This is a genomic window from Emticicia aquatica (genome assembly GCF_923079645.1).
Classification (GTDB): domain Bacteria; phylum Bacteroidota; class Bacteroidia; order Cytophagales; family Spirosomataceae; genus Emticicia; species Emticicia aquatica.
The window spans coordinates 1,490,685-1,606,027 of sequence record NZ_CAKLPY010000001.1; the positions used below are offsets into that span (position 1 = coordinate 1,490,685).

At 32.8% G+C, this 115,343-nt stretch carries 93 protein-coding genes and 1 other RNA gene (2 of these 94 cut by a window edge); 68 read left to right on the forward strand and 26 right to left on the reverse strand.

Annotated elements, in window-relative coordinates; all coding sequences use genetic code 11:
- Positions 1–884: the 5' portion of a glycoside hydrolase family 130 protein gene (locus MJQ71_RS06465; RefSeq protein WP_238805622.1), read on the reverse strand. 307 nt of this gene lie to the left of the window's left edge; the window shows 884 of its 1,191 coding nt (coding positions 1–884); the start codon lies at positions 882–884; the stop codon falls past the left edge of the window.
- A gap of 48 nt (positions 885–932) precedes the next feature.
- A complete protein-coding gene (locus MJQ71_RS06470) occupies positions 933–2,759 on the reverse strand; it encodes a sodium:solute symporter family protein (RefSeq protein ID WP_238805623.1) in 1,827 nt (608 codons plus the stop codon).
- A 305-nt stretch (positions 2,760–3,064) separates the two neighbouring features.
- Here MJQ71_RS06470 and MJQ71_RS06475 point away from each other — a divergent pair, with 305 nt between their 5' ends.
- Genes MJQ71_RS06475 through tesB form a run of 3 tightly spaced genes read left to right on the forward strand, consistent with a single transcriptional unit; the run spans position 3,065 to position 5,825 of the window.
- Complete coding sequence (locus MJQ71_RS06475) at positions 3,065–3,937, forward strand: AraC family transcriptional regulator (protein WP_238805624.1); 873 nt, start codon at positions 3,065–3,067, stop codon at positions 3,935–3,937.
- Between the two features lie 47 nt (positions 3,938–3,984).
- A complete protein-coding gene (locus MJQ71_RS06480) occupies positions 3,985–4,959 on the forward strand; it encodes an NAD(P)H-dependent flavin oxidoreductase (RefSeq protein ID WP_238805625.1) in 975 nt (324 codons plus the stop codon).
- Positions 4,960–4,970: 11 nt separating this feature from the next.
- Entirely contained in the window at positions 4,971–5,825 is an 855-nt protein-coding gene (tesB, locus tag MJQ71_RS06485; protein ID WP_238805626.1) for an acyl-CoA thioesterase II, read from the forward strand.
- An 18-nt stretch (positions 5,826–5,843) separates the two neighbouring features.
- On the opposite strand, the gene MJQ71_RS06490 is transcribed toward tesB, so the two are convergent.
- Positions 5,844–6,914: an asparaginase gene (locus MJQ71_RS06490; RefSeq protein ID WP_238805627.1), complete on the reverse strand. Its 1,071-nt coding sequence runs from the start codon at positions 6,912–6,914 to the stop codon at positions 5,844–5,846.
- 282 nt (positions 6,915–7,196) lie between these two features.
- On the opposite strand from MJQ71_RS06490, the gene MJQ71_RS06495 reads away from it, so the two are divergent.
- The gene (locus tag MJQ71_RS06495) at positions 7,197–7,583 is read left to right on the forward strand and encodes a hypothetical protein (protein ID WP_238805628.1); all 387 of its coding nucleotides are present in this window, start codon (positions 7,197–7,199) and stop codon (positions 7,581–7,583) included.
- Positions 7,584–7,596: 13 nt separating this feature from the next.
- On the opposite strand, the gene MJQ71_RS06500 is transcribed toward MJQ71_RS06495, so the two are convergent.
- Positions 7,597–7,920, reverse strand: coding sequence for a tetratricopeptide repeat protein (locus MJQ71_RS06500; RefSeq protein WP_238805630.1), 324 nt, complete (start codon positions 7,918–7,920; stop codon positions 7,597–7,599).
- Between the two features lie 98 nt (positions 7,921–8,018).
- On the opposite strand from MJQ71_RS06500, the gene MJQ71_RS06505 reads away from it, so the two are divergent.
- The 10 genes from MJQ71_RS06505 to MJQ71_RS06550 all read left to right on the forward strand — a co-directional run bounded on the left by MJQ71_RS06505 (position 8,019) and on the right by MJQ71_RS06550 (position 15,643).
- Entirely contained in the window at positions 8,019–8,753 is a 735-nt protein-coding gene (locus tag MJQ71_RS06505; protein WP_238805632.1) for an electron transfer flavoprotein subunit beta/FixA family protein, read from the forward strand.
- A gap of 46 nt (positions 8,754–8,799) precedes the next feature.
- On the forward strand, positions 8,800–9,762 hold the full coding sequence (locus MJQ71_RS06510) for an electron transfer flavoprotein subunit alpha/FixB family protein (RefSeq protein ID WP_238805634.1): 963 nt from the start codon (positions 8,800–8,802) through the stop codon (positions 9,760–9,762).
- Positions 9,763–9,933: 171 nt separating this feature from the next.
- Positions 9,934–10,530: a bifunctional nuclease family protein gene (locus MJQ71_RS06515; RefSeq protein ID WP_238805635.1), complete on the forward strand. Its 597-nt coding sequence runs from the start codon at positions 9,934–9,936 to the stop codon at positions 10,528–10,530.
- A gap of 184 nt (positions 10,531–10,714) precedes the next feature.
- Positions 10,715–11,557, forward strand: coding sequence for a lysophospholipid acyltransferase family protein (locus tag MJQ71_RS06520; RefSeq protein WP_238805636.1), 843 nt, complete (start codon positions 10,715–10,717; stop codon positions 11,555–11,557).
- Between the two features lie 125 nt (positions 11,558–11,682).
- Positions 11,683–12,564: a cell division protein FtsX gene (locus MJQ71_RS06525; RefSeq protein ID WP_238805640.1), complete on the forward strand. Its 882-nt coding sequence runs from the start codon at positions 11,683–11,685 to the stop codon at positions 12,562–12,564.
- Positions 12,565–12,651: 87 nt separating this feature from the next.
- Entirely contained in the window at positions 12,652–12,894 is a 243-nt protein-coding gene (locus tag MJQ71_RS06530) for a DUF3098 domain-containing protein (RefSeq protein WP_238805642.1), read from the forward strand.
- Between the two features lie 71 nt (positions 12,895–12,965).
- Complete coding sequence (locus MJQ71_RS06535) at positions 12,966–13,757, forward strand: undecaprenyl-diphosphate phosphatase (RefSeq protein ID WP_238805645.1); 792 nt, start codon at positions 12,966–12,968, stop codon at positions 13,755–13,757.
- The gene (gene truB, locus MJQ71_RS06540) at positions 13,757–14,464 is read left to right on the forward strand and encodes a tRNA pseudouridine(55) synthase TruB (RefSeq protein WP_238805647.1); all 708 of its coding nucleotides are present in this window, start codon (positions 13,757–13,759) and stop codon (positions 14,462–14,464) included. The genes MJQ71_RS06535 and truB overlap by 1 nt, the downstream gene beginning before the upstream one ends.
- Complete coding sequence (locus tag MJQ71_RS06545) at positions 14,448–15,374, forward strand: bifunctional riboflavin kinase/FAD synthetase (RefSeq protein ID WP_238805649.1); 927 nt, start codon at positions 14,448–14,450, stop codon at positions 15,372–15,374. The genes truB and MJQ71_RS06545 overlap by 17 nt, the downstream gene beginning before the upstream one ends.
- A 41-nt stretch (positions 15,375–15,415) precedes the next feature.
- Positions 15,416–15,643: a CBU_0592 family membrane protein gene (locus tag MJQ71_RS06550; RefSeq protein WP_238805651.1), complete on the forward strand. Its 228-nt coding sequence runs from the start codon at positions 15,416–15,418 to the stop codon at positions 15,641–15,643.
- A 259-nt stretch (positions 15,644–15,902) separates the two neighbouring features.
- Here MJQ71_RS06550 and pheA read toward each other — a convergent pair whose 3' ends face one another.
- Together pheA and MJQ71_RS06560 are read right to left on the reverse strand one after the other, a co-directional pair.
- Positions 15,903–16,976 (reverse strand): prephenate dehydratase, encoded by a 1,074-nt coding sequence (gene pheA, locus MJQ71_RS06555; protein ID WP_238805654.1) that lies wholly within the window; start codon positions 16,974–16,976, stop codon positions 15,903–15,905.
- A 172-nt stretch (positions 16,977–17,148) separates the two neighbouring features.
- A complete protein-coding gene (locus tag MJQ71_RS06560) occupies positions 17,149–19,038 on the reverse strand; it encodes a DNA topoisomerase IV subunit B (RefSeq protein ID WP_238805656.1) in 1,890 nt (629 codons plus the stop codon).
- 181 nt (positions 19,039–19,219) lie between these two features.
- Here MJQ71_RS06560 and MJQ71_RS06565 point away from each other — a divergent pair, with 181 nt between their 5' ends.
- The 19 genes from MJQ71_RS06565 (at position 19,220) to MJQ71_RS06655 (ending at position 41,132) form a co-directional block, all read left to right on the forward strand.
- Positions 19,220–21,697, forward strand: coding sequence for a polysaccharide biosynthesis/export family protein (locus tag MJQ71_RS06565; protein ID WP_238805658.1), 2,478 nt, complete (start codon positions 19,220–19,222; stop codon positions 21,695–21,697).
- A 39-nt stretch (positions 21,698–21,736) separates the two neighbouring features.
- On the forward strand, positions 21,737–22,834 hold the full coding sequence (locus MJQ71_RS06570) for a hypothetical protein (RefSeq protein WP_238805660.1): 1,098 nt from the start codon (positions 21,737–21,739) through the stop codon (positions 22,832–22,834).
- A 51-nt stretch (positions 22,835–22,885) separates the two neighbouring features.
- Positions 22,886–23,719, forward strand: a complete 834-nt coding sequence (locus MJQ71_RS06575; protein ID WP_238805667.1) for an ABC transporter permease — start codon at positions 22,886–22,888, stop codon at positions 23,717–23,719.
- 120 nt (positions 23,720–23,839) lie between these two features.
- Entirely contained in the window at positions 23,840–25,084 is a 1,245-nt protein-coding gene (locus MJQ71_RS06580) for an ABC transporter ATP-binding protein (protein ID WP_238805668.1), read from the forward strand.
- 69 nt (positions 25,085–25,153) lie between these two features.
- Complete coding sequence (locus tag MJQ71_RS06585; RefSeq protein WP_238805670.1) at positions 25,154–26,233, forward strand: DegT/DnrJ/EryC1/StrS family aminotransferase; 1,080 nt, start codon at positions 25,154–25,156, stop codon at positions 26,231–26,233.
- Positions 26,234–26,257: 24 nt separating this feature from the next.
- Complete coding sequence (locus tag MJQ71_RS06590; protein ID WP_238805672.1) at positions 26,258–27,238, forward strand: glycosyltransferase family 2 protein; 981 nt, start codon at positions 26,258–26,260, stop codon at positions 27,236–27,238.
- A 20-nt stretch (positions 27,239–27,258) separates the two neighbouring features.
- Positions 27,259–28,365: a glycosyltransferase family 4 protein gene (locus tag MJQ71_RS06595; protein ID WP_238805681.1), complete on the forward strand. Its 1,107-nt coding sequence runs from the start codon at positions 27,259–27,261 to the stop codon at positions 28,363–28,365.
- Between the two features lie 42 nt (positions 28,366–28,407).
- Positions 28,408–28,986: a D-sedoheptulose 7-phosphate isomerase gene (gene lpcA, locus MJQ71_RS06600; protein WP_238805683.1), complete on the forward strand. Its 579-nt coding sequence runs from the start codon at positions 28,408–28,410 to the stop codon at positions 28,984–28,986.
- Between the two features lie 27 nt (positions 28,987–29,013).
- A complete protein-coding gene (locus MJQ71_RS06605) occupies positions 29,014–30,186 on the forward strand; it encodes a glycosyltransferase family 4 protein (RefSeq protein ID WP_238805684.1) in 1,173 nt (390 codons plus the stop codon).
- A gap of 12 nt (positions 30,187–30,198) precedes the next feature.
- Complete coding sequence (locus MJQ71_RS06610) at positions 30,199–31,182, forward strand: glycosyltransferase (protein ID WP_238805685.1); 984 nt, start codon at positions 30,199–30,201, stop codon at positions 31,180–31,182.
- Positions 31,179–32,399 (forward strand): glycosyltransferase family 4 protein, encoded by a 1,221-nt coding sequence (locus MJQ71_RS06615; protein WP_238805687.1) that lies wholly within the window; start codon positions 31,179–31,181, stop codon positions 32,397–32,399. The genes MJQ71_RS06610 and MJQ71_RS06615 overlap by 4 nt, the downstream gene beginning before the upstream one ends.
- A gap of 51 nt (positions 32,400–32,450) precedes the next feature.
- A complete protein-coding gene (locus MJQ71_RS06620) occupies positions 32,451–33,356 on the forward strand; it encodes a hypothetical protein (protein ID WP_238805688.1) in 906 nt (301 codons plus the stop codon).
- A 124-nt stretch (positions 33,357–33,480) separates the two neighbouring features.
- Positions 33,481–33,903, forward strand: coding sequence for an STAS domain-containing protein (locus MJQ71_RS06625; protein WP_238805689.1), 423 nt, complete (start codon positions 33,481–33,483; stop codon positions 33,901–33,903).
- Between the two features lie 65 nt (positions 33,904–33,968).
- Complete coding sequence (locus tag MJQ71_RS06630; RefSeq protein WP_238805690.1) at positions 33,969–34,880, forward strand: ribonuclease Z; 912 nt, start codon at positions 33,969–33,971, stop codon at positions 34,878–34,880.
- 162 nt (positions 34,881–35,042) lie between these two features.
- Entirely contained in the window at positions 35,043–37,127 is a 2,085-nt protein-coding gene (locus MJQ71_RS06635) for a ferredoxin-like domain-containing protein (protein WP_238805691.1), read from the forward strand.
- An 11-nt stretch (positions 37,128–37,138) separates the two neighbouring features.
- On the forward strand, positions 37,139–38,020 hold the full coding sequence (locus MJQ71_RS06640) for a sulfite exporter TauE/SafE family protein (RefSeq protein ID WP_238805692.1): 882 nt from the start codon (positions 37,139–37,141) through the stop codon (positions 38,018–38,020).
- A gap of 18 nt (positions 38,021–38,038) precedes the next feature.
- On the forward strand, positions 38,039–38,719 hold the full coding sequence (locus tag MJQ71_RS06645) for a phosphoadenylyl-sulfate reductase (RefSeq protein WP_238805694.1): 681 nt from the start codon (positions 38,039–38,041) through the stop codon (positions 38,717–38,719).
- A gap of 148 nt (positions 38,720–38,867) precedes the next feature.
- Entirely contained in the window at positions 38,868–39,803 is a 936-nt protein-coding gene (gene cysD / locus MJQ71_RS06650; protein WP_238805695.1) for a sulfate adenylyltransferase subunit CysD, read from the forward strand.
- Between the two features lie 69 nt (positions 39,804–39,872).
- A complete protein-coding gene (locus tag MJQ71_RS06655; RefSeq protein ID WP_238805696.1) occupies positions 39,873–41,132 on the forward strand; it encodes a sulfate adenylyltransferase subunit 1 in 1,260 nt (419 codons plus the stop codon).
- Between the two features lie 195 nt (positions 41,133–41,327).
- On the opposite strand, the gene MJQ71_RS06660 is transcribed toward MJQ71_RS06655, so the two are convergent.
- Together MJQ71_RS06660 and MJQ71_RS06665 are read right to left on the reverse strand one after the other, a co-directional pair.
- Positions 41,328–41,939, reverse strand: a complete 612-nt coding sequence (locus MJQ71_RS06660; protein WP_238805697.1) for a lysozyme family protein — start codon at positions 41,937–41,939, stop codon at positions 41,328–41,330.
- Between the two features lie 248 nt (positions 41,940–42,187).
- A complete protein-coding gene (locus MJQ71_RS06665; RefSeq protein WP_238805698.1) occupies positions 42,188–42,793 on the reverse strand; it encodes a glycosyl hydrolase 108 family protein in 606 nt (201 codons plus the stop codon).
- Positions 42,794–43,324: 531 nt separating this feature from the next.
- Between MJQ71_RS06665 and gltB the strand changes: the two genes are divergently transcribed.
- From gltB to MJQ71_RS06680, 3 genes are all read left to right on the forward strand, one after another.
- Positions 43,325–47,896 carry a glutamate synthase large subunit gene (gltB, locus tag MJQ71_RS06670; RefSeq protein WP_238805699.1) on the forward strand — a complete coding sequence of 1,524 codons (4,572 nt, stop codon included), beginning with the start codon at positions 43,325–43,327 and terminating at the stop codon, positions 47,894–47,896.
- 51 nt (positions 47,897–47,947) lie between these two features.
- Positions 47,948–49,453, forward strand: coding sequence for a glutamate synthase subunit beta (locus tag MJQ71_RS06675; protein ID WP_238805701.1), 1,506 nt, complete (start codon positions 47,948–47,950; stop codon positions 49,451–49,453).
- Positions 49,454–49,563: 110 nt separating this feature from the next.
- Positions 49,564–51,897 carry a ChbG/HpnK family deacetylase gene (locus MJQ71_RS06680; RefSeq protein ID WP_238805703.1) on the forward strand — a complete coding sequence of 778 codons (2,334 nt, stop codon included), beginning with the start codon at positions 49,564–49,566 and terminating at the stop codon, positions 51,895–51,897.
- 109 nt (positions 51,898–52,006) lie between these two features.
- On the opposite strand, the gene MJQ71_RS06685 is transcribed toward MJQ71_RS06680, so the two are convergent.
- The 3 genes from MJQ71_RS06685 to MJQ71_RS06695 are packed head-to-tail and all read right to left on the reverse strand — an operon-like array spanning position 52,007 to position 54,690.
- On the reverse strand, positions 52,007–52,984 hold the full coding sequence (locus MJQ71_RS06685; RefSeq protein WP_238805706.1) for a phosphoribosylaminoimidazolesuccinocarboxamide synthase: 978 nt from the start codon (positions 52,982–52,984) through the stop codon (positions 52,007–52,009).
- 30 nt (positions 52,985–53,014) lie between these two features.
- Positions 53,015–53,683, reverse strand: a complete 669-nt coding sequence (locus tag MJQ71_RS06690; RefSeq protein WP_238805707.1) for a tetratricopeptide repeat protein — start codon at positions 53,681–53,683, stop codon at positions 53,015–53,017.
- Positions 53,684–53,724: 41 nt separating this feature from the next.
- Entirely contained in the window at positions 53,725–54,690 is a 966-nt protein-coding gene (locus MJQ71_RS06695; RefSeq protein WP_238805708.1) for a vWA domain-containing protein, read from the reverse strand.
- Between the two features lie 333 nt (positions 54,691–55,023).
- Here MJQ71_RS06695 and MJQ71_RS06700 point away from each other — a divergent pair, with 333 nt between their 5' ends.
- From MJQ71_RS06700 to MJQ71_RS06720, 5 genes are all read left to right on the forward strand, one after another.
- On the forward strand, positions 55,024–56,460 hold the full coding sequence (locus tag MJQ71_RS06700; RefSeq protein ID WP_238805709.1) for a glycosyltransferase family 39 protein: 1,437 nt from the start codon (positions 55,024–55,026) through the stop codon (positions 56,458–56,460).
- Positions 56,461–56,509: 49 nt separating this feature from the next.
- Positions 56,510–57,190, forward strand: a complete 681-nt coding sequence (locus tag MJQ71_RS06705; protein WP_238805710.1) for a glycosyltransferase family 2 protein — start codon at positions 56,510–56,512, stop codon at positions 57,188–57,190.
- A gap of 13 nt (positions 57,191–57,203) precedes the next feature.
- Positions 57,204–58,703 (forward strand): hypothetical protein, encoded by a 1,500-nt coding sequence (locus tag MJQ71_RS06710; protein ID WP_238805713.1) that lies wholly within the window; start codon positions 57,204–57,206, stop codon positions 58,701–58,703.
- A gap of 182 nt (positions 58,704–58,885) precedes the next feature.
- On the forward strand, positions 58,886–59,506 hold the full coding sequence (locus MJQ71_RS06715) for a hypothetical protein (protein WP_238805714.1): 621 nt from the start codon (positions 58,886–58,888) through the stop codon (positions 59,504–59,506).
- Positions 59,503–59,727 carry a hypothetical protein gene (locus MJQ71_RS06720; protein WP_238805716.1) on the forward strand — a complete coding sequence of 75 codons (225 nt, stop codon included), beginning with the start codon at positions 59,503–59,505 and terminating at the stop codon, positions 59,725–59,727. Before MJQ71_RS06715 ends, MJQ71_RS06720 begins: the two co-directional genes overlap by 4 nt.
- 6 nt (positions 59,728–59,733) lie before the next feature.
- Here the strand turns inward: MJQ71_RS06720 and MJQ71_RS06725 are convergent, their stop codons facing one another.
- The gene (locus tag MJQ71_RS06725) at positions 59,734–60,786 is read right to left on the reverse strand and encodes an acyltransferase family protein (protein WP_238805717.1); all 1,053 of its coding nucleotides are present in this window, start codon (positions 60,784–60,786) and stop codon (positions 59,734–59,736) included.
- Positions 60,773–61,921, reverse strand: coding sequence for a glycosyltransferase family 4 protein (locus MJQ71_RS06730; RefSeq protein ID WP_238805719.1), 1,149 nt, complete (start codon positions 61,919–61,921; stop codon positions 60,773–60,775). Before MJQ71_RS06730 ends, MJQ71_RS06725 begins: the two co-directional genes overlap by 14 nt.
- A 180-nt stretch (positions 61,922–62,101) precedes the next feature.
- Here MJQ71_RS06730 and MJQ71_RS06735 point away from each other — a divergent pair, with 180 nt between their 5' ends.
- Both MJQ71_RS06735 and MJQ71_RS06740 read left to right on the forward strand, forming a co-directional pair.
- A complete protein-coding gene (locus MJQ71_RS06735; RefSeq protein ID WP_238805720.1) occupies positions 62,102–63,463 on the forward strand; it encodes a hypothetical protein in 1,362 nt (453 codons plus the stop codon).
- Between the two features lie 92 nt (positions 63,464–63,555).
- Complete coding sequence (locus tag MJQ71_RS06740; RefSeq protein ID WP_238805721.1) at positions 63,556–65,469, forward strand: hypothetical protein; 1,914 nt, start codon at positions 63,556–63,558, stop codon at positions 65,467–65,469.
- A 64-nt stretch (positions 65,470–65,533) separates the two neighbouring features.
- Here MJQ71_RS06740 and MJQ71_RS06745 read toward each other — a convergent pair whose 3' ends face one another.
- The 4 genes from MJQ71_RS06745 to MJQ71_RS06760 all read right to left on the reverse strand — a co-directional run bounded on the left by MJQ71_RS06745 (position 65,534) and on the right by MJQ71_RS06760 (position 71,275).
- Positions 65,534–67,426 carry a LysM peptidoglycan-binding domain-containing protein gene (locus MJQ71_RS06745; protein WP_238805722.1) on the reverse strand — a complete coding sequence of 631 codons (1,893 nt, stop codon included), beginning with the start codon at positions 67,424–67,426 and terminating at the stop codon, positions 65,534–65,536.
- Positions 67,427–67,920: 494 nt separating this feature from the next.
- Positions 67,921–69,567: a glucose-6-phosphate isomerase gene (gene pgi, locus MJQ71_RS06750; RefSeq protein ID WP_238805724.1), complete on the reverse strand. Its 1,647-nt coding sequence runs from the start codon at positions 69,565–69,567 to the stop codon at positions 67,921–67,923.
- A gap of 61 nt (positions 69,568–69,628) precedes the next feature.
- Positions 69,629–70,429: a glycoside hydrolase family 25 protein gene (locus tag MJQ71_RS06755; RefSeq protein ID WP_238805726.1), complete on the reverse strand. Its 801-nt coding sequence runs from the start codon at positions 70,427–70,429 to the stop codon at positions 69,629–69,631.
- 210 nt (positions 70,430–70,639) lie between these two features.
- The gene (locus MJQ71_RS06760) at positions 70,640–71,275 is read right to left on the reverse strand and encodes a peroxiredoxin (protein WP_238805728.1); all 636 of its coding nucleotides are present in this window, start codon (positions 71,273–71,275) and stop codon (positions 70,640–70,642) included.
- A gap of 212 nt (positions 71,276–71,487) precedes the next feature.
- On the opposite strand from MJQ71_RS06760, the gene MJQ71_RS06765 reads away from it, so the two are divergent.
- From MJQ71_RS06765 to MJQ71_RS06830, 14 genes are all read left to right on the forward strand, one after another.
- Positions 71,488–72,114, forward strand: coding sequence for an ABC transporter ATP-binding protein (locus MJQ71_RS06765; protein ID WP_238805730.1), 627 nt, complete (start codon positions 71,488–71,490; stop codon positions 72,112–72,114).
- A gap of 2 nt (positions 72,115–72,116) precedes the next feature.
- Positions 72,117–73,316 (forward strand): ABC transporter permease, encoded by a 1,200-nt coding sequence (locus MJQ71_RS06770; protein ID WP_238805732.1) that lies wholly within the window; start codon positions 72,117–72,119, stop codon positions 73,314–73,316.
- Positions 73,317–73,359: 43 nt separating this feature from the next.
- A complete protein-coding gene (locus MJQ71_RS06775; RefSeq protein ID WP_238805734.1) occupies positions 73,360–73,812 on the forward strand; it encodes a DUF3299 domain-containing protein in 453 nt (150 codons plus the stop codon).
- A 139-nt stretch (positions 73,813–73,951) separates the two neighbouring features.
- Positions 73,952–74,497, forward strand: coding sequence for a hypothetical protein (locus MJQ71_RS06780; protein ID WP_238805736.1), 546 nt, complete (start codon positions 73,952–73,954; stop codon positions 74,495–74,497).
- 2 nt (positions 74,498–74,499) lie between these two features.
- Complete coding sequence (ruvA, locus tag MJQ71_RS06785; protein WP_238805738.1) at positions 74,500–75,093, forward strand: Holliday junction branch migration protein RuvA; 594 nt, start codon at positions 74,500–74,502, stop codon at positions 75,091–75,093.
- 170 nt (positions 75,094–75,263) lie between these two features.
- Positions 75,264–82,490, forward strand: a complete 7,227-nt coding sequence (sov, locus tag MJQ71_RS06790; RefSeq protein ID WP_238805741.1) for a T9SS outer membrane translocon Sov/SprA — start codon at positions 75,264–75,266, stop codon at positions 82,488–82,490.
- A gap of 152 nt (positions 82,491–82,642) precedes the next feature.
- Positions 82,643–83,020 carry a glycine cleavage system protein GcvH gene (gcvH, locus tag MJQ71_RS06795; RefSeq protein WP_238805742.1) on the forward strand — a complete coding sequence of 126 codons (378 nt, stop codon included), beginning with the start codon at positions 82,643–82,645 and terminating at the stop codon, positions 83,018–83,020.
- Between the two features lie 102 nt (positions 83,021–83,122).
- Positions 83,123–84,412, forward strand: a complete 1,290-nt coding sequence (locus tag MJQ71_RS06800; RefSeq protein WP_238805743.1) for a dihydroorotase — start codon at positions 83,123–83,125, stop codon at positions 84,410–84,412.
- Positions 84,413–84,440: 28 nt separating this feature from the next.
- Complete coding sequence (locus MJQ71_RS06805; protein ID WP_238805744.1) at positions 84,441–84,986, forward strand: DUF4199 domain-containing protein; 546 nt, start codon at positions 84,441–84,443, stop codon at positions 84,984–84,986.
- A gap of 54 nt (positions 84,987–85,040) precedes the next feature.
- Positions 85,041–85,556 (forward strand): DUF4199 domain-containing protein, encoded by a 516-nt coding sequence (locus MJQ71_RS06810; RefSeq protein WP_238805745.1) that lies wholly within the window; start codon positions 85,041–85,043, stop codon positions 85,554–85,556.
- A 25-nt stretch (positions 85,557–85,581) separates the two neighbouring features.
- A complete protein-coding gene (gene gldF / locus MJQ71_RS06815; RefSeq protein ID WP_238805746.1) occupies positions 85,582–86,304 on the forward strand; it encodes a gliding motility-associated ABC transporter permease subunit GldF in 723 nt (240 codons plus the stop codon).
- Between the two features lie 20 nt (positions 86,305–86,324).
- Complete coding sequence (locus MJQ71_RS06820; protein WP_238805748.1) at positions 86,325–87,125, forward strand: PhzF family protein; 801 nt, start codon at positions 86,325–86,327, stop codon at positions 87,123–87,125.
- A gap of 213 nt (positions 87,126–87,338) precedes the next feature.
- Positions 87,339–88,391: a tRNA preQ1(34) S-adenosylmethionine ribosyltransferase-isomerase QueA gene (gene queA, locus MJQ71_RS06825; protein WP_238805750.1), complete on the forward strand. Its 1,053-nt coding sequence runs from the start codon at positions 87,339–87,341 to the stop codon at positions 88,389–88,391.
- 69 nt (positions 88,392–88,460) lie between these two features.
- Positions 88,461–89,180 carry a 2-C-methyl-D-erythritol 4-phosphate cytidylyltransferase gene (locus MJQ71_RS06830; RefSeq protein ID WP_238805751.1) on the forward strand — a complete coding sequence of 240 codons (720 nt, stop codon included), beginning with the start codon at positions 88,461–88,463 and terminating at the stop codon, positions 89,178–89,180.
- 2 nt (positions 89,181–89,182) lie between these two features.
- Here the strand turns inward: MJQ71_RS06830 and MJQ71_RS06835 are convergent, their stop codons facing one another.
- Complete coding sequence (locus MJQ71_RS06835; RefSeq protein ID WP_238805752.1) at positions 89,183–89,983, reverse strand: hypothetical protein; 801 nt, start codon at positions 89,981–89,983, stop codon at positions 89,183–89,185.
- Between the two features lie 52 nt (positions 89,984–90,035).
- Positions 90,036–90,752: an SDR family NAD(P)-dependent oxidoreductase gene (locus MJQ71_RS06840; RefSeq protein ID WP_238805753.1), complete on the reverse strand. Its 717-nt coding sequence runs from the start codon at positions 90,750–90,752 to the stop codon at positions 90,036–90,038.
- A 156-nt stretch (positions 90,753–90,908) separates the two neighbouring features.
- Here MJQ71_RS06840 and meaB point away from each other — a divergent pair, with 156 nt between their 5' ends.
- From meaB to MJQ71_RS06860, 4 genes are all read left to right on the forward strand, one after another.
- Positions 90,909–91,919: a methylmalonyl Co-A mutase-associated GTPase MeaB gene (gene meaB / locus MJQ71_RS06845; protein WP_238805754.1), complete on the forward strand. Its 1,011-nt coding sequence runs from the start codon at positions 90,909–90,911 to the stop codon at positions 91,917–91,919.
- 237 nt (positions 91,920–92,156) lie between these two features.
- Entirely contained in the window at positions 92,157–94,403 is a 2,247-nt protein-coding gene (locus MJQ71_RS06850) for an efflux RND transporter permease subunit (RefSeq protein WP_238805756.1), read from the forward strand.
- Between the two features lie 80 nt (positions 94,404–94,483).
- Positions 94,484–94,900, forward strand: a complete 417-nt coding sequence (ybeY, locus tag MJQ71_RS06855) for an rRNA maturation RNase YbeY (RefSeq protein WP_238805757.1) — start codon at positions 94,484–94,486, stop codon at positions 94,898–94,900.
- A 414-nt stretch (positions 94,901–95,314) separates the two neighbouring features.
- Positions 95,315–96,490, forward strand: coding sequence for a C1 family peptidase (locus tag MJQ71_RS06860; RefSeq protein WP_238805759.1), 1,176 nt, complete (start codon positions 95,315–95,317; stop codon positions 96,488–96,490).
- Between the two features lie 64 nt (positions 96,491–96,554).
- On the opposite strand, the gene MJQ71_RS06865 is transcribed toward MJQ71_RS06860, so the two are convergent.
- Complete coding sequence (locus MJQ71_RS06865; RefSeq protein ID WP_310587518.1) at positions 96,555–97,508, reverse strand: NAD(P)-dependent oxidoreductase; 954 nt, start codon at positions 97,506–97,508, stop codon at positions 96,555–96,557.
- A gap of 198 nt (positions 97,509–97,706) precedes the next feature.
- Between MJQ71_RS06865 and pdxA the strand changes: the two genes are divergently transcribed.
- Positions 97,707–98,783 (forward strand): 4-hydroxythreonine-4-phosphate dehydrogenase PdxA, encoded by a 1,077-nt coding sequence (gene pdxA / locus MJQ71_RS06870; protein WP_238805761.1) that lies wholly within the window; start codon positions 97,707–97,709, stop codon positions 98,781–98,783.
- A gap of 51 nt (positions 98,784–98,834) precedes the next feature.
- Here pdxA and MJQ71_RS06875 read toward each other — a convergent pair whose 3' ends face one another.
- On the reverse strand, positions 98,835–99,668 hold the full coding sequence (locus MJQ71_RS06875; protein WP_238806413.1) for a tyrosine-type recombinase/integrase: 834 nt from the start codon (positions 99,666–99,668) through the stop codon (positions 98,835–98,837).
- 145 nt (positions 99,669–99,813) lie between these two features.
- Here MJQ71_RS06875 and MJQ71_RS06880 point away from each other — a divergent pair, with 145 nt between their 5' ends.
- Positions 99,814–101,193, forward strand: a complete 1,380-nt coding sequence (locus tag MJQ71_RS06880; protein WP_238805763.1) for a high affinity choline transporter 1 — start codon at positions 99,814–99,816, stop codon at positions 101,191–101,193.
- 11 nt (positions 101,194–101,204) lie between these two features.
- On the forward strand, positions 101,205–101,624 hold the full coding sequence (locus MJQ71_RS06885; RefSeq protein WP_238805765.1) for a DUF1801 domain-containing protein: 420 nt from the start codon (positions 101,205–101,207) through the stop codon (positions 101,622–101,624).
- Here the strand turns inward: MJQ71_RS06885 and MJQ71_RS06890 are convergent.
- Both MJQ71_RS06890 and MJQ71_RS06895 read right to left on the reverse strand, forming a co-directional pair.
- Positions 101,619–102,833, reverse strand: a complete 1,215-nt coding sequence (locus tag MJQ71_RS06890) for a BaiN/RdsA family NAD(P)/FAD-dependent oxidoreductase (protein WP_238805767.1) — start codon at positions 102,831–102,833, stop codon at positions 101,619–101,621. The two genes, MJQ71_RS06885 and MJQ71_RS06890, sit on opposite strands and share 6 nt — an antisense overlap.
- Positions 102,834–103,328, reverse strand: a complete 495-nt coding sequence (locus MJQ71_RS06895) for a hypothetical protein (protein ID WP_238805769.1) — start codon at positions 103,326–103,328, stop codon at positions 102,834–102,836.
- A gap of 115 nt (positions 103,329–103,443) precedes the next feature.
- On the opposite strand from MJQ71_RS06895, the gene MJQ71_RS06900 reads away from it, so the two are divergent.
- The 3 genes from MJQ71_RS06900 (at position 103,444) to MJQ71_RS06910 (ending at position 110,510) form a co-directional block, all read left to right on the forward strand.
- Positions 103,444–105,567, forward strand: coding sequence for a Tex family protein (locus MJQ71_RS06900; protein ID WP_238805770.1), 2,124 nt, complete (start codon positions 103,444–103,446; stop codon positions 105,565–105,567).
- Between the two features lie 103 nt (positions 105,568–105,670).
- Positions 105,671–106,044: a transfer-messenger RNA gene (gene ssrA, locus MJQ71_RS06905) on the forward strand.
- Positions 106,045–106,370: 326 nt separating this feature from the next.
- Positions 106,371–110,510 carry a hybrid sensor histidine kinase/response regulator gene (locus MJQ71_RS06910; protein ID WP_238805771.1) on the forward strand — a complete coding sequence of 1,380 codons (4,140 nt, stop codon included), beginning with the start codon at positions 106,371–106,373 and terminating at the stop codon, positions 110,508–110,510.
- Between the two features lie 77 nt (positions 110,511–110,587).
- On the opposite strand, the gene MJQ71_RS06915 is transcribed toward MJQ71_RS06910, so the two are convergent.
- The 3 genes from MJQ71_RS06915 to hisG form a co-directional block, all read right to left on the reverse strand.
- Positions 110,588–111,874, reverse strand: coding sequence for a Xaa-Pro dipeptidase (locus MJQ71_RS06915; protein WP_238805772.1), 1,287 nt, complete (start codon positions 111,872–111,874; stop codon positions 110,588–110,590).
- Between the two features lie 17 nt (positions 111,875–111,891).
- Entirely contained in the window at positions 111,892–113,166 is a 1,275-nt protein-coding gene (hisD, locus tag MJQ71_RS06920; RefSeq protein ID WP_238805773.1) for a histidinol dehydrogenase, read from the reverse strand.
- A 75-nt stretch (positions 113,167–113,241) separates the two neighbouring features.
- The gene (gene hisG, locus MJQ71_RS06925) at positions 113,242–114,111 is read right to left on the reverse strand and encodes an ATP phosphoribosyltransferase (RefSeq protein WP_238805774.1); all 870 of its coding nucleotides are present in this window, start codon (positions 114,109–114,111) and stop codon (positions 113,242–113,244) included.
- Positions 114,112–114,889: 778 nt separating this feature from the next.
- Here hisG and MJQ71_RS06930 point away from each other — a divergent pair.
- Positions 114,890–115,343, forward strand: partial view of an OmpA family protein gene (locus MJQ71_RS06930; RefSeq protein WP_238805776.1) — the 5' end (the start) only. 1,424 nt of this gene lie beyond the right edge of the window; 454 of the gene's 1,878 nt are visible here — the first part of the coding sequence; its start codon is at positions 114,890–114,892; its stop codon lies off the right edge, out of view.

A 115,343-nucleotide genomic window follows, 5' to 3' on the forward strand; every position in this document is an offset into this window, starting at 1 on the left:
GTCAAATCTGTCATAAACATATACAGCACATATCTTAAACCTGCCGCCGTATTCCTTACTCCATGAGCTAAGTGTAACCAACCTTTGGTAGTTTTTATTGGAGCAGGTCCTTGACCATTTTTAACTTCATAAACAGTGTGATAGTGTTTTTCATCGACAATAAATTCTTTTTCAACCACTGCATTAAGCATCGAATCTGTAAAACCCAAACCAATTCCTCCACCCGTTCCCGCTTCAATAAAACCATCTTGTGGACGTGTATAAAGAGCATATTTACCTCCAATGAATTCGGGATGAAGCACAACATTTCTTTGTTGAGGTGACGGTGTTTTTAAATCTGGTAATCGTTCCCAAGAAAGCAAATCTTTTGTTCGAGCGATACCACACTGAGCAACTGCCGAAGATTCATCTCCTTTTTTGGCATTAGGGTCTTTGCGTTCTGTACAAAAAAGTCCATATATCCAACCATCTTCATGGGCTACCAAACGCATATCATACACATTACCATCAGGTATTTCAGTTTCTGGCATGGTGATTGGCAAATCCCAAAAACGAAAATTATCAATTCCATTTGGACTTTCAGCAATGGCAAAAAATGATTTTCTATCCATTCCTTCCACTCGAACTGCCAACAAATATTTACCATTAAATTTTATTGCTCCAGCATTAAATGTTGCGTTGATTCCGAAACGTTCCATTAAAAAAGGATTGGTATTTGGATTCAAATCGTACCGCCAAAAAAGAGGTGTATGTGCAGCCGTTAAAATTGGATTTTCATATCGGTCATAAATACCATTCCCCAAATCTTGCTTTATGTTTTTCTGAACAATTAACTCATGATAAGACTTTTCGAGAGCATTTAAACGATTTTGAAATACAGTCATTTTTTTTAAATATTTTTTATGAATAATAGGCTAGCTACTAATTGAATTTTAATCTTCTAATTTATCCCACCAAGTACGTTTCAAAATAACTATTACAACTATCATTAACAGTATGTCAATTAAAAGTGGAAGGTTCATGCCTAATACAAAGTACATTGGTAATAATGTTAAACATAACTGAGCGATAATTCCAATTACAACATTAAACATATCTAAGCCAAAATTCTTATTAGGCTGAAAATCAGGATTTTCCGTTTGAACTGCTACTAAAATCGGCTGCCAAAAACCCCAAGGTCGAACAGTTGAATAGAATTTTTTTAAAACTTCCAAATCTGTTGGAGGAGCTGAGTAAGTCCCAATTATAGAAGCCAACATTGAAATGACAAATAATAATGGCCACCAATATAATGGTAAACCAGTGGTAAGATAAGGCATTATGAGTGCCGCTACGATACCAGCTGTCATTCCCCAAAAGAAACCGTTTGCATTGAATCTCCACCAGTACCATTTTAGACAATTGGCAGCAACATAACCTCCATAAAGTCCTCCAACAATCCATTGCAAAATATCATTTACACTTGTAGCCATGAATCCAAGAATGATACCGATTAAAACCACCACAACTCCAACAATATAATTCATACCAATAGTGCTTTTTGAACTTGCATTTGGATTAATAAATTTCAAATAAATATCGTTGACAATATAGGCTTGAGCAGCATTTAATGTCCCACTGAATGTTCCCATAAAAGCACCCATCAAACCTGTAAGAACAATACCAAGAATACCAACAGGCATAAAGGCGTTGATTGTCCCAGGCAAAAGCAGTTCAAAATCATAATTTCCAGTTGGGTCTTTCACGTTTAATTGGTCATAATAAAGCAATGCCAAAACCGTCAGTCCAACTATCATTGAGTATCGAATTGGCAAAAGTATTATACTTACAAAGCCCGTCATTTTACTCGCTTCTTTAGGGCTTTTTGTACTCAAAACTTTTTGCATATCATAATTGGGTGCTGGGCCAGCCAATGAAGCGAAAATTCCTTTTAGTAACATCATACTAAAGAATAATCCAAAAACACTAAATCCATCAGATTCAATTTTTTTGTTTACTTCAGGAATAATTGTTGTCCAGTCCAAATCCAAATTCCAACCGAAAAACGGATTATCCCAGCCTGAAGGCAAATTAAGTGTTTTACCATCTAAATAATACATTGCAATAATTGCAATAGCAATACAGCCAACAGTCATTATAGCATATTTAATAACATCACCCAAAACGATGCTGTGCATTCCGCCCAAAACCGAATAAAATGTAGCTATCAATGTAAAAATCACCCCATAAAAATGAGGAATATATTTTGCAGGAATATTAAATGGAATAAAATCTTTGACGGTATTCCAAGGAATAAAAATTTCAACAAATTTGCCTAAACCAACAAAGCCATAAGCCAAAAATCCAAAGCAACTCAATAAAGCAAATGCAATAACAATAATTTGAGATGCCTTTACACCACTTCCTTCAACTCCAAAACGAGTATTAAGCCATTCTGCTCCAGTATTAGCATTACTTCTTCGCAGCCAACGGCTCAAAAACATCATCATAAAAACTTGATTAAAAGAAGGCCACAACCATGGAATCCAAATACTTTTTAGCCCATAAACAAAACATAGGCTAACCATCCACATCGTACCGCTAATATCAAACATATCAGAAGCATCGCTGAGGCCAAGCATATACCAAGGTAATTTTTTGCCTCCCATCAGGTAGTTTTCTTTGTTTACTTTCGCTTTTTTACGCATATAAAAGCCAATAAAAATCATGCTGGCTAAATATGTTAAAAGAATTAATATATCAATCAATTGTAATTTCATAGGTTGATTATAGCTGTTAAGGTTCTTTTTTTGCACCAAAAACAATAGTACAAAAGTAAGATTTAGTTGAACAAATAAAATAACACAATTTTAACAAATTATAATACAATTTACTCTTTTAATAAGAAAAGTAGTTAACTATTAGAATAATACTAGCTATTTTATATCTTAAAAATCTTTAATTATTAAGAAAAACGAGCAATTATTTTTATAATTACAACATTTTTCTTAGTTTTTCCAAGATTAATATTAATTTTACATATTGTCATTTTTATAAAATTAATTTAACCTAAAGCTATACAATAATGAGTAATTTTCATCACGAAATTACGCCACTCACGCCAAACGATTGTTTTATGGTTTTTGATAGACACAAAAACAATTTCAATTTTCCGATACATTTTCACGACGAATTTGAGTTGAATTTTATCGAAAATGCTAAAGGTGCTAGGAGAATCGTTGGCGATAATACTGAACTGATTGACGATTTAGAATTGGTGTTGGTTGGGTCTAATTTACCGCACAGTTGGTTGAGCTATCAGTCGCCATACAATGATATTCATGAAATAACCATTCAATTTCATAAAGATTTATTTGACGAAAAATTTTTGCAAAGAAATCAACTATCTTTTATTCGCACTTTATTGGAGCGTTCGTCGAGAGGCATCGTTTTTTCAAAAGAAACAATCGTTAACATAAAACCTCGATTAATTGCCCTTTCAAAGAAAAACGGTTTTGATTCGGTAATTGAACTTATCTCAATTTTGCATGACTTGTCAGTTTCAAGAAATATGCGAACCCTCACCAGTGGTTCATTTACTAACGATATTGTTAATTTCAAAAGCCGAAGAATTGAAAAAGCTTTTGAGTATATGCGTGCCAATTATAATAAGGAAATTTCGCTGGAAGACATTTCTAAAATTATTAATATGACGGAAGTTAGTTTTAGTAGATTTATCAAAAAACGCACTGGAAAAACATTTATTGATAGTTTAAACGATATTCGTTTAGGACATGCCACTCGTCTTTTAATTGATACAACTTTCACGATTTCGGAAGTTTCGTTTAAATGTGGTTACAATAATCTTTCGTATTTCAATCGTGTTTTCAAGAAAAAGCACAAAGTTACACCAAAGGAGTTTCGAGAAAATTACTCTGGAACAAAAACATTTGTTTAAAACCTATTACCTTTACCCGTCTATTCAACAACAAAAACCATTTATAAATGATACCTCAAAATTTATCCGATTCGTTGTCTCTTCCTGCGGTAGCAGCTCCAATGTTCTTAATCTCAGGACCAGAATTAGTAATTGAATGTTGTAAAAATGGTGTTGTTGGCACTTTCCCTGCCTTAAACCAAAGAAGTACAGCAGGTTTTGAAGAATGGCTCATTGAAATTAAAAATAATTTATCGGATTATAAACAATCTAACGGAAAACCAGCAGCTCCTTATGGGGTCAATTTAATTGTTCATCGCTCCAATCCACGCTTAATGGCTGATGTGGAAATCATTGTCAAACACAAAGTCCCGATTGTAATTACTTCTTTAGGAGCAGTTTCTGACATTGTTGATGCGGTTCATAGTTATGGTGGATTGGTCTTTCACGATGTAATCAATCATCGTCATGCTGAAAAAGCGGCCGAAGCTGGTGTTGATGGATTAATTTTGGTTTGTGCGGGAGCAGGAGGTCATGCAGGAACATTACATCCAATGGCATTTGTTTCAGAAATCCGCAGTTTTTTCAAGAAAACAATTTTGTTATCAGGTTGCATCAGTTCTGGTCGAGATATTGCTTCGGCACTTCAAATCGGAGCTGATTTGGCTTATATGGGTACTCGTTTTATCAACACAACCGAAAGCAAAGCAGATAAAGCTTATCAAGAAATGATTATCGAAAGCGAAGTAGAAGATATTGTTTATACAGCAGCGGTTTCTGGAGTTAATGCAAATTTCTTAAAACCGAGTTTAGAAGCTGCGGGTTTAACGCCTGAGTTATGGAATAAAGCTGGAAAAATTGATTTTGGAAAAGAACTTGATGCCGCCCAAGCTGAAGCTCGTGCTTGGAAAACCATTTGGTCGGCTGGTCAGGGTGTAACTTCAATACATGATGTGCAACCTACCCAAAAACTTATCGAAAATTTAAAACAAGAATTTAGAGCTGCAATTGAAGAGCAGTATCAGTTATTGAATAAATATTAATTTAAAAAAGCATGAACACCGCCGAAGAATTAGTTTCGTTACTGAGCCTAGAAAAAATAGAACAAAATATTTTTAGAGGTGAAAACTATCAAGCACCTTGGAAACGTGTTTTTGGTGGACAAGTTTTGGCTCAATCTTTATACGCTGCTTACCAAACTGTGCCAGAAGATAGAATTTTGCACTCAATGCACGGTTATTTTATTTTGGCTGGCGATATTTCAATGCCAATTTTATACGAAGTTGACAGAATTCGTGATGGAGGAAGTTTTACCACCCGAAGAGTGAATGCAATTCAAAACGGTAAAGCAATTTTCAGTATGGGAGCTTCTTTTCAGGCGATGCAAGATGGAATTGACCATCAAATTTCGATGCCCAACGTTCCTCCTCCAGAAGCACTCGTTTCGGATTTGACCCTTTTGGAAGCATTCAAAGATAAAGCTCCAGAATTTTATAAGAATTTTTCACATCCTAGACCTTTAGAATTCCGACCAGTCGAAAAAATTAATCCTTTAAAACCTCAGCCGCAACAACCATTTCGACACGTTTGGATAAAAGCAAATGGCATCTTACCCGACGATTTGAAACTACACCAAATTATTCTGGCTTATGCTTCGGACTATAATTTATTAGGAACTGCCACATTACCTCATTTAGATGTAATTCAGTTAAACAATGTTTTTATGGCAAGCCTCGATCACGCCATGTGGTTTCACCGTGATTTTAGAATTGACCAATGGTTGCTTTATGCCCTCGATAGTCCAAGTGCATCCAATTCAAGAGGTTTTACTCGTGGAAACTTTTTTACTGAAGAAGGAAAGTTAGTGGCTTCAGTAGTGCAAGAAGGCTTGATTCGAGAACGAAAATAGGCAAAATTAGATCTTTTTTCAGCTCATTTCGCCACATATATTATTTTCCATTCTATATTTTACTCTTTCTGGCTCAGATTCCTGCCCAAGCAACAACATCATTTTTGTAATTGCTGCTTCGGTTGTAATATCTGAGCCACTCGTAATTCCGATTGATTTAAGTTTACTACTTGTTTGATAATGCCCTTGCAAAACTCGCCCTCCATCGCACTGCGACACATTAAAAATAACAATACCATCTTTAGTAGCTTCATGTAATTCTGCCAAAAACCATTCATCCGAAGGAGCATTTCCAGCTCCATACGTTTCAAGAACAACGCCACGCAAACCGTTCGTATTTAATATATTATGAACAAGTGTTTGATTAATTCCTGGAAATAATTTTAAGATCATCACATTTTCGTCTAATTTTTCGTGCGTTATCAAAGGCAAATCTGGCCGAAAAGGCATAATAAAAGGGAAATTAAAATCAATTGTAACTCCAACTTCGGCTAATGCAGGATAATTTTCTGAACGAAAAGCATTAAACTGACTGCTTTCTTTTTTCTTTGCTCTATTTCCTCGCAGCAAATAAGAGTTGAAATAAATCGCAACTTCTGGCACAACTGGTCGTCCGTTTATTTCGGCCGAAGCAATTTCCAATGCGGTAATTAAATTTTCACGGGCATCAGTTCGAGCTACGCCAATTGGCAACTGTGCTCCCGTCAAAATTACTGGTTTTGATAAATTTTCAAGCAAAAAACTTAAAGCAGAAGCTGTATAAGCCATTGTATCAGTACCGTGAAGAATCACAAAAGCATCATATTGCTCAAAGTTATTTTTGATAATTGCAGCTAATTCAATCCAAGTTGCTGGTTTGATATTAGAAGAATCAATCGGTTTTGGCAAAGTTAGGGTTGTCAATTCAAACGATAAACGTTGCAATTCGGGAACATTAACTAAAATTTGGTCAAAATCGAACGGTACTAAACTTTTACTTTTAGTATCATAAACCATTCCCAAAGTGCCACCAGTGTAAATCATCAAAACAGAATTTGTACGATTTTTTTTGTCTGAAGAAGTGATTATTTTAGAAGTTTTGTAATTCATTTTATTTTTTTTTCAATAAAAATTCAAGTGTCGATTTCGGCTAGTTTAGCAAAAAGTACTATTTTTTTCTTGAATGCTCGTAAAATTGTAATGTGTTTTTTAAAATTCAAGCATTCTTTTGAGTAAAAATACTTAATTATAAACCAAATTTTCTACTTTTTGAATTTCAATAATTATACTATTCTAAGATTTTATTATATTTTTTTGAATTTTTTCAAGAAAAAAGCGTTATGTTTGAAATAAGAACAAAATATTATTCGGAAAATAAAAATTATAAAAATTATGAATATCCAACCAACCTTACGTATCGTTAGTGATGATGTTGCAATTATTGACTGCTTAGTTGACCATGGTGAAATGTTCAAATCATTTGATACCAACAAAACTACTTCATTTTTAGTAGATGAAGATTTCCACATTGTATTTTACTTTGCAGACTCAAAACTCGAAAATCGTTTTATGATGTATATCGTGGATAATTTCACCGAAAACTCAGATTGTATGGAACTTGTTTTGAATCATTTAGAGCATCAAATTAAAGAAGGTAACCATTTATACATTATGAAACAAGCCAAAAGTAAAGTATTAGATATGCTTTACATGACTGATACATTTAGGGCATTATTTGGCAAAAATAATGCTCAAGAAACTAACGAGTTGTATCACTAAAAATTGGTTTATTTTATTCCATTTCATCAAGAAACATTCTGTAAGCTCGTTTAAGCTCATCAAAGGCCTTCATTGACTTCTTTTGATGAGCTTTTTCTATACCTGCTTTAAAGGTATTTTCTGCTTTTTCAAATTCTCCATTCTCAAAATACAAAGCTGCTGCATGATAGTATGTCGGAATATAGTCAGGATGCTCAACTAACAGTTTTTCGAGGTAAAATTTAGCTCTTACAATATCCTTATTGAGATACTCCATCGCAATTGCATAGATATTAAAAGGGTCGTTCGGCTCTTCTTCTAAATAATCAAATAAAATTTTTAAACGTTCTTCTTGCATTGAATTTAACTTTAATATAGATTTGCATAATGTTATGCACGCATACTATTTTATACACATTTCAATAAAATATATTACTTTCAAAAGTACCAAATATTATGAAAATATTAGTCTGTATTTCAAGTGTACCAGATACAACATCGAAAATCTCCTTCACCGATGGAGATACAAAACTAAACAAAGCTGGTGTAACTTACATCATAGGCCCTTATGATGATTATGCACTTGCACGTGCCGTTGAGTTAAAAGAGCAATTGGGTGCAACCATTACGGTTTTAAATGTCGGTGGTGCAGATGCTGAACCGCAAATTAGAAAAGCATTAGCCATTGGTGCTGACGACGCTATTAGGGTGGATATTGAGCCGACTGATTCATTTTTCGTAGCTGAACAAATTGCCGCAGTTGCCAAAGAAGGTAATTATGATTTAATATTGATGGGTCGTGAAACCAGTGATTATAATTCGGGTGTTGTTCATGGAATTGTAGGAGAATTACTTGGAATACCTTCATTTTCTCCAGTTATGCAACTTGATGTAACAGGCAATGAAGCTAGTATGACTCGTGAAATTGAAGGTGGAAAAGAAAAATTAACTGCTCCCCTACCTTTAGTTTTGGGTTGCCAAGAACCAATTGCAGAATGGAAAATACCTAATATGCGTGGAATCATGACTGCACGAACTAAACCATTAAAAGTGATACCTGCGGCGGGTTTAGCACTAACGAATACTGAAAAATATAGCCTTCCAGCTCCAAAAGGTGCTTGCAAAATGATTCCTGCTGAAGAAGCCGAAAAGCTAATTGAATTACTAAAAACTGAGGCAAAAGTATTGTAATTAGTAGCTAGTTGATTTAATATTTACTCTTTCAAAACGAAATTCCATGATACTCATATTCACAGAGGTTGCCGATGGAGCAATCAAAAAATCATCGCTAGAAGCCATTTATTATGGTTCAAAAGTTGCCGAAATGATGCAAACTTCGGCTGTTGCTTTAGCAATCGGAAATGCAGATGCCACAGAGCTGGCTAAAGCTGGTAACTTTGGAGCAACAAAAGTTCTTCATGCAAATGATACCAAACTAGCTAATGCAAATAGCATGGCGTACGCCAATGTTTTAGCAGAAGCAGTAAAAAATGTGGGTGCAAAAGTAGTTATCACCGCAAAGTCTTCTTTTGCTGATGCAGTAACTGCTAGAGCAGCAGGTGCTTTAAAAGCAGCTATAGTAGGAAATGTTACCGAATTACCCAATTTATCTAATGGTTTTCAGGTTCAAGTGAGCATTTTTACTGGAAAAGCATTTGCTGATGTAAATGTTGATGGCGATATTAAAATTTTAGCTATCAAAAAAAATGCAGTAGCTCCGATAGAATCAAGCAACTCGGCAAATGTAGAAATTTTCTCACCTGCACTTTCTGATAATCTATTCACTGCGAAAGTTACCGAAACAATTAAAGCAACTGGTACTATTTCTTTACCAGAAGCCGACTTAGTTGTATCTGGTGGTCGTGGCATGAAAGGTCCAGAAAGCTGGCAACCATTACTAGACTTAGCAGATGCATTAGGTGCAGCTACTGCATGTTCAAAACCAGTTTCAGATTTAGACTGGCGACCTCACCATGAACACGTTGGACAAACGGGTGTAAAAGTTTCTCCAAATTTATACATTGCTTGCGGAATTTCTGGAGCGATACAACATTTAGCAGGTGTAAATTCCTCAAAAGTAATCGTAGTTATCAATAAAGACCCAGAAGCTCCATTTTTTAAGGCAGCTGATTATGGTATCGTTGGTGATGTTTTTGATGTTTTACCAAAATTGACCAAAGCAGTTTTGGCTTCTAAATAATAATAATATGTTTCACTAAAATATATTATTACAATTTTAGATTGAAACTTATTAGCTTAGATTTGGTTTAATTAACTAGGTCTAAGCTTTTTGTTTTTTAGAAAAAAAGTTAAAAATGAAAAACTACAATCTTTACGAGGAATAAAATTTAAGTTTATTTATATTTGCAACGTGGAAAAAGTAAAACTCGAAATATTAGGTCTTTCGCCAAGTCAATCTCAGACTGGCTCTTTTGCATTGGTGCTGTCAGAAGAAGCAGGGAATCGCCGTTTGCCAATCATTATCGGAATGTTTGAAGCACAAGCCATTGCCATCGAAATGGAACGCATCACTCCAAACCGTCCTATGACACACGATTTGTTCAAATCATTTGCACGTGCATTTGATTTTACTGTTGAAGAAATTATTATCTCTGATTTAAGAGAAGGTATTTTCTTCGCTAAGATTGTTTGTACTGATGGAATTCGTCAAAAAACGGTTGATGCTCGCCCTTCGGATGCTATTGCCATTGGATTACGTTTTCAAGTACCTATTTATACAACTGACCAAATTTTGTCAGATGCAGGAATCACAACACAAGAAGCATCGGATGCTGATGAATCGGAAGAATTAGTTGAATCTAAAACTACTCGTCCGCAAAAATCAAATAAAGAAAGTCTCAAAGATTATAGTTTAGAAGAACTAAATAAAATGCTTTCACAGGCACTTGCTGATGAAGAATATGAAAAAGCCGCTAAAATTAGGGACGAAATAAGTAAAAGAAATTAATTTAATTCATGATATTTTGAAAGTGTTATTTCCAAAAGAAGTAACACTTTTTTATTTTTAGATAAATGCTTTTAGTAAAATGGTTAAAAATGATTTTTTGCCTACTTCAATAGGTTAAATCAGATTTTCTCTATAAATTCACAGGCATAAAACCTAAACTTGACTATAAAATATTTTTTTACGGATGCTTCGAGTAATTAAAAACTTCCTACCTATTCCTAACAATGACCCAAATCTTTTTTTTAGATATGTGTCATACATTGATGTTTTTGGCATTTTTGACCGTGACCCATTCGGAAATTGGCTTATTTTAAAACGTTTTATTATTTTGATTGCAGGCATTCCAACTTATTGGCGAATTGCAGTTGCCAATCAATTAAAAGTTGAAGGAACAGAATATCTCGAAAAACTTCCTAATCAAAATGTTTATTTCATCTCCAATCATCAAACATATTTTGCCGATGTAATCACTTTTTATCATATTTTTTGTTCTGTAAAATGGGGTTTTGGAAATAGAGTTTTACCAATTGCATTATTCGCACCCAGAGGCCGCCTTTTTTATGTTGCCGCCAGTGAAACCATGAAAGATGGTCTTATTCCAAAATTGTTTAGCTTGGCTGGGGCAATATTAGTTGAACGGTCTTGGAGAGCAAAAGGAGAAAACGTTAAACGAGAATTAGATACATCAGCAGGCGATAATGTATCAAAAGGATTAAAATTTGGTTGGGTTGTTAGTTTTCCACAAGGTACAACCAGCCCATACGCACCTATTCGTAAAGGAACTGCTCATATTATTAAAGATAATAATCCAATTGTTGTGCCTGTTGTTATTGACGGATTTAGACGTGCATTTAACAAGTCAGGGCTTAGTTATAAGAAAAGAAATACAGAATTAAAAGTAAAATTCAAAGAGCCTATCTACTTTTCACCCGATGCTACGGTTGAAGAAATCACAGAGGTTGTTAAAAATATCATCGAACAAAATATGCCAGAAAGAATTGCACGTTGGAAAAACGAAGCCGTATAAATGAATTTTCTTTGAGCTATTTTTCAAATAATTAGCACTTACTGGTGTTAAAAAACATTAAATACTGCGTATTTTCTACGACTTCCTTTATATTTGTGCGTGATTTATATTAGTGTTAAAAATATATGCAGAAAAAAAATCGAAAATTAGGAAGTTATCCCAGTATGCTTATTGTTTTAAGCCTCACTGCGGCCTTATTTCTGATAGCTTTTAGTGGATGGATTGCACTTACTTCCAAACAATTAGTATCATACGTCAAGCAAAATATTGAATTACAAGTATATTTGGACAAATCACTTACTCAAATTCAAAAAGATTCGGTACGCAATTTAATTGCTCAAAAAAAGTATGTTTCTTATGCCGAAAATGTTCCTCAAATAAAATTTATTTCTAAAGAAAGTACTGCTGAAAAAGTATTGAAGGATACAAATGAAGATTTTCGTTCAATTTTGGGAGAAAACCCCTACCGTGATGCTTTTAGTTTAAAAATAAAAGAAGACTATCTCACAGAAGAGCAGCTATTAAAAATTAAAGTAGATTTAGAACAACTTCCAGGTATTTTTGAAGCTGATTATGCCAAAGATTTCGTGGAAAGTATCAATAAAAATGCAAATAAGGCATATTTAATCATCTCTTCAATTGTAGTTTTGCTTCTTATTGCCATTGTTTTATTGATAAATAATACCATTAGATTAGCTCTCTACTCCCAAAGATTTATCATTAGAAGTATGCAATTAGTAGGAGCAACTGACTGGTTTATACAAAAACCATTTATTGGCAGAGGGCTTTTTCAAGGTTTTATTTCGGGAGTAATTGCAACAGGGTTATTACTCATTGTTGAACAAATTGCCATTCGCGAAATTGAAGATTTAGTTATCTTACAAGACTTCAAAAAACTTGGTATTTTATGCGGTTTTATTATCCTTTTGGGTATTATAATTGGTTCACTAAGTACATTTCAATCGATGTATCGGTATTTACGTACAGATTTAGAAGACCTTTATTAAAATCTTAATATTCGTGTTTTATAATCCTCAAACATGAATAAAACTTATATCATTCGTCTCTCCTTAGAGGATTAGGAGGGCAAGATTATGAAAAATACAGCAAACAGCCCTGTTGAAATCAAAGAAAATGATAATCAAAAAGCTCTTCCATTCGGAAAAAGTAATTATACCCTGATGATTATTGGACTTGCGTTACTATTTCTTGGTTATTTTGTAATGACGCTCGACAAAGAAGAATTTGGATTCGGATTTTTAGGAATAACACTCGGACCAATTTTGGCGTTTATTGGATTTTTATTCCAATTTTATCCAATTTTCAAAAAAAAGTAATCTAAATCTAGTCGATTTTAATTGATTGAGATCCTTTTCTTTGTTTTTTACTAATTCAAAATTTATTATAAATGAATTTTCTTGAAGCTATTATCCTTGCAATAATTGAAGGAATTACAGAATATTTACCAATAAGTTCAACTGGCCACATGATTATTGGCTCATCTTTGATGGGAATTAATGAACTTGATTTTACAAAAGTATTTGAAGTAAATATTCAGTTTGGTGCAATTTTATCAGTTGTGGTTCTTTATTGGAAACGTTTTTTTCAATCTTTTGAATTTTACAAAAAATTGCTCGCAGCTTTTGTTCCAGCGGCAATTATTGGATTTATTCTAAATGATGTAATAGACAAACTTCTTGAAAGTGTTGCAGTGGTAGCTATTATGCTAGTTTTGGGTGGTATCATATTAATTTTTATTGATAAATATTTTGAAAATAAAGCTACAAAATCAAGTATTACCTACATCGAAGCAGTAAAAATTGGACTTTTTCAATGTATTGCTATGATTCCAGGTGTATCACGTTCAGCAGCAACTATTATAGGTGGAATGTTTCAAGGACTTTCTCGAAAAGATTCGGCTGAATTTTCATTTTTCTTGGCCGTTCCAACCATGTTTGCAGCTTCAGCATACAAACTCTTGAAAGCTTATAAAGGCGGAACATTGTCATTCTCAACCAACGAGTTACAACTTTTAGCCGTTGGAAATATTGTGGCTTTTATTGTGGCAATGGCGGCAATAAAATTCTTCATTACATTTTTACAAAAATATGGTTTTAAAGTTTTTGGCTATTATAGAATTGTAGTCGGACTAATCATTTTAGGCCTCTTGGCAGCTGGCTACGACTTAAAAGTATTATAATGGACGAAAGAAACGAGGTTATTTTAATTGATAAGCCATTACGATGGACATCATTTGATGTTGTCAATAAAATCAGATGGGCAGGAAAATATAAAAAAGTTGGTCATGCTGGCACGCTAGACCCGCTGGCAACTGGTCTTCTAATTTTATGTACAGGGAAGAAAACCAAAGAAATTGATACTTATCAAGCTCAAGAAAAAGAATATACTGGCACTTTGGTTCTTGGAAAAACTACGCCTTCAGTTGATTTAGAAACCGAATTCGATGCTGAATTCCCAACTGAACACATTACAGAAGAAGCTATTAATCAAACAGTTAAAGAGCTTTCTGGCGTAATTGAGCAAATTCCTCCAGCACATTCTGCAATTAAGGTTGATGGAAAAAGAGCTTACGAATCAGCAAGAAAAGGGCAAGAAGTTATTATAAAACCTCGACAAGTTGAAGTAAAAGTTTTTGAAATTAATACGACAAATTTTCCTGAAATCTCATTTAGAATTGTATGTTCTAAAGGCACATATATAAGAAGTTTAGTTAGAGATTTTGGAAAAATACTTAATTCAGGAGCCTATATGAGTTCACTTAGGAGAACAAGAATCGGTGAATTCAAGATTGAAGATTCCAGAACAATTGAGCAATTTTTAGCTGAATTGCCAGAAAAGCTTAATATTTCAGAAAATACGACCCAAAAAAGTGAAGGTATATTATAATATAAAAGATTTTAAGCCACTTGCTAATGCAATTGTTACGAGTGGAACATTTGATGGGGTACATCTTGGGCATCAAAAAATACTCCAAATCTTAGGAGAAACAGCAAGAAAAACTGGAGGTGAGTCGGTTGTATTAACCTTTTGGCCACATCCACGAATGGTGGTTTCAAAAGATAGTCAAGATTTAAAATTACTTTCAACAGTCGAAGAAAAGATAGAACTACTTGAACAACAAGGAGTTGACCATCTACTGGTTGTACCTTTTACACGTGAATTTTCAGAATTAAGTTCAGAAGAATATGTAAAAGATATTTTACTAAAACAAATAGGCACAAAAAAACTCGTCATTGGCTATGACCATCGTTTTGGTAGAAATAGAGAAGGTGGATTCGACTATTTAAAATCTAACTCTTCATTATTTGGTATTGAAATTGAAGAAATACCTCGTCAAGAAATTGAAAATCTGACAATTAGTTCTACGAAAATCCGACAAGCTTTACTCAATGGTGAAGTAAGTTCTGCAAGCGAATTATTAGGCAGAAATTATAGTTTTTCGGGAATAGTTGTCAAAGGTCGCCAATTAGGTAGAACAATTGGATTTCCAACGGCAAATGTTCAAATTTCAGAGAGTTACAAGCTAATTCCTTCAAATGGTGTTTATGCAGTAAAAACCTTTGTGCGAAATCAATGGCACAAAGGGATGATGAATATTGGAAATAGGCCAACTGTTGATGGAATTGGTCGAACGCAAGAAGTAAATATTTTTAATTTTGACGATGATATTTACGGCGAAACTATCACCGTTGAAATAGTTGATTATATAAGAAATGAGCAGAAATTTAATGGAATTGAAGAATTAAAAACTCAGATATTAATCGACAAAACAAAAAGTAAGCAAATTCTTGGATAACAATAGCGTTATTCATTCAAAATCGCCTAAATTACTATAAAATGTTCGTAGAAATCATTGGTTGGATTGGTTCAATCCTAATTGTCGGCTCATATTTTCTCAATATACAGGGTCAATTAGATTCAAAAGATAAAAGGTATATTTGGGCCAACTTAATCGGTGGAATATGTTTTATTATCAATACTTATTCGCATCAAGCGTATCCTTCGGTAGCAGTAAATATAATTTGGGTCTTGATTGCCATCTTTGCTATTTTCAGAAAAAATTAACAAAAGAACCACCTAAAAGGTGGTTCTTTGCATTTTTGCTTTATACTTATTTCCCATAAAATAATCTTAAAATATTCTCGCTATATATTCTTTTAGTCAAAGCCCCTCTTTTTAATTAATGATGCAATGACTATACCAAGAAAAAATAAAATTATCGGGAGGTGTCAAAATATTAGATTTTTTTGAAATGGCTCTAAAAACAAAAGAGATGAGCAAATGCCCATCTCTCCACAATAAATATGCCATGTTCAAGGAATAATTACGCATTACGAACATAACTACCTAACCATTTTATTGAGTTTTTATATTTTTTGAAAACCTTCTCAACATTTTCATCTTGAAAGAAACCTTCTAATTCAATAAAAAACCAAAAGTTAAAATCTTCATCTCCTTTATAGGGGCGGCTTTCTATTTTTGTTAAATTGATGCCAGCTTTTTTGAAATCTTGCAAGAAATTAGCAAGTATGCCTGGCTTATCAGTATCTGGAAGTCGTGCAATAATGGTCGTTTTATCATTTTCACTTTTTGCGTTGACAAAGTTTTTTGCCAAAATATAAAAACGAGTACGATTTTGACTGTTATCTTCAATATTATTAAAAAGAACAGGAATTGAGAATAGTTTTGCCGCAATTTCAGAACAAATAGCGGCACTTTCAGGGTCTTCAGCAGCTAATTTCGCGGCTTTTGATGTTGATTCAACCTGAATTTCTTCTGGGTGTGTTTGTTCAAAATATTTATTCAAGAAACCTCTACATTGCCTAAAAGCAATGTCTTTCGAATAAATGCGTTTTATTTTTGAAGGATTTTCTGCCTCCGTGGCTAAGGCAAAATGTACTGGAATTTTCAATTCAGCAGCTACATTTACATTCATTTCATTCAATAAATCAACGGTTTCATAAACGATTCCTTCTTGATTATTTTCTATTGGAATAACTCCAAATTTTGCTCTGCCAGTATCAACTGCTTCAAAAACTGATTTTATAGTTGGCAGAGTCATGTATTCACTCATTGCACCAAAACGGCTTTCAGCTGCTTGATGCGTAAAACTACCTTCTGGTCCAAGAAAAGCAACTCTTTCTGGCAACTCTATGTTTCTTGCAGCAGCAAAAATTTCTAAATAAATCGCTTCAATCGCTTCTTTATTTAGTGGCCCTTCATTTTGGGCATTCATTCTATCCAAAATTTGCTTTTCACGTTCTGGACGATAAATGATAGCCTTCGTTGAACGCTTTATTTCACCTACTTTATGCACCAACTTCATCCGTTGGTTTAGGAGTATAAGTAATTGATTATCTATTGAATCAATATCTTTTCTTACTTCGTCAAGAGTCACTTTAATAAAAGGTTGGTTTTACGTTATTTACTTTAATCACAAAGTTAGGTAAAAACGCTCAAAATTTCTTACTTTCTATTTCTACAATTATGTCAATTAAAAAAAACAAAAAGTTGGATAATCATTTTCTCCAAAAATGATTATCCAACTTTTCAAAATATTAGGTAAAAATTTATTTAATATCTAAAATTTCAGCCAAAACTTCATCAATTTCATCTTTTTCAACTCGCAAGTTATCAATAATAAATTTCTGACGCTCGGGAGTATTTTTACCCATATAATAACTTAAAATTTTAGAAATTGAAGACTCTTTTTCAAGAATAACTGGTTCAAGGCGAATATCTTCACCGATAAAGTTTTCAAATTCATCTGGTGAAATTTCACCTAATCCTTTAAAACGAGTAATTTCTGGTTTCGGTGATAGCTTATTAATTGCATTTATTCTCTCTTCGTCAGAATAACAATAAATGGTTTCTTTCTTATTTCTAACCCTAAAAAGCGGTGTTTCTAAAATATATAAATGACCTTCACGTACTAAATCTGGGAAAAATTGCAAGAAAAAAGTCAATAATAACAAACGGATGTGCATTCCATCAACGTCTGCATCTGTTGCTACAATAATTTTATTATAACGCAAATCGTCCAAGCCATTTTCTATGTTGAGGGCGTGTTGTAGCAAGTTAAACTCTTCATTTTCATAAACGATTTTTTTTGTTAATCCAAAACTATTCAATGGTTTACCACGAAGACTAAAAACTGCCTGCAATTCTGGATTTCTTGCTTTGGTAATCGAACCACTTGCTGAGTCTCCTTCAGTGATAAACATTACTGTATCGAACCGTTTTTCATTTTTTTCATCATCTAAATGAAAACGACAATCTCTCAATTTTTTGTTATGTAAATTTGCTTTTTTAGCTCTTTCATTAGCTAATTTTCTAACACCAGCTAGTTCTTTTCTCTCTCTTTCTGACTGTTCAATTCTTTTCTTTATGGCTTCTTTTACTGCCACATTCATGTGAAGGTAATTATCTAGTTTTTCCTTCAAAAAATCACTGATAAATGTACGGACAGTCGGCGAGTTTGGTTCGGGTGAAATGGTAGCTGAACCTAATTTTGTCTTAGTTTGAGACTCAAAAACTGGTTCTTGTACACGAATTGAAATGGCGGCAATAACAGATTGACGAATATCTTCAGGCGAATAATCTTTGTTAAAATGTTCGCGAATCGTACGAACTAAAGCTTCCTTAAAACCTGAAAGATGAGTTCCACCTTGCGTGGTGTTTTGGCCGTTGACGAAAGAATAATATTCTTCGCCGTATTGATTGCCGTGTGAAAGTGCAACTTCAATATCTTCACCTTTTAAATGAATAATTGGATAACGAAGCGAGTCTTCATCGGTCTTTCTTCTTAACAAATCTAAAAGACCATTTTGGGAAATATACTTTTGTTTGTTAAAAACAATTGTCATTCCTGCATTAAGGTAGCAATAATTCCAAATCATTGCTTCAACGAACTGCGGAATATAATGGTAATTTTTAAAAACTGTTGGGTCAGGTTCAAACAAAACTAGCGTTCCATTTTTTTGCTCAGAATCTATTATTTCAGATTCATTTGTCAATTCTCCTTTATTAAACTCCGCCCATTTTGATTTACCCTCTCTAAAAGCATGCACTTTAAAATAAGAAGATAGTGCATTGACAGCTTTTGTACCAACTCCATTCAATCCGACAGCTTTTTGAAATGCTTTGCTGTCGTATTTTGCACCTGTATTAATTTTTGAAACTACATCAACAACCTTTCCCAGTGGAATTCCTCGACCATAATCTCTTACTTCTACCCTACCTTCATCCAATTTAATTTCAATTGACTTTCCATAACCCATTGCATATTCATCAATACAATTATCCATAACTTCTTTTAGAAGAACATAGATTCCATCATCGGCAGCCGAACCATCGCCAAGCTTCCCAATGTACATTCCAGGGCGTAAACGAATGTGTTCTTTCCAATCGAGAGACCGAATACTGTCTTCATTGTAGGTTGCTTCTTTAATCTCAGCCATTTTTAATAATAATATTTTGTATTTTAGATTTTTATTAATTTACTTTGTATTTCAAAGTTCTTTTTAATACATACTTAGCATGAAACAGCAACAAAATAAAAAAACTTGCTTTACTTTGCATAACTTTTCGCAACGCTGCAAGAGTAAATCCAAAAGCTTTTTGACAAATAACGTTATTGATATGAAATTAAGCAAGAATAGTTTTTCACAATTTTTTTTCAAATTTACGCTTTTTATACTGATTCTAAGCAAATCTTTTGGACAAAATCCAGTTGCTACTCCTACTGGTCCAACCACAACACCAGCTACAATTCCAGGTAACCTCCCGATTGGCATTCCTACAAATGCAAATGCTAATCAACCTAAAGCCAATATGCCTTTACCAGCAAAAAATCGGGCTTTAAACAATAATGACCCAAATGCTGCAAGAAATGTAGTTGGCAACGTAACCGACCAAAGAGCCATTACAAAAGAAGACTCGCTCAGAATGATTCGTGAAGAAGAAGCGAATCAAGACGCTGCCAAAGTTACTTTACGCAGAAGAATTTTTGGCTATAATCTTTTTAACACTGTAAAGTTTGACCCAACTCCTGCTATTAACATAGCCACTCCGAGCAATTATGTTTTAGGACCAAATGATCAATTAATAATCGACATTTATGGGTATGCACAAGCTATGTATAAACCAATTGTATCGCCTGATGGATATATTACCATCGAACGCGTTGGTTTAATATATGTTGCCGGCTCTACAATTGAACAAGCAAAAGAAAAAATCAAAAATCGTCTCTCAAAAATATATGTTGGATTAAATCCATTTTCAGGATTTCCTGCGAATACTTTTTGTAATATTTCTTTGGGAAATATCAGAAGTATAAAAGTAACAATTACTGGTGAAGTAATTGCCCCAGGAACATACACACTTTCATCATTATCAACTACACTCAATGCACTTTATGCTTGCGGTGGACCAAACGAAATTGGCACTTATCGTAAAATACATGTGATTAGAAACAATCAAATTATTTCAACATTTGATTTATATGAGTTACTAATTAATGGTTTTGCTAAAAACAATATAATTTTACAAGACCAAGATGTAATTCAAGTTCTTCCATATTCTGCAAGAATTGCTGTACAAGGAAATACAAAAAGAAATGGTTTATTTGAATTATTAGAAGATGAAAAGCTTAATAAAGTAATAGAATTTGCAGGCGGATTTAATGCTTATGCTTATCGTCACCGAATTAAAATTCACCGAAATACTTCAAGAGAAAGAAAAATCTTGGATGTGATGGAAACCCAATTTAATAATTTTGGTGTTCAATCAGGTGATTCAGTTGTGATTGAAAGAGTGATTGAAAGATATGAAAACATGGTTACGATTAATGGCTCTATTTTTCGTCCAGGAGAATATTCTTTAGAATCAAATCAGACACTTACGCAATTAATTACATCGGCAGAAGGTTTAAAAGGAGAAGCTTTGGTTGGTCGTGTCTCGGTTATCAGAACCAGAGAAGATATGATTGTAGAAAATATTTCAGTCAATTTAGAGGATATTTTAAAAGGAAAAGCTCCAGATTTAGTATTAAAGAGAGAAGATATTATTACAATCCCATCTATTTTTGATTTAACCGAACCAGCTTACGTTAGAATTCAAGGAGCAATCAACAATCCCGAAGGTGTGGATGGTATTGAAATACCATTTCTAAGAAATATGACAATTGAAGATGTTTTAGTAAACGTTGGAGGTTTATCAGAATCAGCATCACTCGCTCGAGTTGAAGTAGTTAGAAGAAAAAGAAATGTTGACCCAACCTCTGCCAATGCACAAATTTCGGATACATATAATTTTGATATTAACTCTAATTTGAGTGTTGAACAAACTGGAAAGAAATTCGTTTTATTCCCTTTTGATGAAATTTTTATTAGAAAATCTCCTAATTATGTCAAACAAACATTCGTTGAGATTCAAGGAGAAGTAATTTTTCCTTCAATTTATGGTATAAAAAGTAAAACCGAGAAAATTTCTGACTTAATCCAACGTGCAGGAGGACTTTCACCACAAGCGTATTTGGAAGGTGCTACATTAGTTCGACAAATTCAGCTTAGTGAAATCGAACTAACACAAAGACAAAAAGCGATTTCAGAAATAACTAATAGCGTAAAAGGAAACCAAACGGTACAGGTTGAAGAAGTAAATGCGAAAACTATTTCTTCAATTGGCATTGATTTAACAAAAATTATGCAAAACCCAGGCTCTGTTGAAGATATGATTTTGCAAGATGGTGATATTATCCGAATCCCAAAAAGATTAGAAACTGTGCGAGTACAAGGAGAAGTTTTGTATCCTACCACTGTTAAATATTTGGATGATAAAGGTTTTATTAACTACATTTCAAGTGCTGGTGGATTTACTAAAAAATCTTTAAAAAGTAAGTCTTACATTTTATATGCAAACGGTTCTGTTGACCGAACACGTAAATTTTTATTTGTGAATTTATATCCCAAAGTTGCTCCTGGTTCTGAGATTATTATTCCTCAAAAAACAGCAACAGCTCAACAACAATTGGCTCAAGCTCAAGCATTATTTGCTACTGTGGCTGGCACCATTACAACTTTGTTAAGTATATTTACCATATTTAGACTTTCAAAATAAACAAGTCGATACACTAGCTTTCAATTGATTTAAGATAAAATGGCAGAATTTCAAACCATACAAGAAGAGCAAATTAGTACCAAAGATTTGTTTAAAAAGATAATTGGTATTTTTAAGCTTATAGGTAATGAATGGAGATTATTATTAATAAGTATCGCTTTAGGCACTTTATTGAGTATTATTCTTGATGTAAAAGAACTAAAAGATACTGAATACACAGGTGAAATTCAGTTTAACTTAGAGTCTGGTGGTGGCGGGCAAGCTGGATTTGGCGGATTAGGTGGGCTAGCAAATGCCTTCGGAATGGGTGGCATGGGCGGTGCTACTTCAAATGACTTGTTTAGCGGTGGAAACTTTGGCTTACTTGTCGCTTCAAAAGCTCTTTACGAAAAAGCATTGATGAAAGAGGTAATTGTTGGTGGCAAGAAAACTTTGTTTATAAATTTATACAAAGACAGCAGTGATATTGCTAAAAAAGAATGGGGAGGAGATTTGCTTCACGAACCAAATTTTAAAGCAATTGCCTATAAATTTAAACAAAAAAAACCAATCGATTTCACAAAAGAAGAAAATGTTATTTTGGCAACAATTTTTGAGAAATTACTTGCCCAAACACAGTTACAACCATTAGATAAAATGGGGTCTATTATGATTTTGTCGGCAACTACCAATAGTGAATTGCTCACAAAAGTATGGTTAGAAACTTTATTAAAGTCATTAGAGGAGTTTTATGTCGAGGTTAGAACTAGAAAAACTAGAGAAATTTACGACATACAAATGATTCGATTAAAAGAACTTGAAGGTAAGTTAAGTTCGACAGATAGACAATTAGCTAACGCTACTTTTCAGAGTATTAATGCCGTTGACCCAACAGCACCAATGAGAACTCAGCAACTAAATAGAAGCAATAATTATATTTCCACTCAATACTATAATCAATTGGCAGCCGTTGAACAATTAAAAATGGCTCTTATCAATCAAACACCATTGTTTACTGTTTTACAACCAGTAAGATTGCCACTTTTACAGAAAAATTATACAGTTGGTGGAAATACAAAAACAGGGGCTTTTTTAGGCTTCTTCCTATGTTTAGTATTTATTATTGTTAGAAAATCATATCAAGAACTGATGAGCTAAATTCAGAGTTTGATATTAAAAAAATCACTCCCCAAATAAGGGGTTTTATCAATGGAAAAGGGCAACGAAATTATTATAAAAGCTGGTAAATCAGCATTACATTATTGGCGTGAGGTTTGGAGACAAAGAGAGTTATTTTGGATTCTAGGCAAAAGAGATGTAATGGTTAGGTATAAGCAAACTGTGCTTGGTGTTGCATGGGGTGTTATTCGTCCATTACTCACAGCATTAGTTATGGTTTTTGCTTTTGGCAAAATTGCTAAACTTGAGCAAGGTTCTACTATTCCTTATATGTTGGTTGTTATTCCAGGAGTTATTATTTGGTTATTCTTTTCTCAATGTCTTTCACAAATTAGTAATAGCATTGTTGGAAATGGAAATTTGGTTTCAAAAGTGTATTTCCCAAGAATAATAATACCTTTTAGCTCACTGCTTGTCGGATTACTCGATGCTCTTATAGCCTTCGCAATGTTTTTTGTATTTTGCATATACTACCAGTTTTTACCTAATTGGCACATCATATTCGCTCCAATATTTTTATTTTTAGCTTATTTAGGTGCATTTGGAGCTGGCCTATTTGCGTCAGTTTTAAACGTAAAATACCGTGATGTAGCTCAAATCATACCATTTATTGTCCAATTTGGGTATTTTATTTCACCAGTTGCTTATTCTAGCGAAAGAGTAAAAGACGAATGGTGGTATCCAATTTATAATCTAAATCCTGTAGCTGGAACAATTGATGGACTAAGATGGTGTTTATTAGGTGATTATTCTCAGTTTAATTGGCAAAGTTTTTTTCCAATGCTCGTTTTTGTGATGGTTTCAGTACTTATTTCAATTTGGTTTTTCCGCAAAAATGAGAATTCATTTGTTGACCATATTTGATATTAAATAAATATTGAATCTATGATTTTTATTAGATTTAGTATCGCTCTGATTTACTATTTTTGCAATTAACTTCTACTATTAAAAGCCTAATTTAAAGGCTTTTAAAAAACAATATAAATGAAAGCAATTTCAATAGAAAATATTTCAAAAAAATACATTCTTAGTCACAAAAAGAAAAAATATCAAAACCTGAAAGAAAGTGTTTCTGGTTTTTTTGAAGAACTTTTTACCAACAAAGATGAAGAAGAAACAAAAGAAGTTTTCTGGGCTTTACGAAATGTAAGTTTCGATATTGAACAAGGAGACAGAATTGGAATTGTTGGTGCAAACGGTGCAGGGAAGTCAACTTTACTGAAAATTTTAAGCCGAATTACAGAACCGACGCACGGTGAAGTAAAGGTAAATGGACGGATGGCTAGTCTCTTAGAAGTGGGTACAGGATTTCATCCAGAACTTACTGGTAGAGAAAATATCTTTCTTAATGGAGCAATTCTTGGAATGCGACAAAATGAAATAAGAAGTCAATTTGATGAAATTGTAGATTTTGCAGGTATTGAAAAATTTCTTGATACTCCTGTAAAACGTTATTCATCAGGAATGTATGTACGTTTAGGATTTGCAATTGCAGCTCATTTAGAACCAGAAATTTTGATTGTTGATGAGGTTTTAGCTGTTGGGGACTCTGAATTTCAAAAGAAATGTCTAGGTAAAATGAAAGATGTTTCAAGCAGTGGACGAACTATTTTGTTTGTTAGTCATAATGTAACCGCAGTTCAAGGATTATGTAATAAAGCAGCTTTTCTTCAAAAAGGGAAGTTGGTTAAATATGGAGAAGTTGGAGACGTACTACATGATTACATGGCAAGTATTTCTAAATTTCAACTCCAACAACATTGGGATACACCAGAGGTAGCCCCAGGAAATGACCAAGTTAGAATTAAAAATATTGAAGTTGTTCCAGATTTTGTTAATGGAGGTAAAAATATTGATGTTCGAACTCCATTAAAAGTGAATTTTGAGTTTTGGAATATGCACGCATCTGCTCACCTAAATTTGAGTATGTTTTTGTATAACATGACAGGTGAATGTGTTTTTAACGTTGGAAGTCAAGCAAAAACCTTTTCAAACGGTTTGGTGAAAGGCGTACTCGAAATTCCAGGCAATTTTCTAAATGATGGTTCATATTACATTTCAGTTATGATTGTGAAAGATACTGCCGACCCAATTTTCTTTATGGAAGAAGCCATCAGTTTTGACGTTGCAGATTACCGAGAAGGAACTAATTGGTATGGAAAATGGCCTGGTGCGGTTCGTCCAATAAATATTCCGATTCAAACTTGGAAAGTTGATGGATTGCTTTAAATGCTCTCCAAATGAGTTAAATTTTCATAATTATTTTCTAAATTTTCGCCACAAAAGTGGCACGTTCAAGTGGCTATAAACGTAACAAAATCTTTTTTACCTCCTATTGAAGAATACCAAGAAATTATTAAGGGTATTTGGGAAAATACTTGGCTCACAAATAATGGGCCTCTGGTTAGAAAATTAGAAGGTCAACTAAAGGAATATTTAGACGTTGAAAACCTATTATTTGTAAGTAATGGTACAATTGCTATTCAAATTGCATTAAAAGCACTTAATATAACAGGAGAAATTATTACAACTCCTTTTTCCTACTGTGCAACCACTACGTCAATTCTTTGGGAAAATCTCCAACCAGTTTTTGTTGACATAGAGCCAAAAACCTACAATATAAATGCCGATTTGATTGAAGTAGCTATCACTGATAAAACTTCCGCAATTATGGCAACGCATGTTTATGGTCGCCCTTGTGAAGTAGAAAAAATCGAAGCTATAGCACAAAAACATAATTTAAAAGTAATTTATGATGGAGCTCATTGTTTTGGAGCAACATATAAAGGAAAATCACTTCTTTCATTTGGAGACATTACCACCTGCAGTTTTCATGCAACTAAAGTCTTTCACACAATTGAAGGCGGAAGCGTGGTCTGTAATAACATTGATTTATTAAAAAAATTAGAGCTTTATAGAAGTTTTGGACATAAAAATGATGACTATTATATGATGGGCATCAATGCAAAAAACTCTGAATTTCATGCAGCAATGGGGCTTTGTAATTTGCCAAAAGTTGGAAATATCATTGAAAACAGAAAAGTAATTTCTGAAAAATATGATTCCTTACTAAATTGGGAGAAATTAGAAAGACCAAGCAATGAAATTGCGGGTTTTACTTATAATTATTCGTATTATCCGATAGTTTTGGCATCAGAAGAAAAGCTAATCCAAGTAACAGATGCCCTAAAAAAAGAAGAAATTACACCAAGAAGATATTTCTATCCATCACTTAATCAACTCCCCTACTTAGATTTCTATAATCCTTGTCCAGTTTCTGAAAGTATCTCATCAAGGGCATTATCTTTGCCTCTTTATTATGATTTATCATTGGATGATGTTGAGAAAATTTCAGCAATTATCAATCAAAATCTTTAGTTTACCACTAAACATTTATTATCATTGGTTACAGTTTCCATCATAATCGTCAACTATCGTACGCCCGAATTAATTGTTGAATGTATCAAAACAATCAAACAATTTACGACCAAAGTTGACTACGAAATTATTGTAGTTGACAATGCTTCAAAAGCTGATGATGAAGGATACATTAAGTCTTTATTCCCTGCAACCCGCTGGTTATCAATGAATTATAACGCAGGATTTGCTCGTGCTAATAATGCTGGAATGAGAATTGCAAACGGTAAATATTTACTATTGCTCAATTCAGACACAAAGCTTTATGAAGATGTTATTGATAGATGTGTGGCAAGATTAGAAGCAAGACCAGACGTGATTGCGGGTGGTGCTTACCAAGTTTATCCAGATTTAACACCTCGAACGTTTTATCATACATTTACTTTTCGTCGTGATTTTTGGATTGTACCACCTAAATTTCGTAATATTCTAAACTCGCTCATTCAACAAAAAAAATACCAAGACCCAGAGCAAGTAGATTATATTGCGGCAGCTTTTTTAATGGTTAGAAAAGAAGGTTTTGAAAAAACTGGTGGTTTGGACGAAGAATTCTTTTTATATGGTGAAGACACAGAATGGGGTTACCGACTAAGCAAATTAGGCAAACTTTTGGTTTTCAAAGATTGCAATATTATTCATGAAGAATGGGGAAGTAAACCCGAACGCTACGAAGAAGCACAAAATTATACGTATTTCAATCGTTTTGACCAACAAATACAACTTTCTAACTTAGTCTGGATTAGAAAACAATATGGTGCATTTCATTTTTTTATGTTAATGCTCCATTATTGGTTTTGGGTTCCAACTTTTTATATGATGAAATTTGTGTCAAATTTGTTAGAAAAAAAATCACCGTTTGTACAATTAGAAAACCAAAAAAAGTTCGCTCAAACAATAGCAACCTTTTCGAATTATTTTTGGAAAATATTACTAAAAAAAGCTACTTTCTATAAATTAAGTAAATAATAATTCTTTCACCATTTGTTATGAGTCAGCGTTTAATTCTATTTATTACACCAACAGGTGGACGAACGGGTTCAGAAATGCTGCTTTGGTATTTGCTCAGTCGATTATCTGGCAAAATAAAAACGGCCATTTATAGCCGCCAAAATGGAGAACTTTTCGCAAAAGAATCTACTGCTGACTTAACTTTTATCAATAAAAGCAAAAAAGGGTTTATCTATAATATTTATGAAGGAATTTACCATAAAATTTTCAAAATCACTCCCGAAGAACAAAAATTAATAACTATTCAGAAAAAAATCAAAGCAGACAGATGGTATATTAATACTTTAACAATGCCTCAATTTGCTAAATTAGCGAAGCGTTTGCGGATTCCTTATGATATTCATGTACACGAATTAATTAGTGTTTACGACGAAATCAGGTATGATGATTTTAGGTTTCAATTTGATAATGCCGAAAGAATTATTTGTTGTTCGAGTATTGTTGAGCAACGAATTAAAGAAATGGGCTATCAAAACACCATTTTACTGCATTCATTCATTGACACAAAAAAAATACAAATCAAGCAGCCTGCTTTAAAAATTAGAGAAAAACTCAATATTCCAAGTAATGCATTTGTTTGGGTAATGTCAGGGTCGATGAATCTGCGTAAAGGCTATGATTTGGTGATTGATTTGTTTGAATTTCTACCCAAAAACACCTACATTGCTTGGCTTGGAGCTTGCAAAGAAACAGGTGTTTTGCATTATATTCGTCAAAGAACCAAGCTAGAAAATTTGAATTTCATTGAAATTGGCGAAAAATCAAAAGAATATTATGACTTTTTGAATATTGCAGATGGATTTTTACTAACTGCCAGAGAAGACCCTTTCCCCTTGGTAATGATTGAAGCAGCTTATCTTGAAAAACCAATTGTTGGCTTTAATTCAGGCGGGATTTCAGAATTTGTACAAGACGGAATGGGAGGTTTTGTAAATAGTTTTTATCAGAAAGATTTAGCTGAATTGATGGTAAAAGTTCAAAACAAAACCATAGAAGTTGATAAAAATGCCCTAAAAAATCGAGCTTTAACTTTCGATATTCAAACACAGATTTGTAAATGGGATAATATTTTTGAAGTAAAATAACTTCCTAAGTTTACCCAAAATTGGCAAACTTTATATCAAGATATGAATAATTACAACAGCATTTTAGTAGAACTTCAGGAGGCACAAAAAGTGTTAAATGATTTCATTTCGTCTTCAGAAAATATTGAAAAAATTGAGAAAGCTGCCGAATTAATGGCAAATGCACTCAAAACTGGCAATAAAATTATCTCATGCGGCAATGGTGGTTCACATTGTGATGCGATGCACTTTGCAGAAGAACTTTCAGGGCGTTATCGTGAAAATAGAAAAGCATTGGCTGCCATAGCCATTTCTGACCCAAGTCACATTTCCTGCACTGGGAATGACTATGGTTTCGATTATATTTTTTCAAGATTTATTGAAGGATTAGGCAATTCTGGCGATGTTTTATTAGGAATCAGCACCAGTGGAAATTCTAAAAATATTATTAACGCAACCCTTGCAGCCCGTGAAAAAGGGATGAAAGTTGTCATTTTTTCTGGAAAAGATGGTGGTAAATTAGCAGGAATGGCAGATGTAGAAATAAGAGTTCCTCACTTTGGATATGCTGATAGAATTCAAGAAATTCATATTAAAGTCATACACATCTTGATTATGTTGATAGAAAAAAAGGTTTTGTAAAATTAGTGTTCCCAATAATTTGAGCCAATGAAAATACTATTCATTAGTCACGATGCTAACCGAGCTGGAGCTCAATTGTTTTTGTTGAATATCATGAAATATCTTCAACAAAAAGGATTTGAGATGCATTTACTTTTGCTTGGAAATGGTAGTTTAGAACAAGCATTTAGGTCAATTTGCAATGTCCAAAAATTTCCAACACAGGAATTCAACCCTAATCAAAGCATTTATAAGAAAACATTTTCTAAAATTGTAGGGAATAAAGCGAAGAATGATGAACAAAAAAATAAAATTTTGTCCTCATTACAAACCAAAAATTTTGATTTGATCTATGCCAATACAATTGCGACTGCTTGGGTTTTGCCTGAGCTTTTAAATTTTGTTGCTGCACCTATTTTTTCACATATTCATGAACTTGAATTTTCGATTCAACTTTATTCTAAAAAAGAAGACCGAGAATTTCTTTTCGAGAAATCGAGTAAAATCATTGCTTGCTCAAACGCAGTTTCAGAAAATATCAACACAAACCATCAAGTTCCAATATCCAAAATCGATATTATTCATTCATTTGTAGATAACGAAAATGTTCTTTTAAGATGCTTAAGTACTGATAATGAGGCAATTAAGCAAAAATACAATTTACCATCAAGTTCATTTTTAATCGGTGGTTGTGGCAATGCTGAATGGCGTAAAGGAATTGACATTTTCATTCAAGTAGCCAATCAAATTACTAATTCTAGTAACGAAAATTGTCATTTTGTTTGGATTGGTGTAAAAAAAGAAGGTGAATATTACGAACAAATTTCCTACGATATAGAAAAAATTGGACTTAAAAATAAAGTTACTTTCATCGAACCAACGCCAGATGCCATTGAACTCATTTCTTGTTTAGATATTTTTACAATCGTTTCTCGAGAAGACCCATTTCCATTGGTTATGTTGGAAGCTGCTTTGGCTCAAAAAACAATGATTGGATTTGAAAACACAGGTGGATGTTCGGAATTTATTGAAGAAGATGCTGGAATACTTATTCCATATCTAAATACACAATTAATGGCAGGTAATATCATTAAATTATTCAAAAATCAATCTTTTGCCAAACAACTTGGCCAAAAAGCGAAAGAAAAGGTTTTGAAAAAATATAGTTTTGCAAATTCAATTATTAAAATTGAAGAGCTTTTAAAAAGTTTTTCGGTCTAAATTTCATTTAATATGACACTTGTTTTCACGATTTGTTCAGTCAACTATTTAGCTCAAGCACATACATTTGGAGATTCATTAAAAACACTAAATCCTGAATTTGAGTTTGTAATTGGTTTAGTGGATAAATTGGAAACAAAATCAATTGATAAAACAAAACTTCCTTGCTACACGCTTTTGGAAGTTGACAAAATAAATATACCTGATTTTGAAGAAATGTGTGACAGGTATAATATTACCGAACTAAATACAGCCGTAAAACCTTATTATTTCGATTATTTTTTAAAAAATAGACCAGAAATTACAAATATTATCTATTTCGACCCAGATATAATTATATTTGATAAACTCACACATTTGCAAGATAACTTAGAAAAATACAATATTGTCGTTACACCGCATATAACAACCCCATACAACGACAATTTGTGGCAAAGTGAAGAAGATTTGATAAATACTGGCATTTATAACTTTGGATTTGTTGGTTTAAAACGCTCTGTCGAAGCCCAAAAAATGATAAAATGGTGGTGCGAAAAGCTTCACAATGAATGTAAAATCGACTTGTGCAATGGACTTTTTGTTGACCAGCATTGGGCTGAATTTTTCCCCGTTTATTTTGATAAAGTATTTATTGATAAGCATTTAGGAAATAATGTTGCCTATTGGAATCTTCACGAAAGATTTTGTTCTTTTGAAAAAAATCAATGGCTAATAAATAAAACTCAACCTTTACAGTTTTTCCATTATAGTGGCTATTTAATTGCTAAACCAAACGAAGTATCAAAATACCAAAATCGAATAAATTTTGAAGAAAGGGTTGATATTATTCCTCTTTTTGAACTTTATAAAAATCGTTTATTAGCAAATAATGAACTTTATTGGAAAAACTTTAAATGTGATTATATCAAACCACCAAAAATAACACGTTTTGTAAGAGTACGAAAATATGCAAAACTTCCATTAGAAAAATTAGCTTCATTGATTGAGTCGTTATGAAAATTGCAATTTGGCACAATCTTCCAAGTGGTGGCGGAAGCAGGGCATTAAATTATCATCTGAATGGTTTACACCAACGCAGCCATCAAATAGAAATTTGGAGTAATTCTCCTGATGCTGACGGTTTTATGTCAATTCCATCTGATGTAAAAGTACATAAAATCCCTTTCAATAGAACCGAAAAACTCCCATTCAAAGACAAAATCAAGTCCTTTTTCTTTGAAAAAGACCAAAATATCTTAGCAATGGAAGAACATTGTAAAAGATGTGCTGATGAAATAAACCAAGGAAATTTTGATGTTTTATTTGCGAATAGTTGCTTTTTTTATGCAGTTCCTTTCATTGCAAAATATGTAAAAATTCCTAAAGTTTTATACCTCGGTGAACCATTTCGTTTTTTTTATGAATCACTTCCTCGCATCGTTTGGGAAGCCCAACAAGGAGCAAAAGGTAAACTTTTTCGAAGAAGTTATTGGCTGCCATTTATAAAAGATTTATGGATTGAAAGGAAAAATCGGGTACAATTAAGAGAAGAAAGACTTAATTATGAGTCTTTTGACAAAGTTTTGGTCAATTCAATTTATTCTGCTGAAAGCTGCTTAAAAGCTTATGGTTCACCAGCTGAAGTTTGTTATTTAGGCATCGATTCGACGATTTTTAAAGAAAATTCAATTTCAACTTCTGATTATGTAATTGGTTTAGGGAATTTTTATATCAATAAAAATCCCAAGTTAGCCATTGAATCAATTGCAAAAATGACAACAAAAAAACCTAAATTAATATGGGTTGCTAATATGTCGGATAAGAATTATGTCTCAGAAATGAGCTCTTTAGCCCATAATTTAGATGTAGAATTAGAAATCAAAACAATGGTATCTGACAAAGATTTGGTAAATCTTTTATCAAATGCCTTATGTATGATTTACACATCTCAACTTGAACCATTCGGATTTGCTCCACTAGAAGCCAATGCCTGCGGAACACCAGTGATTGCCTTGCAAGAAGGTGGCGTAAAAGAAACAATTATCCCAAATAAAAATGGGTTTTTGAGTGACAGAAACCCAAAGAAAATTGCCAATTATTTGGATATTTTGACCCAAAACAAGGATTTAAGGCAAGAAATGGGTAATTTTGCAGCAAGTTACGTTCGGCAAGAATGGACATTAGAAAAATGTACTGACAATATTGAAAATGCACTCAAAAGTGTTTTAAAATAAGTATTATTTCTCAAAAAATTATTTTAGAAAATCATTTTACATTTTACAAAATTGCCATCACTACCACTCATATTTACAGTTTGCCATATCAATCAATTGGCAAATGCTTTTGTTTTGGGAGATTCTATCAAGAAACACCACCCTGATTATCAATTCTTTATAGGATTAGTCGATAGCAAAAAGAATATTCCCGCTAAGATAAATTCTCCATATCCAATCATTGATATTGAAGAATTAAATCTTGATGGGTTTGCCGAAATGAGTAGAAAATATACTTGGGATGAGCTTTCAGCAGATTGTAAGCCTTTTTTTGCTCAATATTTTTTAGAAAAAAATAAAAATAAAATAATTTATTTCGATTGTACTTCAATTATTTATCAACCCATTTCGTTTTTATCAGAAATACTTGATAATCAATCAATTATATTAGTTCCTCAGCTTTTACATGCGGGTGTTCATCCTGATGAAAAACAAATTCTAAACACGGGTATATTCCATTCTGGATTTTTTGCCCTTAAACATTCAACTGAAGTTGTTAGTTTTTTAAATTGGTGGAAAGAAAATACCAAAACTAAGGGTTTCCATGATTTGTGTAAAGGACTAAATGCTGACCAACTTTGGCTTGAACATGTGCCAGCTATGTTTGAAAAGGTATCAATATTGAAAGAAGAAGGAATCAATATTGGATATTGGAATTTATCAGAAAGAAATATTTATTCTGATGAAAATAAAACTTTAATTGATGAAAAAAAGGTGATTTCTGTCAATTTTAAAGGTTTGAAATACTGGAAATCATACAAGAATTTAATTGAACAATATCAAGATACATTATTGAAAACGGTTAAGCCAAGTTATGGTATTCCAAACCCAAAAGACAAAACTTTTCAAAAAAATATTGCTAAAAATATTCGAGCTATCAATTATATTTTTGATTGGTTTCTTGATAAAATTTCTTAATAAAATTCAATAATTTGCATATTTAAAACAATATTAATTAAAATCACTAACCCAAAAAACCTTTTACCTTCGCTTAACTAAAATTTTAACTTAAATTTGCGAAGGAATAAAAAAAGATAATACCATGACGCATTCAGTTGAAAAAACCGAACACTACGCACTAATTCAATTAGATGAAAATAAATTCGATAAGTCAATTACTGCCGAATTTGAAAAATTAGTCGTTGTACTTTACCGTGAAGGCTTTACTAATATGGTCGTTGATTTTTCTAAAGTTATTGAAATTGATGACTCAGGACTTTCTCTTTTAAGAAAAGCCACAAAAGTTTGTAGAACCGAGCAAGGACTATTTATCGTTTGTACGAAAGATGATGATATTTTGGATTTAATTGATTCTGAAAAAATCCCTGAAATCGTTCTTTTACCAACAGTCGATGAAGGAATTGATGCCGTATTTATGAATGATTTAGAAAACGATTTTCGTGAAGAAAGTGATGATGAATTCGATTTAGGCGAAGAAAATGGCTTTACAGAAGGTAAATTTTAAAAAATATTTTGCGTTAAAAAGAGGATTTTAATCAATCCTCTTTTTAATAATTAGGCTTCTCAATTATGACTTTCGATTTTCTTGTTTTAGGTACTGGGTCAGCTACCCCTGTTATCAACCGCAATCCATCAGCTTTTTTATTATCAATCGAAAACGAATCATTCTTGATTGATTGTGGCGAAGGCACGCAATACCAATTACTCGAATATAAAGTAAAATCTTCTAGAATTAGACATATTTTTATCAGTCATCTTCATGGAGACCACTATTTTGGTTTGATTGGCTTACTTTCAAGTTGGAATATGAACCAACGGAAAGAAGATGTAACGATTTTTGCACCACGAGGTTTAGACGAAATTTTAACCACTCAATTCAAGCATTCTGATACAAGATTAAATTTTAAAATTATTTTTATTGAAACCAATACAGAAAATGCCTATCATTTAATTGATACAAACTTGGTCGAAGTCTCTACAATTCCGCTACATCATCGAATTCCCTGCTGTGGTTTTTTGTTTCGCTCTAAAGCATCTAAACGCAAAATTGTTCCTGAAAAATTGCCACAAAATTTCCCTATCCCCTATCTAAAAATGCTAAAAGATGGCTTAGATATTTTTGATGAATTGAGTGGCATAACTTACCTTAATAAAGACTTTACTATAGAAGGTGGTTCTTCTAAATCGTTTGCGTATTGTTCAGATACAGCTTATAACGAACTAAAAATTAGTCAGTTAAGTAACATTGACGCCATTTATCATGAGGCTACTTTTACAGAATCAGAACTAAAAAGAGCTGAACAGACCAATCATTCGACAGCACAACAAGCGGCTACAATCGCACAAAAAATTAATGCAAAAAAATTAATTATCGGACATTACTCATCTCGCTACAAGTCACTTGAACTTCATATTAAAGAAGCTCAAAGTGTTTTTGAAAATACATTTTTAGCTGAAGAAGGAAAAATCTTCAAAATCTAATTTTTCAATCTTCACGGATATTAGATATTTTCTCACATAGCTATTTATACATATTTTTGATTAAATTGTACTTATCGAATATTCTCAAAAAAAACTTCCCATTAAGTCTATAATTATCATAGACTTACTCTATATTTGTAATGTAAAACCATCATTATAGATATGCAAAGTTTTCGGACAGAGTTAGAAAATCCTTTAGTCGAAAAAGACATTATAGATTTAGAGCGAAAAATCAGATTGTTTCGTGAAGGAAAAATCCATGAAGAAAAGTTCCGTAGTTTGAGACTCGCCCGTGGCGTTTATGGACAACGTCAACAAGGTGTTCAAATGGTTAGAATCAAATTACCTTATGGCAAAATGACGCTTAATCAATGGAAGCGAATCGCTGATATTTCTGATGAATATTCGACTGGAAATCTACATTTCACTACTCGCCAGGATGTACAAATTCACTTCGTAAGTTTAGAAAGAACACCTGAATTGTGGTCCAAACTAGAAGAAGAAAGTATCACTCTCCGTGAAGCTTGTGGAAATACAGTTAGAAATATTACTGCTTCTCCAACTGCAGGCATTGACCCAAATGAGCCATTCGATGTAACACCTTATGTTCATGCTACATTTGAATATTTTCTTCGCAACCCAGTTTGTCAAGAAATGGGTCGAAAATTCAAGATGTCATTTTCAAGTACCGACGAAGATACCGCTCTCAGTTATATGCACGATTTGGGTTTTATCCCAAAAATTCAAAACGGAAAACGTGGTTTCAAAATCATGTTGGGTGGCGGATTAGGAGCTCAACCTCAATTAGCTTATTTAGCTTATGAGTTTTTAGAAGAAGATTTAATTATTCCTTTTGTTGAAGCTGTTTTACGAGTTTTTGATCGTCACGGTGAAAGAAATTCACGTCATAAAGCACGTCTCAAATTCTTAATTGCCAAAATCGGATTTGATACATTCATGAATTTGGTTGAAGAAGAAAAACTTTCACTAAAAGTAAAGACTTTCAAAGTAAATACAGAAAAATTTGCATTAGAAGCAGGTATAGAAAATTCAATAATTGATAACTCTTCTAAATCTGAATTATACAATAATTGGTTCAAAACCAATGTTTTTGCTCAGAAACAAACTGGTTATTATGGTGTATTTGTTAGGGTTCCATTAGGAAACATTTCGAGTACAGTTTCAAGAGCTTTGATAGAAAAACTTTCGGGTTTTGTGGCTGATGATGTACGAGTTACTGTTAATCAAGGTTTATTACTTCGCTTTGTAAAAGCAGAAAACCTTAGCTATATCTTCGATTTGTTATCAACATATAATTTGGCTGCTCCAGGTGCAAATAGCATTGTAAATATAACAGCTTGCCCAGGAACTGATACTTGTAATTTAGCGATTTCAGATAGTACAAGTATTACGCTCGAATTGGAAAAAGTTTTGAAAGAAGACTTCCCAGAATTGATTGAAGAAAACAATATGCAAATCAAGATTTCTGGTTGTATGAATGCTTGTGGGCAACACAGCATGGCTCACATTGGTTTTCATGGAAGTTCTCTAAAATCAGCAGGAAAAGTTCTTCCTGCATTACAAGTTTTGTTAGGTGGTGGTACTGTTGGTAATGGAACTGGTCGAATTGCAGATAAAGTAATCAAAATTCCTAGCAAAAGAGGGCCTCAATTGCTAAGAGTTCTGTTAAACGATTATGAATCGAATGGAATTGAAGGAGAATATTTTAATGATTATTACGACCGTCAAGGAGAAAAATATTTCTACGCATTATTGAAACCTTTAGCTGATTTAACAACATTAGTTGATACAGATTTTGTTGATTGGGGACGAGATGAAATTTTCCAAACTGAAATTGGTGTTGGTGAATGTGCCAGTGTAATCATTGATTTAGTGGCAACACTTTTCTACGAATCTGAAGAAAAAATTGCTTGGGCAAAAGAAGCTGCTGATGAAAGTCGTTGGGCGGATGCCATTTATTATGCTTACCAATCGCAAGTAAATACAGCAAAAGCACTTTTATTAGATAAAAACGTAAGTTGCAGTACACAAAATGGTATTATCACCGAATTTGACAAACATTTTGTTGACGAATTTGGAGGTAATTTTAAAACCCAAGTTTTGCAGATAAATCAAAATGAACCGAGTCAAACTTTTGCGGTTGATTATATCACAGCTTCAGAAGATTTCTTGAAACAAGCAATGATTGTTCGTGAATCGTTAAAAAAAGAATTTGAAATTGCTTAATTATTATAAAAATGAAAAGAATCGCACTTGCATTGAGTGAAAATGTTCAAATGAAATTCATAGCTTATGCTATGATTTTTATGAAAATTTCGCTTTTAGGAATTCTTGCTTACAGAATTACAACTGGTTTAAACCAATTTAATTTTACTTTCGACACCATTCTTTTATACTATATCGGAATTGGTTTTTTAGCCCAATTAGTAGATGGAGCTTTAGGAATGGCTTACGGTGCATCGTGTACATCTATGCTTTTGGGCTTAGGTGTACCGCCTGCTTATGCAACAGCAAGTGTTCATACTGCTGAGGTTTTTACAACAGGCGTATCGGGGCTTTCACACATCTATTTTGGTAATATTGATAAAAAACTATTTTTCAGAATTGTTTTGACGGGAGTTCTTGGAGCGATGATTGGTGCTTATCTTATTTCTGATGTTTTCGATGGAAAAATGATAAAACCTTATATTTCAATCTATATGATTATTTTGGGTAGTATCATTATCTCAAAAGCATTCAAAAAACGTCCAGTTGAACCACAAAACAAAAACTTAGGTCTTCTTGGCCTTTTTGGAGGTTTTTTAGATTCAGTTGGAGGTGGTGGTTGGGGACCATTAGTTACCTCAAATCTTATTAGTAAAGGAAATGCTCCAAAAGAAACCATCGGAACTGTAAATACTGCTGAGTTTTTTGTGTCATTTTTTAGTACGGGCGTTTTCATGTTGTTTATTGATATTCAAGCATGGCAAGCAATTGCTGGTTTAATCATTGGTGGCGTTTTTGCAGCTCCGCTTGGTGCTTTTTTGGTTAAACTTTTTCCTCCTAAAACTATTATGATTTCGGTTGGGGTTTTGGTCGTGCTATTAAATATTTGGAACTTGTCGAAAGTTTTGTTCTGAATAAAATAAAATTTGACAATGATAGACACTTTAGAAAAATTATCTTTAGCAGAAAGCCTCAGCTTTGTTGCCAATAAATATCAGCCAAAAGTAGTTTTTTCTACCTCTTTTGGTCAAGAAGACCAAGTAATTACTGATGCTATTTTTACTCAAGATTTAGCAATAAAAATTTTTACACTTGATACTGGTCGTCTTTTTCAAGAAACTTATGAACTGATAGATAAAACTCGTTCGAAGTATAAAAAAAATATTGAAATATATTTTCCAAACACTGAAAATACACAAAAATTAGTTACTCAAAAAGGAGCAAATAGTTTTTACGAATCAGTAGAAAATAGAAAGGAATGCTGTTTTATCAGAAAAATTGAACCCTTAAAAAGAGCTTTGGCAGGAGCTGAAGTTTGGATTACAGGTTTAAGAGCCGAACAATCTGAAAATCGTAATGATATGAAGATTTGGGAATGGGACGAAGGAAACAAAGTTTGGAAGTTCAATCCATTGATTCATTGGACTTACGAAGATGTCTTAAACTACATTAAAGAAAATAAAGTTCCTGATAATCCACTTCACCGAAAAGGCTTTGTAAGTATTGGTTGTTTGCCTTGTACACGAGCAATTGAGCCGCACGAACACCCAAGAGCAGGCCGCTGGTGGTGGGAGGAATCGCAAAAAGAATGTGGTTTACACGCAGCAAAATGATATAAAATTATCAATTCTCAAAGTTATTGTGCAATTTTGCCTTTTAATTAGCGGTATGAAATTCGTTTTGTTTTAATTCTTAAAAGATTTTTCAGAATAAAACAAAGCGTTTGGTTAAATTATTAAAATCAGATTAATCATTTTATAAATGAGTACGATTTCAGAAAAAACAACGGTTTATCAAGCCAATGACAGTTCTTTTCCAAGAGAATTGGAAGACGAAGCAATCTATATTTTACGTGAAGTTGCTTCGCAATTTGAAAAACCAGCAATTCTATTTTCGGGTGGAAAAGATTCAATTACGGTTGTGCGATTAGCTCAAAAAGCTTTCTATCCCGCCAAAATTCCATTTGCCCTTCTTCATGTTGATACAGGTCATAATTTCCCAGAAACGATTGAATACCGTGACTGGTTGGTCAATAAATTAGGTCTCGAACTTCATGTTCGTTACGTAGAAGATTCAATCAAACAAGGCAAAGTAAAAGAAGAAACAGGAAAATATGCCAGCAGAAATGCTTCTCAAACTGTAACACTTTTGGATGCAATCGAAGAATTTAAGTTTGATGCCTGTATTGGTGGAGCAAGACGTGATGAAGAAAAAGCTCGTGCCAAAGAAAGAATTTTCTCAGTAAGAGATGATTTTGGTCAATGGGATGCAAAAAAACAACGTCCTGAGTTATTTGATATGCTCAATGGAAAAATTGAATTGGGTGAAAATGTAAGGGTTTTCCCAATTTCAAACTGGACTGAATTAGACGTTTGGAATTATATCAAAGAAGAAGAATTAAGGATTCCATCAATCTATTTTACGCATGAACGTGATGTTTTTGAACGTGATGGCATGATTTGGGCTGACTCTGAATTTATAAATAAATCAGAAGATGAAATTCCATATAAAACTCAAGTTCGATTCAGAACAGTTGGAGATATGACTTGTACTGCCGCCGTTGCATCAACTGCTGATAATTTAGACGATGTTATCGGAGAAATTCTTTCCGCCCAAATTTCTGAACGTGGAGCAAGAATTGATGATAAACGCTCAGAAGCAGCCATGGAAAAACGTAAACAAGCTGGATATTTTTGATTTACGTTTGAATATTTTTCCCAATTTCAAATAAAATAAAATCACCTTTCATAAAAAGGTTAAGTGGTTATGGATATATTAAGAATTGCAACAGCAGGTTCGGTAGATGATGGAAAAAGTACACTCATCGGACGTTTATTGTACGAAACTAATTCAATTACAAAAGATAAAATAGAAGCATTAGAATCTGCATCAAAAAGAAAAGGTCTCGATTTTTTAGATTTATCTCTTTTGACAGATGGACTAATTGCTGAGCGTGAACAAGGCATTACGATTGATGTTGCTCACATTTATTTTAGCACACCAAACCGTAAATATATTATTGCTGATACGCCAGGTCACTTTGAATATACTCGAAATATGGTAACTGGAGCATCAAACACTTCGGTTTCTATTATTTTGATTGATGCTAGAAATGGTGTTGTCGAACAGACAAAACGTCATTTCTACATTTCATCAATGCTACGAATCAAAAATATTGTAGTTGCTGTCAACAAAATGGATTTGGTTGGATATAGCCAAGAACGTTTCAATGAAATCAAAAACGAACTTTTAGCTATTGCTGAACAAGTAAGTTTTGAAGGGCAAGAATTGCAATTTATTCCAATTTCTTCACTTTATGGTGAAAATCTAGTTCGCAAATCAAGTGAAACTCCTTGGTACGAAGGTGAAACTTTATTAAACACTCTCGAAAATGTTGCTACTCAAAATTCGGAGTTGAGTGTAAAAAATGCTCGTTTTCCTGTTCAACAAGTGATAAGACCAAAAACTGAAGAATTCCACGATTATCGGGGTTATGCTGGAAAAATTGCCAGTGGTAGTTTTTTTGTAGGCGATTTAGTAGAAGCTTTACCAAGTGGACAGATAAGTAAAATCAAAACAATTGAAAAATTTGGCACAAAGTTAGAAACTGGAAAAGCCAAAGAATCAGTTGTTATTACACTTGAAGATAATATTGATGTTAGTAGAGGAAATATGCTTGTAAAGGTTGGCGAACAACCCGAATCACGCAAAGAAATTGAAGCCAAAATTTGTTGGCTTGATGGACAAATGTTAACTGTAGGTAAAACATATTTACTCCAACACGGAATTAACCGTGTAAAAGCAAAAGTCACTAAGGTAAACTCGCTAATTGACATCAAAAACATGTCTTTGAATAACACCCCACCTGCGGATGGAGGCATAAAATTAAACGAGATTGGTTGGATAACTATTAAAACCGCTAGTCCTATTTATGCAGACAAATATGAAGAAAATCCTGCGAATGGTTCATTCATTTTGATTGACGAAATGAATAATGGTACAGTAGGTATTGGATTTGTAGAATAATTTTTTTAATTTTAATACCAATACTCATCAACCAAGCTAAATTTATTAGTTTAGGTTAGATAAAAAATAGGCGGCTGGTTGGCTGTCTTTTTTTTTGCCTATTTAGCCTCTTTTCCCTTCCCTTTTTACAAAGAGAAGGGCAGATTTTCATCAGAGGCGTTTCTGGGAAGAGTTTATCGGGTATAAAATCATTGATTACTTAATCTCCTCCACAACATTATGATCTTCTTTTTTCTGTGATTTTGGAATAACTATATAATCTTCGAGCACATTTTCTTCTTCATTTCTTTCAGCTTTTTTCATATAAAATGATTTTGCACGACTAAACCAACCTTTATACTTTTTAGCATCTTTCCGAGTTCGATAATAGCGTAATCGATACTCAACATAAGGATTAACGATATCTTCAGGGTATTCAAAACTATTAGCTACATCAATATCACTTTGAGTTAAGACTCCGTTTTGAGGCACGCCTATGATTTTTTCAAAAGCAACAATATTTTTATTATCAACACCAACTCCAGCATTTATTAGATGGTCAATTAAAACTTCGGCTACTTCTTGGCTTTTAAACTGATTTCCTAAAAAACGATTCCAATAGTGATGTCGATGAATGTAAAGTGCTTCTTCTTTTGAGAAAATTTTATCACCCCAAATTGGTTTATGAATGCCGTAACCTTTACCTTCAAATCTTAAAAGTTTAGGTGCATATTTATTGAATGAAGCTGCTTGATTAACAAAAGTTACGCAAATAAATGATAATATGCTGATTGCCAGCAAAGAAAGTAAAACCTTTTTGATGTTCATTGATTTTGATTTTTTCAAGATAGTATAATTAATTGCAAAAATTATACCGTTAAATAATAAAACTGGGACAAATAAAGGAGAAGTTTATAATAGGCTTACTTTCAAGAGTTTAGAATTACAACCGAGTGAGTTGCAGAAGTTGCCAATCAACCAATAATTGTTTTGGCAGCATTATTGTGATAAAAAAAATACTATTGAAGCTAGAACGAAGTTCATCACATCAATAGTATTTTAAAATTAATTTTTGATTATTTTTTTACAATAAACTCATCATCATTTGTCTTTTCTTGCAAATTAGTTTTGATAAGTATTTGCGGTAAAATCAAATGATTTGCCAAGAAATTCCCTTCTTCATCAGTAATCATAAAGCTTTTTGCTCTTTTGGACCATCCTGAATTTTTAGTAAAATTTTTCCTTGTCGTGTAAAAATAAAGTCGATAATTGACGAAAGGATTGATGATTTGCTCAGGAAATACAAAAGCGTTTGCAACTTTAATATCGGCTAGTGATAAAAAACCATCTTGCTTAACGCCAATGATTGCCTCAAAAGCCCTTATGTGAACAGACTCTTTACCTTCCCCAGCATTAATAAGTTGGTCAATTAAAACCTCAGCAACGCCTTGATTTGTGAAGTTTGAAGCATGATATTTGTCCCAATAATGCTTTTTATAAATAGTGAATGCGTCGTTTTTTGAGAAATTTTTGTCACCCCAAATAGGCTTGTGAATACCGAATCCGATGCCTTCAAATTTTATAAGTTTTGGAAAGTATTTTTCGAAAGAAGCAGCTTGTAAAAACTGAATGGAAATAGAAAGTAGAAGTGTTAAAAGAACTTTGTTTTTGTTAACTATCATGTAAAGTATTACGATGTTGAACACAAATTAAAATATAAAATATTGATTATCAATACATTATCGCAATAATTTATTAAACGGCAAGCAAATCTCTTACAATAATTATATAAATTCTTTAATGAAGAAAATTTAGTTACTTCTCAAAAGTATAAAAAATGTATTTCAAAGCGATTACGCACAAATAGCATATTTCACTGATAATCTTATTCAAATAATAGATAATTCAATGGTAATAAATACTTATAAATAGTAATTAATATGTCGTGTCACGTTGTATTTTTCTTATAATATTTGTTGTTAAAACAAGTATTTTTTATCAAAGAAAGAAAATTTGGTTTAAAAGTTGTTATGCCAAATTAATTTGGTATTATATTGCAATGTATTTATCATATTCCCATCTATATCTCTTCGTATCAGAAGATTATTGGGATACTATAAATCATTAAAATTACAACAAAATCACTCTCGGACGGCGTTTCGTTGGACGGCATTCCGTTAGGTACAATTTCAAATCACTATTATATTTGTACGATGACTGAAACTGAACAGGTTACAGAGCAACAACAAGGTTTATATCGCTCAGAATTTGAGCATGATGCTTGTGGAATTGGCTTTAGAGCTCATTTGAAAGGACGCAAGTCGCACGGAATTGTTGCCGATGCTATTAAAATGCTCGAACGCATGGACCACCGTGGTGCATGTGGATGCGACCCAAATACTGGGGATGGAGCAGGTATTTTACTCCAAATCCCACATGAGTTTTTCTTGGATGAATGTATCAAATTAGGCTTTCATCTACCTGCTGTTGGTGAATATGGCGTTGGTATGATTTTCTTCCCAATGGATAAAACCGAAAGAGAAGAATGTCGCTCAATCTTAAACCGAAAAATTGAAAAATTAGGTTTAGAATTACTTGGCTACCGTGTTGTTGATACAAAAGGTGATATTTTAGGCGAAGGCTCTGCATCAGTTGAGCCAAATGTTGAACAAGTTTTCATCAAACGCCCTGTTGACATTACCGAAGAAATAGACTTTGAAAGAAAATTATATATACTCCGTCAGTATGCCTCAAGAGTAATTAGAGAATCTGTTTCAGGTGCGAAAGAACACTTCTATTTCTCTTCGCTTTCGTGCAGAACAATCTCTTACAAAGGTCAATTGACTACGGAGCAATTGAAATATTATTTCCCTGATTTATCAAATAAATCAGTAACATCTGCTTTTGCAGTTATTCACTCTCGTTTCTCAACCAACACTTTCCCTTCTTGGAAATTGGCTCAACCATTCCGTTTTATTGCTCATAATGGTGAAATCAATACGGTTAAAGGTAATGTAAATTGGATTCGTGCTGGAGAAAAATCATTCGTTTCTGATTTCTTCACTAAAGAAGAAATGGATTTAGTTCTTCCTATTTGTGATGCAGGTAATTCAGATTCGGCCCAATTGGATAACGTAATCGAATTGCTTTATCTTTCTGGACGTTCTTTACCACACGTGATGATGATGCTCGTTCCCGAAGCTTGGGATGGCAATGAAGCGATGGATGAACAAAGAAAAGCATTTTATGAATACCATGCCGCCATTATGGAGCCATGGGATGGTCCTGCTTCAATTTCGTTTACGGATGGAAAAATGGTTGGTGCAACTTTGGATAGAAATGGTTTGCGACCTTCTCGTTATTGGGTTTTGAATGATGACACCGTTATCATGGCTTCTGAAGCGGGAGTTTTAGATATTGACCAAGAGAAAGTTGTTTCAAAAGGACGTTTACAACCTGGAAAAATGTTTGTTGTGGACATGGAACAAGGTCGTATTATTCCTGATGAAGAAGTAAAAGCTGATATTTGTTCACGTCAACCTTATCAAGAATGGTTGGATGAAAACAAAATTAAAACTGAAGAACTTCCAAAATCCATTCGTCCTTACCAACATTATAGCGAAGATACTTTATTGAAACGTCAAATTACATTTGGCTACACTTCAGAAGATTTACGCATGATTTTGGCTCCAATGGCTCAATCGGGTATGGAAGCTATTGGTTCAATGGGAGTTGATACTCCGTTAGCGATTCTGTCAGACCAAAGCCAACATTTATCGTATTACTTCAAACAATTATTTGCACAAGTAACGAACCCACCGATAGACTCTATCCGTGAGCGTTCAATCATGTCATTAATTTCTTTTGTTGGTTCAAACGAAAATATATTAACAGAAACTCCAAGCCACTGCCGTTTGGTTCAATTAGACCAACCAGTATTGACAATTGAAGAATTTGATAAACTTCGTTTTGTTGATTATAAAGGCTTCCAAGGCAAAACAATCAATACTTATTTCAATTCAAGAAGTAATGATATTGGTAAGGCTTTAGAATTTGGCTTGGAACGTATTTGTAGATATGCAGAAGATGCAATTGAAGATGGATTTGAGATATTAATTCTTTCTGACCGTGCCATTGATACTGACCACGCTCCGATTCCATCACTTTTGGCAACAGCGGCCATTCATCATCATTTAATCAGAAAAGGTATTCGTGGAAAAGCGGGTATTTTGGTTGAAGCGGGTGATATTTGGGAAACACATCATTTTGCAACCTTAATTGGTTATGGTGCGTCAGGAATTTGCCCTTATATGGCATTTGAGACTTTATCTTGGATGAATAAAAAAGGCTTAATTGAAGGCGAATTCGACGATTATACCTTAAATAAAAATTATATTAAAGCCGTTGATAAAGAATTGTTAAAGATTTTCTCGAAAATGGGGATTTCAACACTTCAATCTTATCAAGGAGCTCAAATATTTGAATGTATTGGCTTAAACAAACAAGTAATTGATAAATACTTCTCTGGAACTATTTCACGAATTGGCGGCATGGGCTTGGCTGAAATTGCAAAAGAAGCTTATGTTAGACATCGTGTAGCTTTCCCAGAAGTTCCACAAGAATCTGTAAAAAGACTTGAAGTTGGTGGAGTTTATCAATGGAAACAACGTGGAGAACGTCACATGTTTAATCCACAATCAATTCATTTACTCCAACAATCAGGCAGAGTTGGTGAAAAAGATTTAGACAAAGGCTATCAAATATTCAAGCAATATTCAAAATTAATTAATGAACAAAGCAAAGATGCGATTACGCTTCGTGGCTTACTTCGCTTCAAAAAAGGAAATTCAATTCCTTTAGAAGAAGTTGAACCTATCGAAAGCATCTTTAAACGTTTTGCTACTGGTGCCATGTCATTTGGCTCTATTTCCTGGGAAGCACATACAACTCTGGCTATTGCCATGAACCGTATTGGTGGTCGCTCGAATTCGGGAGAAGGTGGTGAAGATGAAGTTCGTTACGAATTAGACAAAAACGGAGACAATTTAAGTTCTTCAATCAAACAAGTAGCTTCTGGTCGTTTCGGTGTAACAAGTCATTATTTGACGAATGCCAAAGAACTACAAATCAAAATGGCTCAAGGAGCAAAACCTGGTGAAGGTGGACAACTTCCTGGACATAAAGTTGATGACTGGATTGGTAGAGTACGCCATAGTACACCAGGTGTTGGCTTGATTTCGCCTCCGCCTCACCATGATATTTATTCGATTGAAGATTTAGCACAATTAATTTATGATTTGAAAAACTCAAATCGTGATGCTAGAATTTCAGTAAAATTAGTGTCTGAAGCGGGTGTTGGTACTGTTGCCGCAGGGGTAGCAAAAGCACATGCTGACGTAGTTTTAATTGCTGGCCATGATGGAGGAACTGGAGCATCTCCCCTCTCTTCAATCCGACACGCAGGTTTGCCTTGGGAATTAGGTTTGGCTGAAGCACATCAAACTTTAGTAAAAAACAAATTACGTGGAAGAATTACAGTTCAAGCAGATGGACAGTTGCGTACAGGTAGAGATATTGCCATAGCGGCGTTACTTGGTGCAGAAGAATTTGGTGTAGCAACGGCAGCCTTAGTAGCTGTGGGATGTATTATGATGCGTAAATGCCATTTGAATACTTGCCCAGTTGGTGTTGCCACTCAAAATAAAGAATTACGTGCAATGTTCAGTGGTAAACCAGAACATGTAGTTAATATGTTTACTTATTTAGCAATGGAACTTCGTGAAATCATGGCCGAATTAGGTTTCCGTACGATTAACGAAATGGTTGGACAATCGCAATTTCTTGAAAAACGTGATGATTTGACGCATTGGAAATACAAAAAAATCGATTTATCAGGAATTCTTTTCAAAGAACCAACTACTTTGGATGTAGCTCAGTTCAAACAAGAAGAACAAGACCACGGTATTTCACAAGTATTGGATTGGAAAATGATGAGCGATGCTCAACCTGCCATCCAAAATAAAAAAGAAGTTGAAGCTAGTTATGTAGTAAATAACTTAAATCGCTCAATTGGAGCCATGACTTCTAATGAAATTTCTAAAGTTTATAATGGAGAAGGGTTGCCGTATGGAACAATTCATTATAAATATAGAGGAACTGCAGGTCAATCATTTGGGGCATTTTCTACTAAAGGTTTAAAACTTGAACTTGAAGGTGATTCAAACGATTATTTTGGCAAAGGCCTTTGTGGAGCTGAATTGATTGTTTATCCTGATAGAAAGGCAACTTTCAAAGCCGAAGAAAATATGATTATTGGAAACGTAGCATTTTATGGTGCAACTTCTGGTGAGGCTTACATCAACGGTATGGCTGGCGAGCGTTTCTGTGTAAGAAATTCGGGAGCAAAAGTTGTTGTTGAAGGAATCGGCGACCATGGTTTAGAATACATGACAGGTGGATTAGCTATTATACTGGGTGAAACAGGTAGAAACTTTGCTGCTGGTATGAGTGGTGGTATTGCGTTCGTTTATAACCCTAACAATACTTTTGAAGCTAAATGCAACAAAGAAATGGTTGGTTTAGAAAAAGTTGATAGCGATGACGCTGCAATGTTAAAATCATTCATCGAGAAGCACTTACAAGTAACTAAGAGTGAAGTTGCTAGCAGAATTTTGGCAGATTTTGATGCACAAGTACATAAATTTGTTAAAGTATTCCCGACTGATTACAAACGAGTTTTACTTGAAAGAAAGAAAAAAGCCGAAGCTGAAAAAGTTTTAGCATAAACCTTTTAGTCTTAATCATTTTAAAGAAATACACAAAATCACAATATAACAATGGGAAAACCAACTGGTTTCTTAGAATTTCAAAGAGAATTAGCAGCCAAAAGAAATGTTGATGAACGTCGTTTGGACTATAATGAAGTTGAAATGCCGGCAAATGACGATAATTCTCGTAAACAAGCCGCTCGTTGCATGGACTGTGGCGTACCATTTTGTCATAATGGATGTCCATTAGGCAATATTATACCAGAATTTAATGATGCAGTTTGGGAACAAAACTGGGAATATGCCTATCAAATATTGAGTTCTACTAATAATTTTCCTGAATTTACGGGTAGAATTTGCCCAGCACCTTGTGAATCTGCTTGTGTTTTGGGTATCAATAAACCGCCCGTTGCTATCGAATATATTGAAAAATCAATCATTGAAAGAGCGTACGCCAACGGTTGGGTCAAACCTAATATTCCTAAAAAACGCACTGGCAAAAAAGTTGCCGTTGTTGGTTCTGGCCCAGCAGGAATGGCTGCAGCAGTTCAATTGAACAAAGCAGGTCATTTAGTCACTGTTTTTGAACGTGCTGACGAAATTGGCGGTTTGGTTCGTTACGGTATTCCTGACTTTAAGCTAGATAAATCTGTCGTTCGTCGCCGAGTAGAAGTGATGAAAGAAGAAGGAATTACATTTATTACTAATGCAAATGTTGGTGTAAATGTAAAATCTAACGATTTAATGAGAGACTTTGATGCAATTGTACTCTCAGGAGGTTCGACTGTACCTCGTATGATTGACATTAAAGGCAAAGAATTGAAAGGAATTTATCCTGCAATGGAATTTTTGAGTCAACAAAACAAGCGAGTTGCTGGTATTGATAGAGTGAATGACCACCGTGGTGAAGCTTATCAAAATGGAGAAATTTTTGCAACGGATAAAAATGTAGTAGTGATTGGTGGTGGCGACACGGGTTCTGATTGCGTTGGAACGTCAAACCGTCACAAAGCAAAAACTATCATTCAAGTTGAAGTAATGCCAGAACCAAGTATTGATGATAAAAAACAACCTTTTTATCAGGTTCGTGCGGAGTCAACTCCTTGGCCAAATTGGCCTCTAACTAAGCGAACTTCTACTTCACATGAAGAAGGTTGCGAACGTTTATTCAGCATAAACGTAAAAGAATTTATTGGTGATGCTGATGGACATTTGAAAGGGATTTTAATCTCAGAAAGTGCAACATTCAATGGTAGTAAAGTTGAAATGAATGAGCGTGAAATTCCTTGCGAATTAGCTTTAATTGCAGCAGGTTTCTTGAATCCTCAACAAGATTTATTGAATCAATTAGAGATTGAAGTGGACGAACGTAAAAATGTAAAAGCTCCAAATTATCAAACTTCAAACCCAAAAGTTTTTGCAGCGGGCGATATGCGTCGTGGACAATCTTTGGTAGTTTGGGCTATTTCAGAAGGTCGTGAATGTGCTCGAAAGGTTGATGAATTCTTAATGGGTGAAACACTTTTAGAAGCCAAATCAGTATCAATGATTTCACCTGCTTATGTTTCGGTCTAATTGAAATAAAATAGTAGTATTAAAAAAGCCATTCTTGAAATTTAAGAATGGCTTTTTTATTTAGAAAATGTTTAACTTTGATTAATAAATATTCAATCCTCTTACAAATCATGAAAAAAATCATTTTCCTCCTACTTTGGAGTTCAATTCTATTTGCTCAAAAATCAAATTCACTTCCCCGTAGCACTCCAGAAGCCGAAGGCGTTTCTTCAGAAGGAATTATTAATTTTCTGAATGCCGCATCAAAAAGTAAACACGAGTTTCATAGTTTTATGTTAATTAGACATGGAAAAGTCGTTGCCGAAACTTGGTGGAATCCATACCGAAATGACTTGAAACATACGATGTATTCTGTAAGTAAAAGTTTTACAGCTACCGCAATTGGATTTGCAGTTGCAGAAAAAAAACTTTTTGTTGAAGACAAAGTTATTTCATTTTTTCCTAATGATTTACCTATAAATGTCAGTCCTTATTTAGCCGATTTAAAAATTAAAGATTTGCTGAGTATGAGTGTTGGGCATGCCAAAGAAAATATTGCGATGATAGGTTCTGACAATTGGGTAAAAGAATTTTTAAATACTCCAATTGTTAACCAACCAGGAACAAAGTTTTTGTACAATTCGCCAGCAACTTATACACTCTCGGCAATTATTCAAAAAGTAACAGGTCAAAAAGTAATAGATTACCTAAAACCCAGACTTTTCACCCCTCTTGGAATTGATGGGATTGATTGGGAAATTGACCCAAAAGGTATTAACACTGGTGGTTGGGGATTAAGACTTAAAACTGAAGATATGGCGAAGTTTGGCCAGTTATTTTTACAAAAAGGTATGTGGAAAGGGAAGCAAATTTTACCTGCTTCATGGGTTGATGAAGCTACAAGCACAAAAATTATGCAAAACCCAAATGCATCTCAAGCAGTTAAAGATTCGAGTGATTGGCTTCAAGGTTATTGTTACCAAATGTGGCGTTCCCGAAACAATGGATTTAGGGCTGATGGTGCAAATGGACAATTTATCATCGTTTTACCTGACCAAGATGCTGTGATTGTTACCACTGCCGAATCTACCGATATGCAATCAGAGTTTAATTTGATTTGGAAACATATTTTACCTGCATTAACCCAAAAAAAACTACAAGCAAATCCAAATACTTTAGCAAAATTGAAAGAACTAACTACCTCCTTAGCTCTACCAATTTCACCTAAAAATAATATTTCTACACTTGAAAGTAGTATTTCTGGCAAGAATTATGGCATTATTTCTAACAACAAAACTATTGAAAATGTAAGTTTTGAGTTCAAAAACGATATTTGTCAACTTTCACTAAAAACAGATTCGGTTATTCATACAATTCCATTCGGAAATGGGTCTTGGGAAACAAGTGAAACAACTAAATTCGGTCCATATTTAGTTGCAGCGGCAAAGGCCAATCGAGTTGGGTTGCAGCCGTTCAAAGTTGCAGGCAGCTATCATTGGAAAGATGAAAAAACATTAGAACTCACACTTCGATATATCGAAAGTCCACATACAGAGACAATTGTATGTAATTTTGAAGAAGATAAAATAAGCATTGATTTTCAAAATATCTTCAATAAAAATTCAAAAAGAGAAATCCTAAAAGGAGTTTTAAGTAATATATCGCCAAATTCACCTAAATTAATCATCAGAGGAGATGATATGGGTTATTCACATTCTGGTAATGAGGCATTAATAAAATGTTTTAAAGAAGGAATTCAAACTTCAATAGAAATAATTGTTCCGTCGCCATGGTTTCCTGAAGCAGTAAAAATGTTGGAACAAAATCCAAAAACTGATGTAGGGTTACATTTTGCCATTACAAGTGAATGGGACAATGTTAAATGGCGACCATTGACTGATTGTTCAAGTCTCAGAAATGCAGATGGTTATTTTTATCCGATGCTTTTTCACAACAATAATTATCCAAATCAAGCAATAATGGATAATAATTGGAAAATTGATGATATTGAAAAAGAGTTGAAAGCTCAAATCGAAATGGCATTGAAATATATTCCTCGCTTGAGTCATATTTCGGGACATATGGGCAGCACAGCTTTTGCCCCAGAAGTAAAGGAAATGGCCCGCAAAGTAGCGAAAAAGTATAACTTAAAAATGGTAGATGTAGAATCAGTAAAAGATAATAATATTAATTATGTTGGTTTTGATTTCAAAAATAAAACAACGGATGAAAGAATTCAAGGGTTCATTTCGATGCTAGATAAACTTGAAGCGGGCAAAAATTATGTTTTTGTAGAACACCCAGGCTTAGATAATGAAGAATTAAGAGCAATCTATCATATTGGATATGAAGATGTTGCAAAAGGGCGACAAGACGTAACAAATATTTTTACAAGTGAAAAAGTTAAAGAAGCAATTATTAAAAGAGGCATAAAACTAGTAAGTTATAAAGATTTATTGAATTAAATAAAATGTAAAAAGTCCTTTTCTGAAAATAGAAAAGGACTTTTTATTTTAGTTACTTTCTTCTAAAAAATAAGACAATTAACTCAAGTCACTATTTATTTAGGTATCCTCAAATCCCAAAATAACCCTTTATATTTTGCTCAATTCTTGCAATTACATTTTCATCTGACTGAGCGATAAATTTTTCACCCGAAACATTTTCATAAAGCTCAATGTAACGGTTTGAAATTTCTTTCACTTTCTCATCAGTCATTTCTGGCACATTTTGGCCATCTTTTCCTTGAAAATTGTTAGCAATCAACCATTCTCTAACAAATTCTTTCGATAATTGCTTTTGCGGGAGCCCCGCAGCCAAATTTTCTTCATAGCCTTCTATAAAGAAATATCTTGAAGAATCAGGTGTATGCACTTCATCAATTAAATAAATTACACCATCTTTTTCTCCAAATTCATATTTTGTATCAACTAAAATTAAACCTCTTTCTGCTGCAATTTCCGTTCCTCTTTGAAACAGAGCCAATGCATATTTTTCTAATTGAATGTATTTTTCTACTGAAACTAGGCCTTTAGCAATAATATCTTCTCTAGAAATATCTTCATCATGGCCTTCGTGTGCTTTGGTGGTAGGAGTAATAATTGGCGTTGAAAATTTATCATTTTCTTTTAGTCCTTCAGGTAAATTTACGCCACAAAGGGTACGTAAGCCACTTTTGTAAGTTCTCCAAGCATGGCCAACTAAATATCCTCTCACAACCATTTCGACAGGAAATGTTTCGCAACGGACACCAATAGAAACATTTGGGTCTGGTGAAGACAAAAACCAGTTTGGTACAATGTCTTTCGTAGCGTTTAAGAATTTAGCAGCAATCTGATTTAAAACTTGTCCTTTGAATGGAATTGGTCGAGGCAATACAACGTCAAATGCAGAAATACGGTCAGAAGCAATCATTACAACTTTATCACCAAAATCATACACATCACGTACTTTTCCACGATAAAAACCAGTTTGTCCTTCAAAATTAAAATTTGTTTCTTTTACTGCTGAGGGCAAAGCACCACCCGATATTTCATTTGCTAATTCTGTCATTATTATATTGAAATTATTTATAAGTCAATTTTACCAGTCTTTTTCAACCTTTGTTTTATTACTACCTTTATATTTTTGTTGTTGTGAATATTGCAATTCAGTGGCTTTCATGGCTTCTAAAATCTGTAAAGCTTTCTCTTTACTCATTTTTTGAGGAATCGTTGAATCCAATTCATCTATTTTTTTCTCAGATTTTTCTGTTTCGCCACCATTATTAGCTTGATTTTCGTTCTGATTATTTTGGTTTGTATTGATTGGTGGTTGATTTTGTGGAACTTTCTTTTTTAGAAGTTCATAATTATATCTCGCAGTTTTGTTCTGATTATCTTTTTGTAAAGCTTCCTTAAACAAGCCTAAAGCAATAATACTATCTCCACGCATCACATCAATCACTCCTATTTGTATCAAGGCACTTGAAATAATATTTTTATCACTTACACGTAATAATTTTTTATATTCAATCAATGCTTTTGTCATATCATTAGCGTTGAAGTATGAATGAGCCAAATTTAATCTTGCTTCTGGCTCAAGATTAAAAGAAATTTTAGCCAAATATTCATATTTATTAGCTGCCAAATCATAGTTTTTTTGAGTATATGCTTTTCCTGCTTCAATTTTAAGAATATTTCTTTGCGTAACATTCGTCAACGAACGTAGGTTTAAAAACAATAAAACAATATAAAAAAACCATGTATTCATAAAAAAGTGAATATCAAATATTAAAGAATTAAGGAAATATTCTAAATTTTGATTGTCTTTACTGTAAATAAAATATCTACAACCATCAGAATTAAGGCCAAAATTACAAAATAATAGTACTTGTTGTTAGCAACGGTCATTTTGCGAGTGTCAATCCAATTGCTTTCAACTTTGTCAACCTCTTTCAACAAGTCTGCAACTTGATTGACTTGATTTGACAATTGAAAATATTTACCGTTCAAACTCTTAGTAAGTTTTTTTAAATAATTTACATCCAATTTTGTTAATACTTCAGCTCCTTTTCGGTCTTTTTTAAAACCAAATCCTTCTCTAATTTGGCCGCCTTGAGGTGTCCCAACACCTAAAGTCAAAAGATTAATCTTATTTTTTTTCAATTCAAAAAGTATATTTTGGTCAACATTACCAAAATCTTCTCCATCAGTTAACAAAACCACTACTTTTACTTTTCTAGGTGAGAGATTACTGCTGGGTTCAAATTTCTTTAGAATCAACTCAAATGCAGCATTCAAATTTGTCCCATTTTGAATAAAAAGATTAGTATTAAGTTTTTGAATAAAAAGTTTAATCGCATCTCTATCAAATGTTAACGGCGAATGAATGTAAGCATCTGAAGAAAAAACAATTAAGCCTATTCTATCTGATTTAAGTAAATCAAGATTTTTTATTAATTCAAACTTAGTTTTTTCAATACGAGTTGGCTCAATGTCAATGGCATTCATCGAATTTGACAAATCCATTACAAAGAAAACATCTTTTCCAGTTGCTTGAGCTTCGATTTCATTTACACCAAAACTTGGTCCCAATAATCCCAAAATACACAAACTAAGATAAAAAGTTCTTATAAAAAACTTAATAATAACTGAGCGAGCTGTTGTTCCAAGACGACGAGCAATGAGATATAAACGTATAAAGTAGGTGGCATATACCAACAAAAATATGCCAATGAAGACAAATTCGACTATTGTAAGAGGCTTTATCCAATTCATGCTTAAAATTATCACTGTTTGACGAGAACCCCAAGTAAAAATTGGCTAATTTTGTGTTTTAAAGTATAAATTCGTTAGTTTCTAGAAAAGAAATGTTGAATTAAAATAATTAAGGCTCTGAGTTTAGAAATTGCAAGAAACCACAATGCAAATTGCTCTCTTTTAATTCTAAAAGTTAGTATTTCTATCAATCTTTCTAATACCAATGATTTTTGTTAATTTTGTGCGGAGTATCACATAAATTTTTACCACAAAGAGTCGCTTTTGTGACCAGAACCTCTCAATTTTATCAAAACAATTAACAAAAATATAGTCGTACATTCAGGCATTTTATTGCTAATTACGCCAATCTTCGGACTTTTTGCATATAATTCTGGTTTTGGCTATGACGCACTTGAATATTTAGTAATTGGTCGTTCGCTCAATGATGGCTATAAAATATATGATTTTATTCCTTCAAAATCGTGGCTTTGGTATGTTTACGTACAAAAAGGAATTAATCTACTTGGTGGAGATTTCACCCATTTTAAAGTAACTTTACTCATTTCACTCCAATTTATCGGAATCGGTTTTTCTTCGTATATAGTTGTTAAAAAACTCACAAATAATTTAAAAACTGCATTTATTTCCAGTTTCTTAGCTCTTATTTGTTGTTTTTTCATGGAAATGAATTTTCTTGAGCCAGAAGCTCCAATTTGCATATTAGCTATTTGGTCGCTTTACTTTCTATCAAGAAATAAAAACCTTACATGGCTTTTAGGAGGAATTTTACTTGGAATAGCCATGACATTCAAAAGTATTGCCATGTTTTACATTGCGGGAGCTGGTATTTATTTATTGTACGAATGTTTCATTATCCGAAAAAGTAATTTTTGGCAAATAACGCAAAAAGGCACTTTACTTTTGGTTGGTTTTTCTATTCCGTTACTATTATCACTTTTATATTTTCACTACTTAAATAGGCTAGAACAACACATTTATTGGTCATATATTTATCCGTTTGGGTCCTATCCAGCACATACTTTATTCCTAAAAAAGCTATTAATCAAGACATTTTGGTTTATAATTCTCACAATAATAAGTCTTTTTGCGGCAATTTTTATAAAAAACAAATCAAAATTTTGGCAAAATCCTGCTTTTGCAATTTCTCTTTTTTTTGGGTTATTTTCTTTGACTTCACTGCTTAAAAGTCAAGCTTCACATTATTTTTATGCGGCTGCTCCTTTTTTTTCCATAATAATTGCTTTCATTTACACACATTTTAGTGAAATTTTTGCAAAAAAATTGGCAAGAATTTATATTGCTATCGTTGGTTTAGGTGCGTTGGTTTTAGTAATTACGTTTGTTACTCGACCAGAAGTAATAAAAAGACTACTAAAAATTGAATCTTTCGCAATTGAAAAAACTTATGAAACGACGGTTAACCGTAATTTAAAGGCAAAAGATAAAACTTTATTGATTGATTTTGGAACTCTATTTTATTTTCATTCACACACTTATCCAAATGTTCCATTTATCAATACCGAAATGCAAACCAGTGATTATATTAAAAAACACACCGATATTTATCAAAAATCCTTACAAGACAGCTCAGTAAAATTGGTAATTTTTGGTTTTAGAAAAACGGTAATTGATGATAGTACAAAAATAAACACACCAGAAAATAAAGTTGCTCTTGAAAAATTAAGACAAGAGTTAAACAAAAATTTTATTATGGAAACTGATTCCATTCTTTACATTAAACTTTGGCACCGAAAGCCAACAAAATAATTGTTATTAATATACTCAATTTTTGATTTAGACTTATTATCCTAAAAACATGCTCCTTTCTGTACTAATTCCAGCTTATAACGAAGTAAATAATATACAAAATATATTAACTAAGATTGGAGAAATTAATATTCCAAAAGAAATAATTATCGTTGACGATGGTTCAACAGATGGCACACGTGAGTTACTGGCAAAACTAAAAAGTGATACAATTAATGTAATTTTACATAAAAAAAATCAGGGTAAAGGCGGAGCAATAAAAACAGCAATTTCACATGCAAAAGGTGATATAATTATTATCCAAGACGCTGACTTAGAATATGACCCAAAAGATTATTATAAACTTATTCCGTTGATTAAAAGTGGTCAAGAAAAAGTTGTTTATGGCTCAAGATTTCTAAATAAACAAAATAAGCACTCCTATTTTTCTTTCTTCCTTGGTGGCCAGGTTGTAACTTGGATAACCAATATATTATACGGTCAAAATCTGACTGATGAACCAACTTGTTACAAAGTTTTTGATGCAAAATTGCTCAAATCTATCAAATTAAATTGTACAGGATTTGAATTTTGCCCAGAAGTTACTGCAAAAATTGCTAAATTAGGGTATAAAATCCCAGAAGTACCAATCAATTATTACCCACGTTCGATTAGTGAAGGCAAAAAAATTAATTGGAAAGATGGCGTAGAAGCGATTTGGGTTTTATTAAAATATAGATTCGTAAATTAGGATTTTAAAGAAAATGACAATTAAGCAATTAAAAATCACAACAGTTTCCTACCTAATTTTACCCAATCTAATATTTGTGGTAACATGGTTAAATCCGCTTTGGGCAACAATTAGTTTGGTGGTTTCTATCTACTCTTTTTATAGTTTTATTAAACACACAAAGCAATGTTTTGAAGAAAATTCAGCATTAAGATTTGAAATAATGCCCCAAAAAGTAACTCTATATTTGGCAATATTTACATTGATTTTGGGTATTTTTTTTAGTTTAGGGAATTTTGGTTTTGGACAATCTTACGATTATTTCAAACATAATACGATTGTTAAAGAACTCATAGAAAAATCCTTTCCAGTCGTTTATGAAAACGAAACTCGTTATGGAGTTTTGAAAGAACCTGCAATTTTAGGCTATTATATGGCTTATTATTTACCAACGGCAATCATCTGTAAGTTTATTGGAGTCGGTTTCGCAAACATTTTATTATTTATTTGGGGTGGAATAGGTATATTCATTTCATTTTGCTGGCTTTATTTTTTGACGCCCAAAAATTTGAATATTTTACTAGTAATTCTATTGTTTTTATTAGGAGCTACACTTTTCAAACCATATTTATACGCACACTATTTGCTCAAAAATATTGTTTCGCTACCAATGATTCAGTATTTTATTTGGCCGTCAGGAATATCTTTTAATCTAATAAATATTCATTATTCACCTCAACATTATATTGTTACAACGGTTGGGGTATTTTTTGTTTATTATGAATGTTTTATTAGAAAAGACAATCGTTTTGTACTTTTCTTCGTTTCTCTACTGTTGATGTGGTCGTTTTTGGGAGCATTTAGTGTTGGAATTATTACAGCATTTTTGGTTATTTTCAGGAGATTTAAAAACTTTTTTGGGCCAGAAAATATCATTGGTGGAGGTGTTATTACCTTTATAATGGCAAGCTATTTTTTAGCACATTTCCAAGATAATCGATATTCTGGATTCATTTGGACATTCGCTGATATTTCGGGGTATCTTTATCAAAAACCATTAGTTTCAATCTTAGCTTTGATTGGCTATTGTATTTTCGAAATAGGTGTTTATTTGTTTTTTATGTTTAAAGTATTTTCTCAAAAAAGTACAAATAAAGAAAAACTCATTTTGCTATTTTTCTGTGCTGCATATTTTATCATTTCTCCTCTTTATAGAATTGGGTACAATAATGATTTAGCAATGCGATTAATTAGTACTATTAAAATTCTTGTTTTTATTTTAGTACTAAGTGCCTATTCCGAAATGCTGACTTCAAAAATTTCTACTAAATTTTTGCGTTTATATATGGCTTTTACGATAATATTAGGCATTTTCAGTAGTCTTACTACATTAAAATGGGATAACGTTCCAAACATTGCCAATAGTCCGAATATAAACAAAGCTGATATTCCACAAGAAATTTTTCTACAATATTTTGCTAAGAAAAACTCTTTTTTTGGTAATCATTTAATGAAAGAGGTTAAATCAAAATAATTACGAAAATGAGAAAAACACTAATTTACTATATTTTTCTCATCATTCAAAACTATGTTTTTAGTAAACTTCCTACTAATTTTTTCCCTTTTTGCAATGTATAATTAGAACGTAATGAAAAATTTTATCAGCTTTATTTGAAAAATAAACAAAAATCAAACACAATTAAACACAACATAAAAATGAATATTAAAAAAACATCTTCGCTTATCATCGTTTTATTTGCTTTCTGGTCCTTTACATCAGTAGCTCAAAATGCAAAAAATGATCATTATATAAGTATTTTCCCTCAAGATTCGGTTGATTATTTAGCAAAGGCATTTAAAAAAGGACATTCAAAAAATGAAATAATTTCGATTCCAAAAGGCCAAAGACCTTTACCATCCAACTATTTAAAATCAAGATATATTAGAAGGCACTTACGAAGTTTCAGAGCGGGTGCGTCGTTTCTGGTTCCTAAAAACATTTTAGATAGATTTGGCAGAACAATTCTTGGAAGAGAAGATGGGCAATTTGTGATGAGTAAAAATGAAATGGATGATTTACTTGCAAAAGCGAATGGGCAACTATCATACATTGAAACCGAATTAGGTATTCCAGCTGGTTATTGGAAAAATACAGAATTGATAAGAATTGATATTCAAAAACCAAAACGTTTACATATTAGAATCCCATCAGGTAATGAAGCCGGTGCAAACGATTTATGGATTCCAGGCGGAAAGTTACCAAATGGTTTCTCTGAATCTGTTGTTAATCCTATTCCAAAAGGAAAATATACGGAGACTTTAATAATTTTAAAATGAAAGAAATTATTAATAACCCTTGGAATTTTAGCTTTTTTGAGGAAAATAATCAGTTATTTTTAATAATTGTTTGCGGAAATGTTGGCATTTTTGAATTAAAAATAAAGCTCACTAAAAAAGAATGTGAGCTTTATCAAACGACTGGTGTTACGTATATTGAAAATTTAGTGAAAGATATTCAGAATTCTCCTTCAAAATATATCAAAAGGAATCTGAACTAAATTTTACTACATTTTGAGTTTCAAAATTCGCTGTTCAACCAATTTCCAAGATAAAAACGCCAAAATACTGGTTAAAAAAGTTAATAAAACTAAATACCAAATATTTGCTTGAAGCCCAAACGACACCATTATATTCACAATTGGCATGTGATAAATGTAGATACCGTAAGAAATGTCATTTTCATGAAGTAACTTTTTACTTAAATCAGTAAATGAAAAAGCAAAAGAAAGTGTCAGAAAAGACAAAATTGTATTAGCTAAAACTCCCCAAATACTGATTTGATAAGGCGTTTCGTAAAATTTAAGCCAAACTTGAAAAATCAAAACGTAAACAACGTAAATAATTAGCCAATAAAAAACTTTATCATTTAAGAATTTAGACAGCCATTCAAAGTTTTTGTAAATCGCAATTCCTGTTAAGAAAAAATGCAAATAAATTAAAATTGTATTGTTAAAAAGCTTCACATATATTTCTTTTTGCAGAATCAACGGACTTGTTTGAATAGCATATTTAATAAGGATTGATAGCAAAAAAATGGCTAGAAGCGATAAATTGACTGCTGCTTTTTTCTTGGAAAGATTGATTAAATATAACACAATTGGCAAAACAAAGTAAAATTGCAATTCAACCGCAATACTCCAAAGACTTCCATTTGGATGTCCTGCTCCCCACGTTTTAAGAGACTCACTTGCATAAAATTGAAAAAAAGTTATTTGAGCCAAAAGCCAATATACGAAATCTTTTAAATCAGTCACTTTTCCGAAAGAAAACAATAAAATGGCTGTAAAAAAAGTGCAAACCCAAAGTGCTGGAAAAATTCTAAATGCTCGATTTTTGAAATATTGTTTTAGTCGAAAGTTATTTCTTTCAAGAGAATAACTAATCAAAAAACCACTTATCGTAAAGAAAATAGGAACTCCAGGGAAGTGATAAATAACTGAAAGAAATCCGAAAAGAGTATTTGAAAGGTCTAAATGCACTGCTCCATGCCAAATCAGCACTTGCAAAGCTGCAATTAGTCTAATTAAGTCAAAATTATTATTTCTACTGATTGTCATAAACTACTTTTTTGAATCCTGCGTACATTTCTTTAGCTACTTGTTCTGGAGAAAAACGTTTAATAATTTCCTTTGATTTTTGTCCAAAAGGTCTGATTATATCAGGATTATCAATAAATTTATTCAAAACTTTGGTTAATTCAGTTATGTTAGATGGATTAAAAGTGTAGCCGTTTTCGTTTTCTAAAACCAAATCAAAAGCAGAACCACATTTATTTGAAACAATTATTGGCAGTCCTGCCGCCATTGCTTCATTTACAACTAAACCCCACGGTTCTGAATAACTTGGTAAAATAAACACGTCGGCTAATGCTAAAATTTTAGGAACTTCATACCAAGGTTGGCCTTCAATGAAACAAACTCCTTCTAAATTATTATCCGAAACATATTGTTTCAGTTTATTTTCTTCGCTTCCGTCACCTAAAATTATCAATCCCCAATCATCATTTGCCAAAGATTTATAGGCGGCAAGAAGATTATCCAAATTTTTAATTTCAATAAGTCTTCCAACATAAATAAAATTGTATTTTTTAAGTTTATAGGCTTTTTTGGAGGCCTCTTTTTCAAGCAAAGCTTCGTTAAAAACTCGTTCAACTCGTTCGTTATCAACCGAATTATTGGCTACCAAAATATGCTCGGGATTCATTCCAAGTTTACAAATATAATCTGCTGATTTTGTTCCGTAACAAAAAAAACCTTGTGCTTTTGTAACAATAAAACTTTTCATGGCTTCTCGCCAACCAACATTTGGATTATCGCTTTCTGTAGAATCTGAAGAGATAATGACCTTAATTCCCTTAAAACGGCAATAAAAAAGTACAATATTCATGGCAGGCTCGTAATACCCTGGTAAATTAATCACATCAGGTTTAAACTTATTTACCCAATAAATTGATTTTTTTACTCGCTGCCAAATAGTTGTATTTTCATAAAAATCTTCAAATAAGACTTTTACATTATATTGATGAATACTGTAATCTATACTACCAATTTTTGCTCTTGTGTATTCGTTGAGAGCAGTTTGAAGGACTAAAAGTTCATCATTGGGATTTTGATTAACAACTTTTTGAAGTTCTGTGTAAATTTTTGCTTTATAATGTGCCCAGAAAAACTGGTGAATGATGAGCATCTTCATGCTTTTTGTGTTTGTATTATATAAGTTTGGAAAAAATAACCAAAGCCCTTGCTTATATTAATGTGATTTCATAATAGAGCTTCAAAATTAAGAAAAATTAAGCCGTAAAATGTTAAAAAGTCAAACAATAAACTTTTTTTACCAAATCAGAGAGGTATATTTGCAGAAAAAAGCTTTAAAATGTTTATTTACCTTGATTGGTTATTTATAAAATTCAATCGTTGCCGCCAAAGTATTGGGCTTAGTTTCTTCTTTGGTGGCCTACCGATAGTTTATTTTTTTCGAGATGGATTAAAACTTGCTCAAGGAAGTTCAGCTTTTACGGCTGCAATAGCCATTTTGAGTCTTTTAATGGCTTTCCCTACAAATCCTAAAAAACTTTACCAAACCAATTTGGTTGGTTATTTAATGTGTATTTTCTATGTAACTATTGCACTAACATATTTAGCAGGATACGCTCCAAATAGAGGTTGGTTTACAAATACACCTGTCGAGGTTGCCAATCAGCTCGTTTTTGTGACAGCTATGTTTATTTTTGCTGGTATTTCTATCAACTCTTTGAAACAGCATTTCCTTTATTTTATGGTGCTTTTTTGTACATTAGGTGGACTTAGCTTGCTGTACTATATTGCACGAAATCCTGCTTATGTAATTGGAATGAGAGCCGCAATTAGTTTTGGTGATGAAGGCGGTATGGCCTCAATGGGAAATCCGCATATTTATGCGAAAAGTGCTTATTTTGGTGTAATTTCAGGTGTAATTTTACTTAGAACTGAAAGAAGAGGATTGTGGAGATTGGGACTAATTGGTTCAGTTTTAATTCTACTTTTGGTTGTTGCACTTTGTCAGGCCATGGCAATGGTACTAGTGACTGGTATATTTTTCTTCTTTTATTTTATTTCAAATATTAAAGCACATGTAATTTATAAAGCACTTAAATGGATATTCGGATGGCAAGGTTTGCTCCTATTTTTTTGTTTAGCGTATGTATCTTTAAGTATAATCAATAGTACAAAATTTAATGACTATTTTATTCATACTTTCGATTTAATAACAGACAGACTAGGTAAAATTATTACTAGCTTTTTTAGTGGTGCAGAAAATCCGAAAGTCAAAGCATTAATCGAAGATTCTTCAGCTTCAACACGAGTTACTAATATTACTAATGTTTTTAATGCATTTGAAAAAAATGTTGAAAATGGAAATTGGTTACAAATATTTTTTGGACATGGATATCAAGATTATTACGTGGATTCTCCATTTATAGAAACATTTCATGATTTAGGTATAATGGGTTTTAGTATTTTTGCAGTTTTACACATTGTAATTATGCGTTGGGTAGTAAAAGAAGTCTTTAATCCAACTTGTAATTTTACTTTAATGCTTGCCTATTTCTTTCTAGCAACATTCATCCAAAATTTCACCTTTGGAATGCCCTACGATTATGGACGTTGGTGTGCAATGGCATTTGTAGCAAGATTTGCTTTAAATTATAAAAAAACACCTATTACTCAAACACAAATCAACCCGATTCAAAATTAAATTAATCATTCGTTATTTATTAATTGAATCACCCATTAAGTACATTTTTTTGTATTTAATGAATTTTTCCACTAACTTTAAAAATAGCAAAAATGGATTTTAATAATCTTGGTTCAAGAGTGTATAACTTATCCAATAAATCTTATAAATATCTAGGAATATTTATAATTGTTACATTTCAAGTACTTTTTTGCAGCATTGACATAAAAAACTTCAAAGACCCACTCTCTGAAGACTCGGGTACAGATGTTGAGCAATGGGAAAATATGAGCTATTATGTAGCCAAACATGTCCATTTCCTTCCTTATCCCCAAATAGAACTTACCAATAACGATTATTTTTATCCATACGGAAATACTCACGCCTTTCAAGGGTGGTTTCTTGAAGGAAACTTTTTCTACGCATTCCTTTATAATAACTTGGGTTATGGCCCATGGCTAAATTATTATTATGCATTTAGTGTCTTTTTCACAGCTCTTAGTATCTTTTTTTTAGTTGGTTATTTTTGGAATTATCAACGTGCATTGATCGTTGCACTTTTAGTTTCATTTCTAAATTTCCATGCAATTGATCGATACCCACATCATTTTGCATATGCTATTCATCATTGGACTACAATTAGTATCTTTTTAGATTTTATTATCCTAAAAAAAATATCTTACAAAGAAATTATTAGTCTCAGACTTATACTTTTCAAAGTAACAATTATGGCATTGGCCTTAGGTTTAGACTTATCGTATATCCTCGGTTTTGCTCTCAGCTCCTTTTTCTTTTGTGCAGTTTATTTTTTATTCCTTTCTTTTAAGACTGAAAATCAACGCTATTTTAAAGAACTAGTTGTAGGTTGGAAAAATCAAATCAAACAAAAAAACTGGTTGAATTATTTCTTGATTGGTACTTCCCTATTGGCAATTTGGCTTTATGTACCAATTATTCTAGGTATTTTTAAAACAATCAGGGCTTTTCATTTTGATAATCCATTTGCTGGCGGACACGCTTGGAGTATGCCAATAAGATTACTTTTTCCTTATTTCCCATTTTTAAATGCTACTTTCAATCCTCTTCAAGATTTTTTTCATGATATGCCTGAAGGACTAGGTGCTATGAGTCCGGGTTTATTATGTCTCTCAATTGGCTTAGTTGGTTTATGTTACTCAAACATTAAGGACAAAAAAATAATGATTCCATTCGGAATATTCTTTGTTCTTTCAGTACTCAATCATCCAATTCTGATGCCTACTTTGCAATGGCTCCCATGGTGTATGCTTTACAGGATTCCATCTAGGTTTACTATGATAATTCCTCTTTTTTGTAGTTTCATGTTCTTATTAGGCAACTATAAAGAAATAAAGTTTCAAAAATTACTAACAATTTTTTTAGTAATTTTTGCAATCGGTACACTTGAGATTTTTACTGTATTTAAAGTTAGGTTTAATCGCCCTGCATATTACTATGCTGCCTCATTTCGTCCATATATGGATTACGTTAAAAATCAACCCGGCGAAGCGGTTTTAGATTGGCCATTTTGTGTGATTGGTGGCAATGGTGTTGGAAATACAGAAGGTTTATGCCCAATTTACAACAAAAGTAGCGGCGTACATTCGTTAAAAAGATTCCATCAAAAAAAAGTTGTTGGACATTATTACGGTCGATTACATCCTTCACAAATTAAAAGTTTTGTTGATGCAGGTTGGGGAAAAATGTCAGAACCAGATAGTCATATTTGGAATGAATCTACTCAATTAATAAAAAACTTAACACCTGAACAATGGGAGTTTTTTACAGATTTTTTTAAATTTAATGACTTTGCAGGAATAAATTTATATATTGATTTAATCCCCAAAACCGAACAGCAAGAATTTTTTAGAAGATTCGGAAATCCTACTAAAAGTACCGTCGTACCAATTGCAGGAAATGTTGTTTTTATACCAAAACCTAAAAGTTGGTTTGCTTTGGTGAATTTGCAAAAAGGGAAAAAAATCAAATTTCCTTGTGGTTGTAAATAAAAAAAATTAGCTCCCGCCAAAGGCAGAAGCTAATCTGAGCTATTGAGTGAATCTATACTATTTACTATCTTTTAATTTTCAGAACAGTACCAACTTTAACAATTGTACTTGATAAATCATTTAAACTCCATAAATCATCAATTGATACGTTGTAATTTACTGAAATTCTGAAAAGTGTTTCTCCTTTTTTTACTGTGTGACTTACAAAAACTTCATTTTGATTACTTTTTTCAACAGTAATGCTTTGTTGTCTTTTCTGATATTCTGCTAACTCATCTTCTGGTTTTAGAGATGAATTCTCTGTTTTATCTTCTAATTTTTTTGGCAAATTTATACTTTTAGATTGCTCTTTCCTAATTTCTTTAACTAAAGGTGGAGAATTGTTTTCTATTTCTTTTGACAAATCTTTATTTATCAGTAGATCATCATTTTTAACAGACTTTTTTTGTTGTATTTTTGAATCTTCAATATTTAATTTCGATTCTGACAAAACTTGAGAAGAATCAACAAATACTTTCGTCGGTAAATTTGCCTGTTCAGTTTGCATGAAATCCTCAATTTCAGTCAATTCATCAGGCATTTCTATGTACTCTATTGGCTTATTTTTTGGTCTAGTAGTTTGTAACCAAATTATACGACCACGTTGTAATCTTTGTACAGTTTCAAATCTATTGAATTCAAGTAAATTATCAAGTCTTACTCCATATGTTTGAGAAATATCCCAAAGAGTTTCGCCTTCTCTAACAACATGAAATGGAACACTAGCCTTTGAAGCTTTCTTTTGAATATAATAAACTTGACCAACTCTTAGCAGGTCATTTTCTTTCATATCATTATATTCCACAAATTTTTCAATAGAAATTCCAGCTTTATATGCCATTGTAACTACAATATCGCACATTTCGGCCTGAATGCCTTCAATATCATTAATCAAATAAAAAACGCCACCTTTTACTTTTGTTTTATTAATTTTTTCATCTCGTTTTAAAACTGGAAAACCTAAATCTTTTGTTGGCAAGCCTGTTTTTCTCGATAATTCTGCAAATGTCCTCACTTCATTGTACCTATTAGTCGGCACAACTACTAAAACATGACATTCGGTGTCTGGCACTTTTTGAACTATTAACCACTGATTGTATTCTTGCAATACTTCTGGCTCAACTTTTAAATCTACGGCAATCCGATTGAGAGTTTTTCCAACACTGTATGGATATTCATAGAGGATTTTTGGTTGTGATGGTTTATATGCAGGAAATTCTTTTTCAATAGCTATTTTATAAGCTAGAAATTGCAAAATAGCCGTGTAAGCAGGACTATCCAATAAAACAAACGCATTTTCAGCCCATTTTTTATTGATTTCTAACAAACTAAGAATTTTCTTATCTGAAATATGCGAAAACAAAGTAGAACCCCAGTTTCTATACAAAACTTGGTTCCTTTTCAAACACATAGCAGCTCCTTTGGTTGATGCAATTAGATGCTTTCGCTCATCTAATTGTACATTCATCAACAAATCTACATCTTCAGCCTTTTGTTTATCTAGACACCAAAAAACACCATTCTCTAAATTGATTGATTTTTCAATTGAAGATTGGTATTTATTATACACAACCAAAAACTTAAAATCGTCAGGAACTCCCTGTTGTTTTAATATTGGTTCAACAATTGGTAAAAACAATGAAAATTGGTCAAGCTGGTTTTGTATTTGTTGCTTATTTGCTTGAATTGATTTCAATTCAGTTTGAATTAGATAACGAGTAACATCATTCAACTGAAAAGTAACATCAGCAAATTTAATTTCATAGGGTATGAGTGGAATGTTTTTTTTTGATGTATGAGCGTAGCTGTTTTTTACTCCCCAACAAAAAAAAAGGAATACGGAAAGTACAGTATTTAATAAAGCACGTAAGTCCATTTTAAGATTCACTAGAACCATTGAGAGGGAGATATTTATCATTTATGACAAACATCTCTCTCAATAGTAGATTACCTTTACTTTTTTTTGGGTTTGAGCTTGAACTTTCGTTCGGTACTTGTTATAGAATTAGGAAAGCTTGTTAACTTTATGTCAAAGATATAATGTGTATTTGTAATTTCCAAATGTAAACTAAATTTTATTTTCATATTTTTCATATTTTTTGTTTTTTCAAAAATAAATGAAAAATAAACACCTGTAACTTATTGATTATCAGTTATTTAAAATATTTTAATAAATTTTTTATTAAAATAAACAAAGATTTCGAACAAAAAGCAATATTTTCCCAAAATGATACCTTTTAATAATTTGTACATTTGTAATCCGAAATGAAATTTTATTGAAAGGATACAACAAATAAAATATAAGTAAAAACACCAATATTTAAGTTCTTTAAATAGCTTCACTATAAATCACAATAAACAAAAAAAGCTACCCTTCAAGGTAGCTTTTTTTGTTTATTGCATAATGAAAGTTTATTTCCTCCATTTTTTATATTGATTTATCAAAGCATTTGTTGAACAATCGTGGCTCTCAATAGCTTGACTATCTGTCAATTCAGGATAAATTCTATTTGCTAATTGCTTACCTAATTCAACGCCCCATTGGTCAAAACTAAATACATTCCAAATAATTCCTTGTACAAAAATCTTATGTTCATACATAGCAATTAAACTTCCTAAACTTTTCGGTGTAATTTTTTTCACCAATATAGAGTTGGTAGGTCGATTTCCTTGAAAAACCTTAAAAGGAGCTATTTTCGCCATTTCTTCTTTAGATTTACCTGTCAATTCCGCTTCAACTTCTTCACGAGTTTTTCCATTCATCAATGCTTCAGTCTGAGCAAAAAAGTTTGAAAGAAGCATTTTATGGTGTTCGCCAAGAGGATTATGAGAAATTGCTGGAGCAATAAAATCGGCAGGAATTAGTTTTGTACCCTGGTGAATTAATTGGTAAAATGCGTGTTGACCATTTGTACCTGGTTCCCCCCAAATAATTGGTCCAGTTTGATAATCAACTTTATTACCATTTCTATCAATATATTTTCCATTTGATTCCATATCTCCCTGCTGGAAATAGGCCGCAAAACGGTGTAAATATTGGTCATAAGGTAAAATTGCTTGTGATTCCGCACCGTAAAAATTATTATACCAAATTCCTAAAAGTGCTAAAACAACAGGGATATTTTTTTCAAAAGGCGTAGTTCTGAAATGGTTATCCATTTCGTGAGCTCCAAGTAGCAATTGTTCAAAATTATCAAAGCCAATAGTACAAGCAATGGAAAGGCCGATAGCTGACCAAAGGGAATACCTGCCTCCTACCCAATCCCAAAAACCAAACATATTAGCTGGGTCAATACCAAATTTTTCTACTAAGTTTTGACTTGTTGAAATGGCCACAAAATGTTTTTTTACAAACTCTTCATTTACAGCACTTTGCAAAAACCAATCACGAGCAGAAAGAGCATTTGTCATTGTTTCTTGTGTTGTAAATGTTTTTGAAGCGATCATAAACAACGTTGTTTCAGGATTAACTTTTTTCAAAGTCTCTGCAATGTGTGTTCCATCAACATTCGATACAAAATGAATATTAATATTCTTCTTTTTGTATGGTTTCAAAGCTTCAGTAACCATTACTGGACCCAAATCAGAGCCACCAATTCCGATATTTACAATGTCTGTAATTGATTTATTGGTATACCCTTTCCAAGCTCCCGAAATAACCTTTTCAGAAAACCCTTTCATTTTATTCAATACTTCATTGACATCTGGCATAACATCTTTGCCGTCAACAATTATTGGTGTATTTGAACGATTTCTTAAAGCCACATGAAGCACGGAACGATTTTCTGTTTGATTAATTTTTTCACCAACAAACATTTGTTCAATCGCTCCCGATAAATCACATTCTGCTGCCAATTCAGTTAAGTAACCAATTGTTCGACGGTTGATATTATTTTTAGAATAATCTAGCAAAATATCATTGAATTTAATCGAAAACTTTTTGAAGCGATTTTTATCTTCAGCAAACAATTCTTTCAAATGTTTTTTGCTGATAGTACGATGATGTGCTTTTAGCTTTTTGAAAGCGGGTGTTTGGGTAAAATTTGTAGAATTAAGCATATTTTCACACCTTCTTCCCCTAAAGAAGGTTTTTCTTTGGTAAATATTCTCCCTTTAGGGATTAGGGAGTTTTTATACAAATATCATCTAAATGACTTTTTGAAGCAACAAAAACATTGAAATCGACATCTCCATTGATTCCATCGATTTTGCCATTGGCACTGTGTTGCCAAATCATTAAACGGGCATCATTATACCCTTCTAGCTTTTGGCTATCATAATTTGAAATCCATAATGGATATTCATCTAAATTACCTTTTATATATTGTTTGTAGATGTGTCCATTGGTATAAATAATTGGTTTTACACCATAATGGTTTTCAATAATATTAATGAAGGTTTTAACATTATCAAGGAGATTTGCTCTTACAATTCGGCCTTTTCCTTGAATTTCAAAATCAAGAACTGGAACAAAATCACCATCTCTTAATACAACTGATTCGATAAAGTTTTGTGCTTGTTCACGAGGATTTCCCCAAGGAACATAAAAATGATACGCTCCACGAATAAGCCCTGCTTTTTTTGATTCAACCCAATTACTTGCAAAATCTTCGTCTTTCAAATCTTCACCTTCTGTAGCTTTTATGAAGCAAAAGCTTATTTCAACTTTATCGTCGTCGCTGTGTTTTACCTTTTGCCAATCAATTTCTTCATTATGATGCGAAACATCAATTCCGTGAATATTATATCTTAAAGGCAATTTGATGCCAAAATTCTCAATATAAGTCCATCTTTGCCCATCGCTCACGTAAACAGGGTACAAAGTTATCAAGGAAATCACAATCAGAATATATAGTCCACGTAGAGAAAATACTTGATTTGAAATCCTTTTAAAAAGACTTAATTTCTTTTTCTTTTTCATTTACTCAGATGCAATAATATATCTAAACAATATAGATTGGATTGCAAATATTGTGCAAAAGTATATAAAAGCCGACAGGATTAAAATGATTTATATGATTACTAAATATTTTTAATCATTTATGATCAAAAATAGCGTACAAAGTAAAAATCCGTGACACATAAAATACTTATCACGGATTTTTCTTGTACACAAAAACCTCAAGGCAAATTATTTATTTGGTTGAGGAGTATAACGTAAATAGGGTTTTACAATTCTTACACCTTTAGGGAATTTTGCAATGGCATCTTCTGTCGAAACTGCTGGTACAACGATTGTATCTTCACCATCTTTCCAATCGGCTGGTGTTGCAACTTGGTAGTTTGAAGTAAGTTGTAATGAATCAATTACTCTCAATAATTCGGTAAAATTACGACCAGTTGAGGCTGGATAAGTGAGTGTTAACTTTATTTTTTTATCTGGTCCAATGATAAAAACCGAACGAACCGTTGCTTTTTCAGAAGCATTTGGATGAATCATATCATACAATGTAGCCACATTTCTATCGCTATCAGCAATGATTGGGAAATTTACAACTACGCCATTTACTTCTTCGATATCAGGAACCCATTTGCCATGTGATGCCAAATCATCAACAGAAACTGCAATTACCTTTACACCTCTTTTGGCGAAATCATCTTTTAAAAGAGCCGTTTTTCCTAATTCTGTTGTACAAACTGGTGTAAAATCGGCTGGATGAGAAAACAACATTCCCCATGAATTTCCTAGCCATTCGTGAAAATTGATTGTTCCCTGCGTAGTTTCAGCAGTAAAATCAGGTGCGATATCTCCTAATCTGAGTGACATATATTTGTTGAATTATAAGTTTTTAATAAATTAATCTACTAACTTTATAGAGAATTGTTTTTTTATAAAAATAGTTCACAAAGTAGCTAAAAAATATTGAATAGATTCATGCGAAAAATCATAAAATCTCTAAAAATAAATTTTGATTAAGTCTTCAGATTCTTTGTACCAAATCGTTGTAATGTGCTATCTTTGAAACAAAAACGAATAAAATGCTTGCTTGTTCAGAACTAAGTTTCTCCTACAATTCACAAAAAACGTTTAATTTCCCTTCATTTAGTTGCGAAAAAGGGCAGACATTGCTCATTTTAGGTAATTCTGGAACAGGAAAAACAACACTTTTACATTTGTTGGCTTTACTTCTTCAGCCTAAAAGTGGTTCAATACAAATAAAAGAACACGAACTGGCACATTTATCGGCTAAAGAAGCCGCCCAAATGAGAGCCAATCATTTGGGTATAGTTTACCAAAAATCACATTTTGTCAGTTCGTTAAGTGTTTTAGATAATTTGCTTTTAGCGAATTATCTAGCTGACCAAAATCAATCAAAAGAACAAGCATTAAAATTAGCTCAAAATCTTGGATTTGCTGATTTATTAGACAAAAAAACAACCCTTTTAAGTGGTGGGGAACAACAACGTGTTAGTATTGCACGAGCTTTAATGAATAATCCTGATGTAATTTTGGCTGATGAACCAACATCAAATTTGGATGATGAAAACTGTGAGAAGGTCGTCCAATTGCTTGAAAATCAATCAAAAAACATCGGTGCTGCGTTGGTAATCGTTACGCACGACCATAGATTAAAAAATATTAACAAGAACATTATTACGCTGTAAAAATGCTATTTAAAATAAGTTGGAAAAATATTGTCGATAAAAAACTCAACAGTTTTTTATGTATTTTATTGATGACATTGGGCATCGCAATGATTTCATTATTGATGCTCTTAGGAAAACAATTACAAGACAAATTTGCAAAAAATATCAGTGGAATTGACTTAGTTGTTGGAGCAAAGGGCAGTCCGTTACAATTAATTTTATCTTCTGTCTATCAAATAGATAACCCAACTGGAAACATTTATTTGGAAGATGTACAAGCAATTGCTCAAAATCCGTTGGTCAAAGAAATGATTCCTCTTTCAATGGGCGATAATTTTCAAGGATACAGAATTGTTGGAACAAATAAAAAATACTTTGAACATTTTAAAACTCAATTCGAAAGTGGAAAAATGTTTAAATCAAATTTAGAAGTTGTGTTGGGCGGACAAACCGCTGCAAATACAAATTTAAAAGTTGGTGACACATTTGCCAGTTCACATGGTTTGGATTCGGAAGGAGAAAAGCACGCAGAACGAAATTATAAAGTTGTTGGAGTTTTAGAATTCAACAATTCGGTGGTTGATAATTTGATTTTAACAAGTTTAGGAAGTGTTTGGAGTATTCACGAAAAACATGCTGAAGGCGAAACACATCCAGAAGAAGACAGTACTGAACGCAAAGAGATTACAAGTGCAATTATAAAGTTTCGCTCGCCAATGGGTATGATGGCAATGCCACGAAATATTAATCAAAACTCTAAATTACAGGCAGCCGTACCAGCTATCGAAGTGAATCGTTTGTTTGAATTATTGGGTATCGGTATCGAAGGATTACAGTTTTTGGCAGCCGTAATAATGCTTATTTCAGGTATTAGTGTTTTTGTATCTTTGTATAATTCATTAAAAGAACGTAAATATGAAATGGCCTTAATGCTTTCTATGGGAGCAAGTAGAACTCGTTTGTTTTTAATGTTGTTATTAGAAGGAATAATTTTATCTTTTTTAGGATTTGTAGCTGGAATATTATTAAGTAGAATAGGCATTTATTTGATTTCAAATGCCTTAAACAAGAAATTTCACATGAATGTAAGTCAATTTGGTTTACAAATAGGCGAAATATACTTATTTATTGGTGCATTATTAGTTGGCATTTTAGCGGCTTCAATTCCATCAATTGGCATTTACAGAATCAATATTTCAAAAACTTTAGCAACTGAATAGTTTATTTTAATTATTATTAAATCATATCATCAACCATAAAACAATGAAAATTATCTCACAAAAAATTATATTAGGCTTAATTGCAGTTTCTTTATTTTCATTCACTTTTTTGGATGAACCAACCAAAATCACTTGGGAAACCCTTAGAGATGTAACATTTAAGAAGAAATGGAGTGCGGAAGAATCAATGTTTATCCTCTATCCTACTTTTGGGCAGAAAGTTGCCAATCTAAAAGATAAAGAAATTGTTTTAACGGGCTACATGATTCCAGTAGATGTTGATGCAAATGCCTATGTTCTATCTGCAAATCCATACAGTTCATGCTTTTTCTGTGGCGGTGCAGGGCCAGAATCGGTTGTTCAAATAAAATTCAAGAAATCAACTAAACGTTTCAATACGGATGATAGAGTGACAGTAAAAGGAACTTTAAAACTCAATGCGGACGATATTAACGAGCTTAATTATATCTTAGTGAATACTGATTTGGTATTGTAATTTCATAAAAATGTCATTTATTAAAGCGTCTGATAATCGTTCAGACGCTTTTTTATTGAATAATTATACCCAGCATTTCGTTTGATAAGTAGTATTTTATACTTTTGGCAAAATCTTGCAATAATTGAATCTAATTAAAATGAAAAAACTACTTTTTGCTTTTACAACTTTATTAACATTAGGAATCTCAACTGACACTTTTGCACAATACGACTATAATTGGGCAGTTGGGTTTAGAGTTGGTGAACCTTTAGGTTTTAATGCCCGAAAATATTTCCAAAATGGTGACAAAGCTTTTGATATAAATATTGGTACTTATGGTTTCATTTATAATCGGGCTCGTAGATATAATGCTGGTGAATATAAAACTGCAGGTTTGATGATTCAAGGTGTTTATCTATGGCAAAATGAAGTTTTAAGTAAAGATTGGGCACATGTATATTATGGTTTTGGCGGGCAAATTAACAACAGAAGCCATTATGCAGATATACTTATAGGACAAAAAATTGACCACACAAAAAAAATTGCCTTGGGTCCAACCGGATTAGCGGGTTTTGAATTAAAAATACCTAATCAACCTTTAGGATTTTTTGTTGATGCTGGGCTGTATGTTGAGGCTCTTCCATCTCCATTTTTTATCAATCCACAAATAAGTGGAGGTTTAAGATTAAACGTAATTAAATAAATATGATAGCATATCTCGACGGAAAATTAGCTTATAAAGACCCAAGTTACGTCATTATTGATGTAGGAGGTGTTGGCTATCAAGTAAAAATATCTCTACAAACTTACGCAGCTTTGCACAATACAGGTGAACGCTGCAAATTGCATACTTTACTTATTATTCGGGAAGATGCTCACACACTATTTGGTTTCCATGATGCCGAAGAAAAAGTTTTATTTGAAGACTTAACAAGTGTTTCAGGCATTGGACCAAGTATTGCTTTGGTGATGCTTTCATCATTATCGTCAGCAGAAATTAAACAAGCTTTAGTTACTGAAGATGTAAAAACTATTCAAAGTATCAAAGGAATTGGTTTAAAAACTGCACAAAGAGCCATCATTGAACTCAAAGATAAGTTGAAAAAAGATAACTTAGCTAGCGGAGTTACGCCAAGTTCATTTACCCCTGCAAACGCAGTTTTACGGAATGAATCGCTTGCAGCATTGGTCATGTTAGGTATTCCGAGAGCGGCGGCTGAAAAAAGTATTGATGCGATTTTAAAACGTGAAGGAAACGATATTTCAGTCGAACAATTAATCAAACTAGCACTCCGATAAGCCATTAAATAAAAATCCAGCTGAATCGAAATTAAAAAAAATAGTTTCAGCGTTATTCATTCAAACCAAAATAAACTTAAAATTGAGGTAAATTTCTTGCCAATATAGACTATTGGCAAGGTTTTGGTCGTTAAGGTCATATAATCCTTTTGAAATTTCCTAAAAACTGTATGTTCAGACAGCTATTCCAACTAAATCGTGTTACATTACTATTTCTTTTTTTCAGCTTTGGATTAATAAATAATAACCCTTTATTTGCCCAAATCCGTAAAAAAAGTGCCCCTATTATTGAAAAAGTCACAACTGATTCGCTAGCGATTCCTGAAAAAGACACTGTAATTTTTCGTACAGGTACAAAACCAGGTTATCGTTGGCAAGACCGTTATTTGAATCGTTATACGGCAAAACTTCCACAATCTCCATTTTACTTAAAAGATTCAAAAAATATAAGCAACGATTTTAAACTCTCTCAAGATGCTAAAGAAATATCTATTAGTGAGAAAGTAGGAAAAAAACTTGATTATAGAACTCCCCAAACGCTTTCTTTAAACGAATATTCAAGCATCCAAAATGTAAATGTTCGTAAAAGTATTTTGCGTGATTATGAAAACCTTCAAGATGGAAAAAGTGCAATTAGCGGTCGAGGTTTGCGTCCCCTTTTAGAGAAAAATCCTGTTGTTGACCGAATTTTTGGAGGAAGTGTGCCTGATTTAAAGCCTAATGGTTTTGTAACGCTAGATTTTCAATTAATTAAACAGTTTATTGACAATCCATTTTTGCCACTTATTCAAAGAAAACAAACATTATTCAATTTCAATGAACAAATAAATATCAACTTTAATGGTAAAATTGGTGATAAATTAGGAGTTTTAACAAACCTTGATACAAAAGCAGCTTTTAATTTTGAAAACCAGCTCAAACTTAATTTCAAAAATCAACCCGAAGATATATTACAAAAAGTAGAGGCAGGAAATATCAGTATGCCTGTTAAAAGTCAATTAATTCCAGGAGTTCAAAACTTGATGGGAGTTAAAGCAGCTTTTAAACTCGGAAAACTTGATGTAACAGCAGTTGTTGCCCAACAGCGTTCACGAACAGAATCCATAATCTTAAACAGTGGTTCACAAAGTAGAACTTTTGAAATCCGTTGTGATAATTATGATGAAAATAGACACTTCTTTTTAGCACAATTTTTTAGAGATAATTACGAAAAATCGCTTCGAAATTTACCGCTTGTTCTTTCAGGAGTAAGAGTAACTCGTTTAGAAGTATACGTAACGAATCGTACAAATAGCATTGAAACAATGCGAAATTTGGCGGCATTTGCAGATTTAGGCGACAAGAAAAATCCAGATGGGAAATACGGTGCGGTTGATAACAAAGCGACACCACTTTATGACCAACTAAATAATAATCCAGCCTTTCGTAGAGTTGATACAACAACATCTTCGCTCGCTGGAATAGGACTAAAAAAGGGTATAGACTATGAAATTTTGCGAGGTGCAAAACGTCTTACTGAACGAGAATTTAAGTTCAATCAAGAATTAGGTTATATTTCCTTAGTAACTCCACTTAGAAATGACGAAATTTTAGCGGTTGCTTACGAATATACTTATAACGGTCGTACTTTTAAAGTTGGAGAATTGACTGAAGATTATTCTTCTCGTCGTGAAGATGAAGTTATAATGTTGAAACTCATCAAATCATCAACAATTCGTAATCGAACGAATAGCCCAATGTGGGATTTGATGATGAAAAACATCTACGCTTTGGGAGTACCAGGAGTTGGTAAACAAGGTTTTCAATTACGCATCATTTATAAAGATGACCGAACAGGAATTGATAACCCAAATTTACAAGATGGCCGAAAACTTCAAAATATTCCACTCATCAGGATAATGAATCTTGACCGATTAAATCCAAACAATGATCCTCAATTGCCCGATGGCGATGGAAATTTCGATTTTGTGGAAGACGTTACAATTGATACAAAAATGGGGAAAATGATTTTTCCTGTCCTGGAACCATTTGGTTCTCATTTGAATGAAAAATTTGATACCGACGAACAAATTTTGAGAGAAAAATATGTTTTCAACGAACTGTATCGAACCACAATGGCTGATGCTCAACAAGTTACAACCAAAAACAAATTTTTTATTCGAGGAAGTTTACAAGCAAGTAATGCATCGGAAATTTCATTGCCACTTGGAGCTTCGGGACAATCAGTCAGAATTTTTGCAGGTGGTGTACAATTGCAAGAAGGCATAGATTATACAATTGAGCCTCAATTAGGTAAAATTAAAATCACTAATCAAAGTATCCTAAATTCATCAAGACAAATTCGTATTGAATGGGAAAAACCTGATTTGTTTAACACACAACGAAGAATCATGCTTGGTACAAGGTTAGATTATAATTTGAGTAAAGATATTCATATTGGAGCAACTGCCATGTCGTTGCGTGAAAGTACACCAGGTTTTTTGACTAGGGTTGCTATTGGACAAGAGCCTGTTAATAATACAATTTTAGGTGTTGATGTGAATTTACGAAAAGATTCACGTTTCTTAACTAGAATGTTAGATGCTCTTCCTTTGATACAAACAAAAGAAATTTCATCCATTCAATTAACGGCTGAATATGCAAAGTTGATTCCAGCCGTAAATAATAAAAGAATTGGAGGAAATGCGATGATTGATGATTTTGAAGCTACTCGCAATATCAATGATTTAACTCGTCAGCCAACTCGTTGGAGGCCAGCCGCTACACCAGAGAAATTTCAAGGTAGTACAATCAATTACGACTATAATTATCGTAGAGGAAAAATTTCAGTTTATACGGTTGACCAAAGTACTTATTTTAGTGGCGGATTTGGTGGTGGAAACGTACTTCCAGAAAGCGTGACAGCCGAAGCAAATAATAATTTATACGAAAAAGCATTTACACCAAATCAAATATTTACAGGGCGTTCACTTCCAGCATTTAACTCTTCAATTCCGTTAAATATTCTTGATATTAGCTATTTTCCTGCTGAAAGGGGGATTTATAATTATAATCCTAATTTGGATGCTGATGGGTATTTAACTAATCCAAAAGATAATTTTGGGGCAATCATGCGTGGCATTACAGCTGATAATGATTTTGAAAATGCGAATACAGAATATTTGACTTTTTGGATGCTAGACCCATTCAAAGATGTTGTGCGTGATGGGTCTCCTAATGGAAATAAAAAAAATACTACGGGTGGGAAATTAATGTTTCAATTAGGTGATGTCTCAGAAGATTTTATACCTGATAGCAGAAATAACTTTGAAAATGGACTTTTACCTAGTGGAAGTGCGTCGTCTCAGCCAGTTACAACTCGTTGGGGAAAAGCTCCAAGTGTACAATATATTACCGACGCATTTGATAATCAGACAGGTTCGAGAGAAAAACAAGATGTTGGTTTAGACGGATTGAATAATAATGAAGAAAAATCGTTTCCACATATTCAAAAATACTTAAATGACATTAAAAATAAAGTAAAACCTAGTGTTTTTGAACAAATTGAAAAAGACCCTTCTGGAGATGATTTTAAGTTTTTTATAGATTTAGATTATGATGCTCAAAACAAAAATCTTTTACAACGTTTTAAAAACTACTTAGGTGTTGAAAATAATTCACCGCAAAATAATACACAATCAAATAATACAGCAACACCAGCCAATTCGGTTACACCTGATAAGGAAGATGTAAACGCAGATAATACAATTAATGATGTAGAAAGTTTTTACGAATACGAAATTGATTTAAGACCTAATCGTTTGGATGTTGGCAACGGATTTATTGTAGATAAAGTAACAGTTCCAGGTACAGAAGCTACTTGGTATCTTTTTAGAGTTCCTGTGAAACAATTCACACGAAAATACGGTGACATAAACGGATTCAAATCTATTCGTTTCATGCGAACATTATTAACAGACTTTGAACAACCAGTTGTGCTACGTTTTGCCTCATTACAGTTAGAATCTAATCAATACAGAGCTTATGATAAAAACCTAAGTAATGCAGGTTTGACTGAAATTCCTGAACCCTATGATGCAAAATTTAAAGTTGGGGTCGTAAGTATTGAGGAAAATGGTTGTTCGGATAATGGTCAAAACTGCAATGTAAAAGGCGGAAAAACACCTTATGTAGTGCCACCAGGTTTTATAAGAGATCAAGACGTAACTCAACAACAATTTGATATTAAGTTTAACGAACAAGCTATATCACTTGGTGTAACTAATCTTCGTGATGGTGATTCAAGAGCAGTTTTTCGTAATACTCGAATTGATATGTTAAATTATAAACGTTTAAAAATGTTTATTCATGCCGAAAATGAATCAAACAATCAAAACGAAGTTGGTGGTGCCTTTATCAGAATCGGGACTGATTTGACAGAAAATTACTACGAAATTGAAGTACCTCAACTGAAAATAACACCCAATGGGTCATTGAACGAAACAGAAATTTGGCCGGATGAAAATGCCATTGATGTTGCTTTACAAGAATTAGTAGCCTTGAAAGGTGAACGAAATAGAGTTGCAAAAAACGTATCGGTTCTATATTCAAAACAAACCGAAGACAATAAATTTAAAATTTCTGTGTTAGGAAATCCAGATTTAAGTACTGTTTTAACGATTATGCTTGGTGTTAGAAATCAAAAATCTAATGATGAGTCACCCAATAGTTTTTTGGTTTGGATGAATGAACTTCGTGCTTTTGGTTTCGATCAAACTTCGGGTGATGCAGCCCTATTAGCAGCCAATATCAAACTTGCCGATTTGGCCACAGTTACCATTAATGGCAATTATAAAGGTTATGGTTTTGGTGGCGTTCAAGATAAAATTTCAGAAAGAGCAAGAGATAATGGAAAAGGAATTGGTATTGCTTCTAACATTGAACTTGATAAGTTACTTCCAGAAAAATGGGGTTTAAAAATACCTTTTTTCATTAATTTCGATAAACAAACTGTTGTTCCACATTTTAATCCTCTCGACCCTGACATGCCTCTCGAAGTAGCGTTGGCCAATATTACAGACCAAACGCAGAGAGAACGTTATAAAAGATTGGTAATCGATGATAATACAAGACGTGGTTTTAACTTCTCAAATGTGAGAAAACTCAAAACGAAAGAAGGAGCAAAATCTCATGCATATGACATTGAAAACTTTTCATTTACCTATGCTCAAAATAATGTAAGTCGAAGCAATATTTTAATTGATGAGTATGCTTTAAATCAATATCGAGGCGGTTTAACCTATCAATTTCAGCCAAAACAAATCAACTGGGAGCCATTTAAGACTAAAAAGTCTCTAGATAGACCTTTTTTATATTGGATTAAAGATTTGAATTTTTCTCCCCTACCAACGGTCGTAGCATTCCGAAGTGATTTTGACAGAAGTTTCGCTAAAACGCAATTAAGAAACTCAGATTTAACAACTACTGGGATAATTCCGATGTTTGAAAAATACTTTATGATGAATCGTTTCTACGATTTACAATGGAACTTGACCAAAAGTATTTTATTGAATTATTCAGCAACCATGAATGCCATCATTGATGAACCACAAGGTGACTTGAATACCAAACAAAAAACTGATTCATTATTAACAAATCTTAAAAAGTTAGGTCGTGCCAAAAATTTTAATCAAGAAATGCGATTTACATATCGCTTGCCCTTAGATAAATTCTTTTTATTAGATTGGATGACAGCAGATGCTAAATATAATAATACATTTAATTATCAAGCGGTTTCATTCAATATTTTAGACGAATTTAATATTCCGTTTGGGAATACAATTAGGAATGGCCGAGACCGAGGAGTCAGAGGAAAAATTGATTTCGTAAAATTATACAACAAAGCTAAATACTTACGCTTTGCCAATAGCCCAAATCCAGTAAAAAAACGTTTCACCCGAAATCCAGGTGATGATGAAAATATTGAAACTTCAACCAGTAATGTTGCGAAAGCATTTACTCGATTACTGATGAGTGTGCGAGGCATTGACTATGATTATTCAATCACAGAAACCACAATTTTACCTGGATTTACACCAACCTCAAAGTATTTTGGCTTAGACCCCACTAATTTTAATGCACCTGGTCTTGATTTTGTAATGGGTGGGCAAGACCGAAATTTTCAAATAAAAGCAGCAGAAAATGGCTGGCTTTCAAAAACTACAACACAAACCCAGCCTTTTACGCAAACCTTACAAAAAAAGTTTAGCTACCGAACAACCATTGAGCCAACGAAAGATTTCAGAATCCAAATCACAGGAAACATGAGCCGTGGCGATACTTATCAAGAATATTTTACAGGCAATGATGACGGCACTTTCAGTAGCAAAAGTCCAGTTAGAAATGGCAATTATGGCATGTCATTTTGGGGCTTTCGCACTGCATTTTATCGTATGAATACCGATAGTGGAAGCAATTACCAGTACAAAGTTTTTGATGATATGATAAAACTCCGTAATGATATTTTTGAAAATTATAAAAATGGAAAAACTGGTAGCGAAATTCAATATGATAAAAACTCTCAAGACATCCTAATTCCAGCGTTTTTTGCAGCTTACAGTGGCAAAAGTGAAAGAGCCAGAATTGGTTTTAATCCATTCAACCCAAATGGCAGCAGAATAAATCTTCCACTACCAAACTGGCGAATTGATTACAGCGGATTGGCCAATTTAGAGCCATTTAATCGAATATTCAGTTCCATAACAATTAATCATAGCTATACTTCAAATTTCAATGTGGGTAACTTTACTTCTTCACTAGAATATAATAATATTAATACTGCCATAAATTTATCACAAAAAGGTTATCCATTGCCGTCCTCAAATGTACTTAATGCACTTGGGCAATATATTCCAGTTTTTGTGATGAGTACTATAACTATTGATGAAAAATTTGCTCCTTTTATCGGTATTCAATTCGTAACTAAAAGTAAAATTTCAGGGAAACTTGAATATAACAAAGAACGCCGAGCATCTCTCAATTTATCAAATTCTCAAATAGCAGAATATTCTAGCGATGATTTTGTCTTCAATTTTGGATTCAAGAAAAACAATGTAAAATTGCCGCTAAGAGGCCGAGATGGTAAGATAATTACCCTAAAAAATGATTTGAATTTACAATTCAACTTCACAATTAGAGATATCAAAGCCATTCAAAGGCGTTTAGATGGCGACCCTCAACCAACGCAAGGAAACTATAATTTACAGCTTGGTCCTCGTATTTCATACCAAGTAAACAAACGAATTTTGATGAATTTTTATATTGATCACTTAGTAAATCGTCCATTTGTGACAAATTTTTCTTTTCCAAGAACAACAACTACAGGTGGGTTGAATGTTAGATTTAGTTTATCCGAATAACATAAAAACAATATTTCAGTCATTAAAAATAAAAACTTAAAAAGCTTTTGTGAGTAGAAACCATCTAATTCAAAAACTTTTTAAGTTACTTTTTTTCTATTTTTCCAACATTTGCTGTAACTTGCAGCGAAATAATAAAACTTTCATCAATAATGAATTTTCCTGCTGACTTACGCTATACAAGCGAACACGAATGGTTAAGAATTACCGAAGGAAATATTGCGGTAATCGGTATTACTGATTTTGCTCAAAGCGAATTAGGTGATATTGTATTTGTAGAAATCGAAACAGTTGGACAGACATTCGCTGCAAATGAAATATTTGGTACTGTTGAGGCTGTAAAAACCGTTTCTGATTTATTCTTACCTGTTTCAGGAAAAATTCTGGAAGTAAACCAAGCTTTGTCAAATGCACCCGAATTGGTAAACAATGACCCTTATGGCGAAGGTTGGATGGTAAAAATTGAGGTTTCTGACCTTGCTGAAGTTGACGCATTAATGGATTCAGCCGCTTATCAAAATATTATTTAAGCCATGAATTATCAAACAATATAATACCAAAAAAAATGCCCTTACAAGGGCATTTTTTTTGATTTTTTGTAGAAAAACACACCTGATATTTATATCAAGATAATGAATATTTTATTAAAATCTGTTACAATAATTGATAGTAATTCTACTTTCAATGGTCAAAAAAAAGATATTTTTGTAGAAAATGGTATCATTACAGAAATAGCTGATAATATCTCAAAAGTTGCCAACCAAACAATTTCAGGCGAAAACTTACACGTATCAGCAGGTTGGATTGATATGAGAGTTTCGCCAAAGGACCCAGGTTACGAATCAAAAGAAGACCTAAATACACTAACAAATGCGGCTATGGCAGGCGGTTTCACAGAAATAGTGACTTTACCAAATTCAAAGCCAGTAGTCCAAACCAAGGAAGCCATTGCTTATATTAAAAACTTTTCATTAAATAAAATCATTAATATTTATCCTACAGGAGCAATCACAAAAAACTGCGAAGGAAAAGATTTCACAGAAATGCTTGACCTTTTTCAAGCAGGTGCTGTTGCTTTTACAGATGGTGACCATACGCTTTGGAATGCTGATATTTTATTGAAAACATTGCAATATTTAGCTCCAATTGATGCCCTTTTAATGAATCGTCCCGAAGAGCCATCAATGACTATTTTTGGACAGATGCACGAAGGAATAGAAAGTACTTTGCTCGGAATGAAAGGTATTCCTTCAACTGCTGAAGAGCTGATGATAATGCGAGACTTAAAACTTTTGGAATATTTTGTTGGCTCAAATCCAACTGATAAAATGAATAGTTGCTTACATTTTTCGACGATTTCTACAAAGCAATCGGTTGAATTGATTCGTCAAGCAAAAGCAAAAGGTCTGCCAATTAGTTGTGATATTGCAGCTCATCAATTAGTATTTACTGACAAAGATTTACACAATTTTGATACAAACTTAAAAGTGAATCCTCCGTTTAGAAGTCAAAGTGATATTGAAGCATTGCAAAAAGGTCTTTCAGATGGAACAATTGACGTAATCGTTTCAGACCATAATCCACAAGACGAAGAATCAAAAAATCTTGAATTTGACATGGCTGACTTTGGCATTATTGGACTTGAAACTACATTCTCAGTAGCCAATAATTCAAGTAAACTTTCTACTGAAACATTGATTGAGAAACTTACAATCAACCCTAGAAAGTTATTACGTTTACCAATTGTCAAAATTAATGAAGGAGAAAAGGCAAATCTCACTATTTTTGACCCAACTCAAAAATGGGAATATACCTCAAAAAACATTAAATCCAAATCAAAAAACTCTCCATTTATCGAAAAAACATTGATTGGAAAAAGTATCGCAATAATCAACAAAGGACAAATTCATATCAATGATTAATATTGATTTCTTTTATTTTCTATAAAAAATGTTAAAAAGTAAAATCTTAAAATATTCGCTCATTTACGGTGCTTTGGCAGCTTGCATTTGTATTATTGTAGCCCTAATTCAATATTATGGTTTACATAAAAGCCCTTTTGGACGCTATAAAGTACCTGCTTTTGGTATCAATATTATCTTTATTATTGTAGCGACTTGGACTTACAGAGCCAATAATTTAGGGATTCTTACTTTTACTGAAGGCTTTTCGATAGGTTTTATGACTAATTTGATTGCAGCTTTTATAACGGGATTAGTTTTTTTCCTTTTTATCCAATTAATTGATGCACCTTACGGTCAAAATCAATCAATTTTGCTTTGGGTTCAAGAAAACATTAAAGGAATTGAGCGAATTAAAGACACACATATCAAGGATTTTGGAATAATAGAATATAATATTTTATTGAAACAAGCCCAAGAAATACCGTCAGCAAGTTATGTTTTTGTTGATGAGATTGTAAAAAAACAACTTTGTATTGTAGCGATAACAATCATCTCAATAATTTTTCGACGTCATACATTTACGATTTCATAGTTTTTTCGTTAAATTTACTTTCAAATTAAACCCTAACCCTATTATTGTAAAAAAATGGAAAAACCTTCAACAGCCAAAATAGCCCTAAAATGGGGTATAATAAGTGCGTTATTAATTATCATATATACTGTTGGTTTGTATATTTCTGGTTATTTCAAAACGCCATCACTTTCATGGATTCCTTTTATTTTATTATTAATTACAATTATTATGTCAATGCGTGAGTTCAAATCTTTGAATAACGCATTTATGAGTTTTAGTGAAGGTTTAGGTGTAGGTACGCTTTTAAGTGCAGTGACTGGGCTAATTGCTTCTATTTTTAATTATATCTATACAAACTTTATTGATACAACCATTATGCAACAAATGCGTGAAATGCAAATGGACCAAATGGAAGCTCAGGGTTTGACTTCAGAGCAGATTGACCAAGCTATGGAAATTGCCAGTAGATTCGCCACGCCAGGACTTACATTTTTATTTACAATTATTGGTTATGTATTGTTTGGATTCGTTTTTTCGTTAATTGTTTCAGCAATAGTTAAAAACTCAAAACCCGAATTTGAATTTTAAATTCGTTGAATAATCCCTTTTTGAAATGCTTACAATTTTTAGAAAAGAACTAAATAGTTTTCTTAATTCGTTGGTTGCCTATATCGTTATTGGTGTTTTTTTAGTAATTGTAGGTCTTTTTACGTGGTTCTTTGATTCAAATGTACTGGATTATGGTTATGCTGATTTGAATAATTTCTTTCAGCTTACGCCGTTTGTATTTATATTTTTGATTCCAGCCATTTCAATGCGTGCACTTTCAGAAGAGTATAAAAGTGGTACAATAGAATTGCTTTTCACTAAACCACTTTCTGAATGGCAAATCATTTTAGGGAAATTCTTTGCGATTTTCCTATTGATTTGCTTCGCAATTTTACCGACAATATTGTACTACTATTCTGTTTATCAATTAGGTAGTCCAAAAGGAAATATTGATTCGGCTTCTATTTTTGGTTCTTACTTGGGTCTTTTATTTCTTGGAGCAACATTCGCTGCAATTGGTTTATGGGCTTCATCTTTAACTGATAATCAAATAGTTGCCTTTATTATTGGAGCTGTTTTATGTTATTTTTTGTACGATGGCATTCATCAATTATCAAATGTTTTTGCAGGTACTATTCAATATTATATAAATTTTTTAAGCCTAAGTTTTCATTATGAATCATTGGGAAGAGGCTTAATTGACTCTCGAAATATTATTTTTTTAGTTAGCATAATTTTTTTAATGTTATTTCTAACTAAGCAAGAATTAATTTCAAAGAAAAATTAAAACTCCAAAGTTATATTTTCATGCAATTAGCAATTTATCAAGTTGACGCCTTTACAACTAAGCTTTTTGGAGGAAATCCAGCGGCAGTCATTCCATTAAAAAAATGGTTGTCTGATGATTTAATGCAAAAAATAGCTTTGGAAAATAACCTTTCGGAAACTGCATTTTTTATCCCAATTGAAAATGGTGATGAAAATCAATTCCAAATTCGTTGGTTTACTCCTACAATTGAGGTCAATTTATGCGGTCATGCTACTTTAGCTACCGCATTTGTTATTTTTAATGTCTTGAAATTAAAATTTGACACCATTCTTTTCGACTCCAAAAGTGGCATTTTGAAAGTTACAAAAGAAAATAAATGGCTTGAATTAGACTTTCCTTTCCAAGAAACACTCCCATCGGAAGCTCCTGCAGAATTAATAGAAAGTATTGGCAAAAAACCTAAAGAAATATACAGAGCATCGGATGACTATATGTTGGTTTATACTTCAGAGAATGATATTGAACAAATTTCACCAGATTTTAATGCATTAAAAAACATAAAAGCACGAGGAATTATCATAACTGCTCAAGCAAAATCTAAGAAAATTGATTTTGTTTCTCGCTTCTTCGCTCCTGGTTCGGGAATTGATGAAGACCCCGTTACTGGTTCAGCTCATACAAAATTAGTGCCTTATTGGGCGAAAATATTAGGTAAAAATGAAATGATAGCTGAGCAAATTTCTGCTAGAAAAGGTTATTTGAAATGTACTTTAAAAAATGATAGAGTATTAATGGCGGGTCAAGGAAAACTCTTTTTGAAAGGAAAAATCACTATTTAATTTATTCATGCTTAAAGTTTTTCAAAAATACAAAACATTTATCCAAAAACACTTGACACCCCCTATTTCGATTTTGTACCTTTGCATCCTATAACGCATTAGGTTGAGTAATATTTCTTCGCCTAAATTTCTTCATGACAGATAAAATCTCCCCAAAACATGAATGAAATCTAACAAAGCTTCTGTAAAAAACAGAATTGGGAATTATTTAAGATGAAACTTTCAGAATTTAAGCTTGACCTTCCGCATAGTCTTATTGCGATGCACCCTTATGACCAACGTGATAGTAGTCGAATGATGGTTGTGAATCGTAAAACCCAAAAAATTGAGCACAAAATGTTTAAAGACATTGTTGACTACTTTGGTGAAAAAGACACAATGGTAGTCAATAATACAAAAGTATTTCCTGCAAGATTATATGGTTCAAAAGAAAAAACTGGTGCTAAAATTGAAGTTTTTTTGCTACGTGAATTAAATCGTGAAATGCGTTTATGGGATGTTTTAGTTGACCCTGCACGTAAAATTCGTGTTGGTAATAAACTTTATTTTGGAGATAGCGATTTAGTGGCTGAAGTAATTGACAATACAACTTCTCGTGGTAGAACAATTCGTTTTTTATTTGATGGTTCGCACGAAGAAATGATGAAAGCTGTTCACGAACTTGGCGAAACTCCTCTACCGATTGATATTATTAAACGTCCAGTAACAGAAGAAGATAGAGAACGTTATCAGACAATTTTTGCAGAAAATGAAGGAGCAGTTGCAGCTCCAACTGCTGGAATGCACTTTACAAAAAATGTGCAACGCCGCATGGAATTGAAAGGGACTTCATTTTGTCCGATTACACTTCATATTGGTATTGGCACTTTCCGCCAAGTTGATGTGGAAGATTTGACTAAACATAAAACAGATTCGGAAAATTTCTTTATTCCAGAAAGTACTTGTGATATTGTCAATAGCTCAATTGATAAAGAAGGTAAAATTTGTGCCATTGGTACGACAGCTATGAAAGCCATTGAGTCTTCTGTTTCTGCAAGCAATCATTTAAAACCTGTCAATAATGGTTGGACAGATAAATTTATCTTCCCACCATTTGATTTCAAAATCACCAATGCATTGCTTACAAATTTGCATTTGCCTGAATCAATTTTATTGATGACCGCTTGTGCTTTTGGTGGACACGAACTAATTATGCAAGCTTATCAAGAAGCCATCAAGGAAAAATACAAATTTTTCACTTATGGTGATGTAATGCTAATTTTGTAATAAGACGACTAATAGAATTCATAACCCTCCCAAATTGGGAGGGCTTTTTTTTATAATATTCAAGCAAAAATGTCAAATTTCATTCATTCTGTGGAAAATAATCAAAGAAAATATGCAATAATTGTCGCTGGAGGAAGCGGAAGCAGAATGAAAAGTGAGATTCCAAAGCAATTTTTACCTTTGAATGGTAAGCCGATATTACTTCATACCGTTGAAAAATTTCTTCAAGTAGCTGATATTCAGCTTATTGTGGTACTCCCTAAAAATGATATTTACTATTGGTATGAAATTACTCAATCAAATCAAACAATTCAGGCATTTAGTAACAACTTTACAATTGTTGTAGGTGGTGCAAGTCGATTCCAATCCGTAAAAAATGGGTTAAATCAAATTAAAACTGATGGATTAGTAGCAGTTCACGATGGTGTTCGTCCTTTAGTAAATCTTGAAATTATTCAAAAATCTTTTCAAGTTGCTTCCGAAAAAGGCACAGCTGTAACAAGTGTTTGGGTAAAAGATTCAGTTAGAGAAGTTGGTTTGGATGGAAAAAGCATTGCCATTGACCGAACTAAACTCAAACTTATTCAAACTCCTCAAACTTTCAACATCAATCTCATGAAAAATGCATTTGAAGTTGATGAACAAAGCTTTTTCACTGATTGTGCAAGTGTGCTTGAGTTTGCTGGAAAAACAATTACATTAATTGAAGGTGATTATGAAAATATCAAAATCACAACTCCCGAAGACATGATTGTTGCAGAAGCCTTATTGAGAAAAAATCAAGGTTAATTTTATTCACAATTATACTCAAATTTAGAAATACTGGTCGTTGATTTCCCTTGGCTTTCAAGAAATATTGTCATTTCAGTTGGAAATCCATTTTCATTATAATTTGTTTCTCTGATTGTACGCAAATCAGGTACTTCCTTAAATTCTCGATTTTGTATCGTATAATATTTGGTTGAAATAATATTATTATTTCCAAAAGGTATAAATCCGTACAAAGGTCGAAGTAGCCAATAAACTCCAATATCTGGAATCCCTTCAAAGAAATTTCGTTTATTATCAAAAGTATGCTCATTTACTGTCGCTGGGCTTCCAAAATCTGCTCGGGTGATTCTAAACGGATTTCCATTAGCATCGTATTCTATGGTTCGATTTAGACCAACTAAATTTAAACTAACCGCACCAGTAGGCCTGTTTTTAGAGTCGAACTCCAAAATTATTTCATTTGAAACAACACCGCTTGTTGTTTGAACAATTTTATCAGCATAAGGTTTTGCTCCATAAATGAATTCAAATTTAATAATTCGATTAATATTTGATTCATCACGAATAATCGATACATTTCCTAATGAATTATATTCATAATATATTCGCTGTCTTGCTGAAGTATCTTTCAAATTCTTTAAATCATAACTGTAAATCTTCTCAATTCGATTATTTTTCAAAAATATCAAATCGTGATGAATAATACTTGTTACAGGATATTCTGTAACAAATTTAGTGAGCCGACAAATAGACTTGGTTTCATCTTTTTGACAAGATAAAAGAATGATTACTGATAAAAATGTTAATAATTTAATTTTCATGTTTTTAGGTTTTCAGGGCTTAGATGTTTTATTTTTAGTTAAAAAATGCTAATTAGAAAAATTTTTCTATTATCCATTCAGGTAAAATTTTGAGTAAAATGGCAATCAAAATATATCTTTTTGTAATATAAGCTACTTTCTTTTTTGATTCAATTGCTTCATAAATCTGTTTAGCTGCTTTTTCGGGCGTTGCTACCCAAAACATCCCTTTATTTTGTTTCGTCATTGGCGTATCGACAAATCCAGGACGAATATCGGTGACCACAATTTGATGCTTAAATTTACTAGAACGCATTCTCAAACCAGCCATATAATTTGCCATAAATGCTTTTGTTGCATGGTATTCGGGCGAATATGCACTTCCAGTTAAAGAGGCTAAAGATGAAACTCCTACTATTTGGCCACCTCCTTTTTTAACAAAATAAGAATATGACCAATTTGCTAAAGCTAAAAAACCTCGAGCATTTACATCAACGGTTTCGATTTCTTGTTGATAACTTGCTTTTCCAAAACCAACTCCAGCATTGATAATTACCAAATCAATACCATCCATGAGCGTTGCTAATTCGTCCATAATCGCACGAGAAGCCTCAGTTTTAGAAACGTCCATTTCATGAATATGAATTTTGGAAGTTGTATTTGCTGTTTTTATTTCTTCCAATAAACCAGTTCTTCTTCCTGTGATGGCTATTTCATGATCTTTTGCAGCATAAAATTCGGCTAAAGAACGACCAATACCAGTTGTTGCACCAATAATTACTATTTTCATAGATAAAAAATATCAGATTAAGACAATTTGTTAAGATTAACTTTTTATAAGTGAAGCGTGAGAATTTGTTTACCTAAAAAATCAATAAGAATAATTATTTGTTTAATATCTTTGTTTTCCAAATATAATAAAATCATCCAAGATTATATAATTTTTATGCAAAAACGTCTGACTGTTGAGGAATATATCAAGGGCATTTTATTGCAAGATAGAATAATTTTGAGTCGAGCTATTACCTTGATAGAAAGTCAATTAGCGAATGATCGAAAGTTAGCAGAAAAAGTTTTGGAAGGAGTTTTACCAAATACAGGAAATGCCATCAGAATTGGTATTACGGGTGTTCCTGGTGTCGGTAAAAGTACATTTATTGAATCTTTCGGAAAATTCATTACTTCCCAAAACAAAAAAATAGCCGTCCTTGCCATTGACCCAACTAGCCAACGAACAAAAGGTAGCATCATGGGCGATAAAACTCGGATGGAAGAATTAGCTCACGATTCAAAAGCATACATTCGTCCATCTCCATCAGGAAATACACTTGGTGGGGTAGCCAATAAAACCAGAGAAACCATGTTGCTTTGCGAAGCTGCAGGCTTTGAAATTATCATTGTAGAAACCGTTGGAGTTGGACAATCCGAAACAGTTGTCAAAGGCATGGTTGATTTCTTTTTGCTATTAATGCTTTCAGGGGCCGGCGATGAATTGCAAGGAATCAAACGTGGAATCATGGAAATGGCTGATGCTGTGGCTATTACAAAAGCCGATGGCGATAATAATCAAAAAGCAAATAATGCTCGAATGGAATATGTGCATGCGTTACATCTTTACCCTCCGACTCAAAATAATTGGTATCCACCTGTACTAACTTGTTCGGCATTAGAAAAAACTGGATTGTCAGAAATTTGGCATGTGATAATGAATTTTTCTATTCAAATGCAAGAAAATGGTTACTGGAAAAAAAATAGACAAGAACAAAATCTTGCGTGGATGTATGATTATATTAGACATTTTCTTGAATCACAATTTTTTGAAGACCAACATGTAAAAGATAATATAAAACTGATTGAAAGAAATATTTTGAATGAACAAATGCTGCCAATTAAAGGAGCTATGGCACTGCTTGAGAAGCACATTCAAAAAAATGTATCTTCGTCGATTGATATATAATATTCAAATTAATTGTTTTAGGTACGCTTTACCTCATAATTTGGTTTATTTTATTTAGAATAACTGCTTAAAAAAACGTATTTTTGCGAATTAAAAAGCCTAGTTAATTTCCTTCAATAAATTTTCTGACCACTGATAAAAGATTCTATGTTCTGGTATAATCTCTCTAAACTAATATTAAAAAATCGTAGAACGTGGCTCGCACTTCTTTTCGTTACTACAATTTTCATGGGTTTTATGGCATCAAAAATTACGATGTCTTACGAATTAGCCCGAATTTTACCTAAAAGTGATGAGAATTTTAAAATTTACGAGGATTTTAAAAAACGATTTGGAGAAGATGGAAACGTAATGGTCATTGCCATTGAAAGTGATAAAATTTATCAACTCGAAACATTTAATCAATGGTACGATTTAGGTAAAAAAATAAAAAATATTGATGGAATAAAAAATGTACTTTCAAACGCAAATCTATTTGGTATTGAAAAAGACAGCATTGACAAAAAATTTAATTTTCCTCCACTCGTAGCAACCCGCCCTACAACTCAAGCCGAAATAGATACATTAAAAGCAAAAATTGACCGATTACCCTTTTACAAAGGTGTCATTTATAGCAATGAAGGAAATGCTCATTTAATGGCTGTAACTTTCGATCAAAAAAAACTAAACAGTAAAGGTCGAATTACGATTTCTAAAGAAATTCAGGCAGCTGCCGAAGAATTTGGAGAAAAAAACAATATAAAAGTGCACTTTTCAGGAATGCCGTTTATCCGTACTAATTTTATATCAAAAGTTTCGGCTGAAATGATAAAATTTTTAGGCTTAGCTTTTATTGTTACAATTGGTATTCTTTATCTCTTTTTGAGATCATTCAGAACTGTTTTATATGCGGCATTATTAGTACTAATATCTGTCATTTGGTCAGTTGGCTATATTGTACTTTTTGGCTATAAAATCACCATTTTGACTGGTCTCATTCCGCCATTGATTATTGTTATCGGGATTCCGAATACTATATTTTTGGTCAATAAATACCAAGAAGAATTTCTGAAACATGGCGATAAAATGAGAGCGTTAGCTGTTTCGATTGAAAAAATCGGTAAAGCTACATTCTTAGCTAATGTGACTACTTTTATTGGTTTTTTTGTATTTTACTTCACAGGAAGCCCTCTTTTACTTGAATTTGGATTGGTAGCATCCATTTGTGTGATGTCAACTTGGGCAATTTCATTAATATTAATTCCTATTTTATTTAGTTATAGTGCTGCTCCAAGTGATAAGAATGTTCGTCACCTAGACAACAAAAATATCACTCAATTCTTGAGTTTTGTCAATCGCATTGTTCACACTAAACGCACAGTTTTATATTGGTTTATTGGAATTCTAACAGTTGTATTTACCGTTGGTATGACCCAATTAAAGGCCATTGGTTATATTGTTGATGATTTACCTAAAAATGACCCAATTTATTCAGATTTAAAATTCATAGAAAAACATTTCCATGGTATAGTTCCGTTTGAAGTAGTAATTGATACAAAAAAAGAGAATGGCGTTTTAAATCCACAGGTTTTGAATAAAATCAAAATTATGCAAAGAGAATTTGCTAAATATGATGATTTTACCAACCCAATTTCATTAGTTGAAGCCATTAAACTTGTTTATCAAGGTTATCGTGGGGGTGACCCAAAATATTTTCAATTACCTGGTGCTTTAGAATTACAAAAATTAGCTGAATATGTAGGAACTGTTAAAGGAAAAGAAAATTTAGCAACACCTTTTATTGATAGCACAAAACAATTTACGAGGGTTAGTTTCCAATGTGGTGATGCAGGAACGGTTCGATTAAGACAATTGGTTGAAACATTACAGCCAAAAATTGATACTATTTTCAATTATGATAAAGACGCCAAACAATGGCTTCCAAAGGAAGAACAAATTGAAGCTAAAATTACAGGAAATGGTGTTGTTTTTATGAAAGGAAACGACTATTTGTTGCAAAACCTGATTGAAAGCACAATGTGGGCTATATTTTTGATTTGCATCGTTATGGCTACTCAGTTTTTTGATGTAAGGATGATTCTTATTTCAACGATTCCGAGTATTATTCCTCTTATAATTACTGCTGGGGTGATGGGCTACTTTGGTATTCCGCTAAAACCTACTACAATTTTGGTATTTAGCATTGCTTTCGGGATTTCATCAGATGGAACAATTTATTTCCTAACAAAGTATAAAGACGAAATTAAGCATCATAGTAAAACAGTTTCTGAAGCAATCACAGAGACTATAATGTACACTGGAATTAGCATGTTTTATACTGCTTTTATTCTATTTTTTGGCTTTGGAATTTTTGCAGTTTCCAACTTTAAGGGAACAGTTTATCTTGGTTCATTGATTGCCATTACATTATTAATGGGAATGATTGCTAATTTAATACTTCTTCCAGCATTATTGATGACTTTAGATAGTAAAAGAAAAAAATAATTATGTAATTAATTTTGGAAAGAGACTGTTCTCCATTAGAAAAGTCTCTTTCTTTTTTTATAAATTTAATTCGATATAAAATGATAAACTTTCATTCCGAGGAGATTGAATTCAAAGTAAATCATCCAATCAAAATAAAGCGTTGGCTGAAAAGTGTTATCATATCAGAAGGTTTTGAGCTTTCAGAAATAAATTATATTTTCTGTACTGACGAATATTTACACAAAATAAACCTAGAATACCTTGACCACGATACACTAACAGACATTATAACTTTTGATAATTCGGAAGATGAAGCTCTGATTGAAGGCGATATTTTTATTAGTATAGACCGAGTAAAAGATAATTCTTTGGATTTTAAAACCACATTTGAACATGAATTAAAACGAGTTTTGGTTCATGGCGTTTTACACCTTTGCGGTTATTTTGATAAGTCGGATGAAGATGAAAAATTAATGCGTTCCAAAGAAGACTTCTATATTAATCTTTTTAAATAATCTCAATTTTAAAAAAGAAAAAAGGGCAGAAATTCTCTGCCCTTTTTTGCATTACTTGCTATTGAGTGAAATAAATTCTTCGTTAATATATCATTAAATATACGATTGTCATTTTGGTAAATTAAGACTGCTAAGTCCTTAACTATTCATTTTGAAATAATCATGCCAAAGTATTTATAATCAACTCATTAGCTATTTTTTCCAATATTTTCCACTTATATTTTATTGCATAAATCGACTTTTATTTCGATAAAAAAATAATTTATTTGATTGGAAACACAAAACAATACCGTTTAATAATTTTTTTATATTATCACTAAAAATATCTTTTTACGAATAAAAGCCTTTCTTATTTAAGAAATTTTTATTTTTGAAAAAAAATTAAACTTCATTTTAAATAACCTATTTACACTCATGGCAAATCGTATTGGTGGCTATCGTGCAGGAGCCATTCCTGCTGATGTTAAGAAAAAAGAAGCAGGAAAATTCGATAAATTACCTCCAAAAGTAGATTTAAGAGAACACCTAACCGAAGTAGAAATGCAAGTAGGCAATAGTTGCGTAGCTAATGCATTTGCAGGAGCGTATGAATATTTAGCTAAACGAAATAATGGTGAAGCAGGAGATGTGAGCAGATTATATATCTATTATAATGCACGTTGGTTGGAAGATGCACAAAATGAAGATTGTGGTTCTATCATGTACAACGCAATTGAAGGGTTAAAACAATATGGAGCTTGTTCTGAAGAACTTTGGCCAAATGATGAGACAATGATACTTGATGAACCTGACCAACCATCTTATGACCATGGCTCAAATTTTAAAATTGTTGATGCAGAATATATTGAAACAGACCTAGAAATTTGGAAACACACCCTTGCTGAAGGTTATCCAATTTCATTTTGCTTAAACACTTTTGAATCTTTTGATAGTGCTTGCAAAAACAAAGGTCGAGTACCAATGCCAAAACAATCTGATAATGTCCGTGAAACACATGGTTGGCATGCAATGCTTTGCGTAGGTTATTCGGACCCAGATAAAGTATTCATTGTCAGAAATTCTTGGGGAAGTGATTGGGGCGATAGAGGATATTGCTACATTCCTTACGATTATGTGATTAATAAAGAGTTTAACGGACACGATTCATGGATAATAAAGTCAGTTGAAAATTTAGATTTTAGCGAAGGCATTTGGGATGAAAATGAAGAGTCAAATTTTGCAGTTGATGGAATGATTTACGTAACAGATTTTTGGGTTGAGGCTGAAGATACCGAAGATTTTGCTACCAAATTAGAAGAGTTATGCTTAGAATATGTTGAAAACGAAGAAGATTTCTATTTCGACTATGAAGCACAAGAAGAAGATGGTATTGAGTATACGTACATCAATAATTTTGAAATCTTAACCGAAAATCCTGATGATTTTATTGCAGATTTAGAAGCTCTTTGTGAAGAAAATGCTATCGACGAAAATTATAATTTTGTTTATAGTGAAGAGGAAGAGGAAGAGGAAGAGGAAGAGGAAGAGGAAGAGGAAGAGGAAGAGGAAGAGGAAGAGGAAGAGGAAGAGGAAGAGGAAGAGGGTAAATAGATAAAATAAACAAAAATTAAATCAAATGGAGGCAGAATTGTTTTTCTACCTCCATTTAATTTAATCAAGATAATCCTGCAATTTTTTCAACCAAAACCTCATTTATTTTTATATACGATTCGTATGTCCAGCCAGCAATATGTGGTGTAAAAATTACTCGGTCGGAGGAACTGAGTTTTTTTAAGCTATTCACTTGTGAATCGGATAATTTCTGAAGTTTTTCATTTTCTAGAACGTCTAAGCAAGCTCCACGAACTTTTCCAGTTTCGATTGCATCGCATAAATCAGCTAAAACTACAATTTCTCCACGAGAAGCATTAATGAAAAAAATATCGTTTTTAAAGCTTGAAAAAAAAACTTTATCCACCATTTTGTTTGTGATAGATGTGAGTGGAGTATGCAAACTTAGTATCTCGGCTTCATCAAAAATTCGTTCTAAAGAACTTTCTTCAACAACCTCATCTGAAAAATCAGAAAGGTATTTATCATAAGCCAAAACTTTACAACCAAAAGCTTTCAGTCTTTTGGCAGTTTCAGCTCCATTATTTCCATATCCAATAATACCAACGGTTTTTCCCATTAGCTCATAACCACGATTTTTTTCTCTAAGCCAAACGCCTTTTCTTACTTCTTTATCAGCAATCAAAATATTATTCATCAAACATAAAAGCATACCGATTACGTGTTCAGCCACAGCAACTCTATTCCCTTCATTTGCTGCAAACAAAGTAATTCCTTTTGAATTTACGTAATCAATATCTATTAAATCAAGTCCAGCTCCTGCCCTACCAATAAATTTCAAATTAATTGCTTTTGTCAAAAGTTCTTTATCAACAAAAGTCTTACTTCTGAGAATGAGTCCAACGTAGTTCCCCAATTTATCAATCATTTCATTTCTTGAAATACTTGGCTGATAATCAGTCAAATAACCGATTTCGTCAAGCATCGGAATTAAACTCAAGTGCATTTCGTCGGCAATAAGTACCAAACCTTTCTTCATTGGATTGATTGTATTCACAGGATTTTTTTTATAGTTCGATTGTCAGTAACTTGCAGCAAAATTACGGTAGTTCTTTTAGATAATTATCTATTTATGAATTTTCATAAAATAGTTTAATTTAATCATTGAATTCTAACATTGATAAATAAAGGTAAACCGTTAAAAACGCACAAATTTTACGATTTAATTTAATTTTGTATAAATATTGATAACAAAGTGAGCGAAATTCATAAACCAATTATTGGAATTAGTATTGGTGACTTCAACGGTATTGGCCCAGAAGTTATCCTAAAAGCAGTTGGTGGAAACCGACTTAATAAAATTTGTACACCTGTTATTTATGGTTCGGCAAAAGTAATTAATCGTTATCGACAATTGCTTGATATTAAAGACTGGCAATTTTTCACGATTCAACGAGTTGAACAACTTAACCATAAACAAGTAAATGTAATAAATTGCATGAACGACCAACATTTGGAAGTTCAACCTGGAAATATTACTCCTGAAGCTGGGAAGTTAGCTTTTGAATCCTTGAAAAGAGCCGTTGATGATTTAAAAGCAGGTAAAATTGATGCTTTAGTTACAGCACCAATTAATAAGCATAATATTCAAAATGATAGTTTTAAGTTTCCAGGGCATACAGAGTTTTTGGCGGATGCTTTTGGCGTAAATCAAGAATTGATGTTTATGGTAAGTGATGATTTGAAAATTGGAGTTGCAACTGGTCATTTGCCTTTAGAACAAGTCAAAACAAAAATTAGTAAAGAATTAATTATCAAAAAATTAGACCAAATAAAGTCATCACTGATTCGAGACTTTAACATTCAAAAACCTAAAATTGCTATCTTAGGTTTAAATCCTCATGCAGGTGAAAATGGATTATTGGGCAATGAAGAACTCGAAATCATTCAGCCTGCTTTAGTTGAATATAAAAAGAAAGGCAATTTAGTTTTTGGTCCATTTCCAGCCGATGGTTTCTTTGGAACTGCCGCTTGGAAAAATTACGATGCAGTTTTGGCAATGTATCATGACCAAGGTTTGATGCCATTCAAAATGATTGCCTTTGAAAATGGCGTGAACTTTACTGCCGGACTTCCAAAAGTTCGGACTTCGCCTGACCATGGTACAGCATACGATATTGCAGGAAAAAACATCGCAGACGAGTCATCAATGCTAAATGCTATCTATATGGCCATAGACATTGCCCGAAATCGTAAGGAATTGAGCGATTTAGAATTAAATTCTATGAAAAAGAAGACAATTGTACTGAAAGAAGCTTCAATGGAAGATTAAAATAGCGAAGCGATGAGATGTTTACATTTCATCGCTTCAATGCAAATTATACTATACTTCTAAATCTTCAAATGGACTTCTAATATTCACAAGCTCAACCTGAGCGATTTGGTTATAAATAGCCGTTGTTTGTAAATAACGATGTCCTAAAATTTCTTGTAACAAATGAATATCCATTCCTCTTTCCAAGCAATGTACAGCATAACTATGCCGTAAGGTATGCACTGAAGCATCTTTTTGAATTTTGGCTTTTAGTATCGCTTGTTGAAAAACCAATTGTACACTTCTAGGGCTATACGTTTTGCCATTTTCACCACCAAAGAGCAGTTCCTGAGGTTTATATTTATCCAAATAAGCCTGCATAATCGGAATCAAATTTTTAGGAAGCATCAAAATTCTACCTTTTTCAGACTTCGACGGAGAAATATTTATTTGCCTTTTCTCAAAATCAAGGTCGTTTACTTTCATATTTAAAACGTCACTTAATTTCAATCCAGCTGCATAAATAATAGACATCAAAGCTTTATGTTTTAAATTATCTAACACTTCAATAATTTTAACAACTTCTTTTTCAGTCAAAATTTCAGGAAGCCCCTCTCCTTTTGACTCTCCATTGGCTTTAATCCCTAACTTACGATTAAAGATTATTTCGTAAAATAATTTGATGGCCTTTCCAGCTTGTAAAGATGCTTCAAGGCTACCTCCTTTTTTTTCTCCTAGTTCTACTAGATAGGCAGAAATTAATTCTTCGGTAATCTTACTTTGGGGCAAATCTCTAAAATGATTATAAAAAACAAAAATAGCATTTCTATAAGCGGCTATTGTTTGTGAGTTATATTTGCCTTTTCTCAATAGTTCGGTAAAACGTTCAATCAGATGGGTCACAGCTAGCAAAAATTATATATATATTATTCAGGGGTGAAAATTATCAATAATGACTGATAATTAAAAACAAAGTAACGATCAATTCGTATTTTTTTGTAATTTTTGCATGAAACTCCAATTAAACTTACAAAAATCAATTTAGAAGATGTTAATAGCTTTCATTGTTTTATATTTAATACTTACAATACTTATTGGGTGGTACGCTTCTAGATTCGTAAAAACATCCAGCGACTTTGCAATCGCAGGTCGTCGAATGCCAACTTATGTAGTTGCATCTGGACTTTTTGCAACGTGGTTTGGCTCTGAAACTGTTATGGGGGCTTCTTCTGAGTTTGTTGAAAAAGGAATTTTAGGTGTGATTGAAGACCCATTTGGAGCAGCTTTATGTTTGTTATTGATTGGATTATTTTTCGCTCGTCCACTTTACAGATTAAATATTCTTACTTTTAGTGATTATTTTAGCATTAGATATAACAAAAAAGTAGAATGGATTTCTGCAATTTTTATGATTCCGTCCTATTTTAGTTGGATTGCAGCCCAGCTAGTAGCATTGGCCATAGTTTTGCAGGCAATTGCCAATATTCCTTTCTTTTGGGGAATAATTATTTGTGCTTCTGTCGTTTTATTCTATACTTATGTTGGCGGAATGTGGTCGGTCGCAATCACAGATACGATTCAAACTGCTATTATAATTATTGGAATGATTTTCCTGATGTTTACTTTAATTAATGAGGTGGGTAGTTTAGAAAAAGTAGTTGCAAACACGCCAAAAGATTTTTTTAGGTTCACACCCAAAGAAAATTCTATAACCAAATGGATAGCATATTTTGGAGCTTGGATAACAATTGGGTGGGGTTCGATTCCTCAACAAGATGTTTTTCAGCGAACACTTTCTGCAAAAAATGAAAATGTGGCTGTAAAAAGTGCTTATTGGTCAGCTTTAATGTATTTTACAATTGCTTCAATGCCATTAATTATCGCTCTTTGTGGAACAACGCTCTACCATGATTTAAAAACTGCTGATACTCAAATGCTCATACCAATTTTAGTTTTAAAACACACTTCAATCGGAATGCAAATTGTTTTTTTTGGAGCTTTATTATCAGCAATTTTAAGTACTTGTAGTGGTGCAATATTAGCTCCAGCAACAGTTTTAGGAGAAAATTTGATAAAACCATTGTATGGAGATAAAATTTCTGATGAAAAACTTCTAAAAATCATGCGATATTCGGTTGTTGGAATTACCTTGATTAGCGTAATTCTTTCATTGAATAAATCTGAAATTTATGAATTAGTTGGAGAATCTTCAGCTTTGAGTTTGGTCGCTCTTTTTGTACCTTTAGTAGCCGGACTTTATTGGAAAAAAGCCAATGGTCTTGGGGCAATCTTGTCAATGACCCTTGGCACAGCGGTTTGGACTTTTTTTGAATTTTACGAAACCGAAATTCCTTCCATGATTTGGGGTTTGTTAGCGAGTATGATGGGAATGTTTTTCGGAGCATTAAAGAAAGAAAAGATAGCATAATCATTTTTTTTATGATGAAATATATTTCAATTGATGATTTTATTGAAAGTCAAGAACCAGAAATTAGCTCTTTACTCTGGCAAATCAGAGAAACTATTTTGAATGCTCACCCAAAAATGAAAGAACGGTTTTTGTTTAATACCGCTATGTTTGGCATTAAAAATGAATTATGCTATTTTGTAATAATTAAGAAAAACAAAGGAGTTGAGATTGGTTTTCACCGAGGTTTCCAACTGTCTAACGAGCAAGGTTTACTAGAAAGTAAAAAAAGAATGTATATTCACGGAATTACGTTTAAAAATTTAGAAGATTTTAGAGAAAAAGAGGCTTCTTTCAATGAAATTTTGCAAGAAGCCATTATTTTGGACGATATTAACGATAAATCAATTTTTTCTGAAATATTACAAGCAGGTAGAAAAAAGAAATCATAAATTTTGAGCAGCAATCCAACCGCCAGTCCAAGCGGCTTGAAAGTTAAATCCTCCAGTTATTGCATCAATATTTAGTACTTCACCAGCCAAAAATAAGTTTGGATATTTTTTCAAACTGTACGATTCAAAGTCAATTTCAGATAAATCAACACCACCCGCAGTTACAAATTCTTCTTTGAAGGTACTTTTCCCATTTACTTCAAATGTCGATGCCGTCAATTGTTCTGTTAATCGCTGAATATGTTTTTTTCCTGTTTCCGCCCATTTTTGAAATTCGCCAATCTGAGCAGCTTTACACAAACTTTTCCATAACCTAATGGGCAATCCTAATTCTGCATTTGCCATAACATTTTTCTTAGATTGGGCATTAATTTGATTATGCAGAAAAGCTTTAACAAATTCTATATCTTTATTTCCAAGCCAATTTACCTGAATACCAAACTTATAATTAGCTGCATTTAAGTCTCTTGCTGCCCAAGAAGACAATTTTAAAATCCCAGGCCCAGACAAGCCCCAATGTGTAATTAATGTTGACCCATTACTTTCAAAATTAGTTTTTTGAATCTTAATAATGGCATTTGGAACCGATAAACCCATTAAATCAGACAGTCTTTCATCTTTAATATTGAAAGTAAAAAGCGATGGAACAGGCTGAATAATGTTGATTTTTAATTTTTCGAGTAAATTCCAAATGGCATTATCACTTCCAGTTGCAATCATCAATTTTTGGCTCTGCAATAATCTATCGCCCGAAACCCTTAATTTCCAATTTGAGGTATTCGTTTTTAGATATTCAAAATGCTCCACTCTTGCATTGGTTATCACCTCAATATTGTTTCTTTGGGCAGCTTCCAAAAGGCAATCAATAATAGATTGTGAAGAATCACTCACAGGAAACATTCTTCCATCTGCTTCTTTCTTTATTTTCACACCTCTCGACTCAAACCACTCAACTGTATGCGTTGGATTAAATCTTTTAAATGGCTCTAATAATTCATTTTCACCTCTTGGATAATACTTTACCAATTTTGATGGTTCAAAACAAGCATGGGTAACGTTGCATCTTCCTCCACCTGAAACTTTTACTTTCTGTAAAACATCTCGTCCTCGCTCTAAAATTGCAATTCGTAAACCTGTTTTTTTTTCAGCTGTATTAATAGCTGCAAAAAAACCAGCTGCACCACCACCTACAACTATAATATCGTACATTTACTTGATGTATTTTTCTTCAAAGTAAACTCTTTTTTCTCGTAAAATCTTAACTAAATTTTCAATTTCTTTCGGAGAGTTGCCATTTTCAAAAGTAACTTTATGCTTCACATCTCCTTTAATTATTTCAACCCATTCTTTGCCACCATCAGCACAATCAGGGCAGCCAATCACTTCGTCTAATTTCTTAAATGTGTCAAAATTAATGTTTTGAGTAATGTTTGAAACTAAAGTATTGGTAAGAGGTTCTTTGTAAATTTGGGGAACACCACCTATTGCTCCTCTTCCTTCGGTATAATAAACCGTAAAAATTAATTCATTATTAGAAAACTCCATTTCCTTTCGACAAGGCCCTACACACATTCCGAAGCTTGTTCCATAATTGACTACATAATCATTCATACTTACCTCAGCATTTGGAGCATCATTATCTTTTGCACAATTTGTTAGAAATATTGTGGAAAGAATCATTGTGAACATCAGTTGCATTTTCATATTTTAATCGGATTTTTGTGAAAAAATAATTGTGACCTATTTTTAGATTCGTAAAAAACATTTATTTCATTCATCTATTTTACTAGATTCAAATTTTATAACAAAGGTTGGAAAAATGACCACAAAACAAATACAATTAATTGCTCAAAGTGTTGGAGTTTCTGAAAAAAGTATTCAAAACACTATTACTTTACTCGAAGAAGGTGCAACTGTACCATTTATTTCTCGCTATCGAAAAGAAATGACTGGAAGCATGGATGAAGTACAAATTGCCAATACGAAAGACCTTTATAATAAATTTATTGAGGCTGATAAACGACGAGAAGCAATTATAAAGTCGATTGAAGAACAAGGAAAAATGACACCTGAGTTGCTTTTAAAACTCAATAATGCCCTGTATATCAATGAATTAGAAGATTTGTATTTGCCATATAAACAAAAGCGAAAAACAAAAGCTTCTATTGCCATTGAAAAAGGACTTGAGCCTTTGGCACAAGTTATTTTTGCTCAAAAAGACCGTAATATTGAAACTATTGCCGAGAAGTATTTGACTGATAAAGTTGAAACAATTGCTGAAGCCCTTCAAGGTGCAAGAGATATTATGGCTGAATGGATTAATGAAGATATTCAAGCTAGAAATGCTGTTAGAAAACTTTTTGATAGAGAGGCTATTGTAACATCTAAGGTAAAAAAAGGCAAAAAAGAAGAAGGAGCAAAATATCAAGATTATTTTGAGTTTTCTGAGCCACTTTCGAGAATACCATCGCATCGGCTGTTAGCACTTCGACGTGGAGAAGAAGAAGGTTTTTTATCAGTTGACATTTCGATTGAGACCGAACGAGGAACAGATGCCCTAGACCGCATTTATTTACGTGGTTTACCAGAAGCAAAAGAGCAAGTCGAATTGGCCATTAGCGATTCTTATGATAGGCTTTTGAAACCAAGTATAGAAACCGAATTTTCAAATATATCAAAACAAAAAGCTGATAGTGAGGCAATTAAGATTTTTGCAAGTAATCTACGTCAACTTTTATTAGCTTCACCACTTGGACAAAAAAGAGTGATGGGCATTGACCCTGGCTTCCGAACAGGCTGTAAAATTGTATGTTTAAACGAACAAGGCGATTTGCTTTACGATACTGTTGTTTATCCACTTGATAAAAAAATAGAAGCTGAAGCAATTCTAAAAAAGTTAATTTTAGACTATAAAATTGATGCTGTGGCCATTGGGAATGGCACTGCAAGTCGAGAAACAGAAAGTTTAGTAAAAGATTTGGTCAATAAATCTTCATTAAAATTGGCTGGAATTTATGTCGTTTCCGAGCAAGGTGCGTCGATTTATTCAGCCTCACCTATAGCCCGTGAGGAGTTTCCAAATAAAGACGTAACCGTTAGAGGAGCAATTTCAATTGGTCGGAGATTGATGGACCCATTGGCCGAATTAGTAAAAATTGATGCAAAATCAATTGGCGTTGGACAATATCAGCATGACGTTGAGCAGAAAATGCTAAAAGATAGCCTTGATTCAGTTGTTGAAAGTTGTGTAAACTTAGTTGGTGTTGAATTAAATACTGCAAGTAAGCATTTACTCAGCTATGTTTCGGGTTTAGGACCTTCATTGGCACAAAATATTGTCGATTATCGAGCAAAAAATGGAGCTTTCAAATCTCGTGATGAATTGAAAAAAGTACCCCGTTTAGGAGCGAAAGCTTACGAACAAAGTGCTGGATTTTTGAGAATTCATGGAGCAGAGAATCCGTTAGATAATTCGGCTGTTCATCCAGAAACGTATCCGATTGTACAAAAAATGGCTAAGGATTTGGGTGTAAAAGTTGCCGAACTTATTGGTAATGAGCAAATTAAGTCAAGAATTATTCTAAAAAACTACATTACTGAAAAAGTTGGTTTACCGACATTGAATGATATTTTATCAGAACTACAAAAACCAGGGCGTGACCCCCGAGAAGCTTTAGAAGCGTTCGAATTTGCCGCTGATGTTCATAAAATTGAAGATTTGAGAGAAGGAATGGTACTTCCTGGCATTGTCACAAATATTACTGCTTTTGGTTGTTTTGTTGATGTGGGAGTTCATCAAGATGGTTTGGTTCACGTTTCACAAATGGCCAATCGATTTATTAAAGACCCAAATGAGGTGGTGAAGGTTCACCAAAAAGTACAAGTTAAAGTCATGGAAGTTGATATTCCACGTAAAAGAATCGGGTTGTCAATGAAATTTTAATTGTTAAGTTAAAATCATTTTCTGATTTAATTTGAAAAAGAAATTTTATAACGTATTCGATTATGAACTAAAAGAACTAATTTTGCATTTATAATTAACAACTGGGGACGACCGGTTTTGACGGCGTGAGTGGTTGCGAGTATAAGCATGTCGGGAGTTGGTAGAACCTCCTGTTAAAAATTCTTCCAAACAACAACTGGCAATACTTCGTATGCCATGGCTGCTTAATTCCGGAGTGAATTAAACATTAGCCACATCCCGCCTTGGCTAACCTTTGCTGCTGGGGAGTTCGGGGTGTCGCCCCGCAAAGGCGATTATGAGTGGGGAACTTATTCATAATTAGTATATAGGTTTCTAAGGTGATATTAAGGTCTGATGCTAACCTACTATTGCTCGAAAATAAATAGCAGCTAAGCATGTAGAAGGTTCGACAATTGCCAAGTTCGGACCAGGGTTCGAGTCCCTGCGTCTCCACAAAGACCTGATAATTCATTATCAGGTCTTTTTTAGTGATTCCGCATATCTTTTCAATTTAACTTAATGTTTAAGTTTCTATCTCTTTTTACACTTCAATTATTGTTCAAATATCGTATAATTACTATCGTTAATAATTCGTCAAAATCAATTATTAATACTAATTTTAGTATAAAACTGGCACTAATTTTGCTATATTAATACTCAAAAATGCACGTAATTTTATTTATTAAACACTAGTATTTTAAATAAAAACCTTCAAACTCTCGTAATAAGTGCATCAAAAGCGTTATTTCCTAATATTTATACTGATAACAGTTTCTTTCCTTATGAAATACAGAATTCTTTACATTTTCTTTTTTACTTGTATTCAACTTGCATTGGCTCAAGAACAAAAACTTTCATTTGTAAGAATATCTACAAATGAAGGTTTATCGCAAAGCCATGTGAGTGCGATTTTAAAAGATAAAAAAGGCTTTATGTGGTTTGCAACAGAAGATGGTTTGAACAAATATGATGGATACCACTTCACAATTTATAAGCATTCACCAATTGTAGCAGCAAGCCTAAAAAACAATTTTGTAAACGATATTTTAGAAGATAAAAATGGAGATATATTGGTAGCAACTTCGCGTGGATTAGACAAATTTATTAGAGATACAGATGGATTTTCACATTTTTCAGGCGAAATCAGTAAATTATTCATACGAGATATCTTTCAAGATAGCAAAAACCGAATTTGGCTCGGAACAACAACAGGATTATATTTAATTAATCCGAAAACTGGCATATTTACTTCATTCAAACATCAAGAAAATAATCCTAATAGTTTAAGCCACGATTTGATTTTTCAGATAGGTGAAGATAAGTTTGGGAATCTTTGGATTGGCACAAAAAATGGCTTGAATAAATTTAACTATGAAAAAAAACAATTTACACATTTTTTCAATGACCCAAAAAATCCAAATAGTATTGGTTCAAATTGGGTTCGAGCCATTTATAAAGACATTAATCAAAAAATATGGATTGGCACTTCAGGTGGAGGCGTTTCGAAATACAATGAACAAAATAATTCATTCACAACTTTTAAACACGATGCCAAAAATCTAAAAAGTCTAGGATATAACAATATTCTTTCTTTCTTAAATGATAATGACGGAAATTTATGGATTGGAACAGAAAATGGTGGTATCAGTTTATTAGATAGCAAAAAAAATACATTTAAAACCATCGGTTTTGATATAAATGATAATAATAGTTTAAGCAACAATTCTGTTTATAGTTTATATTTAGATTATACTGGTAATATTTGGGTTGGAACATACTCTGGTGGCATTAATTTTTTACCGAAATTTGGCAAAAAATTTTCAATCTATAAAGAGAATCAAAATAAAAATGGATTAAAATCAAGCAGTATTTTAGCAATAACAGGCGAATCTAGTGATAACATTTGGTTAGGAACTGATGGCGGCGGATTAAATTATTTCAATCGAAAAAATAAAACTTTCTCCACCTTCAAAAAGCAAGCAAATAACAAAAATAGTATTAATTCTGACTATGTTTTGACTGTTACTGAGGTCGAAAAAGATATTTTAGCACTTGGATATTATTTAGGTGGTTTTGACTTATTCAACAAGAAAACAGGTAAATTCACACATTTTACACCTAATAATAAAGACACAAATAGTCTTTCTGCTTCGAGCGTTTTTACAATTTTGAAAAGTAAAGATTCCAACCTTTGGTTAGGAACTTGGACTGGTGGTTTAAGTTACTTTGATAGAAAAACTAATCGATTTACAACTTATTTGCACAATCCAGCAAATCCAAATAGTATCTGTGATAATTATGCAAAAGCATTATATGAGGATGAAAATGATAATTTGTGGGTTGGCACTGAAAATGGTTTGGATTGTTTTAACAAAAAAACAAAGAAATTTTCTCATTTCGTAAGTAATCCTTCTGATAAAGAAAGTTTAAGTAATAATAATATTCAGACAATTGTTGATGCAGGAAATGGTTTTTTATGGATTGGGACAATGGATGGGTTGGATTTATTGAACACAAGAACCAAGAAATTTACAACTATTACCGAAAATGATGGATTAGTCAACAATCTCATTCATAGTATTTTGAAGGACAAAAAAGGTAATCTTTGGATAAGTACCAATAAAGGGATTTCAAAATACAATCCGATTACAAAGGTTTTTAGAAATTATGGACTTTCAGACGGTTTACAAGGAAACGAATTTAAACCTCGTGCAGCTTTTCAAACAAAAGATGGAGAAATGTTTTTTGGAGGGCCAAATGGATTAAATTCCTTTTATCCTGATAGTATTCAAGACAATACATTTATTCCGCCAGTTTTTATTACTGATTTCCAAATTTTCAATCAATCTATTTTACCTGGTCAGAAAGATTCTCCTCTTGTAAAACCTATTGGTGAAACTAAAGAGATAATATTGAATGATAAACAATCAGTTTTTTCATTTGAGTTTTCAGCATTGAACTATACTTTGCCTAATAAAAATAAATATGCCTACAAACTAGAAGGATTCGATGATGGTTGGAATTTTATTTCTAGCAGAAGAACTGTAACTTATACAAACTTAGACGCAGGTGAATACATTTTCAGGGTAAAAGCTAGTAACAATGATGGTTTATGGAATGAAAAAGGGACATCAATTATTCTCAAAGTTTTACCTCCTTTTTGGGAAACTTGGTGGTTTCGATTATTGGCATTGTCGGCTATCACGGGTTTAATTTACGGCTATTATCAATACCGTATAGGGTTGATTCATAAGCAGCGAATTAAACTTGAAAAACAAGTAGAATTGCGAACAAATCAGCTATATAAATCCACACAAGAAGAACTTAAGGCAAGAGAGGAAGCCGAGAATGCCAATCGTGCAAAAAGTATTTTTCTAGCTACAATGAGTCATGAAATTCGTACTCCTTTGAATGGAATTATCGGAATGACCTCGTTATTAGAAGAAACCGACTTGGATGAAGAACAAAAAAACTATACCGATACGATTCAAGCTTGTGGTGAAGGATTATTGACAGTTATCAATGATATTCTTGATTTTTCAAAAATTGAATCAGGGAAAATGGAATTGGAGGAGAAAAACTTTGATTTACGTAGTTGTATTGAAGAAACACTAGATGTTTTTGCTACAAAAGTGGCTCAATTAAAGCTAGATTTACTATACCAAATAGATTGGGACGTACCGCTACATATTATTGGTGACCAATTACGTTTAAGACAAATTTTGTTAAACTTAATTGGTAATGCAATTAAATTTACTAAACAAGGTGAAATTTTCATTAAAGTATTTTTAGTAAAATATGATGATGAAAAGCATATCGAAATTGGTTTTAAGGTTAGAGATACAGGCATTGGAATACCTCAAACAAAGCTTGATAAGCTTTTCAAAGTCTTCTCGCAAGTAGATTCATCTACAAGTAGGCAATATGGTGGAACTGGTCTTGGGTTAGTAATCAGTGAAAAAATTGTAAAACTAATGGGTGGAAAAATAGATGTAGAAAGTGAAGAAGGAAAAGGTACAGTTTTCACTTTTACAATTAAAACCGCTGTTAGTAATGAGAAGTTTTCGCTTCCACCTTTCAATTTAGAGAGTTTAGAAAACAAAAAAATATTGGTTGTAGATGATAATATCACCAATTTAAATATTTTAAAAGGGCAACTCGAACGCTGGAAAATGCAACCAACTTTAACAGATTCTCCAGAGGAAGCGATAAGTCTAATCAAAGAAAATCACGATTTTTCGCTTGTTATTGCTGATATGCAATTTCCATACATGGATGGTTTGGAATTGGCTTTGACTATTAAAAAGATTGACTCAAATTTGCCAATTATTTCACTAAGTTCTATTTCTGATACTTATTATAAAGAACATCCTGACTTATTCTGTTCGGTATTGACAAAACCTGTCAAACATCATACACTTTGCCGCAGTATTTACAATGAATTAGCACCAAAAATGTGGCCTATAGTTGTAGAAAAACAAGCAGAAAAAGAAATTCCTCACAAGCTCTCTGAAGACTTCGCAACCAAGTTTCCAATGGAAATATTGCTAGCAGAAGATAATGCTATGAACCAAAAATTTGCTTTAAAAGTACTAAGTAAATTAGGATTTTCAGCTGACTTGGCTGAAAATGGCTTAGAAGTTTTAGAGGCAATTTTGAAAAAAGAATACCAAGTTATTTTGATGGATGTTCAAATGCCAAAAATGGATGGCTTACAAACGACTGTTGAAATTCGTAAACAAAATATTCCACAACCAATCATTATTGCCATGACAGCAAATGCTTTACAAGAAAGCAAAATTGAGTGTCAAGAAGCAGGTATGGATGATTATATTAGTAAACCGATACAGATGGATATATTTGTGAGTGTATTAGAAAAATGGGGTAAAGAAATCCAAAAGAGAATTGAAGTTTGGAGTTGATTAAATGTTATATTTTGAATAAAGAAAGCGTCTGATTGTTATAATCAGACGCTTTCTTTTTAGCAATCTCAAAATTTTTATTTTAATTTTTTAAATACTACCCCTTCTTTCATCACGAAAGTAAGTTTCTTTTCTAAAACTGTAATATCGTCTTGAGGGTCGCCATCAACTGCAATAATATCAGCAAATTTACCGACCGAAATTGAACCAATTTTATCTTTTGCCCCAATTAAATCTGCTGCATTTATTGTAGCCGATTGCAAAGCTTGAATAGGAGTTTGTCCATATTTTACCATATAATAAAACTGTTTGGCGTTATCTCCGTGTGGATAAACACCCGCATCAGTTCCAAACGCAATTTTCACCCCTGCTTTCACTGCTTTTTGGAAATTTTCACGCTGAGTACGGCCAGCTAATTTTTCCTTTTCAATAATTTTTTGAGGAAAACCTAATTTTGAATATTCAGCCAAAATAAAATCGTCATTATAAATATCGGCTACTAAATAAGTACCTTTTCTTTTCATCAGCTCAATCCCTTCATCATCAATAAAACTCCCATGTTCAATTGAAGCGACACCAGCTTTTACAGCTCTTTTTATTCCTTCTGCACCGTGAGCATGTGCAGCAACTTTTTTACCCCACATTTTTGCTTCATCAACCATTGCATCCATTTCTTCTTGAGAATATTGTGGCCCACCTACAGTTTCTTCTTCAGTTAAAACGCCAGCAGTTGCTCCAAATTTTATCAAATCAGCACCATATTTTATATTCATTCTCACTTTTTTTCTAATTTCGTCTACCCCATCGGCAATAGTAGAAACTTGCTGAATATGAACGTTTGGAGAAAAACCAGATAAATCTCCATGACTGCCAGTTGCACCAATAAATGGACCTGAAACATACAAACGAGGCCCAATTACCTTACCTACATCTATGGCTCTTTTGAGAGCAACATCAATATAGTCATTTGCTCCAACATCTCTACATGTAGTAAAACCAGCTTCCAATGTACGTTTTGTATAAATATGAGCTGAAATGGCAACATCTATGGAAGATTTACGAAACAAATCTTCCATGTAATTTTCTGGTTGTCCAGTAATATGTGTGTGACAATCTATTAAACCAGGTAAAACGGTCTGATTACTTAAATCTATTATTTGAGCATTGGCAGGAATTTTCAGGTTGTTTCCTATTTCTGAAATCAAATTACTTTTGATGATTATCGTCTGATTTTGAAGAAAAACACCTTTTTCACTGTCAAACAGTTTTCCAGCTTTTATGGCAATAACAGTTTCTTGAGCATTTATTTGAAAGCCAAACAAACAAAGAATCAGTACAATTGTACTCTTTTTTAGGTTTTTCATATTTGTTGATATAAATGTTATAAACTAATCAAACTTTCCATTCTTAAAGAAACCGCTCGTTTGTGTGCTTCTAATGATTCGGCTTCTGCCATTAGTTCAACCGTTTTTCCAATATTTAAAATACCTTCTTTCGATATTTCTTGAAAAGTGATTTTCTTCACAAAGCTATCCAACGAAACACCGCTGTAAGCCCTTGCATATCCATTCGTTGGTAAAGTATGGTTTGTACCCGAAGCATAATCGCCACAAGATTCGGGTGTATAATTTCCTAAAAAAATTGAACCTGCATTAATAATTTGTTCACCAACTTCATTGAAATTATCAACTGCTAAAATCAAATGTTCGGGAGCATATTCATTGAGCATATCAATACAATCCTGTTGATTTTCCAGCAAAATAATTTTTGAGTTTTCAATCGCTTTTGATGCCAATTCTTTTCTTGGAAGTCTATTTAACTGTCCAGAAACGGCTAGATTTACGGCCGAAATAAACTTTTTGCTCGTTGAAACAAGTAAAACTTGACTATCAGCACCGTGTTCGGCTTGAGAAAGCAAATCAGAAGCTACAAACGAAGGAATGGCAGAATCATCAGCCATAACTGCAACTTCCGAAGGACCAGCAGGCATGTCAATGGCTACACCATCCTTACTTAATAGCTGTTTGGCAGCTGTAACAAATTGATTTCCTGGCCCAAAAATTTTATATACTTGTGGAATTGTCTCCGTTCCATAAGCCATCGCAGCGATAGCTTGAGCCCCGCCTACACGAAAAACTTGTGTAATACCAACTAATTTTGCTGCATAATAAATAGCAGGATGATTACTCGGTGAACATAAAATGCGTTCTTGACATGCTGCAATTTGGGCAGGAATCCCTAACATTAGTACTGTTGAAAAAAGAGGAGCGGTTCCACCAGGAATATAAAACCCAACTTTTTGAATACCAACGCTTTTACGCCAACATTTAACACCTGTCATTGTTTCAATTACTTCAGGAGTTTGTTTTTGGGCTTCATGAAAAGTAAAAATATTTTTGTAAGCTTGTTGGATGGCCGTTTTCAATTCTTCGCTTAACTGATTTTCGGCATCATCAATTTCAGCTTGTGAAACCTTGAAATCATTGATTTCAATTTTATCAAACTTTAATGCAAATTCTTTCAAAGCTGCATCGCCTTCAAGTTTCACTTTCTGTAAAATTGGTAATACTTTTTGCTCAATTACAGCCATTTCTTGCACAGGCCGAGCTAGCAACTGTTTCCATTCTGAGCGTTGCGGAAAAGATATAATATTCATTTAGTATATAATATGCGATTCAAGGATGTCATTAAAAATAAATCATAATCACATTTGACTCCTCAATAAGTAAAATCAGTAAATCATTTTTTCAATCGGAATTACCAAAATACCTTCTGCTCCAGCCGAACGAATAGCCTCGATATTTTCCCAAAATTGATTTTCTTCTAGAACAGAATGAATTGAACTCCAACCTTCCATTGCTAACGGTACAATTGTTGGGCTTTTCATTCCTGGAATCATATTGATAATATCTTCTAACTTATCATTGGGAGCATTCAACAAAATATATTTGTAATTCTGAGCTGTTTGAACAGCCTTTATTCTGAATAACAATTTGTTGAGGGTATCATGTTTAGCTTTTGATAGTTTTTTATTTGCAATCAAAATGGCTTCCGAACGAAAAATCACTTCAACTTCTTTTAAACCATTACTCAAAAGCGTACTTCCTGAACTCACAATATCGCAAACGCCCTCTGCAAGGCCTATACTCGGAGCGATCTCAACCGAGCCACTAATTTCATGAATATCAGCTTTGACATTTTGTTCTTTCAAAAAATTACTCAAAATTCGAGGATAAGAAGTGGCTATACTTTTTCCTTGAAAGTCATCAATTCCTTTGTATTCAACACCACGAGGAACTGCAATTGATAATCTACATTTTGAAAAACCTAAACGATAAGTTGTTTCAGCTTTGCGGTTAGATTCAATAAATACATTTTCTCCAACAATACCGATGTCTGCAACGCCATCTTCAACGTAACCAGGAATATCGTCATCTCTTAAAAAAAGAAATTCTGCTGGAAAATTGGATGAAGATGTTTTAAGTTTTCCAGTGCCACTTTCAAACTTTATTCCACATTCTTTAAATAATCTAAACGAATCCTCACTTAATCTGCCTGATTTTTGGAGGGCAATTCTCAATATTGAATCTGTATTTGGCATTTGATAAATTAATATTTCTTTGGTCAAAGTACAAAATTAGCTTAATCATCGGTCAATGACAAAATAATGTTTCTTTTAAGTTCATTGTTTCTTATTTATTGTAAAAAAAAAACTTTCAAAAAACTTTGAAAGTTGAAAGTTTATCTTATAAATTTACAATAAATATTTCTTTTCCTATAATCTATAAAGTGCTTAAAAAATGAAAAACTCTATTTTAATGGGTTCGTCTAATAGGCGTGCAGTTTTATCTCATAAAACTAAAAAACTTATCTCCTTTATTATTTTGGCAAGCATCTGTTTAATGGCAATTTTCAATTAGCCATTATCCAAACATCTACATTAAAAATATCATATTTTTTTAATGTAGATGTTTTTCATCATTTCGAGGATAACTTTTAGTCCAAAATATTTAATGATTGACATTTACTTTTTTCATTATTACCCAATGATTAATAGGTAAATATATTCTTCGTATTGATTATCATTCAGTCATTAATTAGTGAATTACTTTTATATTCTTGAGGTTTTATTGTTTTTTTCTGGGAATTTAGAAAATTTCTACAATTAAAACTTCACACAAATACTTCATTTTTTGCAAATATTAGCCATTAAAAGCGTATAATTTTAAAAATAAAGTGAAAAATAGTTATGTTTTCAGAAGTGGTGCTACCGTTGAATAACTTTTTGGCACAAATTTTGAAACAAAGAAATCAGTGCTAAAAACACTGCTAATCTTTGAGTGAATATAAACTAAGAGTGAAATAAAAGTAATCCAAAAATGACTAAAAAAATTACCAAGATTATGCTCTTATCAGCATCAATCGCTTACTTTGGTTTGGGTGAAGCAACTGGACAAAGTAATTTAAAATCCATCGGAACGCCAATAAATACAAGAGAGTTTCGAGAACATGCCTTTTCAATTAGTGGTGACGGAAAGACATTTATTTTTGTACAAGATCGCCCAGATGGTACAAAAGTTTTTTTAAGTACAAGGGTCGATAAAAATTCGCCGTGGCAAATACCTCAACTTATCAGAACAATTTCAGATAAAGTTCAAAAAGGAAAAATCATTGGTACAAGTCTGACTTACGATGGTAGTGAATTATATTTCGATGCAATATTTCCGAGTGGATTTGGTGACAGAGATATTTTTTACGCGAAACGAATTGGTGCAGAATGGGGAGAACCAATCAATGTAGGCGAACCCCTCAATACAGCCTTATTTGAAGGAA

What these genes read in the sequence shown, in the direction of transcription:
- MJQ71_RS06470 (WP_238805623.1), bottom strand. Translation starts at nt 2,759, where the DNA reads ATGAAATTACAATTGATTGATATATTAATTCTTTTAACATATTTAGCC.
- MJQ71_RS06475 (WP_238805624.1), top strand. Translation starts at nt 3,065, where the DNA reads ATGAGTAATTTTCATCACGAAATTACGCCACTCACGCCAAACGATTGT.
- MJQ71_RS06480 (WP_238805625.1), top strand. Translation starts at nt 3,985, where the DNA reads ATGATACCTCAAAATTTATCCGATTCGTTGTCTCTTCCTGCGGTAGCA.
- tesB (WP_238805626.1), top strand. Translation starts at nt 4,971, where the DNA reads ATGAACACCGCCGAAGAATTAGTTTCGTTACTGAGCCTAGAAAAAATA.
- MJQ71_RS06490 (WP_238805627.1), bottom strand. Translation starts at nt 6,914, where the DNA reads ATGAATTACAAAACTTCTAAAATAATCACTTCTTCAGACAAAAAAAAT.
- MJQ71_RS06495 (WP_238805628.1), top strand. Translation starts at nt 7,197, where the DNA reads ATGAATATCCAACCAACCTTACGTATCGTTAGTGATGATGTTGCAATT.
- MJQ71_RS06500 (WP_238805630.1), bottom strand. Translation starts at nt 7,920, where the DNA reads ATGCAAGAAGAACGTTTAAAAATTTTATTTGATTATTTAGAAGAAGAG.
- MJQ71_RS06505 (WP_238805632.1), top strand. Translation starts at nt 8,019, where the DNA reads ATGAAAATATTAGTCTGTATTTCAAGTGTACCAGATACAACATCGAAA.
- MJQ71_RS06510 (WP_238805634.1), top strand. Translation starts at nt 8,800, where the DNA reads ATGATACTCATATTCACAGAGGTTGCCGATGGAGCAATCAAAAAATCA.
- MJQ71_RS06520 (WP_238805636.1), top strand. Translation starts at nt 10,715, where the DNA reads ATGCTTCGAGTAATTAAAAACTTCCTACCTATTCCTAACAATGACCCA.
- MJQ71_RS06525 (WP_238805640.1), top strand. Translation starts at nt 11,683, where the DNA reads ATGCAGAAAAAAAATCGAAAATTAGGAAGTTATCCCAGTATGCTTATT.
- MJQ71_RS06530 (WP_238805642.1), top strand. Translation starts at nt 12,652, where the DNA reads ATGAAAAATACAGCAAACAGCCCTGTTGAAATCAAAGAAAATGATAAT.
- MJQ71_RS06535 (WP_238805645.1), top strand. Translation starts at nt 12,966, where the DNA reads ATGAATTTTCTTGAAGCTATTATCCTTGCAATAATTGAAGGAATTACA.
- truB (WP_238805647.1), top strand. Translation starts at nt 13,757, where the DNA reads ATGGACGAAAGAAACGAGGTTATTTTAATTGATAAGCCATTACGATGG.
- MJQ71_RS06550 (WP_238805651.1), top strand. Translation starts at nt 15,416, where the DNA reads ATGTTCGTAGAAATCATTGGTTGGATTGGTTCAATCCTAATTGTCGGC.
- MJQ71_RS06560 (WP_238805656.1), bottom strand. Translation starts at nt 19,038, where the DNA reads ATGGCTGAGATTAAAGAAGCAACCTACAATGAAGACAGTATTCGGTCT.
- MJQ71_RS06565 (WP_238805658.1), top strand. Translation starts at nt 19,220, where the DNA reads ATGAAATTAAGCAAGAATAGTTTTTCACAATTTTTTTTCAAATTTACG.
- MJQ71_RS06570 (WP_238805660.1), top strand. Translation starts at nt 21,737, where the DNA reads ATGGCAGAATTTCAAACCATACAAGAAGAGCAAATTAGTACCAAAGAT.
- MJQ71_RS06575 (WP_238805667.1), top strand. Translation starts at nt 22,886, where the DNA reads ATGGAAAAGGGCAACGAAATTATTATAAAAGCTGGTAAATCAGCATTA.
- MJQ71_RS06580 (WP_238805668.1), top strand. Translation starts at nt 23,840, where the DNA reads ATGAAAGCAATTTCAATAGAAAATATTTCAAAAAAATACATTCTTAGT.
- MJQ71_RS06595 (WP_238805681.1), top strand. Translation starts at nt 27,259, where the DNA reads ATGAGTCAGCGTTTAATTCTATTTATTACACCAACAGGTGGACGAACG.
- lpcA (WP_238805683.1), top strand. Translation starts at nt 28,408, where the DNA reads ATGAATAATTACAACAGCATTTTAGTAGAACTTCAGGAGGCACAAAAA.
- MJQ71_RS06605 (WP_238805684.1), top strand. Translation starts at nt 29,014, where the DNA reads ATGAAAATACTATTCATTAGTCACGATGCTAACCGAGCTGGAGCTCAA.
- MJQ71_RS06610 (WP_238805685.1), top strand. Translation starts at nt 30,199, where the DNA reads ATGACACTTGTTTTCACGATTTGTTCAGTCAACTATTTAGCTCAAGCA.
- MJQ71_RS06615 (WP_238805687.1), top strand. Translation starts at nt 31,179, where the DNA reads ATGAAAATTGCAATTTGGCACAATCTTCCAAGTGGTGGCGGAAGCAGG.
- MJQ71_RS06625 (WP_238805689.1), top strand. Translation starts at nt 33,481, where the DNA reads ATGACGCATTCAGTTGAAAAAACCGAACACTACGCACTAATTCAATTA.
- MJQ71_RS06630 (WP_238805690.1), top strand. Translation starts at nt 33,969, where the DNA reads ATGACTTTCGATTTTCTTGTTTTAGGTACTGGGTCAGCTACCCCTGTT.
- MJQ71_RS06635 (WP_238805691.1), top strand. Translation starts at nt 35,043, where the DNA reads ATGCAAAGTTTTCGGACAGAGTTAGAAAATCCTTTAGTCGAAAAAGAC.
- MJQ71_RS06640 (WP_238805692.1), top strand. Translation starts at nt 37,139, where the DNA reads ATGAAAAGAATCGCACTTGCATTGAGTGAAAATGTTCAAATGAAATTC.
- MJQ71_RS06645 (WP_238805694.1), top strand. Translation starts at nt 38,039, where the DNA reads ATGATAGACACTTTAGAAAAATTATCTTTAGCAGAAAGCCTCAGCTTT.
- cysD (WP_238805695.1), top strand. Translation starts at nt 38,868, where the DNA reads ATGAGTACGATTTCAGAAAAAACAACGGTTTATCAAGCCAATGACAGT.
- MJQ71_RS06655 (WP_238805696.1), top strand. Translation starts at nt 39,873, where the DNA reads ATGGATATATTAAGAATTGCAACAGCAGGTTCGGTAGATGATGGAAAA.
- MJQ71_RS06660 (WP_238805697.1), bottom strand. Translation starts at nt 41,939, where the DNA reads ATGAACATCAAAAAGGTTTTACTTTCTTTGCTGGCAATCAGCATATTA.
- MJQ71_RS06665 (WP_238805698.1), bottom strand. Translation starts at nt 42,793, where the DNA reads ATGATAGTTAACAAAAACAAAGTTCTTTTAACACTTCTACTTTCTATT.
- gltB (WP_238805699.1), top strand. Translation starts at nt 43,325, where the DNA reads ATGACTGAAACTGAACAGGTTACAGAGCAACAACAAGGTTTATATCGC.
- MJQ71_RS06675 (WP_238805701.1), top strand. Translation starts at nt 47,948, where the DNA reads ATGGGAAAACCAACTGGTTTCTTAGAATTTCAAAGAGAATTAGCAGCC.
- MJQ71_RS06680 (WP_238805703.1), top strand. Translation starts at nt 49,564, where the DNA reads ATGAAAAAAATCATTTTCCTCCTACTTTGGAGTTCAATTCTATTTGCT.
- MJQ71_RS06685 (WP_238805706.1), bottom strand. Translation starts at nt 52,984, where the DNA reads ATGACAGAATTAGCAAATGAAATATCGGGTGGTGCTTTGCCCTCAGCA.
- MJQ71_RS06690 (WP_238805707.1), bottom strand. Translation starts at nt 53,683, where the DNA reads ATGAATACATGGTTTTTTTATATTGTTTTATTGTTTTTAAACCTACGT.
- MJQ71_RS06695 (WP_238805708.1), bottom strand. Translation starts at nt 54,690, where the DNA reads ATGAATTGGATAAAGCCTCTTACAATAGTCGAATTTGTCTTCATTGGC.
- MJQ71_RS06705 (WP_238805710.1), top strand. Translation starts at nt 56,510, where the DNA reads ATGCTCCTTTCTGTACTAATTCCAGCTTATAACGAAGTAAATAATATA.
- MJQ71_RS06710 (WP_238805713.1), top strand. Translation starts at nt 57,204, where the DNA reads ATGACAATTAAGCAATTAAAAATCACAACAGTTTCCTACCTAATTTTA.
- MJQ71_RS06715 (WP_238805714.1), top strand. Translation starts at nt 58,886, where the DNA reads ATGAATATTAAAAAAACATCTTCGCTTATCATCGTTTTATTTGCTTTC.
- MJQ71_RS06720 (WP_238805716.1), top strand. Translation starts at nt 59,503, where the DNA reads ATGAAAGAAATTATTAATAACCCTTGGAATTTTAGCTTTTTTGAGGAA.
- MJQ71_RS06725 (WP_238805717.1), bottom strand. Translation starts at nt 60,786, where the DNA reads ATGACAATCAGTAGAAATAATAATTTTGACTTAATTAGACTAATTGCA.
- MJQ71_RS06730 (WP_238805719.1), bottom strand. Translation starts at nt 61,921, where the DNA reads ATGAAGATGCTCATCATTCACCAGTTTTTCTGGGCACATTATAAAGCA.
- MJQ71_RS06735 (WP_238805720.1), top strand. Translation starts at nt 62,102, where the DNA reads ATGTTTATTTACCTTGATTGGTTATTTATAAAATTCAATCGTTGCCGC.
- MJQ71_RS06740 (WP_238805721.1), top strand. Translation starts at nt 63,556, where the DNA reads ATGGATTTTAATAATCTTGGTTCAAGAGTGTATAACTTATCCAATAAA.
- MJQ71_RS06745 (WP_238805722.1), bottom strand. Translation starts at nt 67,426, where the DNA reads ATGATAAATATCTCCCTCTCAATGGTTCTAGTGAATCTTAAAATGGAC.
- pgi (WP_238805724.1), bottom strand. Translation starts at nt 69,567, where the DNA reads ATGCTTAATTCTACAAATTTTACCCAAACACCCGCTTTCAAAAAGCTA.
- MJQ71_RS06755 (WP_238805726.1), bottom strand. Translation starts at nt 70,429, where the DNA reads ATGAAAAAGAAAAAGAAATTAAGTCTTTTTAAAAGGATTTCAAATCAA.
- MJQ71_RS06760 (WP_238805728.1), bottom strand. Translation starts at nt 71,275, where the DNA reads ATGTCACTCAGATTAGGAGATATCGCACCTGATTTTACTGCTGAAACT.
- MJQ71_RS06765 (WP_238805730.1), top strand. Translation starts at nt 71,488, where the DNA reads ATGCTTGCTTGTTCAGAACTAAGTTTCTCCTACAATTCACAAAAAACG.
- MJQ71_RS06770 (WP_238805732.1), top strand. Translation starts at nt 72,117, where the DNA reads ATGCTATTTAAAATAAGTTGGAAAAATATTGTCGATAAAAAACTCAAC.
- MJQ71_RS06775 (WP_238805734.1), top strand. Translation starts at nt 73,360, where the DNA reads ATGAAAATTATCTCACAAAAAATTATATTAGGCTTAATTGCAGTTTCT.
- MJQ71_RS06780 (WP_238805736.1), top strand. Translation starts at nt 73,952, where the DNA reads ATGAAAAAACTACTTTTTGCTTTTACAACTTTATTAACATTAGGAATC.
- ruvA (WP_238805738.1), top strand. Translation starts at nt 74,500, where the DNA reads ATGATAGCATATCTCGACGGAAAATTAGCTTATAAAGACCCAAGTTAC.
- sov (WP_238805741.1), top strand. Translation starts at nt 75,264, where the DNA reads ATGTTCAGACAGCTATTCCAACTAAATCGTGTTACATTACTATTTCTT.
- gcvH (WP_238805742.1), top strand. Translation starts at nt 82,643, where the DNA reads ATGAATTTTCCTGCTGACTTACGCTATACAAGCGAACACGAATGGTTA.
- MJQ71_RS06800 (WP_238805743.1), top strand. Translation starts at nt 83,123, where the DNA reads ATGAATATTTTATTAAAATCTGTTACAATAATTGATAGTAATTCTACT.
- MJQ71_RS06805 (WP_238805744.1), top strand. Translation starts at nt 84,441, where the DNA reads ATGTTAAAAAGTAAAATCTTAAAATATTCGCTCATTTACGGTGCTTTG.
- MJQ71_RS06810 (WP_238805745.1), top strand. Translation starts at nt 85,041, where the DNA reads ATGGAAAAACCTTCAACAGCCAAAATAGCCCTAAAATGGGGTATAATA.
- gldF (WP_238805746.1), top strand. Translation starts at nt 85,582, where the DNA reads ATGCTTACAATTTTTAGAAAAGAACTAAATAGTTTTCTTAATTCGTTG.
- MJQ71_RS06820 (WP_238805748.1), top strand. Translation starts at nt 86,325, where the DNA reads ATGCAATTAGCAATTTATCAAGTTGACGCCTTTACAACTAAGCTTTTT.
- queA (WP_238805750.1), top strand. Translation starts at nt 87,339, where the DNA reads ATGAAACTTTCAGAATTTAAGCTTGACCTTCCGCATAGTCTTATTGCG.
- MJQ71_RS06830 (WP_238805751.1), top strand. Translation starts at nt 88,461, where the DNA reads ATGTCAAATTTCATTCATTCTGTGGAAAATAATCAAAGAAAATATGCA.
- MJQ71_RS06835 (WP_238805752.1), bottom strand. Translation starts at nt 89,983, where the DNA reads ATGAAAATTAAATTATTAACATTTTTATCAGTAATCATTCTTTTATCT.
- MJQ71_RS06840 (WP_238805753.1), bottom strand. Translation starts at nt 90,752, where the DNA reads ATGAAAATAGTAATTATTGGTGCAACAACTGGTATTGGTCGTTCTTTA.
- meaB (WP_238805754.1), top strand. Translation starts at nt 90,909, where the DNA reads ATGCAAAAACGTCTGACTGTTGAGGAATATATCAAGGGCATTTTATTG.
- MJQ71_RS06850 (WP_238805756.1), top strand. Translation starts at nt 92,157, where the DNA reads ATGGCATCAAAAATTACGATGTCTTACGAATTAGCCCGAATTTTACCT.
- ybeY (WP_238805757.1), top strand. Translation starts at nt 94,484, where the DNA reads ATGATAAACTTTCATTCCGAGGAGATTGAATTCAAAGTAAATCATCCA.
- MJQ71_RS06860 (WP_238805759.1), top strand. Translation starts at nt 95,315, where the DNA reads ATGGCAAATCGTATTGGTGGCTATCGTGCAGGAGCCATTCCTGCTGAT.
- MJQ71_RS06880 (WP_238805763.1), top strand. Translation starts at nt 99,814, where the DNA reads ATGTTAATAGCTTTCATTGTTTTATATTTAATACTTACAATACTTATT.
- MJQ71_RS06885 (WP_238805765.1), top strand. Translation starts at nt 101,205, where the DNA reads ATGATGAAATATATTTCAATTGATGATTTTATTGAAAGTCAAGAACCA.
- MJQ71_RS06890 (WP_238805767.1), bottom strand. Translation starts at nt 102,833, where the DNA reads ATGTACGATATTATAGTTGTAGGTGGTGGTGCAGCTGGTTTTTTTGCA.
- MJQ71_RS06895 (WP_238805769.1), bottom strand. Translation starts at nt 103,328, where the DNA reads ATGAAAATGCAACTGATGTTCACAATGATTCTTTCCACAATATTTCTA.
- MJQ71_RS06900 (WP_238805770.1), top strand. Translation starts at nt 103,444, where the DNA reads ATGACCACAAAACAAATACAATTAATTGCTCAAAGTGTTGGAGTTTCT.
- MJQ71_RS06910 (WP_238805771.1), top strand. Translation starts at nt 106,371, where the DNA reads ATGAAATACAGAATTCTTTACATTTTCTTTTTTACTTGTATTCAACTT.
- MJQ71_RS06915 (WP_238805772.1), bottom strand. Translation starts at nt 111,874, where the DNA reads ATGAAAAACCTAAAAAAGAGTACAATTGTACTGATTCTTTGTTTGTTT.
- hisD (WP_238805773.1), bottom strand. Translation starts at nt 113,166, where the DNA reads ATGAATATTATATCTTTTCCGCAACGCTCAGAATGGAAACAGTTGCTA.
- hisG (WP_238805774.1), bottom strand. Translation starts at nt 114,111, where the DNA reads ATGCCAAATACAGATTCAATATTGAGAATTGCCCTCCAAAAATCAGGC.